This is a genomic window from Oceanotoga sp. (genome assembly GCF_030445905.1).
GTDB lineage: Bacteria > Thermotogota > Thermotogae > Petrotogales > Petrotogaceae > Oceanotoga > Oceanotoga teriensis.
This window is the reverse complement of the sequence record NZ_JASUSU010000007.1, coordinates 1-80,757: the sequence shown is the minus strand read 5'-3', so window position 1 is coordinate 80,757 and position 80,757 is coordinate 1. Positions and strand designations below refer to the sequence as shown.

The 80,757-nt window shown below is 25.9% G+C and carries 78 protein-coding genes, 2 tRNA genes, 1 pseudogene and 1 other annotated feature; of the genes and pseudogenes, 47 read left to right on the top strand and 34 right to left on the bottom strand.

Annotated features, from left to right (window positions below):
- Positions 1 to 240: pseudogene (locus PWP28_RS03490) on the bottom strand (GNAT family N-acetyltransferase); the annotation flags it as partial.
- A 125-nt stretch (positions 241 to 365) separates the two neighbouring features.
- On the opposite strand from PWP28_RS03490, the gene PWP28_RS03485 reads away from it, so the two are divergent.
- Entirely contained in the window at positions 366 to 713 is a 348-nt protein-coding gene (locus PWP28_RS03485; RefSeq protein ID WP_109606611.1) for a TIGR04076 family protein, read from the top strand.
- Positions 714 to 761: 48 nt separating this feature from the next.
- Here the strand turns inward: PWP28_RS03485 and PWP28_RS03480 are convergent, their stop codons facing one another.
- Genes PWP28_RS03480 through nuoE form a run of 3 tightly spaced genes read right to left on the bottom strand, consistent with a single transcriptional unit; the run spans position 762 to position 4,106 of the window.
- Positions 762 to 2,477, bottom strand: coding sequence for an NADH-dependent [FeFe] hydrogenase, group A6 (locus tag PWP28_RS03480; RefSeq protein ID WP_264149817.1), 1,716 nt, complete (start codon positions 2,475 to 2,477; stop codon positions 762 to 764).
- Complete coding sequence (locus tag PWP28_RS03475) at positions 2,461 to 3,675, bottom strand: NADH-ubiquinone oxidoreductase-F iron-sulfur binding region domain-containing protein (RefSeq protein ID WP_308644260.1); 1,215 nt, start codon at positions 3,673 to 3,675, stop codon at positions 2,461 to 2,463. The genes PWP28_RS03480 and PWP28_RS03475 overlap by 17 nt, the downstream gene beginning before the upstream one ends.
- Before the next feature lie 11 nt (positions 3,676 to 3,686).
- Positions 3,687 to 4,106, bottom strand: coding sequence for an NADH-quinone oxidoreductase subunit NuoE (gene nuoE, locus PWP28_RS03470; protein ID WP_109606616.1), 420 nt, complete (start codon positions 4,104 to 4,106; stop codon positions 3,687 to 3,689).
- Between the two features lie 262 nt (positions 4,107 to 4,368).
- On the opposite strand from nuoE, the gene PWP28_RS03465 reads away from it, so the two are divergent.
- A complete protein-coding gene (locus tag PWP28_RS03465; protein WP_109606618.1) occupies positions 4,369 to 4,839 on the top strand; it encodes a flavodoxin domain-containing protein in 471 nt (156 codons plus the stop codon).
- Between the two features lie 29 nt (positions 4,840 to 4,868).
- On the top strand, positions 4,869 to 5,666 hold the full coding sequence (locus tag PWP28_RS03460) for a bifunctional 2-polyprenyl-6-hydroxyphenol methylase/3-demethylubiquinol 3-O-methyltransferase UbiG (protein WP_109606620.1): 798 nt from the start codon (positions 4,869 to 4,871) through the stop codon (positions 5,664 to 5,666).
- A 20-nt stretch (positions 5,667 to 5,686) separates the two neighbouring features.
- Here PWP28_RS03460 and PWP28_RS03455 read toward each other — a convergent pair whose 3' ends face one another.
- Together PWP28_RS03455 and PWP28_RS03450 are read right to left on the bottom strand one after the other, a co-directional pair.
- On the bottom strand, positions 5,687 to 6,529 hold the full coding sequence (locus PWP28_RS03455) for a GNAT family N-acetyltransferase (RefSeq protein WP_308644259.1): 843 nt from the start codon (positions 6,527 to 6,529) through the stop codon (positions 5,687 to 5,689).
- A gap of 132 nt (positions 6,530 to 6,661) precedes the next feature.
- Positions 6,662 to 8,596: a methyl-accepting chemotaxis protein gene (locus tag PWP28_RS03450; RefSeq protein WP_109606624.1), complete on the bottom strand. Its 1,935-nt coding sequence runs from the start codon at positions 8,594 to 8,596 to the stop codon at positions 6,662 to 6,664.
- A gap of 233 nt (positions 8,597 to 8,829) precedes the next feature.
- Here PWP28_RS03450 and PWP28_RS03445 point away from each other — a divergent pair, with 233 nt between their 5' ends.
- The 3 genes from PWP28_RS03445 to PWP28_RS03435 all read left to right on the top strand — a co-directional run bounded on the left by PWP28_RS03445 (position 8,830) and on the right by PWP28_RS03435 (position 13,254).
- Positions 8,830 to 9,456 (top strand): flavodoxin family protein, encoded by a 627-nt coding sequence (locus PWP28_RS03445; RefSeq protein WP_308644258.1) that lies wholly within the window; start codon positions 8,830 to 8,832, stop codon positions 9,454 to 9,456.
- Positions 9,457 to 9,952: 496 nt separating this feature from the next.
- Positions 9,953 to 10,762, top strand: a complete 810-nt coding sequence (locus tag PWP28_RS03440; protein WP_109606628.1) for a DUF92 domain-containing protein — start codon at positions 9,953 to 9,955, stop codon at positions 10,760 to 10,762.
- A 281-nt stretch (positions 10,763 to 11,043) separates the two neighbouring features.
- A complete protein-coding gene (locus tag PWP28_RS03435) occupies positions 11,044 to 13,254 on the top strand; it encodes a methyl-accepting chemotaxis protein (RefSeq protein ID WP_308644257.1) in 2,211 nt (736 codons plus the stop codon).
- A gap of 47 nt (positions 13,255 to 13,301) precedes the next feature.
- On the opposite strand, the gene PWP28_RS03430 is transcribed toward PWP28_RS03435, so the two are convergent.
- The 7 genes from PWP28_RS03430 to PWP28_RS03400 form a co-directional block, all read right to left on the bottom strand.
- Entirely contained in the window at positions 13,302 to 13,622 is a 321-nt protein-coding gene (locus tag PWP28_RS03430) for a putative heavy metal-binding protein (RefSeq protein ID WP_109606633.1), read from the bottom strand.
- 55 nt (positions 13,623 to 13,677) lie between these two features.
- The gene (locus PWP28_RS03425) at positions 13,678 to 14,508 is read right to left on the bottom strand and encodes an ABC transporter permease (protein WP_109606635.1); all 831 of its coding nucleotides are present in this window, start codon (positions 14,506 to 14,508) and stop codon (positions 13,678 to 13,680) included.
- 22 nt (positions 14,509 to 14,530) lie between these two features.
- Positions 14,531 to 15,355, bottom strand: a complete 825-nt coding sequence (locus PWP28_RS03420; protein ID WP_109605111.1) for an ABC transporter permease — start codon at positions 15,353 to 15,355, stop codon at positions 14,531 to 14,533.
- 19 nt (positions 15,356 to 15,374) lie between these two features.
- Complete coding sequence (locus tag PWP28_RS03415; protein ID WP_308644256.1) at positions 15,375 to 16,373, bottom strand: ABC transporter ATP-binding protein; 999 nt, start codon at positions 16,371 to 16,373, stop codon at positions 15,375 to 15,377.
- A 209-nt stretch (positions 16,374 to 16,582) separates the two neighbouring features.
- A complete protein-coding gene (locus PWP28_RS03410; protein WP_109605113.1) occupies positions 16,583 to 16,870 on the bottom strand; it encodes a DUF4491 family protein in 288 nt (95 codons plus the stop codon).
- The gene (locus PWP28_RS03405) at positions 16,867 to 17,517 is read right to left on the bottom strand and encodes a GDSL-type esterase/lipase family protein (RefSeq protein ID WP_158274857.1); all 651 of its coding nucleotides are present in this window, start codon (positions 17,515 to 17,517) and stop codon (positions 16,867 to 16,869) included. The genes PWP28_RS03410 and PWP28_RS03405 overlap by 4 nt, the downstream gene beginning before the upstream one ends.
- A 56-nt stretch (positions 17,518 to 17,573) precedes the next feature.
- Positions 17,574 to 18,068, bottom strand: coding sequence for an inorganic diphosphatase (locus PWP28_RS03400; protein ID WP_109605115.1), 495 nt, complete (start codon positions 18,066 to 18,068; stop codon positions 17,574 to 17,576).
- A gap of 185 nt (positions 18,069 to 18,253) precedes the next feature.
- On the opposite strand from PWP28_RS03400, the gene PWP28_RS03395 reads away from it, so the two are divergent.
- Entirely contained in the window at positions 18,254 to 19,528 is a 1,275-nt protein-coding gene (locus tag PWP28_RS03395) for an ArsB/NhaD family transporter (RefSeq protein ID WP_264149828.1), read from the top strand.
- Positions 19,529 to 19,547: 19 nt separating this feature from the next.
- A complete protein-coding gene (locus PWP28_RS03390; RefSeq protein ID WP_308644255.1) occupies positions 19,548 to 20,495 on the top strand; it encodes a hypothetical protein in 948 nt (315 codons plus the stop codon).
- Between the two features lie 155 nt (positions 20,496 to 20,650).
- On the opposite strand, the gene PWP28_RS03385 is transcribed toward PWP28_RS03390, so the two are convergent.
- The 3 genes from PWP28_RS03385 to PWP28_RS03375 are packed head-to-tail and all read right to left on the bottom strand — an operon-like array spanning position 20,651 to position 21,949.
- Positions 20,651 to 20,881, bottom strand: a complete 231-nt coding sequence (locus tag PWP28_RS03385; protein ID WP_109605118.1) for a hypothetical protein — start codon at positions 20,879 to 20,881, stop codon at positions 20,651 to 20,653.
- On the bottom strand, positions 20,878 to 21,414 hold the full coding sequence (locus PWP28_RS03380; RefSeq protein WP_109605119.1) for a hypothetical protein: 537 nt from the start codon (positions 21,412 to 21,414) through the stop codon (positions 20,878 to 20,880). The genes PWP28_RS03385 and PWP28_RS03380 overlap by 4 nt, the downstream gene beginning before the upstream one ends.
- Positions 21,407 to 21,949 carry a hypothetical protein gene (locus tag PWP28_RS03375; RefSeq protein ID WP_158274858.1) on the bottom strand — a complete coding sequence of 181 codons (543 nt, stop codon included), beginning with the start codon at positions 21,947 to 21,949 and terminating at the stop codon, positions 21,407 to 21,409. Before PWP28_RS03375 ends, PWP28_RS03380 begins: the two co-directional genes overlap by 8 nt.
- A gap of 242 nt (positions 21,950 to 22,191) precedes the next feature.
- On the opposite strand from PWP28_RS03375, the gene PWP28_RS03370 reads away from it, so the two are divergent.
- The 13 genes from PWP28_RS03370 to PWP28_RS03310 all read left to right on the top strand — a co-directional run bounded on the left by PWP28_RS03370 (position 22,192) and on the right by PWP28_RS03310 (position 36,145).
- Positions 22,192 to 23,433 (top strand): M23 family metallopeptidase, encoded by a 1,242-nt coding sequence (locus tag PWP28_RS03370; RefSeq protein ID WP_308644254.1) that lies wholly within the window; start codon positions 22,192 to 22,194, stop codon positions 23,431 to 23,433.
- Between the two features lie 110 nt (positions 23,434 to 23,543).
- Complete coding sequence (rpmE, locus tag PWP28_RS03365; protein WP_109605123.1) at positions 23,544 to 23,756, top strand: 50S ribosomal protein L31; 213 nt, start codon at positions 23,544 to 23,546, stop codon at positions 23,754 to 23,756.
- A 235-nt stretch (positions 23,757 to 23,991) separates the two neighbouring features.
- Complete coding sequence (locus tag PWP28_RS03360) at positions 23,992 to 24,369, top strand: S1 RNA-binding domain-containing protein (protein ID WP_206050574.1); 378 nt, start codon at positions 23,992 to 23,994, stop codon at positions 24,367 to 24,369.
- A gap of 100 nt (positions 24,370 to 24,469) precedes the next feature.
- The gene (gene hisS, locus PWP28_RS03355) at positions 24,470 to 25,735 is read left to right on the top strand and encodes a histidine--tRNA ligase (protein ID WP_109605124.1); all 1,266 of its coding nucleotides are present in this window, start codon (positions 24,470 to 24,472) and stop codon (positions 25,733 to 25,735) included.
- A 13-nt stretch (positions 25,736 to 25,748) separates the two neighbouring features.
- Positions 25,749 to 26,606 (top strand): hypothetical protein, encoded by an 858-nt coding sequence (locus PWP28_RS03350; protein WP_109605125.1) that lies wholly within the window; start codon positions 25,749 to 25,751, stop codon positions 26,604 to 26,606.
- A 45-nt stretch (positions 26,607 to 26,651) separates the two neighbouring features.
- Positions 26,652 to 27,875 carry a DegT/DnrJ/EryC1/StrS family aminotransferase gene (locus PWP28_RS03345; protein WP_308644253.1) on the top strand — a complete coding sequence of 408 codons (1,224 nt, stop codon included), beginning with the start codon at positions 26,652 to 26,654 and terminating at the stop codon, positions 27,873 to 27,875.
- Entirely contained in the window at positions 27,872 to 29,725 is a 1,854-nt protein-coding gene (locus PWP28_RS03340) for a nucleoside-diphosphate sugar epimerase/dehydratase (RefSeq protein WP_308644252.1), read from the top strand. Before PWP28_RS03345 ends, PWP28_RS03340 begins: the two co-directional genes overlap by 4 nt.
- A complete protein-coding gene (locus tag PWP28_RS03335; protein WP_305081180.1) occupies positions 29,709 to 30,689 on the top strand; it encodes a glycosyltransferase family 2 protein in 981 nt (326 codons plus the stop codon). Before PWP28_RS03340 ends, PWP28_RS03335 begins: the two co-directional genes overlap by 17 nt.
- Positions 30,686 to 31,591 (top strand): glycosyltransferase family 4 protein, encoded by a 906-nt coding sequence (locus tag PWP28_RS03330; RefSeq protein WP_305081179.1) that lies wholly within the window; start codon positions 30,686 to 30,688, stop codon positions 31,589 to 31,591. The genes PWP28_RS03335 and PWP28_RS03330 overlap by 4 nt, the downstream gene beginning before the upstream one ends.
- A gap of 17 nt (positions 31,592 to 31,608) precedes the next feature.
- Positions 31,609 to 32,916, top strand: coding sequence for a hypothetical protein (locus PWP28_RS03325; protein ID WP_305081178.1), 1,308 nt, complete (start codon positions 31,609 to 31,611; stop codon positions 32,914 to 32,916).
- A 56-nt stretch (positions 32,917 to 32,972) separates the two neighbouring features.
- The gene (locus PWP28_RS03320) at positions 32,973 to 33,581 is read left to right on the top strand and encodes a hypothetical protein (protein ID WP_109605131.1); all 609 of its coding nucleotides are present in this window, start codon (positions 32,973 to 32,975) and stop codon (positions 33,579 to 33,581) included.
- A 10-nt stretch (positions 33,582 to 33,591) separates the two neighbouring features.
- Entirely contained in the window at positions 33,592 to 34,026 is a 435-nt protein-coding gene (gene fliS / locus PWP28_RS03315; protein ID WP_109605132.1) for a flagellar export chaperone FliS, read from the top strand.
- A gap of 367 nt (positions 34,027 to 34,393) precedes the next feature.
- The gene (locus PWP28_RS03310) at positions 34,394 to 36,145 is read left to right on the top strand and encodes a hypothetical protein (protein WP_264149835.1); all 1,752 of its coding nucleotides are present in this window, start codon (positions 34,394 to 34,396) and stop codon (positions 36,143 to 36,145) included.
- Positions 36,146 to 36,190: 45 nt separating this feature from the next.
- Here PWP28_RS03310 and PWP28_RS03305 read toward each other — a convergent pair whose 3' ends face one another.
- The 8 genes from PWP28_RS03305 to PWP28_RS03270 form a co-directional block, all read right to left on the bottom strand.
- Positions 36,191 to 36,490, bottom strand: a complete 300-nt coding sequence (locus PWP28_RS03305; RefSeq protein ID WP_109605134.1) for an STAS domain-containing protein — start codon at positions 36,488 to 36,490, stop codon at positions 36,191 to 36,193.
- 81 nt (positions 36,491 to 36,571) lie between these two features.
- Positions 36,572 to 38,371, bottom strand: a complete 1,800-nt coding sequence (gene abc-f, locus PWP28_RS03300) for a ribosomal protection-like ABC-F family protein (RefSeq protein WP_308644251.1) — start codon at positions 38,369 to 38,371, stop codon at positions 36,572 to 36,574.
- Positions 38,371 to 39,060, bottom strand: coding sequence for a pseudouridine synthase (locus PWP28_RS03295; RefSeq protein WP_109605136.1), 690 nt, complete (start codon positions 39,058 to 39,060; stop codon positions 38,371 to 38,373). The genes abc-f and PWP28_RS03295 overlap by 1 nt, the downstream gene beginning before the upstream one ends.
- A 44-nt stretch (positions 39,061 to 39,104) precedes the next feature.
- On the bottom strand, positions 39,105 to 40,019 hold the full coding sequence (locus PWP28_RS03290; protein WP_109605137.1) for an ABC transporter ATP-binding protein: 915 nt from the start codon (positions 40,017 to 40,019) through the stop codon (positions 39,105 to 39,107).
- Between the two features lie 12 nt (positions 40,020 to 40,031).
- Entirely contained in the window at positions 40,032 to 40,481 is a 450-nt protein-coding gene (gene smpB / locus PWP28_RS03285) for an SsrA-binding protein SmpB (protein ID WP_109605138.1), read from the bottom strand.
- Positions 40,465 to 41,577, bottom strand: coding sequence for a DNA integrity scanning diadenylate cyclase DisA (gene disA / locus PWP28_RS03280; RefSeq protein WP_109605139.1), 1,113 nt, complete (start codon positions 41,575 to 41,577; stop codon positions 40,465 to 40,467). The genes smpB and disA overlap by 17 nt, the downstream gene beginning before the upstream one ends.
- Positions 41,578 to 41,579: 2 nt before the next feature.
- Positions 41,580 to 42,917 carry a DNA repair protein RadA gene (gene radA / locus PWP28_RS03275; RefSeq protein WP_109605140.1) on the bottom strand — a complete coding sequence of 446 codons (1,338 nt, stop codon included), beginning with the start codon at positions 42,915 to 42,917 and terminating at the stop codon, positions 41,580 to 41,582.
- Positions 42,914 to 45,409 carry an ATP-dependent Clp protease ATP-binding subunit gene (locus PWP28_RS03270; RefSeq protein WP_109605141.1) on the bottom strand — a complete coding sequence of 832 codons (2,496 nt, stop codon included), beginning with the start codon at positions 45,407 to 45,409 and terminating at the stop codon, positions 42,914 to 42,916. The genes radA and PWP28_RS03270 overlap by 4 nt, the downstream gene beginning before the upstream one ends.
- Before the next feature lie 302 nt (positions 45,410 to 45,711).
- Between PWP28_RS03270 and PWP28_RS03265 the strand changes: the two genes are divergently transcribed.
- The 12 genes from PWP28_RS03265 to mtnA all read left to right on the top strand — a co-directional run bounded on the left by PWP28_RS03265 (position 45,712) and on the right by mtnA (position 59,806).
- A tRNA-Thr gene (locus PWP28_RS03265) sits at positions 45,712 to 45,787 on the top strand.
- Between the two features lie 16 nt (positions 45,788 to 45,803).
- Positions 45,804 to 45,890 (top strand) — tRNA-Tyr (locus PWP28_RS03260).
- Positions 45,891 to 45,918: 28 nt separating this feature from the next.
- Positions 45,919 to 46,083, top strand: coding sequence for a 50S ribosomal protein L33 (rpmG, locus tag PWP28_RS03255; RefSeq protein WP_109605142.1), 165 nt, complete (start codon positions 45,919 to 45,921; stop codon positions 46,081 to 46,083).
- A 75-nt stretch (positions 46,084 to 46,158) separates the two neighbouring features.
- A complete protein-coding gene (secE, locus tag PWP28_RS03250) occupies positions 46,159 to 46,386 on the top strand; it encodes a preprotein translocase subunit SecE (RefSeq protein ID WP_109605143.1) in 228 nt (75 codons plus the stop codon).
- 23 nt (positions 46,387 to 46,409) lie between these two features.
- Positions 46,410 to 47,477 carry a transcription termination/antitermination NusG family protein gene (locus tag PWP28_RS03245; protein WP_308644250.1) on the top strand — a complete coding sequence of 356 codons (1,068 nt, stop codon included), beginning with the start codon at positions 46,410 to 46,412 and terminating at the stop codon, positions 47,475 to 47,477.
- A 130-nt stretch (positions 47,478 to 47,607) separates the two neighbouring features.
- On the top strand, positions 47,608 to 48,036 hold the full coding sequence (rplK, locus tag PWP28_RS03240) for a 50S ribosomal protein L11 (RefSeq protein WP_109605145.1): 429 nt from the start codon (positions 47,608 to 47,610) through the stop codon (positions 48,034 to 48,036).
- A 16-nt stretch (positions 48,037 to 48,052) separates the two neighbouring features.
- Complete coding sequence (gene rplA, locus PWP28_RS03235) at positions 48,053 to 48,754, top strand: 50S ribosomal protein L1 (protein ID WP_305081174.1); 702 nt, start codon at positions 48,053 to 48,055, stop codon at positions 48,752 to 48,754.
- 10 nt (positions 48,755 to 48,764) lie between these two features.
- Positions 48,765 to 48,914 (top strand) — a sequence feature (ribosomal protein L10 leader region).
- 11 nt (positions 48,915 to 48,925) lie between these two features.
- Positions 48,926 to 49,468 carry a 50S ribosomal protein L10 gene (gene rplJ / locus PWP28_RS03230; RefSeq protein ID WP_109605147.1) on the top strand — a complete coding sequence of 181 codons (543 nt, stop codon included), beginning with the start codon at positions 48,926 to 48,928 and terminating at the stop codon, positions 49,466 to 49,468.
- A 19-nt stretch (positions 49,469 to 49,487) separates the two neighbouring features.
- Entirely contained in the window at positions 49,488 to 49,871 is a 384-nt protein-coding gene (gene rplL, locus PWP28_RS03225; protein WP_264149840.1) for a 50S ribosomal protein L7/L12, read from the top strand.
- A gap of 161 nt (positions 49,872 to 50,032) precedes the next feature.
- A complete protein-coding gene (locus PWP28_RS03220) occupies positions 50,033 to 53,596 on the top strand; it encodes a DNA-directed RNA polymerase subunit beta (protein WP_109605149.1) in 3,564 nt (1,187 codons plus the stop codon).
- Positions 53,597 to 53,690: 94 nt separating this feature from the next.
- Complete coding sequence (locus tag PWP28_RS03215) at positions 53,691 to 58,625, top strand: DNA-directed RNA polymerase subunit beta' (RefSeq protein ID WP_308644249.1); 4,935 nt, start codon at positions 53,691 to 53,693, stop codon at positions 58,623 to 58,625.
- 131 nt (positions 58,626 to 58,756) lie between these two features.
- Complete coding sequence (mtnA, locus tag PWP28_RS03210) at positions 58,757 to 59,806, top strand: S-methyl-5-thioribose-1-phosphate isomerase (RefSeq protein WP_109605151.1); 1,050 nt, start codon at positions 58,757 to 58,759, stop codon at positions 59,804 to 59,806.
- Between the two features lie 19 nt (positions 59,807 to 59,825).
- On the opposite strand, the gene PWP28_RS03205 is transcribed toward mtnA, so the two are convergent.
- Positions 59,826 to 60,536: a TylF/MycF/NovP-related O-methyltransferase gene (locus PWP28_RS03205; RefSeq protein ID WP_109605152.1), complete on the bottom strand. Its 711-nt coding sequence runs from the start codon at positions 60,534 to 60,536 to the stop codon at positions 59,826 to 59,828.
- 145 nt (positions 60,537 to 60,681) lie between these two features.
- Here PWP28_RS03205 and PWP28_RS03200 point away from each other — a divergent pair, with 145 nt between their 5' ends.
- The 3 genes from PWP28_RS03200 to PWP28_RS03190 are packed head-to-tail and all read left to right on the top strand — an operon-like array spanning position 60,682 to position 63,779.
- The gene (locus PWP28_RS03200) at positions 60,682 to 61,587 is read left to right on the top strand and encodes an ABC transporter ATP-binding protein (protein WP_109605153.1); all 906 of its coding nucleotides are present in this window, start codon (positions 60,682 to 60,684) and stop codon (positions 61,585 to 61,587) included.
- A 10-nt stretch (positions 61,588 to 61,597) separates the two neighbouring features.
- A complete protein-coding gene (locus tag PWP28_RS03195) occupies positions 61,598 to 62,728 on the top strand; it encodes an ABC transporter permease (protein ID WP_308644248.1) in 1,131 nt (376 codons plus the stop codon).
- Positions 62,718 to 63,779, top strand: coding sequence for an ABC transporter permease (locus tag PWP28_RS03190; protein WP_308644247.1), 1,062 nt, complete (start codon positions 62,718 to 62,720; stop codon positions 63,777 to 63,779). The genes PWP28_RS03195 and PWP28_RS03190 overlap by 11 nt, the downstream gene beginning before the upstream one ends.
- A gap of 40 nt (positions 63,780 to 63,819) precedes the next feature.
- Here the strand turns inward: PWP28_RS03190 and PWP28_RS03185 are convergent, their stop codons facing one another.
- The 9 genes from PWP28_RS03185 to PWP28_RS03145 form a co-directional block, all read right to left on the bottom strand.
- A complete protein-coding gene (locus PWP28_RS03185; RefSeq protein ID WP_308644246.1) occupies positions 63,820 to 66,225 on the bottom strand; it encodes a hypothetical protein in 2,406 nt (801 codons plus the stop codon).
- Between the two features lies 1 nt (position 66,226).
- Positions 66,227 to 67,162, bottom strand: coding sequence for an RluA family pseudouridine synthase (locus PWP28_RS03180; protein ID WP_109605157.1), 936 nt, complete (start codon positions 67,160 to 67,162; stop codon positions 66,227 to 66,229).
- Entirely contained in the window at positions 67,137 to 67,580 is a 444-nt protein-coding gene (gene lspA / locus PWP28_RS03175) for a signal peptidase II (protein ID WP_109605158.1), read from the bottom strand. The genes PWP28_RS03180 and lspA overlap by 26 nt, the downstream gene beginning before the upstream one ends.
- Before the next feature lies 1 nt (position 67,581).
- On the bottom strand, positions 67,582 to 68,397 hold the full coding sequence (locus tag PWP28_RS03170; RefSeq protein WP_109605159.1) for a protein-glutamate O-methyltransferase CheR: 816 nt from the start codon (positions 68,395 to 68,397) through the stop codon (positions 67,582 to 67,584).
- A 13-nt stretch (positions 68,398 to 68,410) separates the two neighbouring features.
- Positions 68,411 to 69,148: a hypothetical protein gene (locus PWP28_RS03165; RefSeq protein WP_109605160.1), complete on the bottom strand. Its 738-nt coding sequence runs from the start codon at positions 69,146 to 69,148 to the stop codon at positions 68,411 to 68,413.
- Positions 69,149 to 69,209: 61 nt separating this feature from the next.
- Positions 69,210 to 69,968 carry a YebC/PmpR family DNA-binding transcriptional regulator gene (locus tag PWP28_RS03160; protein ID WP_109605161.1) on the bottom strand — a complete coding sequence of 253 codons (759 nt, stop codon included), beginning with the start codon at positions 69,966 to 69,968 and terminating at the stop codon, positions 69,210 to 69,212.
- A gap of 12 nt (positions 69,969 to 69,980) precedes the next feature.
- Entirely contained in the window at positions 69,981 to 71,378 is a 1,398-nt protein-coding gene (locus PWP28_RS03155; RefSeq protein WP_109605162.1) for a PP2C family protein-serine/threonine phosphatase, read from the bottom strand.
- A gap of 1 nt (position 71,379) precedes the next feature.
- Positions 71,380 to 71,739 carry a response regulator transcription factor gene (locus PWP28_RS03150; RefSeq protein WP_109605163.1) on the bottom strand — a complete coding sequence of 120 codons (360 nt, stop codon included), beginning with the start codon at positions 71,737 to 71,739 and terminating at the stop codon, positions 71,380 to 71,382.
- Position 71,740: 1 nt separating this feature from the next.
- Positions 71,741 to 72,319 carry a TIGR03936 family radical SAM-associated protein gene (locus PWP28_RS03145; RefSeq protein ID WP_109605164.1) on the bottom strand — a complete coding sequence of 193 codons (579 nt, stop codon included), beginning with the start codon at positions 72,317 to 72,319 and terminating at the stop codon, positions 71,741 to 71,743.
- 184 nt (positions 72,320 to 72,503) lie between these two features.
- On the opposite strand from PWP28_RS03145, the gene PWP28_RS03140 reads away from it, so the two are divergent.
- From PWP28_RS03140 to PWP28_RS03090, 11 genes are all read left to right on the top strand, one after another.
- On the top strand, positions 72,504 to 74,597 hold the full coding sequence (locus tag PWP28_RS03140) for a transglycosylase domain-containing protein (RefSeq protein WP_109605165.1): 2,094 nt from the start codon (positions 72,504 to 72,506) through the stop codon (positions 74,595 to 74,597).
- 2 nt (positions 74,598 to 74,599) lie between these two features.
- Complete coding sequence (locus PWP28_RS03135; protein ID WP_109605166.1) at positions 74,600 to 75,403, top strand: hypothetical protein; 804 nt, start codon at positions 74,600 to 74,602, stop codon at positions 75,401 to 75,403.
- Positions 75,400 to 75,888 (top strand): hypothetical protein, encoded by a 489-nt coding sequence (locus PWP28_RS03130; RefSeq protein ID WP_109605167.1) that lies wholly within the window; start codon positions 75,400 to 75,402, stop codon positions 75,886 to 75,888. The genes PWP28_RS03135 and PWP28_RS03130 overlap by 4 nt, the downstream gene beginning before the upstream one ends.
- 131 nt (positions 75,889 to 76,019) lie before the next feature.
- Positions 76,020 to 76,334, top strand: a complete 315-nt coding sequence (gene rplU / locus PWP28_RS03125; RefSeq protein ID WP_109605168.1) for a 50S ribosomal protein L21 — start codon at positions 76,020 to 76,022, stop codon at positions 76,332 to 76,334.
- Complete coding sequence (locus tag PWP28_RS03120) at positions 76,334 to 76,621, top strand: ribosomal-processing cysteine protease Prp (RefSeq protein WP_109605169.1); 288 nt, start codon at positions 76,334 to 76,336, stop codon at positions 76,619 to 76,621. The genes rplU and PWP28_RS03120 overlap by 1 nt, the downstream gene beginning before the upstream one ends.
- A gap of 3 nt (positions 76,622 to 76,624) precedes the next feature.
- On the top strand, positions 76,625 to 76,873 hold the full coding sequence (gene rpmA / locus PWP28_RS03115; protein ID WP_109605170.1) for a 50S ribosomal protein L27: 249 nt from the start codon (positions 76,625 to 76,627) through the stop codon (positions 76,871 to 76,873).
- 13 nt (positions 76,874 to 76,886) lie between these two features.
- Complete coding sequence (locus tag PWP28_RS03110; protein WP_109605171.1) at positions 76,887 to 77,417, top strand: ECF transporter S component; 531 nt, start codon at positions 76,887 to 76,889, stop codon at positions 77,415 to 77,417.
- Between the two features lie 21 nt (positions 77,418 to 77,438).
- A complete protein-coding gene (gene rplM, locus PWP28_RS03105) occupies positions 77,439 to 77,888 on the top strand; it encodes a 50S ribosomal protein L13 (RefSeq protein WP_109605172.1) in 450 nt (149 codons plus the stop codon).
- A gap of 12 nt (positions 77,889 to 77,900) precedes the next feature.
- The gene (gene rpsI / locus PWP28_RS03100; RefSeq protein WP_109605173.1) at positions 77,901 to 78,305 is read left to right on the top strand and encodes a 30S ribosomal protein S9; all 405 of its coding nucleotides are present in this window, start codon (positions 77,901 to 77,903) and stop codon (positions 78,303 to 78,305) included.
- A 76-nt stretch (positions 78,306 to 78,381) separates the two neighbouring features.
- Positions 78,382 to 80,109: a DNA primase gene (dnaG, locus tag PWP28_RS03095; RefSeq protein WP_308644245.1), complete on the top strand. Its 1,728-nt coding sequence runs from the start codon at positions 78,382 to 78,384 to the stop codon at positions 80,107 to 80,109.
- A partial coding sequence (locus PWP28_RS03090; protein WP_308644244.1) for a sigma-70 family RNA polymerase sigma factor occupies positions 80,110 to 80,757 on the top strand: 648 nt, incomplete at its 3' end.

Sequence of the window (80,757 nt, the reverse complement as noted above, 5' to 3'; positions counted from 1 at the left end):
AAATCCTATCATTTTCCCTTTTTCTATGTCTATTGCTATTAATATACTTACAGGATTATTTGAAAATGCGCTTTCTGCTTCACTTTTCCAATGTTCATTGAAATGTTTTTCTATCCATTTTGTTATTATATGTTTTTCTGGAGATATTGCTTTTCTTATCATTATTCCTTTTTTTAATAACTCATCTTTATATTCTTTTTTTTCTTCAAGATTGTATAGCTTTACTAACATATCTGGCATTTTTATCACTCCAATATATAAATATATTAATATAATATCATATAATATAAGAATATTACAGTATAATATTTATAAAGGAAATTATAAAATCTTTTAAAAACATAATATTTTTAAGGAGATGGATTATGAAAAAATGGTATGATGAAGAATATGAATGGGAAATTGAAGTAATAGGTTTTTTACGTGGAAATAAAACAGAGAGATATTGTAGAAATGGTGAAGAAATTGGTGATATATATACTTGTACATATGGTTGTCCTGTAAACTCAAATGGTCAAGGTATTTGTTCAAAAGTAATGACTATTATGTTTCCTATTATGGAAGCTGTCAGAAGTGGTGGCGATTTAATAAATATCGGTGGAAATAGTAAATATAGTAAAAATATTGTTTGCCCAGATGGTAATGTTATATTTAAAATGACTGCAAAAAAACTTGATAATGAAAATTTTTATACAGGTAATTTTTTTGATTAAATAAAAAGACATCAGACTAAAGTTTTTAGTTTTAGTCTGATTTTATAATTAAGATCTTGAAGTATAATGTGTATGTAATAATTCATGAGATTTTTCGCTATTTGGATGATCTAAATATTCCTTATAAAGTTTTTTTATTGAAGGGTTTTCATGAGATTTTCTGTATTCACTATTTTTGTCTATATCATAAATCGCAGTCATTCTTTCAATTAAAGTATTCTCATCTGTTGGAATTGGCTGGCCACCGCCACCTATACAGCCTCCTGGACAAGCCATGAATTCTATAAAATGATATTGTTTTTCACCATTTTTTATTTTTTCTAAAATAGTTCTGGCATTTCCAAGTCCATTTACGATGGCTATTTTTATATTTTTATTTGCAATTTTTACTTCGGCTTCTTTAATGCCTTTAATACCTCTTAAATCATGAAAATCTATTTTTTCGAGTTCTAATCCAGTTATTACTTCATAAGAGGTTCTAAGTGCAGCTTCCATAACTCCCCCGCTTGCTCCAAATATTACTGCAGCACCTGAAGATTCTCCAAGCGGTTCATCATAAAGAGATTCTTTTAAATTACATAGATCTATACCAGCATGTTTAAACATTTTTGCCAATTCTCTTGTAGTTAGAACATAATCTACATCATTTATCATTTCTTTTCTCTGCATCTCATATTTTTTTGCAGTACAAGGCATTATAGAAATAACTTTTATTTTATCTTTCGAAATATTATTTTTTTCTGCAAAATATGTTTTTGCTATTGCTCCAAACATTTGTTGTGGAGATTTACATGAAGAAAGATTTTTTATGAATTCGGGATAATTATGTTCTACGAATTTTATCCATCCAGGGCTACAAGAAGTCATTAATGGAAGGTCTTTTTCGTTTTTTAAACGGTCTATAAACTCATATCCTTCTTCCATTATTGTTAAATCAGCTGCAAAATTTGTATCAAAAACTTTATCAAATCCGAGTAATTTTAATCCTTCAACCATCTGATAAGGAGAAATTTTTCCTGATTTTTCATTAAATTCTTCTGAAATGGCTACTCTTACTGCAGGAGCTGTTTGAACTATTGTAAAGTACTGATTAGATTCTATTGCCTCCCAAACTTGATCTATATGATATACTTCATGTAAAGCACCAGTAGGACATTCTAATATACATTGACCACAATTTGTGCATTCAACATTTCCCATTCCTTTATCCATAAAAGTTGTCACATGGGTTTCTGGTCCTCTATTAGCTATTGTTAATATATTTATATTTTGAATTTCAGAACATTTCCTAACACATCTATTGCAAATTATACATTTTTGTGGATCTCTTATTATTGAAAAACTACTTTTATCTACAGGTTGTTTTTTGTTTATAGGAGGTATTCTAATTTCTCTTATACCTATTTCATCTGATATTTTTCTTATTTCGCATGAATTAGCTCTTGAACAGTTTAAACAATTTGAACTACAATTTATATCATGTGAAGCAATTATTAGTTCCATTATTACTTTTCTTACATGCCTTACTTTTTTAGAATGAGTTTTTATATTCATTCCATCTTCAATTAAAGTAACACAAGCAGGCATTAGATTTTTTTTATTTTCAACTTCAACTGAACATAATCGACAACTTCCATAAGGAGCTAATTTTTCATTAAAACATAAAGTTGGAATTTTTATATTTGCTTTTTTTGCAGCTTGTAAAATTGTTATTTTATCATTGAAGGTATAAGATCTATTATTTATTTTAATGTTGATACTCATGATTTTTCACCTTCTTATTTAAAATGGATAAAATTAAATTGACAGAAGATTGACCAAAACCACATCTTGAAGCTAAACCTATTGCTTGTTTTATTTCACTTATTATTTCAATTTTTTCTTTAGATATAGTATTATTTTTTATAGTATTTTCTAATATTATATTTATATTTTTATTTCCTTCTCTACAAGGGAAACAAGTTCCACAAGTTTCATTTTTGAAAAAATCGGAAACATTTTTGAGTATTTCAAAAATATTTTTCTCATTATTTATTATTATCATTCCACCTGAACCTATTGAACTACCTATTTTTTCTAAATCTTCATAGGTATATAAAGTGTTTAATTCTTCTTTTATTAAACATTCGGTTGCAATTCCACCCGGAATAATCATTCCTATTTCTTTTCCTATTATGCCGCCACACATTTTTATTATGTCGTTTATAGTATTTTTACCGAATTCAACTTCATATACACCACTTTCGTATATATCACCACTTACAGATACTAATTTAGTTCCTCTACTATTTGAGGTTCCCATTTCTAAAAAAATATCATTTTCATATTTCATTATTTCGGCACATGTGCAAAGTGTTTCAACATTATTTACAACGGTTGGTTTATCATATAATCCTTTATTTATAGGTAAGGGCGGTTTAATTCTTGATATACCTCTTTTACCTTCAATTGAATTTATTAAGGATGTTTCATCTCCACATACATAAGCCCCAGCACCACGTATTACTTTTAAATCAAAAGAAAAATTACTTCCAAGTATATTATTACCAATTAAGTTATTTTTATACATTTTTTCTATAGTTCTTTTTATTTTTTTTATTGCAAGATCATATTCTCCTCTTATGTAAATATAACCATATCTTGATTTTGTTGCGTATCCACATATTAATATACCTTCAATTATTTTAAACGGCATATTTTCCATCAAATATCTATCTTTAAAAGTTCCAGGTTCTCCTTCATCTCCGTTACATATTACAATTTTTATATCAGAATCAATTTTATTTGAAAATTCCCATTTTAAACCCGTTGGAAATCCTGCTCCTCCCCTACCTTTTAGGGTAGATTTTTTTATTTTTTTTACTACATCATCAGGTAAAATTTTTAAAGATTTTTTTAATCCTTCAAAAGGGTAATTTTCATATTTTAAATTGATATCAGATTTTAAAAAGATTTTTTCCATAGTATCACTTCCTAATTTAAAGATTTTAGTATTTCTAAAACTTTATCTTTAGTTAGATACTTATAATAATGTCCATTTATAGACATAACAGGTCCTTCCCCACAATGACCTAAACATTCTACAACTTCAAGAGTAAATTTTTTATCTTCAGTTGTTTCTCCTTCATCGATTTTTAAATAATTTTTTATAGTTTTTAAGATGTTTTTTGAGTCTTTAATTCTGCATGAAACACTATCACAAATTCTTATTATATATTTACCTGTTGGTTTTAAATAAAACATAGAATAAAAACTTATAATTCCATATAAATGGGCTTTAGGTATTTCATGTTTTTTTGCTACTCTTATTATATCTTCTTCTGGAATATAACCGTAAGTATCTTGAAGATTATGAAGTTCTTCTATTAATTCAATTTCATAAAAAGACTGCATAATTTCACCCCCTTTTAAATTTCATTTGAGAATTTTATAACAAGAATAATAAAATGTTAATAAATTATTAAATAATTTATTTTAATTATAAGAGGATAAAATTAATTTTTTATTACTTTTAAATGTTTTTTATATTAAGATGAGTAATAATTCACAAAAAAGAAGTTTTATTTTATTTTTTTAGTGTATAATAAATAATGGGTATGATTATTTATTTTTTATTAAAAATATAAAATAATAGATATGAATTTGGAGGGATAATATGAAATCTTTAATAATTTATTCGAGTAAAAAAGGAACTGGTGAAAAAATTGCGAATTATATAAAAGATAGTGTTGATACAGAAATACAAATTGAAAAAATAAAAAAAGGTTTAGAAATCAATCAAAATGATTATGAAAATATTATATTGATATCTTCTGTTTATGCAGGTACTATGAATAAAGAATTTATTAAGTTTTCTGAAAATCTTTTACTTAATAAAAATTCTGAACAAAAAATTTATTTTTTAGTTGTTTCTGGATTTGAAGAAAAATTTCAAGAGTTTGTAGAAAATAATATAAGAAATAATTTAGATAAAATAGATATGATAGAGTATGCAGGATATTGCTATGATTTTAATAAGATGAATTTCTTTGAAAAATTTATAATAAAAAAAGTTGCAAAAGTTAATGAATCTGTTGAAAATATAAGAAAAGATAATATAGAAAAAGTGATTAAAAAAATAATATAATCTTATGTTTTTGATATGAGGGGGATAATATGAAAAAAATAAGAAAATATTATGATGATTTTGTAGAAAAAGAATGGATGAGACTCGATAAACATAAGATTGAATTTGAAATTACTAAAAGAAACATGAAAAAATATATTAAGAATAATTCAAGAATTTTAGATATTGGATCTGGTCCGGGAAGGTATAGTATCTATTTATCTCAATTAGGTCATAAAGTTACATGTGTTGATATATCCGAAAATAATTTGATTTTTGCCAAGAAAAAAGCTGAACATTTCAATGTTGAAATTGAAAAATTTATAAATACAGATGCAATAAATTTGAATATGATAGAAGATGAAAGTTATGATGTAGTTTTGAATATGGGGCCTATGTATCATATAATGGAAGTTGAAAATAGGAGAGAGTCTATAAATGAATCTTTGAGAGTTCTTAAAAGAGGAGGGATTTTATTTGTTTCATTTATAAGTTCATATGCTCCTATAATAGATTGCTTGAAAAAATATCCGGAAAACATAAAGACTTCAGAAGATTTGTTGAATTATTTAAAAGATGGAAAAAATATATCTGATGATCTCAATTTAGGATTTACTGATGCATATTTTATAAATCCACATGATATAAGACCTTTTATGGATTTATTCTTAATAAATGAATTAAAATTGACTGCTATTGAAGGTTTATCAGCTTTACAGGAAGAAAAATTAAACAATCTTGATGAAAGTACATTTGAAAAGTGGATTGATATTATATATAAGACATCAACAGATCCTTTAACTTGGGCTTCCAGTGAACACATGCTTTATATAGGTAAAAAAAAGTAATAGTTAATATATAACTATTACTAATATATAAAATCAAACACAACTGAATCGCCTATGTATTTATAACCTATTTTTTTATATATACCATTTGAAGTTTTATTTGACATATCTGTATATAGTGAAGTAAATTTATATCCTTCATTTAATATTTTTTCGCTTAATTTTGATACACATGAAGAAGCAAACCCTTGATTTCTAAATTTTTTAGGAGTGTATACGAGGTTTATTGCATAGCCATTTTCTGTGGGCCTTGTTTTTTTTGCCATTGAAACTGGATTGTTTTTGTACTCCCATAAAAAAAGTCTTTTATTATCTATACTATTTTCTGCTAATTCATAAGCTTTTTTATGAGTTATTTTTTCTAAAGCTTCTTCAGAAAAGTCAATGATCCACTTAGATATTGTGTTTATATCATTTTTTTCAGCTAATCTTAAGTTACCTTCAGATATTTCAATATGGTTTAATTTTTGAAGTTTATATATTCCTTGATTCATAGTTAGTTTAATAGAACAATTTTTTTTTCTTTGCCAAATTTTATTAAATGGTTTTATGACAGAAGAAGGACCGATTACACCACTTATTAAAAAATCTTCATCTATTAAAAAGTCTGATAATATAGAACAACTTTGTTCTGTAGGCGGATTTTCTGAATATAAAACTAATCTATCAATAGTTTTTATTAGTATAATTTCAATTTTTGAATTATTTTCTATATATGCAAATATTTGATCATCATAAAAACTTTTTTCAAAAGCAGATAAGATTATTCCTATAGGAAGATTGTTTAAAGCTTCATATTTTATAAGGTGCTTTTTTACTTTAGTATAAAAGTCTTTTGCATTATTATGTCTTATAATTTTCATATTTAATCCTCCAAAATTTTATTTTATAAGGATATTTTGATTTTTTTTAAACTTTTTTTATAAGTTAATTCTGTGATAATTATAACATATATTTTTAAAGATAGAGTATATATTTTATATACTCTATCTTTTTTATATTTTAAAATGTTCAACTTGTAAATTAAGACTATCTGATAAGTTATGAAGTCCTGTGGAAGTTTCAAAGATTTCATTTTTTATGTTCAATTGTTGATCTGATATTTTGAGTAAAGCATTTAATTTATCTACTATTTCTGTTATAGAATGAGTTACACTATCCATAGAAGAGCTTATTTCACTTGTAGAATAGCTTTGATTTTCAGAATTTTCATTTAATTTTTCTATTTTTAATTCCATAGAATTTATTAATATATCTATTGTCTTGAAGTTTTCTATCGTAGTTAACATTTTTTGATTTACTTCATTTAATGAATTTAAAGCATTATTTGTTGAAAAATTTACTTTTTCAGAGGTTTTTTTAAGTTCATTTAGTATATTAGAGATTTCTTCAGTAGCTTTGTTTGATTCTTCTGCCAGATTTCTTATTTCTGATGCTACAACAGCAAAACCTTTTCCTGCTTCTCCAGCACGTGCAGCTTCTATTGCGGCATTTAAAGCTAATAAGTTTGTTTGTTGTGTTATAGAACTTATACTATCAACTATTGATTCTACATTATTAGTTTTATTTTTTAAATTATCTGAATTCGATTTTGTTATTTCGAATTCTTTTAATGAATCTTTAATCATTTCTTTTATTGAATTTAAATTTTCTTTTCCATCATTTGATGATTTAGCAGTATTTATAGCTATTTTTTTTAATTCTCCTGTTTCATTTGATATAGCGTTTGCCGAAGCTGTTATTTCTTCTATACCAGAATTTACTTCTTCTACATTTGCTGAAACATTTTCAGAATTATTAGAGATTTCTTCTACACTACTTTTTAAAGAATTTGAAAATATATCTAAGTTATCTGTATGTGTTTTTAAATTTTTAGAATTAAATTCGAGAAGAAAAGCAGAATTTTTAAATAATTCTATAAATCTTTTATAATCATACCTTAAAGTATTTAAACTTTTTGATATTATTCCGATTTCATCTTTGCTATTTATTTCGTATTCTTTAGTTAAATTGCCTTTACTATATTCGTTTATGGTATGGCTGATATTTTTTAAAGGCATCATTATTTGTTTTTTTATGAAAAATGATATTATAAATATCATTACTATAAGTATTATTAAATTTGATGTTAAATTTGTAAAAAAATTAATTCTGACATCTTTAAAAGAATTTTTTATATTCATATAAGTATAAAAATTCCAATTTGTGATTTTTGAATTAGTTAATATATAAGTATTTTGATTATCTTTTGTGATTAAAAAATTAGATTTGTTATTTTTATCATCGAATAAATTTATATCTATGTTTTTTTCCGTGGAAATTATTTTATTATTTTTTGAATCCGTTATAAAAACATTGATGTTATTTTTTAAGTATGGAATAATATTTTTTTCTAATAAAGATAAATCTATATTTATAGAAATAATTCCCACTATATTATTATTGTTTTTTACAGGTTTTGATATTGAGATTATAGTTTTATAATTTGATAAAACGTATGGTGAAGATATGGAGACATTTTCTTCATCTTTTATAGTTTTTTTATAAATAGTATTTTTTATATTTTCAATATTATTAGTATCTTCTGGTACAGATATATTAGTATTATCTGAAAGTATATAAGTTATAGAATAAATGTTAGGATCAGAATTTTTATAATCCGTTAATAAATTATTGGCAAATTTTTTGTATGTATTATCATCAATTGATTGTTTCAAATTAATGTTTTTTGATAAAAAATCTACTATAGTTTTATAATTTGATATATAAGTTTCAAAATTATTCTTTATTAATAGATTACTTTCGATCATGTTTTCTGACAAAAAATCTTTTTTTTCTTTCAATTGATTAAAATTATTAAAAAATATTAATAAAAATATTGGTAGTACTAAAATAATAAAATATATAATAATTTTCTTGTTAATACTCATCAAAATCCCTCCATAAAATATACAATAAAAAATATATTGAAGCCTTTAAATATTATACCTTAAATAATTACTGTTAATTATTTTTGTAAGTAACCATAACAAAAAATTAATCAAAAATATCTATTAAATGATTAATGTAAAGTATATTAAGAGACTTTACATTAAATATATTTTTTTTTAATGATTATTTTTTATTTTTAATATTATAATTGTATGAGATGGGAGGTTTTATTATGAAAGTAATTGGATTTAATGGTAGTCCTAATTTAAAAGGCAATACCTATCAGGTATTGAATATATTTTTTGATGAATTGAATAAACATGGTATAGAAACTGAAATAGTTAATATAGGAACTAAAGTTATTAGAGGTTGTGTTTCATGTGGAACATGTTTTAAGACAAAAGATGAAAAATGTGTCTTTGATGATGAAGTTAATACATATATTCAAAAAATTAAAGAGTCTGATGGGATAATATTAGCTTCACCAGTTCATTTTTCTGGAATTACAGGAACTATGAAATCTTTTTTAGATAGAGTTTTTTATGTTTCTACAGCAAATAAAAATATTTTCAGACATAAGGTAGGTTCTGCATTAGTTGTGACAAGAAGAACTGGTGGGATGACAGCTTTGAATCAACTTTATAATTATATAAATTATTCAGAAATGGTAGTGCCAAGTTCAAATTATTGGAATGTTATATATGGCACAAATTCAGGAGATATAAATAAAGATCTTGAAGGATTACAAATTATAAAAGTTCTTGCAAAAAATATGATATGGACTTTGAAAAATTTTGAATTATCTTCTGTTAAAGAACCAGAAGCAGAGAAAAAAATAATAACAAATTTTATAAAATAAAAGGGAGAATTTAATCTCCCTTTTATTTATTAGCTTTTATATTCTTCTTAACATTTCTTCGAAAACATGTTTCATTTCTTCTTTGTCTATTTTGTTAATCAATTCAGAATAAGATTCTACTCTATTTCTTTTTAACATAAGACATACACCTCCTGCCAAATGCCAAAGTATTTTGGATAAAATTAAACGACTGTCAAAAATATATTATTATATTAATAATAATGATGTTTTAATTTTTTTTAAGTATTATTTAGTCATTTAAATTATATATAATGAGGTTAAGTCTATGTCAAGGGTTTATAATAACTTTTTAGGTTAATTTTGTGAAAAATATGAAGTTCACCTGATTAATAATTAGAACATATTTCATTCATAAATAGAATTATTTTTTTGTTATAAATAAGGTTAAATACTTTTTTAGTTTTTTGATATAAAGATTAAATAATTATGTGAGAGAATTTAAAAGAGTTTATAAAATATTCTTAGAGGTGTATTTATGTTGAATTTTTTTATTGGACTATTTTTTAGTTCTATCATAGCTATTATTGCTTATAAAAGTAATTCGCTTACTTTTAGCGGTTCTTTATGTGCAATTTTTGTAGGGACTTTGATATATACATTTGGGGGATTTTATCTTTCTATAATTATGATTTCTTTTTTTGTATCTTCTTCTTTAATTACAAAATTTAAAAAAGATATAAAAAATGATTTTGAAAAACTATATAAAAAAACATCCAAAAGAGATTATACACAAGTCTTAGTCAATTCATTACCTGCTATTATATATTCTATATTATATTTTTATAGTAAAAATAATATGTTTCTTGTCGCTTATGGAGTTTTTTTTGCCGCGGCTAATTCTGATACATGGGCTTCAGAGCTTGGAGTTTTAAGTTCTCATGATCCAATAAATATACTTACATTAAAAAAAATGCAAAGAGGTATTTCTGGAGGAGTAACTTTAACAGGATTATTTTTTTCATTTATAGGTTCTTTTTTTATTGGTATTGTATTTATGATTGGATATATTATAATTTTTAAAAATTTTTTAGTTCTTGAAATTGTAAAAATGTTTTTAATAATTACTTTTGGTGGTTTTATAGGCTCTTTTTTAGATAGTTTATTGGGAATTCTTTTTCAAAGTTTGTATATAGATTCTATGGGAGTTTATACCGAAAAAGAATTTTCAAATGGTAAAAAGAATAAACTTGTTAAAGGATATGCTTTTTTTGATAATAATATGGTAAATCTTTTAAGTACTTCTTTTGTTAGTTTTTTGAGTGTTTTTGTATATAACTTTTTATAGAAATCTTATGATTATGTATTTAATATGATACTTCTTTAGAAGTATCATATTTTATTTTTACAGACTTTTTTTTATATCGTTTTAAGTAATGTTTTAATAACTTATTATATTTGTTTTGGTAATTAATTTGTTTAATTTGTAATATTTGAGCGTTTGTTGTATAATATAATTAACAAATATGTACTATCATTGTATAATCGTTATACGATATAACTATAATTATATAAAAGGGGCGAAAAATATGAAGATAAGAACAAAGTTAAGTGTGTTTATACCTCTTTTTGTTTTTTGAAAATAAATTATATGATTTTCAAAATGAAAATTTTATAAAACAAATAGATTTTTCTTTTAATTCAGAATCTAATAATATTGAAGAGTCTTTAAAAAGAACTCTTGATTCTATTTTAGCTGATGAAAAAGTTTTAAAATCTTTTTATGAAAAAGATAGAGATAATCTTTTGAACATTTTAAAAGATTCTTGGAATACTTTGAGCGAAAATAATATAGCTCAATTTCAATTTCATGAAAATGCTAGATCTTTTTTACGACTTCATAAACCTGAAAAATTTGGGGATGATCTGAGTGGATTTCGTAAAACTATAGTTCAAGTTGAAAAGAATAAGAAATCAGTTTCAGGATTTGAAGTTGGAGTCGCGGGACTTGGTTTTAGATATGTTAGACCCGTTTATTATGAAGATAATTATGTTGGGACGGCTGAATTGGGTCTTGCCATTGATTCTACTTTTCTGAATAAAGTAGAAGGAGATTCATTTATTAAAGTGTTTAAAAGTGATATGACAGAAGGATTTATTATTTATGAAAATAAAAATTATGATATAGATTTGTTTTTGAACCATGAGCAGTATATAAAATCAGAAGAAGAACCTTATTATTATGAAGTTGATAAAAATAATATTTTTGTAATGCTTCCACTAAGAGATTTTTCTGATGAAATAATAGGATATATAGGGTCTAAAATAGATTATTCTAATATTGTTGAGGTTAAAAAGAATACCATTTTTTATTCTGGAATTATAAGTTTTATTGTTTTAGGTATAATAATTATATTTTCTTTTATTATTTCTAAAAAAATAATTAAACAGATAAATTTTTTAAAAAATAATGTTGATGAGTTTTCAAGGGGTAATATGATAATTAATTTTGAGGATATGAAATATGATGATGAATTTAAAATAATAGCTTCTTCACTTCAAAGATCTGTTGATGAGCTTGGAAAATCAATGATAAGAATTACACAATTTGCACAAGGTTTGGGAAGTTTAAGTTCGACTCTTACAAGGAGTTCTAAAAAAAGTCAAAATAATTTAATTAAAAGTAGAGAAAAGATTTCATTAATAAATGAAAATACTATTGATACTTCCGAAAGAATTCATCAGGTTAATGAAAGTGTTCAAGATTTATCAACTGCAAGTGATTCACAGGCAGTATCGGCTCAAGGGCTTAGTGAAATTTCTAATGATATATCTAAAAATTCTGATGAAGGTGTAAGGGCCATTGAAAAAATGAGTGAAATGCTCTTTACAGCTGTTGAAAAATCGGAACTTTCAATGGAAAATTCAGATATTTTGATGAAAAGTTCTGTAAGAATAAGGCAAATATTAGAAACTATTGATAGTATTACAGAACAAACAAATTTACTTGCATTGAATGCTGCAATAGAAGCAGCTCGTGCTGGAGAAGCAGGAAAAGGATTTGCTGTTGTGGCAGATGAAATAAGAAGTCTTGTTGAAGAAAGTAAAAGAGCAACTGAGAATATATCAAATATAATTAAAGATTTAGTAGAAATATCTAAGAAAACCAATGTTTCTAATAAAGATACTGCAGAGTTGATAAAAAACACAGAGACAGAAACTAAATCGATTCTTCAGAAATTTGAAAATATGAATGTGAAAATGAATGATTTGAATGAAATAGTTGAGAATTTTTCTGCAAGTACTGAAGAAACAAATGCAACGGCTGAAGAGATAAGTGCTAATATGCGAAATTCATCTGATAAGGTTGATGAAATAAGAAATAGTATTAAAGAAATTCTTGATAATAATGATATTATGCTTGAGGATAGTGAATATTTAGTAGATATTTCGGATAATACTATAAAAAATGTTGGAGATCTAATTTCGATGTTATCTTCTTTTGATATATTTGATAATCATATGAAAAAAAGAGAGTTTGAAAAGGCTTTAAAAGCTCATGAAAAATGGGTTAAATCATTTCAAAAAATAATAGAAGGGGAAGAAATAGAAGTTGAAAGTGATCATAATAGATGTAGTTTTGGTATTTTTTCAAAAATAGTAAAATGTAGAAAAGAGTATGAAAAAGAATGGGAAGAAATCTTGAGATTGCATGAAGAGCTTCATAAAAAAGCTAAAGAAATTAATAAAGGTAGAGATTTGAATATTTTAATGAATGAAGTAAAAAATATTTCTGAAAAACTCCAAAATGGTATAAAGAATATGATAAATAAATTGTAAAGAAATCCCCAATCTTTTATGATTGGGGATTTTTATAATTATTTTTATTATTCGCAATAAACTGCCGTGCCAGAAGCTGTAACCATTAACATATTTCCACCTTGTCCTAAAACTTCATAATCAATATCAACTCCAACTACAGCATTTGCACCGAGTTGTGAAGCTCTTGCTTCCATTTCTCTTATTGCATCTTCTCTTGCCCTTATTAATTCCCCTTCATAAGATCCAGATCTTCCACCAAAAAAATCTCTTAATCCAGCAGCAAAGTCTTTTAAAAAATTCACACCCGATACTACTTCGCCAAATACTATACCTTTATACTCTATAATTTTTTTCCCATCAATAGAATTTGTTGTTGTGACTATCATAATTAGCCCCTCCCTTTCAATTGGATTATTAATATTATACATTATTTTTTTTTATTTAATGTCCAGATAATCTTCCTTCTTCTAAACATTTTGTTTCTATTTTTTTAAATACAATATTTCCAATTATTAAAAGTAATAAAGAAGTTATTATTAATATTATTATTTCAAATTTTATATTGAATAAAGATTTTTGAGATATTAAAAAATATCTTGTTGTATCATATACATAAGTTAAAGGTATTAATAATGATATAAATAAGATTCCTTTTGGAAATACTTTTATGGGGAAAAAGCTACCTGATAATCCGCTTATTAATGAATTTGACATATCAATTATAGGATTTGCATTTTTGGCTAATAATACTAAACTTGCTATTATTATACCTAATCCATAAAAACCTATTATAGATATTATTATTATTAATATTGCTTTTAACATATTTCCATTAATATTGAAATTGAATGCAAAGTGACATACTATTATAGTTATGACTATTTCTAAAAAAGTTATAAAGTAATTGTATAAACTTTTTCCTACTATTAAATGAATTTTGTTTATTGGAGCTGACCAATTAGATTCTAAAACGCCTTGTTGCATTTCTTCTTTAATTGAAAAACCCATCCCCCACAATGTTGATATTAGTATTGAAGATATTATATATCCAACTACTATAAATCCAATATAATCTGAGTTTCCTGCATAATATTCAAATCCTGGAAGATTTCCATTTTTAGTGAATCCTTTTCCCATAAAATAAAATGGAGCTATCCACATTATAGGCATAAAAAAATTCATTAAAAAATTTATAGGATATCTTATATATATTTTTAATGATATTATAAATCTTGCTTTGTATACATTAAGAATATATTTAATATTATTCATATTTTATATACCTCCTATATTTTTAATATCTATCAAATGAACCCGTTGTTTTGGCTTTATATTCTGTAAATGCAAAAAATAATCTTCCTATAATTATATATATTATTCCAATAATTATAGTTTTAAATATTGGAGAGGAAGCTTCTTTTAAAGTATAACCATTTAACATTATTAGTCTTGCTGCTTCTATTCCATGAGTAATTGGTATTATTTTTGATATCATTTGAAGCCAATCAGGAATTACAGATATTGGAAAAGTTATTCCACAAACTATCATTATTATACCTCTTGCTATATTTACCATAGCCCCTGCTTCTTTTGCCCATAGAACTATACTTGCAAAGATACTTCCTATTCCAAATGCTCCTGGCATCATTATTAAAAATATTACAAACCACATTAAAATTGGTGCTTGGAATTGTATTCTATATATCAAAATATATTCCGCTATTGCTATTATATTTGTTATTAAAGCTATAAAAAGTGATATTAATCCTGCACCAATTAAAAAATCAAATTTTTTTGTAGGAGTTAACCAATTAGATTCTAAAGTTCCAAGCATTTGTTCTTCTCTTAAGTATGTTCCAAAAGTCCAAAGTAGCATGTTAACCCACATCCAAGTAATAGTTCCAATTATTATATAAGCTATATAATTATCTGTTCCAGTAATGTTTTGAAAATTTTTTAATCCGGAATTATCTGGACCAGATAAGCCTATGGCACTTAATATATATATTAAAGGAAATATTAAAGGCCAAAATAAAAGTTGTATTATCCAAGTTGGATATCTTATTAGAATTATAAATTGACTTTTGAATACGGCATATATTGTTTTTAGTCTGTTCATTTAAAATCCCCCCAATTATTTAATTTTTTAGGTTTTTTCCAGTTATATTTAAGAAAACATCTTCAAGTGTTGTTTCTTTTATATTCATGCTTAAAATTTTGGAATTATTAATATTTAATATGTTTAATACATCATCTATAATTTCATGACCATTATTTTGATGGATAATTATTATATGTTTTTCTTCATTTGCATCATATTTATACATGAGATTTTTTATGTTTTTTATTTGATTTAATTCTTTTTCTAATTTTTTTGAATAATTAGTAATTTCAAATTTTATTTTTTTAGTTTCATTTAAAGATTTCTTTAATTTTTCTGGAGTATCGATTGCGATTATTTCACCGTTGTCTATTATTGCTATTCTGTCAGATAAAAAATCTGCTTCTTCCATATAATGTGTTGTTAAAAGTATAGTTTTTCCTTCATCTTTTAAGTTTAAAATTATTTTTCTTAAATTTAAAGCTGCTTGAGGATCCAAACCTAAAGTCGGTTCATCTAATAAAACTACAGGAGCATCTGGAATTAAAGCTTTTCCTAGTGCAACTTTTTGTTTCATTCCTGTAGAATATTTTTCTACTAATTCATCAGCTCTATCTTCTAAACCTATTTTATTTAAAATATATTGAGTTCTTTTTTTACCTTCTTTTCCGTTATAACCATATAATGCAGCAAAATATTCAAGATTTTCTCTTGCCGTTAATTTCCAATATACGCTTCTATCTCCTGCTAAAACGGTTCCTATGTTTTTTAATGCTTTTAAAGGTTCTTTATTTACATCTATATTGTTTAGAAAAATTTTTCCATTGGAAGGTTTTAATAAACCAGAAAGCATTTTTATAGTAGTTGTTTTTCCGGCCCCATTTGGGCCTAAGAGGCCAAATATTTCTCCTTTTTTTATTTGAAAACTTATATCTTTTACAGCTTTAAGTTCTTTTTTTTCTGTTTTTTTAAATAATTTTTTCTTTTTAATAATGAATTTTTTTTCTAAATTTTCAGCTATTACAGTGAATGACATATACAACACCACCTTTATTTTGTTAAAGTTTATTTTAAATATTTTTATAAAAATCATAATTATTTTTCATATTTTTATTATAATATTTAAAAAAATAAAAGTCAAGCCTTTATATATTAAAAAAATTAAGTTTATTTTTAAAAAAATAAATAAAAAACTGTGAATTTTTTAATTCACAGTTTTTAGTAGATTTTTTTTAGATTTTATAATTAATTTTTTTTGTTTGGATTTTTGGGGAACCAACCCTTTTTTACTCTTTCTTCTTGTTCTATTATTTCATGTATACTCCAAAGACATGAAAAACCAGTTATAGATATCATTGAAGAGATTAAAGTGTTGTTTATAAATATTGAAATTATTATGAATATTATTCCTAATATTAGAAAAATTGGCCAAGTTTTTTTTCCAAAATAATATTCTGTTTTTATTACTATTGGGTGAAATATACCTATGATTATAAAAGCAAAAAAACCTATGAGAATTCCTTCAAAGCTCATATATATATCTCCTTTTTTAAGGTCTTTAATATTTTTGTGAATATTAACATATGACCTTTTGAATTTGGATGTATTCCATCTATTGTTAGATCTATGTCTAAATCATCTAATTTTTTAAAATCTTCATATAGATTAATATATGTTAAATTGTAATGATTTGCTATTTTTTCTATTGTTTTATTATATTTTATTATTTCTAAATTTTCTTTTGAATAAAGATCTTTTCCAAATAAAAATTGATTTTTTATTTTTTTTGTATAAGGTATTAAATTCATCAATTTTATATTTGTTTTTTTATTGGTTTGTTCTATCATATTTATTAAATTTAATTCAAATATATCAATATCGCTTATAAACGGATCTTCAAAGTATTTTCCGAGTATTTCATTTGTTCCTATAAATATAAATAATAAATCAGGATTTTCTTTTATTACGTCTTTTTCCCATCTTTTTAATAAATCTATACTTTTATTTCCCCCGATTCCTTTATTTATTATGTTTAATTTTTTTTCTGGATTTTTTATTTTTAAGAAATCATTTATATGTCTAACGAATCCATTACCAATTTCATCAGGTTCCTTGTAAGTTGCTCCAGAATCAGTTATACTATCTCCTATGAATAAAAGAGTTTCATTTTTTTTAAACATTTTATATCTCCCCATTTAAAAAACAACTCATTCTGTAATTACAGAATAAGTTGTTTTTATTTGTTTGCTTTTTTATATCTTTCAAAGCCATCTTTTATAGCTTGAATTGCTGCTTCTTTGCTTTTCCAGCCATCTGTTTTTACCTTTTTTTCTTCTAATTCTTTGTATACAGAAAAGAAATGTTCTATTTCAGCTAAAAAATGAGAAGGAACTTCAGAAAGATTTTCTATATGATTCCATAAAGGATCTTTTTTAGGAACACATAGTATTTTTTCATCAGGACCTTTTTCGTCTTCCATCATGAACATTCCAATTGGTACAGCTTCGATTACGCAACCTGGAAAAGTACTTTCCCATACTAATACTAAAACATCTATTGGGTCGCCATCTAAAGATAATGTATTTGGTATAAATCCGTAATCAGTTGGATAATGCATAGATGAAAATAACATTCTATCAAATCTTATTAATTTGTTTTCTTTATCATATTCATATTTATTTCTGCTTCCTTTTGGTATTTCTATAAATACATCAACTGTCATTTCTTTCATTTTTTTTGCTCCTTTTTTCATTTTCTATTTTTGATTATAACATAATTTTGTAAAATCAAATTTTTCTTTATTTGAATATATTCTTTACAACTATTCTAAATTATTGAAATATTTTGTATTGAATGCTAACAATTAAAAGTGTATAATTCTTAATTATGTAAATTTATTTTTAGGAGTTGATTTTTATGTTTTATGAGATTGTTTCTATAGGAGTATTTATCTTTGTAATGATTGCCATAATAACCCATAAAATAAATAGAACTACTGCTTCAATGTTGGGGGCTCTTATTGTTATTATTATAGGAGTTTTTGAAGATCAGATGGATGCTTTTACTGATTATATTGATTTTAACACTATATTTCTTTTATTAGGCATGATGATTTTTGTCAATGTTCTAAAAAAAAGAAATATTTTTACTTTTATAGGGGTATATACTTTAAAAAAAGTTGGGCATAGTGTTAAGAGCTTGTATTTTATTTTAATATTATTAGTTGCTTTGATTTCAAGCGTTATTGATAATGTTACTACTATACTTATATTTATTCCAATTTCATTGGCCATTTGTGATTCTTTAGATTTAGAATATTTTCCTTTAATATTGGCAGAAATATTTGCTTCTAATATTGGAGGAACAGCTACTATTATAGGGGATCCACCTAATATTATGATAGCTTCAGCAGCCGATATTTCTTTTGTGGATTTTTCAAAAGTTATGTTTCCTTTATCTTTAATAAATTTGTTGGCTTTAGTGGGATTTGTTTTTTTTGTTTTTAGAAAAGAATTAAATAAGAAAATAGAATCAAAAGTTATTGATAGTATGGAATTTGAAAGTTTGATTGAAAATAAAAAAGAATTTGTTTTATCTTTTATACTTTTAATATTAGTTATTTTATTATTTGTTTTTCAACATCAGTTGAATTTAGAAGCATGTATAATTGCAATGATAGCAGCGTTTTTTTCATTGTTTTTATTAGAAAGACATGATATAGATCATATATTAAAAGAGGTTGAATGGGAAAGTATTTTATTTTTTATGGGATTGTTTATAATAACGGGAGCTCTTGAAGAAACTGGAGTGTTATCTTTTTTAGCAGATAAATTAGTTGGATTAACTTCATTGTCTTCAGATGTTTTCTTAGGACTTTTATTGATAATATCATCATCAATTTCTGGATTTCTTGATAATATCCCTTTTACAGCAGCTGTTATTCCTGTTATTGAGAATCTTATAAAATTGAGTCCAAAGATAAACTTTAATATATGGTATTATTTATCTGCTGGGGCTTGTGTAGGAGGTAATATGACTTCTATAGGTGCTTCTGCAAATATAATTGCTTTGGCCTTATTATACCAGTTTAAAGGTATGAAAGTTTCTTTTGGAAGATTTTTAAAATATGGGTTTTTTATAGTTTTAATAAATATTATTATATCTTATATTTATTTTAAAATTATATTTTGATATTTTAAGGGGGAGGATTATGGGATTGAAATATATTTCTTTTATTATTATCTCTTTTTTTACTATTTATTTGTTTGGTTTATCTTTTATATCGTCTTTTCAAGATAATATTTATGTTTTTTTAGTACTTTTATTTCTTATTTTGGGTATTTTAAATTCAATAATTCAAGAATTTTTTTTAATTTCTAAAAAAGATAAAAAATTTTTAAAATTCAATTTTGAAGATATTTTTTTTGTATTTTTAGGAGCTTTTATTGCATACGTTTTAAATATATATTTAAAACAAGGGGCTATAATAGCGGCAAGTTTAGTTGGTATTATTTCAAGTTCTTTTTTAAAAAATAAGAGTATTCCTATTTATACGGGTGCTTTTGCTGGAATGGTATCTCCAGATCTATATCATGATTTTTATCATATAATTATTGTTTCTTTGATAACGGGTATTTTTTATGTTTTATCAAAAGATGTTTTTAAAGGAATTGGTGGAAAACTTGGTGCTACAGCTTTTGTTTCATGGGTTTTGTTATCTTTCATATTTGATTTTTCATTTATAAAAGGTGAATTTTATTATGATTTAGATTTTGTTGTCTTTTTTATAAGTTTTTTGGGAGTATTTTTGACTTTTTTTTTGCAATATTATTTAAATAAAGATTTAGTAGCTTCATCTTCCATATTGAGCCTTTTGGGTGCTTTAATTTTTCCTGTTATCTTTTTTGAAAAAGGAGTTGATTTATCAGTTTTATTTATGGCATCTACTTTTGCTGGTATGAGTACTGATAAAAAGATAAATAACTTTGCTTTTATGGTTTTAGTATCATTCTTTGTTTCTATTATTTTTGTTTATAGTTATAGTCATTTTGGTGGTGGTGGGGGTAAACTTGGAACCATATCTTTTGGATGTGTTTTGGGTGTGAAAGGAATTTGTAATTTTTTTAATAGACACAATATATTTGTACTCAAAAAGTAACTTATTGTTGATTTAAAATTAGCTTTTGAACATGTTAATTTAACATATCATCTGATATAATTATATCATAAGATTAATTAATATAGTTTATTTATAGTATAGATAATTTATATAGCTTATATATAGTATAAAATCCGATCGAAAGATCGGATTTTTCATTTTAGTAGTTTATTCAGAGTATTTATAGCATTTATACTATTATTACTTAATTCTTTTATTTGTTTTTTTATTGAGATGGTTTTTATTATATTAGATTTGTCAATTTCAGGTTCTATAATATTTTCTTCAACTATTGTTTTTGTTAGAAGTTCTCCTATTTTTGAAGCTTCTTCTTTTTTTAATTCTTCAAGTATATTTAAAATTTCATCGGTCTTTTTTTTAATCATATTTTAACCTCTTTGTTTATAATATATTTGTTTGCTTCTTTTATTATTAAGTTCGCTTCTATTAATTCGTTTAATGCTAAAGTTGTTTGAATTTGCCATCTTATTTCATCTTGAGTTATTTGATTAAAATCTATTTCTGGATTTAAATTGTCATTTATTCTTGGGAATAATAAATAATAAAGATCTTTTATTGTTAAAAAAGTATCAAATTCCTTTAAAAGAGATAATATTTCATTTTTATAATCTACATTTGTTTTGAATTTGTTTTTTATATGTTCATTTATGACTTTTAATTGATTTATATTTTTATGTTCTTTCGGCATTAAATATTTTAATTTTTGTTTTTTTATTTTTTCTAAATCTTTTATGGAGTTACTTAAATCTTTTATAGAAGATTCAATGGTATTTTTAATTTGTAAATCCATTATATTTATTTTTTTATTTTTGTATATTTTTTGATATTTCCTATGTTCTTTTTTTATTATTTGTATTAGCTCATCTATTTTTATTATCAATAATTTTTCATCAATCATATTTTACACCTCTATAGATTGGGGGTCTTTTGAAGAATTTTTTATATTTATTAATGAATTTATATGCGGTTTCTTTATCTGTTTTATAAAGAATATCTGTGAAATCAAAATATTTAATATCTTTTAATTTTTTTGCATCAAATTCTTTTAAATAATGAATTATTTCTCTGAATGATTCATCGGCAAATAGGTTTTTTATTTCTATTATATTTTCCATAGAATTTGAAGGAATATTTAAATTTTCTATTTTTTGTATTATTTTTTCTTTTTCTGAGTTGTTTAAAGATTTATTTTTTATATTTAAGTCGATTTGTTTTTGTTTTTCGAAGATTTTTTCAGGTGAGTTTTTTTGATTTTTTTCTTTTTTTATTAATTCTTTTTTTACTTTTTCAGCTAATTCAGGTTTATTTTCCATTAAAAATTTTTGTGCAAGAGTTAAGTAATAATCTTTAGTATTTTTTAAAGGTTTTTTTAAATAACTATTCAATTTTTCCTCGATTCTTTCAATATCTGTTATTTTTCTTATTGTATTCATAAGGCTCCTCCAAATTAATTATTACTATATATATATTAACAGATTATAAGTGATTTTTATAATTAATATTTATATTCTTATTTGCAATAGTTTTTGTATATTTATTTGAATTTTACCATAATTAATTATTTTGTCTATTTTTATTTTTATTTTATTTTATGTAAAATTTTTAGAAACTTGATGCATTTTTTTAATTTTTTGTATATAATTGAATAGAGAATATTATAGTGAGGTTATTTTAAATGAAATATAATAATTTTTTTGTTTGTCTTTTCTTTTTGATAATTCCATCAATTGTTTTTTCTAATGTATACTTTTTTTCCAATGTAATTGGAGAAAAAGAGTATTTTTTTGATGGGGAAAATATTTTATTGTCTATAGATAAAGTATCTCAATATACGGACTTTGATAATGTTGTCAAAAATGATTTTTTGATAGTATTACAAAATGATATTGATAAATACTTTATTTTTCCGGATAATAAGATAGTTGTTAAGAATTCTAATAAAACATATTATTTTTCTGAATCAGATTTAATTGAGAAAAATCAAGATTTTTTTATAAGTGAAAAACTTTTAAAAGAACTTTTTGGTATAGAAAAAACTTTTAAATCTAATAATTATTATTTTAATTTTAAAGATTATAATTATGTTGAACCAAAAGAAAGTAAGAGCTATATTATGAGAAAAGTTTCTGGTCTGGATATTTATGAAAAAGGGTATTTTTATTCTGTGCAATCAAATGATTCTATTTTAAAAATTTCTAATAAAACTGGAATTTCTGTTCAAGTTTTGGTAGATAGAAATGAAGATATTGTTTATAGTAAATATTTGTATAAAGATCAAAAACTTTTTATTCCAGAAAAAAATGTGTTTTATTATAAAGTTAGAAGTAAAGATACTTTGAATATTTTGTCTAAATATTATTTTACAGATACGGCTAATATTAAATGGGATAATAGTAAAAAGTTTTTATATGTTGGTGAAATTATTGAAATCCCTGCAGAATCAATAGGTCTTTCTTATAATAGAAATCAGGAAATTGGATGGCCTGTTATAGGTGTTATTTCTTCTTTATATGGTTATAGAATACATCCAATATATAAGACGAGAAAGTTTCATAGTGGCCTTGATATAGCTGCTCCTGAAGGTATACCAGTTATGGCTTCTACTGAAGGTAAGGTTGTAGAGGTTGGCTATGATAAAGATGGATATGGAAGATATGTTAAAGTTTCTTATAATAATAGATTTTATATGTATGGACATATGAGCAAAATTTTAGTTCCTGAAGGATATTATTTGAATAAAGGTGAAACTTTGGGTCTTGTTGGCTCAACAGGGCTTTCAACAGGACCTCATGTCCATTTTGAAGTTAGATATTCTAATAATTCTACTATAGATCCTTTAAAAGTGTTAAAAAAGAATATGCAAGATACTTATTTAGTTAATAGTTCTGATTATAAGTACAATTCTGGTGGCGAATAATAATTGTCTAATTAGTTAATTTATTATTAAGTTATCTATGTTTCTTGACACTATTAATTTTATTATGCTATAATATACCGGAAATAATATAAATAAGAGGTGGATTAGTTATGAAAAATGGAATACATCCTGAAATGAAACTCATAACTGTTAAATGTGCTTGTGGTGCTGAACACAAGATTTATTCTACAGTTGATTCATTCAGATTGGATGTTTGCTCAGAATGTCACCCTTTCTATAAAGGTGAAGGTGCTGGACTACTTGATACTGAAGGAAGAATTCAGAAATTCAATAACAGATATAAAAACTTCCTCAAGAAGTAAAAAAATAGGGGAGATATTATCTCCCTTTGTTTTGTTTTAAATTTTTAATTATTATAGATAAAAGTATCCAGGCGATTGGGCCTTGCATTTCAAGAAAAAGCTTGAATATCCAATCGTCAAAATAATTGGACTTTTCGGAGGTGAACACCATAGCCTGGGCCCGGGCCGCGAAATTGCGAAATCACGACTTTGCAAGGTTCTCGTGAAAAATCATTAGAAGGGCAGGGGTATTTAAGTGAGCGAAAGTATTGCCCAAGGTTCTTTTGTTAACGCCAAAGTTGTTGATATCAAAAAATTTGGTGCTTTTGTAGAGATTGAATCAGGTGAAGAGGGATTTATTCATATTTCTAAGGTTTCTAAGAAATATGTTAAAGACGTGACTGACTTTTTAAAAGTAGGACAAGAGATTACAGGTAAAGTTATCGGTAAAACTAAAGATGGTAAATATGAGTTATCATTAAGGGAAGGCGACTCTAAATCTACAAGTGATGAAGGGGCAGCTAATTCAGAAAATTTTGAAAAGAAATTAACACGCTTTTTAAAAGATTCTGATAGAAAAATTTCTGAATACAGAAAACATTTAGATAAAAAAAGAAAGTCTAGAAGAAGATAATAATAAATTTATAGGGAGCTTATAGCTCCCTTTAAGTTTATTTAAATAGTTTTGTGATAAAATATATATATTAGATAATTGGGTGTGAGGAGGACAAGACTTGAGTAAGTTTAAAAGAATTAAAGGAACTCAGGATATTTATGGTGAAGATATAAAATATTGGGACTTTATAGAAAAAACTATGAAAAAAGTTTTTTTGAAATATGGGTTTAAAGAAATAAGAACACCAATTTTTGAGAGTACAGATCTTTTTAATAGAGGTGTTGGTGAGGGAACAGATATTGTTCAAAAAGAGATGTATACTTTTGAAGATAAAGGCGGTAGATCTATAACTTTAAGACCAGAAGGTACGGCTTCAGTTGTCAGAGCATATATTGAAAATTCTATGATTAATTTTGGTTCACCAATGAAATTATTTTATAATGGTCCTATGTTTAGATATGAAAAACCCCAAGCTGGTAGATTAAGACAATTTTATCAGATAGGTGCAGAAGTTTTTGGTACTGAATATCCTCTTTCTGATGCTGAAGTTATTTGTATGATAAATGATGCATTTAAAGAATTGGGATTAAATAATTATACTATTAGACTTAATTCTATAGGCAAAAAAGAAAGTCGTGAAGAGTATAAAAATATTTTAAAAAATTATTATTCTGATAAATTCGATGATTTGTGTGAAGATTGTAAAATAAGGTATGAAAATAATATTTTAAGATTACTTGACTGCAAAATAGATACAAATTATGCCAAAAATGCACCATCTATACTTGAGAGTTTAAATCATGAAGATAAAATGCATTTTGATAGTGTAAAAAAACATTTAGAAACTATGGATGTTCCTTTTATAGTTGATGATAAGATTGTTAGAGGTTTGGATTATTATACTCAGACTGTTTTTGAATTTATACATGAAGGTTTAGGTGCACAATCAACTTTAGCTGCTGGTGGAAGATATGATAATTTGGTTTCTGAAATAGGTGGTAATAGTACTCCAGCTATAGGTTTTGCTATGGGTATTGAAAGGCTTGTTATGGCTCTTAAATCTGAAAATATTATTATTGATGATTGTGAAGATATTGATGTATACATAGTTAATTCTGGTGAAAGTGCCGAATTTGAGGCTGTTAGAATAGCTAGAGAACTTAGAGATAAAGGTATTAAAACTTTTATGAATATTTCAAAAAGAGGTTTTTCTTCACAAATGAAACATGCAAATAAACTTAATGCAAGTTTTGCCGTTATTATAGGTGAAGATGAAATAGATAAAAATATAGTTACTTTTAAAGATATGGAAAGTGGAGAACAAATTCAAGTTGAAAGAGGTTGGTTTGTCAATTTGATACTTGAGAAACTTGCAAATAAATAGTGGAGTGGTTTTTATGTTATTATTGAGGCCTTTTATGGTGTTTATTGCAATGATTCTTTTTTATATTCCTCCTTTACAATTTATTGGAATAGCTTTATTGTTTTTTATTTATCATGTTTTAATAAAAAATCGTAATGAACATATAAAAAAGATGAAAGAAGTTTATAAAGTCAATAATTGGAATTTTCCTTTGGAAAAAGAAGGTAACCCTTTTTTATGGCTTTTCGTTTATATAGGATCTTTGATTGTGTTGTTTTATTTTAGCACTGAAGTTACCAATGAAGTTATGGCTTTGAGTTTAGAAGAACTTTCTCTTTATAATATTGAAAAATGGAAGTCTTTTTTGATCATTTTTTCATTTTTTACAATGTGGGTCTCTTATACTTTTATGATAAATAGAATCATTAAGGATCAATGGAAACTTCAAGAATCTGAATTAAATCATAATATTGTTAATAATAGAATTATAATTTTAAGAGAAGGCAGTATCGTAATGCTTTTTAGAGTTTTAACTCTAAATTTTTATGAATGGTTTGTTTTATTTTCTTTACTTAGAGAAACAGCTCTGCATTATTTTGAAGATGGAACTGCAACAGGCAATTATGAAAATCTAATTTCTGATAAAATAAAAATTAAAGATGTAGCTAAAAAAGAATCTCATGAAACTGATATTCAAGAAAATAGTGTTGAAAATATATATGAAAGAATAAAAAAAGATATTTCTTTTTTAAATGATAATGAAAAATATTCTAAAATATTTTATGAAGTAACCTCTCTTTCGAATGAAAAAGCCAAAGAACTTTTATATTTGCTTTTTAAAGATAATTGGATTTCTAAAGAAGAGTATGATAAAATAAATAATTTTATTTAATTGAGGGGGTTAAACCCCTCAATTTATATATAAGGGGGAATTTTTTTGAAAGTTCCATTATCATCACCAGATATTACGGATTTTGAAATTAATTTTGTTAATGATGTTTTAAAATCAAATCAATTGGCATTAGGCCCATATCTCAATATGTTCGAAGAAAAAATAAAAAAATATTTTGGGGTTAAATATGCCATTGCTGTCAATTCTGGAACTTCTGCATTACATTTGATTCTTAAAGCTATGGAATTTAAAAGAGGAGATAAATTGATAACTACTCCTTTTACTTTTATATCGAGTTCTAATGTTGCTTTATATGAAAATGGGATTGTTGAGTTTGTTGATATAGATAAGGATGATTATAATATATCTATACCTTTGTTGAATAAAAAATTAAAGGATTTAGATCGAGCTTTTTTTATGGGAGTAGATATATTTGGTCAATCACTTGACTGGGATAGTATCGATTATGATAAAAATAAAATATTTATTATAGAAGATTCTTGTGAGGCTATTGGTGCTGAATATAAGGGGAAAAAAGTTGGTACTTTTGGTAAGGCTGGCACATTTGCATTTTATCCTAATAAACAGATTACTACAGGTGAAGGTGGAATTGTAATAACTGATTGTGAAGATATTTATAAAAAATGTAAATCTATGTCTAATCAGGGTAGAGGCGATGATATGCAATGGCTTGAACATGTAAGAATTGGATTTAATTATAGAATGGATGAAATGTCAGCAGCTTTAGGATATGGTCAAATGATTAGACTGGATGAAATTTTAAAGAAGAGATCTTTAATAGCTGAAAATTATTATGATCTTTTTTCAGAAGAAAAAAGAATTGTTTTGCCTAAAATAAATAATTTTAATATTCCAAGTTGGTTTGTATTTGTTATTAGGCTTGATTTAAATTGGGTATCGAATTTTTTAGATTTGCCAGAGTGGATTATAAATTTTGATTTTTCTGAAAGAATAGAATCTGATAAAAGAGATATGTGGAGTAAAAATATCTTTAAAGTTCAAAATTTTTTGAATGATTTTATAAATAAATTGACTTTAAAGGGTGTACAATGTAAGAATTATTTTAAACCCGTTCATACACAAAAATTTTATAGAGAAAAGTTTGGTTTTGAATATGGAGACTTTCCAATTACTGAACTTATTTCATCTTTAACAATAGCTATACCTTTTTTTACTAATTTAACTTTTGAAGAACAAGTTTATGTTTTTGAGTCTATTAAAGAAGTCTTGGGAGAGATGGAAGTATGAATTTTGTCTTAAAAAGAAAATATAAAATAGTTTTTATAGATTATATTTTATTTTTTATCTCTTATTTAATAGCAATGTTCATGAGGTTTCAATTTGATTTTGATGAATTTTCTAAATATATTTCTCCTATAATTTTATATCCATTTATAATGATTGTAATTTTTAAAATAACCGGAGTTTATAAATCTATTTGGAGATTTGCAACTCTTAAAGAACTTTTACCTATTTTTTATAGTGGATTTTTTGGATTTTTAATAAACTTTTTTATCTTTGAACTCTTTAGTAGATATGTTACTGATTTTTTTATATTACCTTTTTCGGTTGTATCTTTTGCAAGTTTATTGGGAGTTTTGCTTGTTTCATGGAGTAGAATTTTTTGGTTTTCATATAGCAAGAAAGATAAAAAAGCTGTTAATTTAAGCAAAAAAATTTTGATAATTGGTGCTGGAGATGCTGGTGTTGAATTACTATCTGAATTTGAGAGACATCCTGAAGCGGGAATAGTTTTAGGTTTTTTGGATGATGATGATTCTAAAATAGGTAGAAAAATAAGAAATTATGAAGTGCTCGATAAACCAGAAAATATTATGAAATATGTAGAGAATATGGAAATTAATGAGGTCATAATAGCTATTCCTTCAGCCAATTCAGATGAAGTTAAAAATATTCTTGATTTTATAGATAAGTCAAAAGTAAGAGTTAAGACTCTCCCCGGAATTTTTGAAATTCTTAATAATAAAGTATCTCTTGGTTTTCTTAGAGATGTTGAAATTTCTGATTTATTGGGGAGAAAGGAAATAGAAGTTAATTTAAATGAAATAGAAAGTTATATAAAAGGAAAAAATGTTTTGATTACCGGTGCGGGTGGTAGTATAGGAAGTGAAATATGTAGACAAGTTTCAGCTTTGAAACCTAAAATATTGTATGTTTTAGGTAGAGGTGAAAATAGTATTTTTAAGATAAATAAAGAGTTAAAAAATAAATTTCCAGATTTAATGATTGAAGAGATTATATGTGATGTTACTAATGAAAAAAGACTTTATAATATTTTTAAAAAGTATAAATTTGATATAGTATTTCATGCTGCGGCACATAAACATGTTCCTTTGATGGAGAAAAATCCATCTGAGGCATTTATGGTTAATACTTTAGGTACTTATAATATTGCCAGATTTTCTGGAGAGTTTAATATAGAAAGATTTATATTTATATCTACTGATAAAGCTATAAATCCAACTTCTATAATGGGAACATCTAAAAGGCTTGGTGAAATGCTTATTAGATCTATATCTAAAGATTTTAATACTAAATTTGGTATTGTTAGGTTTGGAAATGTTTTGGGTAGTAGAGGAAGTGTAGTGCCAATATTTAAAGAACAGATAAAAAATGGTGGCCCAGTTACTGTAACTCATAAAGATATGAAAAGATATTTCATGACTATTCCTGAAGCAGTAGCTTTAGTTTTACAAAGTGGAAAATATGCTGAAGATGGAGAGGTTTTTATTTTGAATATGGGAGAACCTGTTTTAATAGATTCTCTTGCAAGGGAATTGATTAGATTATCTGGTTATGTTCCAGATCAAGATATAAAAGTAGTTTATACAGGTATAAGACCAGGTGAAAAATTATATGAAGAATTGTTTTTAGAAACAGAAGAATTTTTGAAAACAAATAATAGTAGAATATTTAAACTTAAAGCTAACAATATGATAGATTATGATAAAATAAATAATTTTGTTGAATTTTTGAATATGGCAATTGAATCAAATAATTTTGATCTTATAAATGCGATTATTGGAAAATATGTTCCTGATTCTAAAGCGAGGGTTGATAATGAAATTTCAAGATAAATTTTCTATTTCAGTTGTAATTGTATGTAGAAATGAGATTGATAATATTGAAAATTCTATAAATTCTTTTTTTAATCAAAAAAGAGTTCCCGATGAAATAATAGTTGTTGATGGTATGTCTGATGATGGAACTTATGAAAAAATTGTCGATTTTAAAGATAAACATAAAAATATAAAAATATTTCAAAATGAAAAAATTTATACGCCTTTTGGTCTTAATATAGGGATAAAGAATTCTAAAAGTGATTTTGTTATGATTGCAGGAGCACATACTATTTTTGATGAGAATTATATAGAGGTTTGTATGAATTTTCTGGAAAATAATGAAAAAGCAGAAATCTGTGGAGGCATAGCTAAAGCTTATGCTTCTGAAGGAATTTTATCTAAATCTTTTGCTAAAGTTTATTCGAGTATTTTTGGTGTTGGAGGTTCTAAACATAGGTATTCAAATAAACTTCAAAAAGTTGATACTGTAGCTTATGGGGTTTATAAGAGAGAACTTTTTGATAAATATGGTTTTTTTGATGAAAGACTTATTAGAAATCAAGATATAGAACTCAATTATAGATTTAGAGAAAATAATGTTGATATTTATTTATTACCGATTGAAAATTTTTATATAGTTCCAAAAAACTTAAAATGTTTTTTAAAAAAGAATTTTGACAATGGTTTTTGGAATTATATAACATTGAAAATAAATAAAAATGGAATTGGATTAAGGCATTTTATACCTTTGTTTTTTTTAATATATATTTTTATGTTAATTTTATTTACCATTCTTAATATTTATTTATTTAAAGTTATTCTAATCTTTATATTATTTATATATATTATTATAGATTTGTTTTTTTCTTTTGAAAAAAATTTTATATCTTTTTTGTTTAATTTTATATTTTATCCAATGCTTCATATTAGTTATGGACTTGGAACTTTTATGTCTATAATAAAAGGGGGAAAAGTATGATTTTTGTTCCTTTTTTTTTGAATATTTTAATAACTCCTTTTATTATTAAATTTGCTTTAAAGTTTTCTATTGTAGATAAACCAGATAATAATCTTAAAAATCATAAAAAAATAACACCTTATCTTGGTGGATTGTCTTTATTTTTGAGTATTTTACCTTTTTATTTTGATGATTTATATTATATAATTCCAGCTTTTATAATAATGATTATAGGACTTTTTGATGATATTAAAAATATTAATCCTTTTTTTAGATTATTTGTTGAATTTGCTGTTATTACTTTTACTGTTGTTAATTTTCATATGGGATTTAGTATTATTATAAATATACTTTTTATAATAACGGGAGTTGCTTTAATAAATGCTGTTAATATGATAGATGGTATGGATGGACTTTGTTCTGGAACAGCTTTAATATCACTTTTATTTTTTGCTATAATAAGTAAAAACTTTGATATATTATATTTTGTTTTTGCTTTATTAGGATTTTTAGTATTCAATTTTTATCCTGCAAAAATTTTTTTAGGAGATGCTGGATCATATTTAATAGGGTTTACTTTATTTTATAATTTTAATTATCTTACGTCTAAATCGGGTTTTGGTGGATATTTTATAGGTTTAATCATAACAGCTTATTTTTTTACAGATTTGTTTTTTTCTATTTTGAGGAGAATTATGAATGATAAATCACCTTTTTATGGTGATAAAGAGCATATTTATGATAAAATTAGAAGTAGATTTAATACTAAGATTTCAACAACGGTTTTGATTAATTATATTATAGTTTTTTCTTTTGGTTTAATTTCATGGTTTTCATGGTTTAAACCTTATCTTGGGATAGGTATTGCATTTGTTTTGTTTTTATTTACCGGGGTTTATTTTAGATTATATAAGTATGATTGAAAAGAGGTGCATTTTTATTGGCAATTTTGAAAGATAGCCGTAGAAATTATTTAGTCGTTAAGCCTTGGGCTGTTAAAAAAATATTTTTTAATGATAATTCTGAATTAGATGATTTTGATATTTTTGAAAAATATACATTTGAAGTAGAAGCTAAAACAGGAAGCTTTAAATGGATGTTTAATGAATTTAGTCATGAAAAAATGGATGATTTTGAAAATTTGAAAGTGGATATAGAGTATATTCCACTTGTTTTGACTTTGTTCAGAATAAATAAATTTTTGAATTCTAATTATAAAAATATGGCTTCAGTTTTATCATCTGATTTGGATAATATGACAAATGAAATAATTACTAAAGAAAGTTTACTTTTTGCAAATGAAGAGAGTTCTAATATAGTTTTTGTTTATTTGAAAAAGAAAAAAACTACTATTGAGCATCATCTTATATTTAGTAGTATGGATTATAATAATTATTTTGACATAAAAATTAATGTCAAACCCGATATACTTTTGAATTTTTATTCAAATTTATTGAATGAATTTAATAAGTATAGATTAGAAACTTTGCCTGTAGTTATTCAAAGTATGTCAAATGTTTATGATGAAGTTATAAAAGGTATAGATGTTTTGAATTATGATAATATAAAAGATATTGAAGATAAGATATTTTCCATTTATGATATAGATATCATGAAAATAATAGATCCCATAGATTCTTCTACAGATTTTGAAGATTATATTAATTATCTAAATTTTTTGTATAAAGAAAACAATAATAATAAAGATGAAAATGAAGTTGAAATAGATTTTATGATAGAAGACATGGAAAATCTTGAAGAACAGATTAAAAATATACTTGAAAATGAAGATTTTTCTGAAGAAGATGGAGTTTATAGTGTTAATATTTCTGGGAATGATGTGCAAAACAGTGAAAATGAAGAGTTATTTAATGAAATAGAAGAAGAAATGATGGAAATTCTTGATGGGATTATTTTTGAAGATGATTATGATGAAGATTATATAATTGATGAACTTAAAACTCTCATAAAAAATGTAAATTTTTTATTTTCAAATAATATTTATACTAAAGCAGATTTTCAAAGAAAACTTCTGTTGGATATAATAAATGCTTATGGAGTTAAAAAAGTTTTGAATATAACTGATTTACTTCAGGAAGTTTTCGAAGATATTAGCATAGAAATGGAAATAGATAGTGTTTATGCAATTTCTGAAGATAAGATTATAAATGATTATAAGAAATGGTATAAAAATATTTTCAGTAGTAAAGGAATATCTATATTTAATGCCATTAAAAATGGTAAGTAAAGCCTTTTTGTTTTTAGACGATTATATAATGATAAACTTTTTTAGGAGGCTTTTTTATGAGCGATAAAGTTTTACTGAGTTTAAGTGGTATAAAAAATGAAAATTTTGAAATTGAAAAAAATGAATTTGAAACTTTTGAAAAATTAGTTGATTTTTATGGTGAGGATACAAAAGGAATTTTAACTTATATCAAAATTAATGATCAAGAAATACCTTTAAATTATTTCGATGAGGTTAAAAATGCTTTTTTTGAAGGCGGAGAATCTATAGAACTTATGTTTGAAACTAAAAAATCAGTCTTAAATTCTCTTATAGAGGAAGGATTTGAATATATAAATAAGGTTAGAGAAAATCTTGATAATCTTTCTAAAGAAGTTTTGATGAATAGTCAAGAGGGACATAAAATGTTAGGATCTCTTAGTGAGGGGTTTGAAGCTTTACTGACTATAATTAATCAGACTAATGAATATATAGGGGAAGTTACGTATAATGAACAACAAATAGAAAAAATTAAGAGCATATTATCTACAATAGTACAAGCTCAAGCTTCAAAAAATTATATAGAATTATCAGATAATGTAGATTTCGATCTTCCAGAAATTATAAATATATTTGATGATGTTTTGAAAGAATCAAAAAGAATTTTAAATCATAAAGTAAATTAGGAGGGATCATATGTATCAAAATCCCAATTCCAATACTTATTTAGAAAATTCGGTTAATACTGCAAGTCCAGCTAAATTAGTTGAAATGCTTTATAAAAATGCACATGAAAGGCTTCAACGTTCTTTAAAATTAATAGATGATAAAAGTATAGCAGAAGTAAATTTTGAATTGAAAAGGGTTCAGGATATAATAAATGAGTTAAATGTATCTTTGAATATGGAAGTTGGCGGAGATATATCTGTAGGATTGAGATCTTTATATTCTTATTTAAATAGAAGATTGCTTGAAGCAAATATGAAAAAGGATAAAGAAATTATTTTAGAAGTTGATGGATTTTTAGTTGAATTACTTGAAACTTGGAGAGAAGCTATGAAAAATGCTCCTCAGACAGTTAAAGAAATGAATAATGATATTAAGAGATCTAAATTTGATATAGAAACTTAATTTTTAAATCATTAGAGGGGGCCTTTGGGCTCTCTTTTGTTTTTTGTTATAATAATATTAAATGTAGTTTATATTTCTAGTTTAATTTAAAATAAATTTATTAAAAACGTTACAAATCGAAGTTTTTTTTAAAGTTTTTTTATTAATATATTATTGTGTTAAAAAATACGTATATTACAGCGTATATAGAATATGAAATAAAGGAGGGTAGAGGTTATAGTAAAACGTGTAATATTATAAAACTTTTAAAATAATTTATGATGAAATTGGTCTTGAATATTATATAATAAAAGTTTTATAAGTTTTATATAACTTATTATAAATGCCTTTTAATAATAGATTTAAAAACTTTAGAACTATTATATATTTGTTGATCGTTATAATTGTTTATTTTATCATTTTTTGGGCTTATTCAAATGTAGATGGAAAGGAAAATGTTTCTGTTAATACTGGCACCATAGACATTGTAGATATAAAAAACGATAAAAAATTGGATTATAAACCTTTTGAATTTGAAAAAGAATATGGAATAATTCTTGGAGGCTTTGATGGTATTTATGTTTTTGATTTTAAAACAAATTCTATAATAGAAAATTTGAGAACTGGTAAGTATATAAGTGAAGTTATAAAAGAAAAAAATATTCTTTATTTGACAGATAGAGAAGGTTTAAAGATATATGATTTTTCTAATATAAAAGAACCTAAATTAATTAATTCTTTTAATACTTATGGAGAATCATTGGCTTTTGATAAAGTTGAAGATTTTGTATACCTTGCCGATGGCAAAAATGGAATAGTTTCTTTTAAAATAGAAGAAGATTTTAATATATTGATAGAACAACATGTCAAATTAAATGGGATAGTTTTATCTATACTTCATTATGATGATTTTATATTTGCTATGGGGCCAAAATTAGGACTTTTAACTTTTGAAATAAAAGATGGAAAGATCTTTGAATATAGTCATTATAATGATTTTATTAATCCTACTTCTATGCAAATTTTTGAGGATAATATTTATTTATTAGATGAATATAAAGGTCTTTATATGTTTGATATAAAAGATATTATTAATGAGGCTAATACTCAACCTGTTAAAATTTATCCTCTTGAGATGACATCTTCTTTTTATGTCAACAAAGATGGTATTTTTTATGCAAATTCAAAAGGTATTTTTGATTTAGCAGGTGATGAAATAATAAGAGAGAATTTTGATAGAACTAAAATAAAAGTTAATGATAATCTTATATATATTTCTCAAAGAGAAAAAGGTTTTAAAGTATATGATATTTTAAAAAAAGAATATGTATATAAGTATAATATATTAAATTATATAAATAATTTTAAAGTATTTGAAAATGGTATTTTAATAGAAGATTCTTCTAATATAATGTTTATGGATAATGAAATGAAAAAAATATGGGATATTAATTTGAATGGAGAAGTTTTGAAATATTCGAAAGGTTTTTTAGTAAGTGGGGATACATTTTTTTCTATTGTTGACAATAAAAAGAAAGTTACTTATGATTCGACTATTAATGTAAATAATTTTAAAAGTATAAATATAGGTGATTTTATTATAAATGAAGATGGAATTTTCAGATTTGAAAATTTTGATAATTTATATGCTGGAAAAGTTAATGATTTGTGTGAATGGAGTAATGGATTTTTATTTAATGATGATAATAATATATATTTTTATGATTATGAAAATGATGAAGTGACAAAAAAATTTTTTCATACTAATAAAATTCAAGGGGTTTTTACATTTGAAAATGGAATTATTTTTTATACAAATTATAGTTTTTATATTTTAAATAATGATTTTGATGTTATAGATAGTTTTCAATATGATATAAAACCAGATAATTTTATAGTTTCTGAGAATAAAGTTTTTTTTACAATTCAAAGCAGATTTTTTGTTGTAGATATCTTTAATACTGATAGGTATAAGATAAAAGAAATGGAATTGCCAATAGTAGATATAGATTATTTCGAAAATAAAGTGTATATATCTCTTTCTTCAGAAGGTATTATTTGGTATGATATAAATGAAAATCTTGATTTAGAGAAGCTTGGAGAAGTTTTGATCTTTAATGCAAATAATTTTTTATTGTAATTAAAACTCCAAAGTAGAATTAAACTACTTTGGAGTTTATTATAATTATTTTATTGTAATTATTTTATCGAGTTTTACTATTTCTATAACTTTTTTGACATTTGAATTTGAAACATTATGTATTTCCATTATACCATTTTCTTTTTTATAATCCGCAAAAAAATAAAATATTCTTCCAAGTCCAGAGCTGTCTATATATTCAAGTCCATCCATGTCTATTATGATTTTTTTCATTCCCTTATCTTTTAAGTCATATAACATTTCTTTTAATTTTCCCGAGTTTGATATATCAATTCTACCTTCTAATTTTATTTTTCCGATATTTCCAGTTATTTCTTTTTTCATATTTATACCCCCTAATTAGAGTCTGTTAATTTTTCATAGCTTTTTAATATAATTATAACATAAATTCTCATTATATACCAATTATTTTTGAGATGATTCATAAAGTTCTTCTAATTCTTGATTTATTTGATCTTCTTCTATAGTTATTTTTTCAAGGTTTTTTTCATATTTTTCTTTTTTCTCCATCAATTTGATAACTTTTGAATAATTGTTTCCATTTATTATTAATTCTTTTTCAGTTAGGTCTATTTTTTTGAATAAATCATCAGCAATTATTATTATTTCTTCTTTCCTTCTTTCTAAAGCTTTTATTCTATTTTTTATCTTTTTCATTTGTAAAAGTATGTCTTTATCTTTCTTTTTTTTATTTAATTTAAAAGAATCTTCTTGTATTTCTTCTAAAAAATCATCTAATTCTGTAGAAATATGCGATTTTCCATTTTTTATGAAAATAAATTTATCTGATATATTTTTTAATAATTTCTCATCATGGGATACTAATATTATTGCGCCTTTAAATTCTTTTAAGGTTTCTTCTAATGTTTGAACTGTTAATATATCTAAATGGTTTGTTGGCTCATCGAGGATTAACACATTTGGTTTATTTAATATTTCTTTTGCCAATGCCAATCTTGTTAATTCTCCACCAGATAAAGTATTTATAGTTTTAAATACATTTTCTCCAACAAAACCAAATCTTCCAAGATATTTTCTTACTTCATAATCTGGCCATTCTGGCATAAGTTTCCAAGTTTCTGTCATTATATCATTTAACCTATTAAATGATGAAATTACCTGATCGAGGTATCCTATTTTTATATTGTGTCCCCATTTATAATTCCCAGAATTTTGAATTAATTTATTATTTATTATTTTTAATAAAGTTGATTTTCCACAACCATTATTTCCTATTATCGAAACTTTTTCACCTTCATTTACTTCAAAGTTTATGTCTTTTAGTAAAGGTGAATTATTGTTGAATTCGAATTTTAAGTTTGTGACTTCAAGAACTTTATAACCAGTTTTTTGCGGTTCTGGTATTTTTATTTTTATAGCTCTTTCTTCTTCAATGGTATCAATTTGTTCATACTCTTTTTTTATCTTTTCTAAGGATCTTTCTCTTATTATAGCTTGACGAACCATTTTTTCAGTAGCCCATTTTCTATACCTTTTTATCATTTTTTCAAGTCTATCCATTTCTTTTTCAAGATTAGATTTTCTTGAAGCAACTGAATAAATCAAATTTTCTCTTTGTTTCATATAATTATCAAAAGGTCCTTTGAATTCCCATACTTGATAATTGTTTATTTCCCAATATTTATTACAGAGATTATTTAAAAAATTTCTGTCATGAGATACCGTTATAATAGCTCCCTTATATTTCTTTAGATAACTTGTTAACCATTTTATTGAATATAAATCTAAATGGTTTGTAGGTTCATCTAAAAGAAGTAAGTTATGATTTCCAGCCAATGTTTTTCCCAAAGACAGTCTTGTTAATTCTCCACCACTTAAAGATTTTACTTTTCTTTCCCAAGTTTCCTCTGGAAATCCCAAGCCTATTAATACACCCTTTATAGATTTATCCATCATTATATCATCTACATTATTTATTCCTCTTTTTACAAAGGAAATTAAGTTTTCATCTGGATTTTCCATTCTAAATTGTTTTAAGAATTCAATTTGAGTTTTATTACTTTTTATAACAGAACCTTCTAAAGGTTCTATAATTTCAGTTAGTATATTTAATAATGTTGTTTTACCGGATCCATTTTGTCCTATTAAAGCTATTCTATCTTCATCATATACGGTCAAGTTTACATCAAAAAATAGATCTTGTTCACCAAAATTATGAGAAATATTTTCTAATTTTATAAGCATTATTCACCTCTTATTGCAAGCAAAGCTTCTTCTTTGCTCATTTCTTTATAAGCACCTTCTTCTATAGTTAATTTCAAAGATCCTATTTGTGTTCTCTTAAGATCTGTTAATGTGAGATCTATTTTTTTAATCATCCTTTTAACTTGATGATATTTACCTTCTGTTATTTTTAGTTCTATTGTGTTAGAATCTAATTTTTTAGCAATTGATTTTTTTGTTATAAAATCTCCAAGATCCATAGGTTCCATGAGCATTTTTAATTTTTCATCTTCTATTTCTTCTTTTGTTTTAATTATATATGTTTTATAAACTTCTTTCTTGGGAGATATTATTTTATGAATATAATTTCCATCATTTGATAGGATTAAAAGACCGTTAACATCGACATCCAGTCTTCCTGCTATTGACAAATCATCTTTGAATGGATGATCAATGAGATCTAAGACTACTGGTATATTTGAATCTTTATTTGCAGATAAATATCCTTTTGGTTTATTTAACATTATATAAATGTTATCATAAGCCATTATTTTTTCGTTTTCATATTTTACTATATCATTTTTATTTACTTTGTATGAAGGACTTTTTATAATAGAATCATTTATTTTAATTTTTCCTTTTTTTATTAATATTTTTACCTCAGAACGTGAACCAATTTTTGAATTACTAAGATATTTATCAAGTCTCATTTTTACCACCTTTATTATAAAGAACTCATAAAGTATTTTAAGCTTTATGAGTTCTTAACTATGTAAGAATATATATCTTCAAGATTTGGATTTATTTTTTTTGTTGAAATATCTTTTTTATCATTATCAAATAATATTTTTTCTTTAGATTCTATTATTATTTTATTTTTTGAGATATTTCTAATATTTATTATATTTTTATCATTTTTAAGTTTATCTATTATATTTTTTAATTTTTGTACATCATCAGATTTAAATTCGTACATGTTTATTATTTTATCAAATTCTTTATATATTTTTTCAGTTTTTTCATTTATAGCAATTTTCCCATTTAAGATTACAGCTATATTTGAAGAGATTTGTTCTATTTCCCAAATATAATGAGAAGAAATTAATACAGTCACATTTGATAATGTATTTTCATTTATTATATATTCCCTTATAAATTTTGAAGTTTCAACATCTATTGCATTAGTTGGTTCATCTAATAGAAGTATTTTAGGGGATTTTACCAAAGCTCTTGCTATATTTAATTTTTGTTTATTTCCAGAAGATAGATGTTTTGTTAGTTTTTGCTTGTATATATTTAAACCAAAATCTTCTATTAATTTTTTTATTTTGTTTTCATATTTTTCTTTTTTTAAACCTGATATGATTGCAAACATTTTTAAGTTTTCTTCTGGAGTTAAGTCTTCTTCAAGGACTGTATAATCTGATACTAAACTTATCATTTTTTTTATTTCTTTTTTATTTTTTTTAATATCATGATTAAAAATTTTTATATCACCTGATGTAGGAGTTATAAGCGTTGAAAGCATTTTCATAATCGTAGACTTTCCAGCTCCATTTGGACCTAAAAGACCATATATAGTTCCTTGAGGTATTTTTAAAGATACATCATTTACAGCCAAGGTGTCTCCAAAATTTTTTGATACATTGTTTATTTCAATGGCATTCATCTTATTACTCCTTTAAATATCGTATTTTATAGTTCTTTTCATTTTTCTTTCAAAATCTTTTTTTGCTAAAGTTTCTCTTTTATCGTATTGTTTTTTCCCTTTTGCAAGACCTATTTCTAATTTTATCAATCCTTTTTCAGTGATATAAATTTTTAAAGGAATTATAGTTAATTTTTCTTTTTTTAGTTTTTCTTGTATTTTTCTCAGTTCTTCCTTGTGTAAAAGAAGTTTTCTTTGTCTTAATGGTTCATGGTTAAAAATTGATGAATTTCCATAAGGAGTTATATTAGCATTATTTAAGTATGCTTCACGATTTTTAACTTTACAGTATGAATCTTTTATATTTATATGACCATTTTTTATTGACTTAACTTCTGAGCCAGTTAATGAAATGCCAGCTTCAAATTTGTCAAGTATAAAATAATCATGATAAGCTTTTTTATTATTAGTAATTATCTTCATTTTTAAATTCCACCTCTAAATCTTTTTCTTTGATATCTTCTGTTTCTTTTTTCTTTCTGTGCAATGCTCCCAATATTATTTCGGCTCTTCTTTTACCTATTCCAGCAACATTGGTTAAATCCTCAAAAGATGCTTCCATCAATGAAGGAAGTCTTTCAAAATTATCTACAACATTTTTAACTGCTGATGAAGGTAATTTTGTTGAGTATAATATTCTATAACCCCTTGGGATTATTATTTTTTCTTCAAGTTCATCATCGGAGGATACATCATATCCCAAAGTTCTTGCTATTGTGAATAAATTTACTAAATCGTCGGTTTTTACATTATTAAAATTTTCTATAGCATCTTCCGATTTTTGATAATTTAAATCATCTACATTATAATCCATTATGATTGCTCCAACAAGTTTAGGAACAGATCTTAAGATTTCTTCATATTCGAGTTTAGAACTACCAGCTATTTCTCCAAGTTCTCTCAAATATTTATCTGTTGCTTGAGTTATTTTTATGGTTAACATTCCTTTTGATATTATTTCAGCTACATCATATAAACTAACATTTTTTCTCACTTCTTCTATGTTAAGATAATCTATTAAATCTAAAAAACTTTGCTTATATCTTTGAGCAATTGTTATTTCTTGGTTTACTCTTGCAAAGAGTATATTTTCTGTTAAAAGTTCGTGTTTTTTGTTTTTATAAAATACAGATACCGAATTACGTCTTTTTGAAACAGCTATGGTTATATCTCCAGTTTGAAGTGATACTTTTTCAGCTGTTCTATGTCTCATACCGGTTTCATCTGAATTTAATGATTTTTCAGGATTTAATTGAGCATTTGCAAATAGTATTTTTTCAGCATTTTTATCGAGTACTATAGCACCATCCATTTTTGCAAGTTCATATATTTTTTCTGGTATGAATAAAGCATCTAATTCGAAGCCAAGTTGTATTAAACCTTCTTCAAGATACTTTTCAGGGCTTGAAGCTAAAAATATTAAAGCTCCTAAATTTGCTTCCATTATTCTATCGATTCCTTTTCTTAATTGTTTTCCAGGTGCTAAAAAATCAAGTATTTTTAATAAGCCCTCATCCATATTTAAACCCCCTTGAATAATTTAACTAATTCATTTATATTTTTTATTGGAGTACAAGATTTAACTTTTTTGCTATTTTTTTCTGGAATTAATATATTTTCCATACCAAGTCTTTTTGAAATTTCAATTCTTTTTTCTATTGAACTCACAGAACGAATTTTTCCATCTAATCCTATTTCACCTATAGCTATTGTAGGACCTAATGGAGGTGTTTCTAATAATGATGAAACTAAAGAATTAGCTATCGCTAAATCTATTGCAGAATCATTTATTTTGAATCCACCAGAAGTACTTACAAATATATCTTTAGATTCTATAGGCATTTTTAGTTTTTTTGATAAAACAGCACTTATCATTAAAACTCGATCTAAAGGGACACCAGATGTGATTCTTCTGGGAGTTCCATAAACTGGTTTACTCACTAAAGCTTGAATTTCTATTGGAATTAGTTTATTCCCTTCTTTTATTATTGTTAAAGTATTTCCTGATTCATTTGAATAATCATTTAAAAAAAATTCATTCATATTTTCTATTGGGATTAATCCTTTTGAAGTCATTTCTAATAATATTATTTCATCGGTAGGTCCATATCGATTTTTGGTTATTCTTACCATTCTTAATCCAGAAGTTTTTTCAAGATCAAATTGTATAACACAATCTACTATATGTTCTAATATTTTTGGACCTGCAACGGCTCCTTCTTTGTTTACATGTCCGATTAAGACTATTGTTATATCATTATTTTTTGCAAAATTAGTTATTTTCTTAGAGCATTCTCTAACTTGTAATATGCTTCCTGCTATTGAATCAAATTCATCTGATTTCATGGTTTGAATTGAATCGATAAAAACAACCGAGGGTTTTTTTGTTGATTTAGATATGGTGTTTATTATTGAATCTATATCATTTTCAAATATAAGACCTATATTTTTATTTTCTATATTTAATCTTTTATATCTTTGTATTACTTGAGTTTTTGATTCTTCACCAGTTGCATAAAGTACAAATCCATCAATATCTTTAGAAATTTGAGATATTAATGTACTTTTACCTATGCCAGGTTCACCACTTATTAAATAAATTCCACCTTTTACAAAGCCGCCATTTATGGAATCATTGAATTCTTTTATGGAAGTTTTAATTCTTACAGGTATAGAAACTTCTTCATCAAGATAAGTTATTTCTGATGTTGTTTTTGATGTTTTTTTATTTTTTTTAAAATCAATATCCGCGGTAAATTCTACCGCGGATGATATTGAATTACATGATGGACATTTAGCAAACCATTTATCAGATTCAAATCCACATTCATTGCATACAAAATATTTTTTCGTCTTCAAGTGTTTTTTACCACCTTTTTCTTTTTGGAGACAATTTTTTTGAATGAAAGACCATCTTTTTTACTTCCAATAGATATTTGATCGCCTTCTTTAAATTTTCCTTTTAATAATTCTTCTGAAAGGGGATCTTCTATATATTTTTGTATAGTTCTTTTTAGAGGTCTTGCACCATAAACTGGATCATATCCTTTTTCTAAAATGAAATCTATGGCATTTTTACTTATCTTTATTTTTATATCTTTATCTTCAAGTCTTGTTGAGATATCTTTTAGTTGAATTTCAATTATAGATTTTATATTTTCTTTAGTTAAAGGATGGAATACGACTACATCATCTAATCTATTTATAAATTCTGGTTTGAAAGCTTTTTTTATTGCTGACATTACAGAGCTTTTTATTTCTTTGTATTCGGATTTTTCAGAGATCTCTTCTACAAAACCAAGAGATCTTTTAGATTTATTTATATGTTCAGAGCCCAAGTTTGAAGTCATTATTATTATAGTGTTTCTAAAATCAACTGTTCTACCTTGTGAGTCTGTAAGTCTTCCTTCATCCATTATTTGAAGTAATATGTTGAATACATCAGGATGTGCTTTTTCAATTTCATCCAAAAGAATAACTGAATAAGGTCTTCTTCTTACCACTTCTGTTAATTGACCACCATCTTCAAAACCAACATATCCTGGAGGAGCTCCAACAAGCCTTGAAACATTGAATTTTTCCATATATTCACTCATATCAATCCTTACAAGAGAACTTTCATCACCAAATAAATATTCGGAAATAGTTTTAGCGAGTTCTGTTTTACCTACCCCTGTAGGACCTAAAAACATGAAAACTCCATTAGGGCGTCTTGGATCTTTTAAACCACTTCTGGATCTTCTAATAGCTTTAGAAACAGATACTATTGATTCGTGCTGACCTATAACTCTTTCATGTAAAACAGCTTCTAAGTTTAATAATTTATCTATTTCACTTGATTCAAGTTTTTTTAATGGAATTCCTGTCCAATTTGATACAACATCGGCTATTTCTTGTTCTTTAATTGGAATTACTTGATTCTCTGCTTTTTTTCTCCATTCCATATAATTTTCTTTGTATGCATCTCTTAAAGTTTCTAATTCTGAGTTTATTTTTTCTACTTCATCCATCTTGTTTTCAGAAATTTTTAAATTTTTTTCAGCTTCAAGAGATTCAATTTTTTCTACTTCTTTTTTTAATTTTTTTGGTAATGTCAAAGTATCAAGTCTCGCTTTTGCACCAGCTTCATCTATTATATCAATAGCTTTATCTGGTAAATATCTATCAGTTATATATCTGACTGACAAATTTACAGCATTTTCTATGGCAAAATCTGTGTAATTTACCATATGATGTTCTTCGTATTTAATCTTTATTCCTTTTAATATTGCTATAGCTTCTTCATTGGAAGGTTCCGCAACAAATATTTTTTGAAATCTTCTTTCAAGTGCAGGATCTTTTTCTATAAATTTTCTATATTCTGAAGATGTTGTAGAACCTATGAGAGTTATACTTCCATTTGCAAGTGCTGGCTTTAAAACATTTGCAGCATCCATAGAAGAACCCTCAGCAGCTCCAGCTTCTACTATCATATGAAGCTCATCTAAGAATAAAATTATATCTTCAGTTTTTTCCAAAACTTGCATGAGTTTTTTCATTCTTTTTTCAAATTCACCCCTATATTTTGTTCCCGCTACTAAAGAGGTTATATCAAGTGCAAATATTGTTTTATTTTTTAAAACTTCTGGTACATCACCATCAGCAATTTTTTTAGCTAAACCTTCAACTATAGCACTTTTTCCAACGCCAGCTTCACCTATTAACACAGGATTATTTTTTTTCCTTCTGGCAAGAATTTCCATAACTCTTCTTATTTCGATTTCTCTACCTATTACAGGATCTAATTTTTCTTCTCTCGCTTTTTCTGTTAGGTCTGTTCCAAAATCTTCTAATTGTTTTAAAGCATTTTGTTTTTGCCTTTTTTTGTCTTCATTATCTTCAAATTCAATTGTTTCCTCATTTGGCTTTATTTCGCCCTTCATCATTAAATCTGCAAGCTGTTTTCTCATATTTGAAAGATTAACTCCCATTCTTTTCATTATATGAGATGCAATACCTTCAGCTTCACGACAAATACCTAACAAAAGATGTTCGGCATCTATTCTTGAAGAACCCATTAATTCAGATTCATCATAGGCCAATTCTATTATTCTTTTTGCTCTTGGAGTTGGTTGCGGTGCTCCAATTATTCCTTGACTAGAGTTTGTTCCTACAACATTTGTTATTTCAGATTTTAATTTTTCATAATTTATTTCAAACTCTTTGAATACTACATCAAGATATTTTCCACCTACTTTTAATAATCCAAGTAATATATGTTCTGTTCCAACATATGGGTGTCCCATGTCTTTAGCTTCATTCTGCGCATTTATAAACACTTTGGCAGCTCTTTCAGTAAAATTGTCGAACATCTTTTTCACCTCCATATTCGACCATATTTGCTGTATTCATTGCACTTATATTTTATCACGAATATTTATAATTACAAAATTTTTATATTACAAACATCCTATATATAGGCAACAAAATAAATAAGATAAAATAAATCATAATTCGTGTATAAAATAAATGACTATAATATTTATTAAAAGTCCGAAAAACAAAAAAACATTTGTTTAATATTTTTGTTACTTTAATGCAATTGACAATATTCTTCAACTCTGATATAATCATTCACGGTTAGCGCAACTTGATGGCTAACGAACAAAATAACGCCGACGTAGCTCAATTGGCAGAGCGGCTGACTTGTAATCAGCAGGTTGGGGGTTCAAGTCCCTTCGTCGGCTCCATAAAAACAATAATTGTGGTTAGGTGCCCGAGCGGCCAAAGGGGGCGGACTGTAAATCCGCTGGCAGATTGCCTTCGAAGGTTCGAATCCTTCCCTAACCACCATAATTTTTAGCTGGGCGAGGTGAAAGCTATGGCTTCAAAAAACGTAATAGTGAACTTTTCTTTAAAGTGTTCTGAATGTGGTACAAGAAATTATTATAAGAAAAAGAATAGAAATTTTAAAGAAAAAATTGAATTGAAAAAGTTTTGTCCAAAGTGTAGAAAACATACATTACATACTGAATCAAAAATATAGAGTTGAAAAAGCCCCTTCAAATGTCAAGGGGCTTTATTTCATAAGAATATGGGATTGTTTGAGGAGGTACAGAATATGTCAAAATTCTGGGTTTTTTTGAGTTCTGTGTGGCAAGAAGCTAAAAAGGTTAGCTGGCCATCAAAGAAAGATTTAATGAAATCGACAGGTGTCGTTTTAGTTATAATTCTTTTTGTTTCTGTTTATTTGTTGGTAATTGACTGGGGATTATTATCGGCATTCACAAAATGGGTATACCCTATATTCCTTGGAGGAATGGCTACAAATATGACACCCAATCCATAAATTATAAAAGTGGGTGATTGAATATGCGTAAAGAATGGTATGTTTTACAAGCGTACTCAGGTATGGAAAATAAAGTAAAAGAATTATTAGAAGAAAAGTATAGAATGTTAGGCTTTGCGCATTTTTTTGGAAAAATAATAGTTCCAGAAATAGAAGAGCTTGACTATTCAAATAAAAAAGTAGAAAAAGTTTTTGTTAATAATGATTCTAAAGTTTTTACTAAAAAAGGTAAAGATATAAAAAAAGGTGATGTTATAGCTAAAGAAGCTGATTTTTTTGCTAAAGAAAATGGAATTATTACATCTTTAAAAAATTTTAGAAGAATTATAATAGAAACAAAAGGTAAAAAATATTCTACTACCTATTTAATTCCGGAAAATGCCGGAATTTTAGCTGGTTTAAGAGTGGGTAAAGATGTTAAAGCTGGCATGCCATTCACAAAAGATGCTTCTTTTGAGTGTGAAGTTGATGGTGAAATAGGTGCTATAGAAAAAGTAAAAAAAGTAATAATAGATAATTCCTCGGGAGAAAAGGATGTCTATATAGTTCCACGTTCTAATTTTGATTCTAAAGTTTTTAGAAATGGAACAGAAATTTCTAAAGGTGAAAAATTAGCAGAAGGAAAAGAATTTAAAGCTAAATCATCTGGTAGAGTTGATGTTAGAGAAACTGCAATGAGAAAAGAAATTAGAATAATAAAAACTTCAAGAAAAAAACTTTTTCCAGGGTATATTTTTATAGAAATGATGCATGTTAAAGAAGCCGAAAATCTTGTTAAATCAATACCTTATGTTTCAACATTTTTGAATGTTGGTGGTAAACCTATAAGACTTAAAAGAAATGAAATAAGAGCTTTATTAAGACTTATTGGTGAAGAAGATTATGAAGATAAAAAAGATAAAACTGAAATAAGAATTGATTATGAAATTGGCGAGCATGTTAAAATAATAAATGGACCATTTGAATTTTTTACTGGAAAAATTAAAAATATAGATTTAGATAAACATGAAGTTAATGTTTCTGTTTCTATGTTCGGAAGAGAAACTGACGTTGAGTTGGGTCTATCTGAAATAGAAAAAATAGTTGAATGATTAAAGTTTTGTTTACCAAAGATGTTTTATTTTTTACCAAATTTTATTATTTATTTCATAATAATTCTATATTATAAATTGGAATTTAGTGGGAGGAGAAATCCGAAAATACCACAAGGAGGTAGGAAAAATGGCTAAGAAAATAGCAAGAGTAATAAAATTACAGCTACAAGCTGCTAAGGCAACTCCAGCCCCTCCAGTTGGTCCAGCACTTGGACAACATGGTGTAAATCTTATGGAGTTTTGTAAAAAATTTAATGCTGAAACAGCAGATAAAGCTGGTATGTTATTGCCTGTAGAAATAACTGTTTATGAAGACAGATCATTTACATTTGCAGTAAAAACCCCTCCAGCATCATTCTTGATAAAGAAGGCAGCAGGTGTAAAATCAGCAGCACATAATCCTGGTAAAGAAATAGCTGGAAAGATCAAGAGAAGTCAGGTAAAAGAAATTGCCGAAACTAAGATGCAGGATCTAAATGCTAAAACCATTGAAGCTGCCATGAATATTATCATGGGAACAGCTAAAAATATGGGTATAGAAGTTGTAGAAGGATAAGAGAGGGGGTAAAATAATGGCAAAGCATGGAAAGAAATATTTAGAAGCTAAAAAAATAGTTGAATCAGATAAATTATATGATTTAAAAGATGCAGTTGAACTTGCAAAAAAAGTTTCATATGCTAAATTCAATGCTTCAGTGGAAGTACATGTTCAATTAGGAATAGATCCTAAAAAAAGTGATCAAAACGTTAGAAGTACAGTAACTTTGCCTCATGGAACAGGTAAAGATGTTAAAGTTTTAGTTTTTGCTCAAGGTGAAAGAGCTGAAAAAGCTAAAGAAGCTGGAGCAGATTTTGTTGGAGCTGAAGATTTAGTTGAAAAGATAACTAAAGAAGGCTGGACAGATTTTGATGTTGCTATAGCTTCATCTGATATGATGAGATTTGTTGGGAAATTAGGTAAAGTATTGGGACCAAAAGGATTGATGCCATCTCCAAAAGCTGGAACAGTTACTGATGATATAGAAGCAGCAGTAAAGGGATTTAAAGCTGGTAGAGTTGAAGTAAGAAATGATAAAACTGGTAATGTTCATTTCCCAGCAGGTAAAGTTTCTTTTGAAGATGATCAATTAGTTGAAAATATAAAAAATGGTTTAGAACAATTATCTAAATTAAAACCAGTGGCATCAAAAGGTAAATTTTTCCAAAAAGTAGTAATTGCACCTACAATGGGACCTGGAATTAAACTTGACATAAATGCTTTATCTATAGTATAATTTTTCAGGAAAAGTTAATAATGTCGTACCTAAGACAGTAGGTTATATTGAAATCAATATATTAAAGATGCCTGCCGAGGTGCGTGGAGAAAAGAGACAAGTTTTTTGTTGTCTATGTTCCGCGACCCTCATTTAGTCGTGGAATTTTTTTATTTAAGGAGGTGCATTGAGTTGTTAACCAGAAAAGAGAAAACTTTATTAGTAAACGAATTTGTAGATGCATTCAAGAATTCTTCAATAGTAGTTTTTACAGATTTTACAGGTATGCCTGTTTCTCATACTGATGATATGAGAATGCAACTTTTTAAGGAATATGAAAGTGAAGCTGTATATAAAGTAATGAGAAATTCATTGTTAAAAACAGCTATCAAAGAAGCTGGATTAAACTTAGAAGATTATGAAGAATTTCTTGAAGGTTCAACAGGTGTTTTTTATGTAAAATCAGGAGATCCTATAGTGGGATTAAAAGTATTAACTGAATTTGCAAAAAAACATGATGGAAAACCATCTATAAAAGGTGGAGTTCTTGAAGGACAAATATTTGATGCTAATAAAGCAGAAGAGTTATCAAAACTTCCATCAAAACAAGAACTTATCGGTATGTTTGTACGTGGCTTGAACGCCCCTATAAATGGAGTAGTTAATGTTCTTGCTGGAACAATTAGAAATTTATCAAATGTTTTAAATGCAATTAAAGATCAAAAATCAGAATAATATTACGGAGGTGTTCTAAATGACAAAAGAAGAACTCATTCAGGCAATAAAGGAAATGACAGTAGCTGACTTAGCAGATTTAGTAAAAGCTTTAGAAGATGAATTCGGAGTATCAGCAGCAGCACCAGTTATGGCAGCTATGCCAGGAGCAGTTGCAGGTGGAGCAGCAGCAGAAGAAGAAAAAACAGAATTTGATGTTGTATTAAAAAGCTTCGGTGCTAAAAAAATAGGTGTTATAAAAATTGTTAGAGAAGTTACAGGTCTTGGATTAAAAGAAGCAAAAGACTTAGTTGAAAAAGCAGGAACTCCAGATGCTAAAGTTAAAGAAGGCGCAGCAAAAGCTGAAGCTGAAGAACTTAAGAAAAAATTAGAAGAAGCTGGAGCAGAAGTAGAACTTAAATAATTTGAAGTAATTGAATTATTTTCTTAATAAAAAATTTATAAAATGATGATACAATTGAATCCGCATTGGGCCATAAGGTCTGATGCGGTTTCATTTTGCTTAAAAATAGAAAAAAATTGTAACATTTTAATATAAATATTCCAAAAGCCGAGGTGATTCCAGTGAACACCCGCACTTTAAAAGTGGGAAAAAGAGAAAGAGATTTCTTTGGAAATGTACATGAAAATTTTGAAATGTACGATGATTTGATAAAAATTCAAAAGTCTTCATTCAAAGATTTTCTTGAAAAAAGACTACAAGAAACAATAAGAAAGTTTATGCCGCTTAGAGTTCCAATAAAAACTACAGCTAAAAAGAACAAAGAAATCCTACTTGATTTTGTTAATGTGAAATACGAGGATCCTTTAATGACTGAAGAAGAATGTAAGTCAAAAAACCTTACCTACTCTGGAAGAGCGTTTCTTACCGTTCAGATAACCGATACATCAACAGGTGAAACTATAGAAAAAGAAGATGTTTTTTTATGTAATATTCCTTATATGACTGATAGAGGAGTATTTATTATTAATGGTGCAGAAAGAGTAGTAGTAAATCAATTAGTTAGATCTCCAGGGATTTACTTTGTTAAAGAAGAAGAAAAAGATTCTAATAAAGAAATGTTTTTAGCACATTTTTTACCTGTAAAAGGTGCTTGGCTTGAAATAATATTCAATCCAAACTTAGGTAAAGAGGTTCTTCAAATAAGAATCGATAGGAAAAGAAAATTTAATTTTTTCTTGTTTTTGAAAGCTTTAGGTTATGAAAATGATCTTGATATACTCGATCTTTTTCCTGTAAATATAGATCTTGAAGATGAGTTTGATGTTGAAACATATAATGATTCAACCGTACTTTCTGATATGCATTTTCAAGAACTAGAGGAAATGGAACCTTCTAAAACCACTGTAAGAGGAATGAAACTTTCAGAAGCAAAAGAATTATTATTTAAGTATGATGTGAAAAGTATTAAAGTATCTCATAGAGTTGCACAGCTAACTCTTGATAAAATGAAGAAAAGGTATGAAAAAGAAGGTCCTTTAACATCTCTTGAAGCTTATAAAGAAATGTTTATAAAGCTTAAACCTACTGAAATACCTCGTGGACAAAAAGCAAAAGAAGAAATTGAGGAAATGTATTTTAGAGAAGATAAGTTTGATTTTTCAGATATAGGAAGGCAAAAAGTTCAAGTTTCTTTAAAAGATGTATATTTTAAATATCTTAAAGAAGTTAAGGGAAAAGAATTAACAGAAGATGAATTGAATAATTTAGAATATCCAGTAGAATCAATGGCTATAGAACATTTGGATATAATTCTTTCAGCAAGACATCTTTTAGACCTTGAGGAAAACCCTGAAGCACTGGATACCAGGGATCATCTTGGAAATAAAAGAGTTAGATCTGTTGGAGAACTTATGCAAATTGAGTTTGAAAAAGCGTATTCTAAAATGATTCAACATATACCAGAAAAGATAGCTATGTCACAATCTTTAAATAAAATAAATCCACAGTCTCTTATAAATTCAAGAGCTATTATGACATCTTTTCATCAATTTTTTGCTACTTCACAATTATCACAGTTTATGGATCAAATAAATCCTTTATCAGAATTAACTCATAAGAGAAGACTTTCCGCGATAGGTCCTGGTGGATTAAAAAGAGAACATGCAAAATTTGAAGTTCGTGATGTCCATCATTCACATTATGGGAGAATGTGTCCTATTGAAACGCCAGAAGGTGCAAATATAGGACTTATAACTTCGCTTGCTATTCTTGCGAGAACGGATGAATATGGATTTTTGAAAGCTCCTTATTTTAGAGTTAAAAATGGAAAGATTTTTAATAAAGATATAGTGTATTTGTCAGCTGATGAAGAAGAAACTCATAAAATAGCACCTGCATCTGTTGAGAGAGATGAAGATAATAATATAGTATCAGAATATGTTGAAATAAGGTATCTTGGAAAGGTTACTTTATTTCCTAAAGAAGAAGTTGAATTTATAGCTGTTACACCTAAACAAATTGCATCAGTTTCTGCATCTTTGATTCCATTCTTAGAACATGATGATGCCAATAGAGCTCTCATGGGATCTAATATGCAAAGGCAAGCAGTTCCTTTACTTTATACAGATGCTCCATATGTAGGTACTGGAGTTGAGTGGTTGGCGGCAAGAGATTCTGGATATGTTATACTTGCAAAACATAGGGGTGTTGTTACTTATGTTGATGGAAGAAAAATTGTTATTACCAGAATAGATGAAGAAGGAAATTATATAAAAGATAGAAATTCAAATTATATTAAAGATGAATATAAAATATTAAAATATGTAAGATCTAATCAAGATATGTGTATAAACCAAAGACCTATAGTTGACATGGGAGAAATAGTTGAGAAGAATGCTCCTCTTGCTGATGGCCCTTCTACAGAAATGGGTGAATTGGCATTAGGTAAAAATATTTTAGTAGCTTTTGTTCCATGGGAAGGTTATAATTTTGAAGATGCTATAGTTGTTTCAGAAGAATTATTGGAAAAAGATTCATTTACTTCTGTGCATATAGAAGTTTATGAAACTAAATCAATGGATACACAATTAGGACCTGAAGAAATTACAGCAGATATTCCAAATGTGAAAAAAGAACTTTTAAGAAATCTTGATGAAGAAGGTATAGTAAGAGTTGGTTCTTATGTATCTTCTGGAGATATACTTGTTGGTAAAGTTACACCACGTGGAGAATCAGAAACATCACCAGAAGAAAAACTTATTAAATCTGTTTTCGGTGATAGAGGAAGAGATGTAAAAGATTCTTCATTGACATTACCTCATGGTATAGAAGGTAGAGTAATAGATGTGCAAGTTTTCGATAGAAAGGATATTCCTAACCTTGAAATAGGTGTGAATAAATATGTTAAAGTTTATATAGCTACCAAAAAAACATTACAAGCTGGGGATAAATTGGCTGGAAGACATGGTAATAAGGGTGTTGTTTCTACAATACTACATAAAGAAGATATGCCATTTTTACCAGATGGTAGACCTATACAAATGATGTTATCTCCTTTGGGAGTTCCTTCACGTATGAATATAGGACAGGTTCTAGAATTACATCTTGGTTGGTTGGCAGAGTTATCAGGAAAATACTTTGCAACGCCTATTTTCGATGGAGCAACTGAAGAACAGATAACAACAGAGTTACATAGAGTTAGAAAAGAAAAACAACTTGATCTTGGTGAAACAGATGATAATATAACCGCAAAAATAGTATTGAGAGATGGAAGAAATGGAGAACCATTTGATTATCCGATAGATATTGGATTTATGTATATGATCAGATTATCTCATATAGCTAAAGATAAAATTCATGCAAGAGCTACTGGTCCATACTCTTTAATTCACCAACAACCATTGGGTGGTAAAGCTCATCTTGGTGGACAGAGATTTGGAGAAATGGAAGTTTGGGCTCTTGAAGCTTATGGAGCAGCTCATACATTAACTGAAATGTTGACTTATAAATCGGATGATATTAGAGGTAGAAATGAAGTTTATAAAGCAATATTAAAAGGTGAAAATCTACCAGAACCAGGAATTCCTGAAAGTTTTAAAGTATTAGTAAAAGAATTACAGGGTTTATTATTAGATATTAAGTTGTTTGATGAAGAAGGTAAAGAATTAGACGTAGATAAATTATAATTGCTAAAAAAGTTGTCATAGGAATAAAACTATGACAACTTTTCGGCAATAAATAATCTTGATATAAATAAACCCTCAAGGAGGGAGAAAATTAATGGCGAAAGTTTCTTCTTTTCAGAGAAAGATATCAAAAATAAAGGTTGGACTTGCATCACCGAATACAATTTTAGAATGGTCAAATGGGGAAGTAAAGAAACCTGAAACTCTTAATCATAGAACAAGTAAACCAGAAAAAGATGGTTTATTTTGTGAAAAGATTTTTGGCCCTACAAAAGATTATGAATGTGCTTGTGGAAAATACAAAGGTAAAAAATATGAAGGTACAGTATGTGAAAGATGTGGGGTAAGAATAGAATCAAAAGAATCAAGAAGAAGAAAGATGGGACATATAGAACTTGCAACACCAGTTTCTCATATATGGTATTTGAAATCTTCACCTTCAATACTTTCTATAATATTGGGAAATACAGTTAAAGATTTAGAAAATATAATATATTATGGTTCTAAAAGAGTTATAGAAAGAGCATATTTAACTCTTTCAAATGAAAGTCAAGAAAAAGATTTGGATTATTATCCAGGAGAAATTCTTTATCAAAGAGAATATGAAATATATTCTCAATATGTTGACATAGCTGTTGAACCAGCTGTAAAAGTTTCTCGTGTTAAAGGTATGCCTACTTCTCAGATATCAGGTAAAGTGAGTATAACGAGTGAGATGACTCATACTGAAAGAGAATTGACTTGGATAACAATAGAATCAGAAGATGGTCAAAAAATGAAGTATCCTGTTTTTGAAGGAGCTTCTATAATGGTTGAAGATGAACAAGAAATAGAGGAAGGAACTCCTCTTGCAGATAGGTTTTTGTTTGAAGAAGATTTCCTAACTCATCATGAATATACTATATTTTCAGAATATTATCCTGGCCAAATAGAAATAGACAGAGAAATCGAAAGAGATACACCTATAGTTGTTATAACCGATATCGATAAAAGATTTTCTAAAAGAATAGGTAAAAGAACAGGTGATATCTTATTAGAAGATGAAGCCAGAGCTTATGAAGAAGTAATGAGAATTTTAAATTCTAAAATTAAATATGAAAGAGAACAACTCATTGGATTGAAAATATCAGAAAATATAACTGTTTCAGATAGAATTGTTGAAAAAGGTACTTTGATGAATGAAGATCTACTTCAAGAATTTTTAGAATTTGGAATTAAGGACATAAAAGCTAATAGTGAAGATGGAGCTGAACAGATATATCAGATAAATAAATATGAATTATTTAAAGCTAATTATGGTGCTGAATCTATAAAAGAATTACTTGAAAAAATAGATCTTGAAAGATTGAGAGCAAAATTAGAGTCAGATATAGAAAAATTAGATAAAAGAAGTCAAAAAGCTTTAAAATTATTAAAAAGATTAAAATTAGTCAAAGATTTTATAAAATCTAATAATAGACCTGAATGGATGATAGTTAATACTCTTCCTGTAGTTCCACCAGATTTGAGACCTTTAATACAGATCGATGGAGGAAGATTTGCTGCTACTGATTTGAATGATTTATATAGGAAAGTTATAAATAGAAATAATAGGCTTAAAAAACTTATGGATATGGAAGCACCTGAAATAATAATTAGAAATGAAAAAAGAATACTTCAACAAGCTGTTGATTCTCTTATTTATAATGGAAGAATAGGTAAGCCTATGACAGATAGAAGTAAAAGACCGTTAAGATCTTTAACAGATCTTTTAAAGGGTAAAAAAGGTAGATTTAGAAGAAATCTTTTAGGAAAACGTGTTGATTATTCTGGAAGAGCTGTTATAGCTGTTGGTCCAGATTTAAAGATACATGAATGTGGATTACCTAAGAAGATGGCTTTAGAATTATTTAAACCATTTGTACTTGCAGAATTACTCAAAGATTCTAATGTTGCGAGTAAAAATGCCAGAAAATTGAAAAAAACAATAATTGAAAAAGAAATGCCTCAAGCTTGGGAAATACTTGAAGAAGTTATCAAAGGACATCCTGTTATGTTAAATAGAGCTCCTACACTTCATAGAATTTCTATTCAAGCATTTATTCCGAGACTTATTGAAGGTAATGCTATAAGATTACATCCATTAGTTTGTCCACCATTTAATGCTGATTTTGATGGTGACCAGATGGCTGTTCATGTACCTCTTTCTGCCGTTGCACAAGCTGAAGCAAAATTTTTAATGTTATCCAGATATAATATAATTTCTCCGGCTAATGGAAGACCTATTTCTATGCCTGGTAAAGATGTTATAGCAGGTTCTTTCTACTTAACTATGCATGAAAATAAAGAATTTGATAATCTAAAATTACCAAAATCATATCAAGAATCTTTAAAAGATGGATATATAAAAAATATATTTGCTGATGAAATGGAAGCAACCTATGTTCATGATTATGATAAAATAATAAATTCTGGAGTTCATTTCAATGATGGAAATTTTGAATGGGTTAGACCTGTATTTACATTGCATAAAACAATTGGTTTTAGAAATGATAAAAATAAGATTATAAAATCTACAATAGGTAAAATAATTTTCAATCAAGTCGTTCCAGAAAAATTGAAAGATTATTCAGCTAAAATGGATAAGAAAGGATTAAAAAATCTTATTTTTAAGACATTTAAAATGTATGGTATAGATAGAACTGCAGACTTATTGGATGATATAAAATCTTTTGGATTCCATTATGCAACAATTTCTGGATTGACAATATCGATAAAAGATGTTTTAGTATCTCCAAAAAGACAACAAATAATAACAAATTCAGAAAATAAAGTACTTAAAATAGAAGAATTATATGAAGAAGGATATTTGACAGATAATGAAAGATATATAGAAGTTGTAAAAGTTTGGGAAAAAACAACTGCTGATGTTACAAAAGTTACTGCTGAAGAGTATAGAAAACATACATTTAATCCAATTTGGATGATGGTTGACTCTGGAGCCAGAGGTAATATAGACCAGTTAAAACAGTTGGCTGGTATGAGAGGTCTTATGGCTGATCCAGCTGGTAAAATTATAGAAGTCCCTATAAAATCCAACTTTAAAATGGGTCTTTCAGAGCTCGAATTCTTTACATCTACACATGGTTCAAGAAAAGGTTCGGCAGATACTGCTTTAAGAACTTCTACAGCGGGATACTTAACAAGAAGACTTGTAGATGTTGCACAATCCATTACAATAAATGAAACTGATTGTGGAACTACAAGAGGTATAATAGCCGAAGAATTGTGGTCAGATAACTCTAAAATAGAAAAATTGTCTGATTTCTTGTTTGGTAGAGTTCTTGCAAAGAATGTTTTAGATCCAGAAACTGATGAAGTTATAGTTAATCCAAATAATGGTAAAGAATATGTTAGAGATATTATGCTTGATGAAGATGATTCATTGTTCTTGTCAGAATATAAAGATGAAATAAAAGTTTTTGAAGAAAAACAATTAAAACTTGAAGATTTCAACAGTAATCAACATTTGATATCTTTAAATGATTATAAAATAGAAGATAAAATTATAATAGAAAAGAATGAAGTTATAACTAAGGAAGCTATTGAAGAATTAAAATTACATAATATAACAAATATAAGAGTTAAAGATTATAAAGCGGTCAATTTTGTTCATGTTGGTGAAGATATAAATGTAAATGATGAAAATGGAAAAGAAATTACATTGTTGAAATACCAAGAAAAGATTGACGAAAAAACAGCATCTATTTTAGAAAGACATAATATAGAAAAAGTTTTGGTTAGACCACTTATTTATATAAGGTCACCTTTAACTTGTGAATCAGAATCTGGATTGTGTGCAAAATGTTATGGAATGGATCTTGCAAGTCATAAACATGTTAATATAGGTGAATCTGTTGGAGTTATAGCGGCTCAATCCATTGGTGAACCTGGAACACAGCTTACAATGAGAACTTTCCATACAGGTGGTATTGCAACTGCTTCTGATATTACACAGGGATTGCCAAGAGCAGAAGAATTGTTTGAAGCAAGAAAGAAGCTCAAGGGACCTGAAGGTATATTCTCAACTGTTAAGGGTACAGTAAGGTCTATAACAAGAGATGAATCAGATAAGAGAAGTAAAAAACTCAAATTTATAGTAGAAGATACAGAACATGAATTACATACATTTGATGCCGATTATAGAACAAAACCAGTGGTTGCAGAAGGAGATAGAGTACTTGAAGGTGAAAGACTTACTTCTGGAAATATAAAACCAAGAAAAGTTCTATCAGATCTAGGCGTTGAAGCTGTTTCAACATATCTTTTGAAAGAAATAAAGAAAATATATGCTGAACAGGGTGTTGATATTCATGATAAACATTTTGAAATTATAATAAGACAGATGTTAAATAAAGTAGAAATTACTGATGGTGGAGATACAGACTATATGCCAGGAGATCTTTTACCTTTTAATAGATCGAGAAAGATAAATGAATCTATTTTAAAAGAAAATTCAAGAATAGATGATAATAGAAAAGAAGTAATAGGTAAAAGATTGGCTAGAAAAGTTATAATTCCTTCAGAGAATGAGGAAGAAGATAAAATATTCTCTAAATATGATGAAATAACAGAAAATATGTTGAAAGAAATAATAGAAGCAAAAATAAAAGAAATAGAAGTTTATGAAGATTATGAAGAAGTTTTAAATGATGAAGAAGAAATAGAAATAATAGGAACACAAAAAACATATTTAGTAAATCCTAAATCTACCATACAATCTGAGAGAAAACTTCTCAGAATAACCAAAGCTTCCCTAGAAAGAGAAGGATGGTTATCAGCAGCTTCATTCCAACAAACTGTACAAATATTAACTGAGGCTGCAATTGAAGGCAAAGATGATTTCTTAAAAGGTCTTAAAGAAAATGTAATTGTTGGACAACCAATTCCAGCAGGTACGGGATTAAAAGTTTATTCTGATTTAGAGTATGAAACACAAGATAATAAACTTAATGAAGATATTCAAGACATAGAAACTAAAATATCTTAATTTAAATACATATAAAGTTATAATAAAATGCATGATTTCTTAAAACTTAGAAATCATGCATTTTTTATTTGTAAATTTTTATACTCTATTGTATAATTTTAATATATCTATAATGAAAGGAATGAATATAAATGGGAAAATTAAAAGGTATGTCCATGGAATGGATAGATAATAAGTTAATTCTTATCGATCAAAGATATTTGCCTTTAGAAGAAATATTTTTTGAATGTACTAATTATAAACAAGCTGCTATATCTATAAAAGATATGATAGTTAGAGGTGCACCAGCTATAGGAGCTACAGCTGCATTTGGAATGGCTTTGGCTTCTTTTGAATTTGATTCAGAAGATAAACAAAATTATATCAAAAAAATGCAAAATGCAAAAATAGAACTTTCAAAGACAAGGCCAACAGCTGTTAATCTTTTTTGGGCTTTGAATAGAATGTATAGTTTAATAGAAGATAAAATAGAGAATTTAGAAACGAAAGAAATGAGTATTCTTCTTGAAAAAGAAGCAGTAAATATTGCGAAAGAAGATATAGAAATTAATAAAGCGATTGGACTAAATGGTGGAAAATTATTAAACGATGGTGATACAGTTTTGACTCATTGTAACGCTGGAGCACTTGCAACTGTTGATTATGGAACAGCACTGGGTGTTATAAGAGGTGCAATTGAATCAGGAAAGAATATAAAAGTTTATGCTGACGAAACAAGACCTTATTTACAAGGAGCAAGGTTAACTGTTTGGGAATTAATGCAAGATGGTATAGATACAACATTGATATCGGATAATATGGCTGGATGGGTAATGAATCAAGGAAAGATAGATGCCGTTGTTGTTGGCGCGGATAGAATTGCTGCCAACGGAGATACAGCAAATAAAATAGGAACATATTCTGTTGCTGTTCTTGCAAAAAGACATGGTATTCCTATGTATATAGCGGCACCACTTTCAACTATAGATATGAAAACTAAAACAGGTGAAGATATACCTATTGAAGAAAGAAATCATGATGAAGTGAGGCTATGCCATAAAATAAAGATGGTTATGGATAATGTAAAGGTCTTTAATCCGTCTTTTGATGTAACTCCAAATGATTTGATAACTGCGATAATTACCGAAAAAGGTGTTATTAAACCACCATTTGATGAAAATTTAAAAAAATTATTTAAATAAAAGAATAGCAGTATTACTGCTATTCTTTTATTATATAAGACATTTTAGGTTCAAAATCAAATTTTTTAATTCTTAAATCATTAAAATTATTAAAGTATTCATAAATTGCTTGAGATTCTCCTGGCCAAATGGGATTATTTATTTCATCAAACACAATTATTCCACCTTTAACAACTTTAGGGTATAAATATTCTAAAGCAATTTTTGTTGGTTCATATAGATCGAAATCTAAGAATAACATTGAAATTGTAAGATGATTATTATTTTTAACATATTCTGGAATTGTTTTAATCGCATTACCTTTTATCAATTCGATTTTTGAAAAATTGTTTAAAAATCTATTTTCATCATATAGCTTTTCACAGTTTAAAAGATCTTGATAAACATCAAATTTTGGATTCATACCATTTAATCTTAAATTTTTATTTTTTTCATTAGAAATATCTTCATTTGAAATTGTTGGAAATCCTTCAAAGGTGTCAAAACCAATTATTTTTCTATAAAGTGCATAAGGTTCAAGTATAGTAGATAATTTTGCCCATGCAAAAATACCGCCACCATGGTAAACTCCACATTCTACAATATTTCCTTTTACTTCTTTTATTTTTTTAAATAATTCATATCTTACAAGAAATCTTGCCATTACTTGTCTTCTAACATATTTTTCAAAATTGTCGATATTTTTTTGAATTGAAGCACCGTTATTTAAAAAAAGTTCATCTATTTGCATAATTTTTTCCTCCTAAACTTTTTATGCCAATAATATTATAAGATATTCCTGTAAATACCAAGATATCAGATTTCTTAAAATTCACTTAAACTTTTATGATAGAATTAAAATAATTATAACATTGATTTATAAGGGGGTATTTAATATGGAAGATATTTTAAAGATTGAAAATTTTAAAAAATATTATAAGGATGTAAAAGCGGTTGATGGAATATCTTTGAGTATACAAAAAGGTAAAACTACTGCTATACTTGGCCCTAATGGCGCAGGTAAAACTACTACTGTTGAGACTTTAGAAGGCCTTAGAAAACCTACTATGGGGGATATATATTATTTTGGTGAAAAAGTTTTTGAGATAGACAGAAAAATAAAGGAAAGAATAGGAGTTCAACTTCAAAGTACTACTTTTTTTGACAATTTAACGGTTGAAGAAATTATAAGAGCTTTTGGTGGATTATATAAAAAAAGTATAGAAACAAATATTTTACTCAAAGATTTAAATCTTGAAGAAAAAAGAAAAGCGAGAATGAAAAATTTATCTGGTGGACAAAAGCAAAGAGTAGCACTTGCTTGTGCTATAGTTAATGATCCTGATATTATATTTTTAGATGAACCTACTACTGGATTAGATCCACAGGCAAGAAGAAATTTATGGGAACAGATTGATGATTTTAAAAAAAGAGGGAAAACAGTAGTTCTTACAACGCATTATATGGAAGAAGCAGAATTTCTTGCAGATTATATATATGTTATAGATCATGGTAAGATAATTGCTGAAGGAACTGTAGATAAACTTATAAAATCATTGAATATGAATTCATTAATAACTTTTGAAACTTTAGACTTTGATTCAAATATAGATTTATTTAATGGAGATTTAAAGAAAGTTGATGATGTTTATCAATATGAAACTGATGATGTTGAAAAATCTCTCATAAAGATTTTTGAATATTCAAAAGAAAAAAATTTTAAAATTGATAATTTAAAGGTTAGAAAACCAAATCTTGAAGATGTTTTTTTAACATTAACTGGAAGGTCATTAAGAGATTAGGAGTGATTTTATGAGATGGTTTAAACTTACATCAGCTATGATAAAAGATAATTTTAGACAGTTTGATAGTGTTTTTTGGACTATAATATTTCCATCAATATTTTTATTATTTTTTATTTCAATATTTGGAAATGTACAAAATAATGAAGAAAATATAGAATTTAAAGTTGGAATTTATTATGAAAATCAGGATATTGGTATATTAAAAAATATTTTAAATAATGTATTTGAAGATGAAGAATTTAAAAAAACATTTAAAATATCTAAATATGAAAATTTTGAAAAATCTCTAGAAGATCTGAAAGAATATAATATCGATATAATAGCATATTTCCCAGAAGATATTAATAAAGTTAATTTTTTTAATTTGAATGATGATAAACCTATTATAAAAATATATAGAACTCAAAAAAGCTATTCTAAAATTACTTCAGAGGTTTTTTCAAGTGTATTAAATGAAATAAATTTAAGGTTCAATACTATTGGAAGAGAATTAAATATAGAAACAGACTATATTTATTTAAATACAAATGATGAAGGTTTTGTTTATGAAGATTTTATTTTTCCCGGTATATTAATGATGGCAATATTAACTGTTTCTATTTTTAATCTTCCATTGAATTTTGTGGATTATAAAAATAGAGGAATTATTAAAAGAGTTTTTGTTACACCTTTAAAAATGAGCCATTATTTTTATTCTTTTTTGATTTCAAATTTTAGTATTTTATTTTTAGCCATAATACTTCTTTATTTTGAGGCATCATTTTTAAATATATCAACTTTGATTTTTAATTATAAATTTATATTTTTCTTACTTTATTGTTGTATAACAGCACTTTCATTTGGACTTATAATAGCATCATTTTTTAGACGTATAGGAACAGCATCTTCTGTTTCAAATATTGTTTATTTTATAACTATTTTTTTAAGTGGTTTGTATTTTCCTACAAAAGAAATAACCTCTTTCGTTAGATGGTATGTTTATATAAATCCAGCAACATATATGGTTGATGGACTTAGAAATATCCTTTCTGGAGATTCTATAGGTATTATTAATATAATTGTACCTGCTATTTGGTTTTTAATTGGATTAATTTTATTTTCATTTAATTTTAAAAGGGTGATGTCAGATGAAAAATAGAACTATACATTTATTAAAAGTTTTTTGGATGGAAACCTTTAGAAATAAAATCAGTTTATTTTTTACTGTATTTTTCCCACTCCTTTTTATAATAATATTTGGAACTTTGTTTGGAGAAGGAGGAGCATTTGATAATGAAAAAGATCTTGCAAAAATTGGAGTTTTAAAAATTGAAGAAGATTTTAAAGAATATTTAAAAAATTATGAGATTATTTTTTATAAAGATGTAGAAAAATTAAAAAAAGATGTTGAGAATGGTGAATTAAAGTATGGAATAGAAAATAAAGAAAATAGTTATTATATATATTTAACAAATGATCTAACTAATTATCAAAATTTTCAAAATATAAAATCTGAAATTGATAATTCTTTGAAGAGATATAATTATCAAAATTTAAAAGATTTTTTTATCATTGAAGATGAAGTAGTTGCAGTAGGAAAGAAAAAAGTTACAGACCTTGGATTTATAATTACAGGAGCTTTGGCTATATCTATACTTTCTGGAGGAATGTTTTCAGTCATTACTATTTTTGGAAGATATAAAAAAGAAAATATTATAAAAAAATTTATGACTACCCCAGTTAAACCAATTGAATTTGTTTTTTCTTCGAGTTTTGTTCAAATAATTTTAAATTTTTTTGCAGTATTTTTAAATATATTATTCAGCATAATAATTTTCAATACAGGACTTGAATTTAATTGGTTATTATTGATTATATCTGTTTTTTGTGCATCAATAGCTATGATGGGATTTGGTATTTTATTATTATTGATATTTAAAAAAGTTGAAACTGCTCAAAATGCTTCATCTATTCTTTATATGGTTATGACTTTTTTTGCTGGAGTATATTTCCCTTTAGAATTGATACCTTCTTCTATAAGATGGCTATCATATATAATGCCAATAAAGTATTTGGCAGATACAATAAGATTTTCAGCATCTATTCAAGATATGTCCTTTACTTATTTTTGGATAATTAATATTACTTTTTTTATAATAGGTATTTTATTATTACAATTTGCATCAAATAAATATGTAACTGAAGAATAAAAAAAGATTTGACTAAAGATAGTGTATAGAACTATCATAGTCAAATTTTTTTTATTATTTTAGTAGGTATTTTATGATATATTTTTTTATCATATATAATGCCACTACTATCAAATATAAAATTTTTATAGGCATAACCTATTATATTGAAAGTTTTATTACTTAAATATTTTTTATGTAATTCATTAGATAAATTATTTAATTTATTTTGTGAAAGGGGAAGTCCTATGGTTTCAGTTTCATATATTATTAAATCTTCAATAGTAGTTTTAATTTCTTTAGTATCTTCTGTTATGGTATTTCCAAAAACACTGCTTTCTATTTCTTTTAATTCTTCTAATTCGCCTCTTAATAGTTTAGTAGATTCTCTTAAGAACATTTTTCTATTAATGTTTATAAAATCAAGAGCTCCAGATCGAATAAGAATTTCTATTATATTTCTTGTTATTTTCTTTGATATACATATATTTATAAACTCTTCAAAATTTTTAATGTTATAGTTGGAAAAAAGTTCTTCTATATTTTTTCCAATACCTTTTATACAAGAAATAGGAGGAAATATATATTCTTGTGAATAAAATCCTTTTGGATATTTTAAAGAAGGATTATATATTTTTGTGTTTAAAAAAGAACATTCATTTATTATATCAGTGTTTAATCCTCTTAATTTTATGTAATTAAATACAAATTTAGAAGGGTTTTTAAATTTTTCTTCAGCTATCCAATATGAAATATGAGCATAAGCTGAAGCATGTGATTTTGCAAAAGCATATTGTGCAAACATTTCAATTTTTGAAAATATTCTTATTGAATTTTCTTCACCTATCTTTTGGGAGGCATTTTTTATGAATTTATTTTTAATTGGAGATAATTTATGTAAATCTTTTTTTGCAACTGCTTTTCTTAAAAGATCTGATTCATTTTTATCTAAACCACCTATTTTTTGTCCCAGTTTCATTATTTGTTCTTGATAAACAATTACACCATTAGTTTCAGGAAATATTTTTTTTAAGAAATCTGGTGAAGAATTGTCGAGATATTCATCAAGCATTCCAGATTCTAAAGGGCCAGGTCTATTCATGGCTATTAATAATATTAAATCTTCGAATTTTTTTGGTTTAATCTTTAAAGAAACTTTTCTTCCAAGTTTAGATTCTAATTGGAAAATTCCCTTCGTTAAACCTTTAGAAATACCGTCATAAATATAAGTGTTTTGAAGTTCATCAAAAGTTTCTTTAGCTTGTATCATTTTTAAAAAGTTTAAAGTATCTAATGAAAGAATATCAAATTTTTCTATATTGAGTTTTTTCAAATCTTCCATTTGATATTCTATTATTGGAAATTCTTTAAAATCAATAGGCAAAATACCTCTTAAATCTTTATTAGAAATTATTATGCCTGCAGCATGAGTTGATTCAGCTGTTTCTAATCCTTCAAAATAATAAGCGATTTTTAGAATTTCTTTTGTTTTTGAATCTGATTTTTTATATAATTCATAATTTTCGGAAGATCTTATGGGATTTTTTAAATAAGGAATATATTCAAAGTTATCTTTTAATTTTTTTAAAACAGATTTAAATTTCATAGTTGAATATGTTCTTATTTGAGCAATTTTATATTTTCCATAATATTTTTCTAAAAGGGTTATTAAATAATTTCTTTGAGTTGAATCAATATCTATGTCTATATCTGGTAATTCTTTTCTAAAAATGTTTAAAAATCTTTCAAATAATAAATCGTATTTTAAAGGATTAATTTTTGTTATTCCAAGTTTATATACCAAATAAGAGCTGACAGCAGATCCTCTTCCAGGTCCCACAGATATTTTATTTTTTTTAGCAATATCTATTATTTTTTTCACATTTAATATATAATTAGATACATTTAATTCTTTAATAACTTTTAATTCTTCTTTTAAAATTTTTATTTCATTTTCATCGAGATTATTTTTTGATAATTCTTTTTTCAAATCTTCAAAATTTCCAATATAAGGAATTCCAACGTTTATTTTTTCAATATTATAATTTATATCAATTTTGGAAATTTCTTTTAATTGGGAATAATTCTTCTTATAATCTTCTATAGAATAATTTTCTTTGTCATCAAAAAAATTTTTTAATTCATAACAAGGATAAATTATTTCTGGAATTGAAAGATTTATAGGTTCAAGATTTATAGAATAAACATTGTTATAGTCCCTTATTGCAAGAATTATATCTTTTTCATTTTTTAATAAATAATTTTTATCATTTTTTTCATAAATTATTATAGGTTTAATATTATTAATTTTACATAGAAAAATAAACCCCATCCATGATTTTGGATGAGGTTCTTTTAATATAATAGTTTCTATTTTCATTTTTTTTGAAATTTGTATCAAATCTCTCATCTGTATATAGGATTTGCCTATAGTTAAAGATGTTTTCACAGGACCTAATACATTCATATTAATCACCATATTTATTATAGATATTTTTGATTGCATTTTTAAAGTCATCAGGAATAGGGGCTATAAACTCCATCCATTCATTTGTTCTTGGGTGAAATAAATTCATTTTCACCGCATGAAGCATTTGTCTATTTATACATAATTCGTTTTCAAATTTTCCGATTTTTGAATAAGTACTATCGCCTAAAAGCGGAGATTTTAAATATTTAAAATGAACTCTAATCTGATGTGTTCTTCCTGTTTTTAAGTTTATCCATACTAAATTTAAATTGTTATTAAATTTTTTAATAATTTTATATTTAGTGATAGATTCTTTTCCGCCCTCTATTATAGCCATTTTATGTCTTTGTGTTGGATGACGTGAAATAGGTCTATTTATAATTCCTTGAGGCCTTTGAATAGGGCCTTTAGTAAGTGCAATATAAAATTTTCTTATAGTTCTTTCTTGAAATTGTTTTGAAAGATTTTCTCTGGCCATATTGTTTTTTGCTACAATTATTAATCCGGAAGTATCTTTGTCTAATCTATGAACTATGCCTGTTCTTAATTCATCACCAATATCTTCAAAATCATCTATATGACCTTTTAATGCATTTACCAAAGTTCCATTATATATTTTTCCTGCTGGATGAACTATCATATTGTATGGTTTATTTATTACTATTATATCATCATCTTCATATATAATATTTAAATTTATATTTTCTGGTAAGATTTCTGGTTTTTCTGGTTTTTCTGGTACTTCTATGTATATTAGGTCACCAGTTTTAATTTTATAATTAGGTTTTTTTATTTTTTTATTCACTTTTATTGAACCATTTTTTATAGAATTTTGTATAAAATTTCTTGAAATCCAATCCGGAACTTTTTTAGAACAGAACTTATCTAATCTTTCATCTTTTTCATTTTCATCTACTAAAATTTTTTCTATCATTTTTGTTCCCCCATATCAAATATATTACAAGTAAAAAACCACCTATTGTTACAAAAGAGTCAGCTATATTGAAGATTGAAAAATAAGGAACATAAAACATATCTACTACATAACCAAATCTGATTCTGTCTATTATATTTCCTATTGCACCGCCAATTATAAAGCATAATGATAGATCTAAAATTTTAGATTTGCTTCTTAATTTATCTCTAAATATTAATAATATGGTTGCAATAAATGTTGAAAAAATACCATGAAAATAAGCTTTTTCTGATAGCATTCCAAAAGCTATACCGGTATTTTCAGCATATGTCAATTTGAAGATTCCTAAGGATATTGGATTTAATTTTAAAACACTCTCAGACCAGTACTTAGTTAACTGGTCTAAGAGTATTATTATAGGTATTGTCCAACTCATTTTAATTTTCCTTTTGATAGAAGAAAGGCGCTATTGTTTTTAATCCTATTTCTCTATAATTAAAAATTCTTTCTGTAGATCCAACGAATAAAACGCCTCCAGGTTTTAAAGCATCCGCAAATTTTTTATAAAGTGCTTCTTTTGCTGGATTATCAAAATAAATAACAACATTTCTACAAATTATTAAATCATGATTTGTATCAAATTTGTCTGTTAATAAATTAATTCTTTTAAAATTTATAAGGGATTTTAATTTTGGAGAAACTTGATATTTATTATTTTGAAGTTTTGTAAAATATTTTGTTTTTATCGAATTATCAACATTTACAAGGCTTCTTTCATCATATATACCTTCTTGAGCTCTTTTTAAAACGAATTTATCTAAATCAGCCGCTATTACTTTTGAATTTCTTGACATATTAGATTCGTTCAATATTATTGATAAGGTATAAGGTTCTTCACCAGTTGAACATCCTGCACTCCAAATTTTTAAAGAATTATTAGCTTCTTTGTATAATTTTGGAAGCAGATCTTTCTTTAGATAATCCCATTTTTCGGGATTTCTAAAAAATTCTGTAACATTGATGGTAAGTTTGTCCAAGAATTCATCCCATAATATATCTGAACTTTTCAAATCATTAAAATATTCGCTATAAGATTTATAATCATGTTTTCTCATGAGCATATCAATTCTTCTTCTCACTCTATGTTGTTTATAGCCGGTTAAATCCATTTCAAATCTTTTAATAAGGTCCTTTAAAAATTTTTCATAATCATCATCATTATATGGTGAAGAATAAAGGATACTATCGCCCATAAAAACACCTCCATTATATTTGGATACTTATTGAAATGCCTATCCCATCATTTGAATAACTTAAAAAAATATTTTTGTTTATTGGAAATCTTATTATAAAATTATCTTCATGTTTTTCGAAGTAAAATGAATTAATATTTAAATTTCCTGTTTTTATATTATAATATATATTAAATTCTTTTTCCATTATAATTATCTCATTTAAATTGAAATTTTCAAAATTTAAATATATATTTTTAAAAAATAAATAGGGTTTTATATCATGATTTTGAAAATTTAAAGATATACCAAATAAATCTTTGTTTTTTAATGTTAAAGCATATGCTGAGTCATAAAAGTCATTGACTTTAAACCAAAAAGAAGTACTGAAATATTCTTTATTAAAATAAATACCAAAGTATAGATCTTTCATATTTAATATTATATAATCATCTATTATCATATGAAAAGAGTCAAAAGAATTTTTGACATAAAAAATATCTTTTTTGTCATCTATAAATCTATAATGAATTTTAAATCCTGGTTGAGAAAAATCAAAATAATTAAAAATATCTATAAGATTGGATGTTTCAAATTCTCTTTCTTTTAATTTAAAATTATAGTTTAAAGATGTATCATATAGGTCTTCAAATTCTATATCAAAATCCATTCTATTATTTAAATATTTTCCATAATCATTTGTTAGTTTAAAAGTACTTGTGAAAACAAAGGTATTTATAATAATAAAAATTAATATCATACATTTTTTCATAATATCCCCCAATATAAATTAAAATGGGGATCAGAGTCCCCATTTTATATAAAAGGTATTTTTAACCTAATTTTTTTGATAATTCTTCGAGTTCAGCATCATCAATATCGTAATTTCCAAATACTTGCTGAACATCATCATTATCTTCTAAGTTATCCAAAAGTTTCAATAATTTTTCAGCATCATTGCCTGAAATGTTTACTGTTGTTTTTGGATTATAGGTTAATTCATCTTCTATCGAATAACCATCTGCTTTTAAAGCTTCTCTTACGTCTGAAGTTAAATCTGGTTCAACAGTTATTTCTATAGGGTCTGTATCTTCAGTTATATCTTCAGCGCCAGCTTCAATAGCTTGCATCATAAATTCTTCCATATCAGAAACCTCTTCTTTAGGAACTTTTATCAAACCTTTTCTTTCAAAATTCCAAGAAACCGCTCCAGCTTCAGCTAAAGAACCATTACCTTTTGATAGAAGATGTCTTATTTCTTGAGCAGATCTATTTTTATTATCTGTAACAACAGATATTAACAAAGCAACGCCTGCTGGACCATAACCTTCATATAATAATTCTGTTAGTTCTTCACCTTCAAGTTCTCCTGTACCTTTTTTAATAGCTGTTTCAATCTTATCTTTTGGCATGTTTGCCGCTTTAGCTTTATCTACTGCAGATCTTAATCTTGGATTAGCATCAGCATCTCCACCGCCATCTCTTGCGGCTATAGTTATTTCTCTTATGATCTTAGTAAAAGCTTTAGATCTTTTCGCATCTTGAGCACCTTTTCTATGTTTAATATTAGCCCACTTATTATGCCCTGACATATATTATCCCTCCTAAAAACCTTTCATCACTAAAATTGTGGTATCATCATGTTGAGGAGCACTTTTCACAAAATTGTCCACCGAATCAATTATACGGTTAACTATTACATTTGTGTTTTCGTTTATTATCGGTTTTATTAAATTTTCCAGTCTTTTTGTTCCATATTCTTCTTTTTCTTCATTTCTTGCTTCTGTTATTCCATCAGTATAAGATATGAATAGAAATTCAGATTTGTAAGAATATTTTTCTATTTTGAAGTCTATATCTTCAAATATACCCAAAGGAAGACCTGTTGCTACTGAAGTATACTCATTAGAATCAAGATAAATAGGACAATTATTATGTCCCACATTTACGATTTTAACATTTTTTTCTTTTGAATTCAATAGAATAAAAATAGCTGTTACAAATCTATCATCAGGTATATTCTTTTCCAAATAATTATTTACGTATTTTACAAGAGAATCAATACTATCTCCAGCTTCGATTCTACTTCTGACAACTGCTCTCATAGAACTCATTATCAATGCTGCTGGTACTCCTTTTCCAGATACATCTGCCAATAAACCTAAAACTTCATTATCATTTATTTTTATGACATCATAATAATCTCCACCAACATCATAAGCAGATCTGTAAAAAGCTGATATTTGACAATTTAAAATATTAGGTATTTTTTTTGGCAATAAAGAATTTTGAATTTCTTTTGCTATTTTTAATTGCTCATCAAATTTTTGTTGTTTAATTTTTTCATTTAAATAATTTATAGTATCGAATCCAAAAGCGAGTTGCTCACAAACAGATTCCATTATTTTTTTGTCTGAAGCAAGAAAAATCGAATTATCTGTTTTTCCATATAATAAAATAAAACCCCATATTTTTAGTTTTGATTTTATAGGAATTAATAAAAAAGAACTTTCAGTATGATTAACAGAGTCCTTTTCTCTTAAAATTGTTTTTGGAGAGTCTATTTTTTTTAAAAGATAAAGAATTGGTTCTATATTTTCAAAGTTCATATCTCTTAATTCCAAATATAAAGGGTTAAAATTTACATTTTGAGTTTCAAAGTCTACAAATTCTCCAACTATAACATTTTTAAAATCTACAGTATCTTTAAGTCTTTTTACTATTTGTTCTATAGACAGTCTTGGATCTTTAGTCGAAAAAATTAGCTTAGAAATTTCTAAAACGGTAGTCAATTCTTCATATAATTTAGAAATTTCTTCAAATTGAGCTTGAAGAATCATAGTATTTTCTTCTATTTGTATTTTATAATTATTTAACTCTGAAAGATGTTTATCTGTTAAAAAATTAATTCTTTCATATAGTACATTCACATTTTCTTCTTCATCTGTGTATATTTTTAAAGCATTATTTAATTTTGAATAGAGAGACTTTGCATCAAACATATCATTCACCCACTAATTCATTTACCGTATCTATTAAAGATTTTGGACTGAACGGTTTTGTTAATACTTTTTTTGCACCAAGTGATAAGGCTGTTTCTTCATCAGATTCTCCACCTTTAGCAGTTAATACTATGATCGGAATTTTTATATCTATACCTTTAAGTTCTTTTAATACTGTAAAGCCATCCATTATGGGCATCATAATATCAAGGCATACGAGATCAGGTTTTTCTGATAAAATTTTTTCTAAGCCTTCTTTTCCATTAGATGCTTCTATCACATCATAACCAGATGTTTTAAGATTAAAAGTTATTATCTTTCTCAATACTTCAGAATCATCGACAACAATAATTTTTTTCATATTAACCCCTCCAGACGGTTTCAATACAGTAAGGATAATAAATAAAATTCTTTAAGTTCATTTTATTTATTATTTTATAAAAATTAAAAATATTTTTTGTATTTTGAAAAAATTCTAATATGTATATTTTATTATTATTATTATAACATTTCAAGTCTTCAAAAATTTCATTTTTATTGTAAAAATTTTGTCCCTTTTGAATTAAATCCATATTTTTAAAGTTTTCATATATATTTTCAGATATATATATTCTAAATTTAAATTTATCTATTTCTTCATTGATATTAAAATCATCATTTTTTTCTTGAAATTCTATTAATTTAAGACCTTTTGGAGAACAAGAATTCAAAATTTCAAAATTAAAGCTTTTTTTTGTATTTACTATTATATAAAGTTCTCTGTTGATATATCCCAAAGGTAAAGCTGAAGTATAAGAAAAAATTGGTTTTGGACTAAATCCTTTAGAAAATTCAAGAGGACATTTAGCTCTTCTCAAGGTATATTCTATGATGCTTATGAAGTCTCTATGTGAAGTGAAAGCTAAATTCCCATATTTTTTTAATTTTAACATATATTTCATAAAAAATATACTCCTTCCATTTTATCATATCATAATAATATTATTATGTTTTTTTAGTTTTATTTTAAAAACTTAAGCTTTATAATTATACTAAATTAATTTCATCAAATTATTAAATATAAAAAAATTTTAAGAACTATATGATATAATTTGTTTTGAAAAATTAATAATTGGAGGAATAAAGTTGAAAAGTTATTTAATAGGATTTTTTATAGGAATATTTTTCTTTATATTTTTATTTATACATACAAGTAATTTTTATAAAAATACATCATCCATATTTTTTGTCAATTCAAATTATAATACATATTTGTTCGAAGATGGTGAAAGTATTCTCCCAACAAAATACAAATATGTTAATTTAGAAGATATTCCAGAAGAATTAATATATATGCTTTTATGGTCTGAAGATAGGGATTTTTATGAGCATTATGGAGTTAATATAAAGGCTCTGTTCAGAGCTACTCTTATAAATATTAAAAATAGATCTTTTTCTCAAGGTGGATCAACTTTGAGTCAACAACTCGCGAAAACTTTATATTTGACCAATGAAAAAACTATTATGAGAAAAGTTATGGATATGATGCTGGCATTTTTCTTGGAAAGATCTTATACAAAAGATGAAATATTAGAGGCTTATATGAATAGTGTTTATCTTGGAAATGATATTTCTGGATTTGGGGCGGCTTCAGAGAGATATTTCAAAAAAGATTTAAATGATTTAGACTATAATGAAATGTCTATGTTAGTTGGAATAATTAATGGACCAGAATTATATAATCCGTATAAATATCCAGATAGAGCTAAAAATCAAGCTTCAATTCTTTTAAATTCCATTCATGGAAATGAATTGATAAAGTTTGATAAATCAAACATAGAAAAAATGGTTAATGATATACAAATATATAAATTAGATTATAAAGAGGATTATTTAGATTTTATTTATCAAGTAAAAAAAGAAGAAGAAGCATTAAACTTAAAAGGTGGAGGTTATAAAATAAAAACAACTTTTAATAGAGATTTATATGATTCTTTTACATTAAATGCTTCTGAATCTTCAATAGTTATAAATAATAAGACCGGATCTGTTGAATCTTTTTGGGGTGGAGAATACTCGATATTCATTTCTAATAAACAAATTGGTTCTGTGATAAAACCTTTTTATTATGCATTAGCATTAGATAAAGGCTATACATTCGATACTATACTTCCCGATGAACCTATGGATTTTGGAGGATGGAGACCAAATAATTATGACAAAAATTTTAGAGGTGAAATAAGTCTTGAAGATGCCATAGTTAAATCTATAAATATACCGTCTATATATTTAGCAACTCATATTGAAAAATCACCAACAGATTCAATAGAAAAAATAAAGAATTTTTTAGAATCTGATATAGGACTTAAAGGCATGTATCCAGAAGATTTAACACTTGCATTGGGAACTGTTGAAACAAATCCTTTTGAATTAATAAAAGCTTTTACAATATTTCCAAACTATGGATTAATACCAAAAATATATACAATATCAGAAATATATGATAGAAAAGGTAATTTAATATACAAAAAATATCCTGAGATAGATAAAAAAATAGATGAAATATCTATAAAGACTTATTCTTCTATGAATAATCTATTGAGACAAGTTGTAGAAAGAGGATCTGCAAAGAGAATAAATATAGAAGGAATAGATCTTCATGGAAAAACGGGAACTCCTGAGTTATCGACATGGTTTTCAGGATATACTGGAAACAAAAGTATAGTAGTTAGAGTAGATGGTGTAGATTTATTATCTTCAACATCGGCTGTTCCTGTAGCTGGAAATATAGTAAAAAACTTTATATATTCGGGTTATAATTTGAAAGTTCCAAAATATATGAATGCATATGATGATGAACAAAAACTGGATTTTTTTGAAGACCCTATAACTTTTGTTTCAAAGGGAATGGATGTTATAGAATATTTAAAATTTTCAAAATTAAAATACTCTACAGATGATTTGAATGAAAAATTAAAAGAAGCAAATTCACAATTAGAATATATATATCCAGATGTAGTTAATAGAATAAATGAATGGAAAAATATCAATCTCGTAGATTTTATGAAAGATCCTTATTCATTTATACAAAATGGATACAATCTAAGAAATTATTTAGAAAATATAAGTATTACAGATGAAATCAAGAAAAAACTTTTGAATATATCAGATGAAATAAAATATTTATATCCTGATCAAGCATCTTTAATAATAGAGTTTATAAGTGAAAAGGGGCTTTAACTATGATACAGTTAAAAAAAGGAAAATATTTTATAAAAGAAGGAGAAATACCAAAAAAAATATTTTATATAAGAGAAGGTAGATTAACAGATGGTAATAAGGAGTATTTAGAGGGTACTTTTATTTCTATTGTTTCTTATATATTGCAATTACCTATTGCAAAGGGTTTGAAGTCTTTGTCGAATATTAAAATAGAAGAATTTGATGATTTTAATGATATAGATGATTCTATAATAAAAAATTTTATTCAAGAAATTTCAAAAATAACAAATAATTTAATGTATTTTCCCATAGAAAAGAGCTATGCGGATCCTAATAAAATAATAAATTATAAATTGGAACTTTTTTCTAGTAATAATGATGAAGAATATTTTGATATTGAAGAAAATGATGAATTAAAAGAATTTTTTGATAATTTTAATTTCTTTTTTGATAAAGAAGAACAAATAGATTTACCAGAAAGTTTTGAAGAATATAAAAAATTATTGAAAAATTTTATTTTAGAACTCAATATATCAAAATTGATAAATTATTTTAAAAAAGGTTTAAATAAATATGAAGTTGAACAATCTGAATTAGAAGTATTTTTTGATGAATTAATAGACATAGCTATTACAATAAATGATAGAGCTCTTGTTTTATATCTTGTTTATATGTCAGCTATAAAAATAGAAAATATTGATAAAATAAATAAATATTTAAAGAAAAATTGGGAATTTTTGAGATTCAACGGTATAAACAATTGGGTAGATTACTCTATGAGATATATAAACAATAAAATGATCTCAGAGGGTGATAAAATATGAATTTTATGAATTTGAAAAGTTTTGGTTCAAAATTAAATGGGATTTATTTGATAAAAAAAGGAATAGTTGGTGGAATAACTTATTATAAAGATAAAATTTTTTTATCTTATGTTTATAAGCAAGGAGATTTTCTTGCAATAGACAAATTCCAATATGAAATTGGAATAATTGATTATTATTGTTTTACAGATGTAGAGTATGAATTTATAGAAGATGAAGAGTTATTTAAAAGAATTAAAGAAGATAAAGAATTTGCCAAGAATTTTTATAAATTTTTAAAAGATTATACTATGGAAGTGACGGCTTTTTCAAGGGAAGAACCTGAAAAAATTTTATATTATAATTTAAAAAAGATAAAAGAATATGGTGGAATATTAAAAGGCATACATAAGGATTTTGTCAATGAATTTAAATTAAAACCTTATTTTGACAAAATGATAGAAAACAAGAAAATAAAACTTGTAGATCAATACTATTGCTTATAAAAAATTAACAATACTTTCATAAAAATTCTTTCAAATGATGATAAAATACGTAAATGGATCCTGGTATCAAAGCTCAACAAAGATTGAGTACCTTGGGCCATAATAATTATTCCAATACAGGAGGTGACTTTATGTACGCAATTATTGACTTTGGTGGAAAGCAGTATAAAGTAGAAGAAGGTCAAACATTGATTACTGAAAAGGTTAATGGAGTTGAAGCCGGATCAGAATTCGTTTTTGACAAAGTAATATTCTTCAAGAATGATGCAGAAACAAAGGTTGGTAAACCTTTCATAGAAGGTGGAAAGGTTACAGCTGAAGTTGTTGAACATGGAAAAGATAGAAAAATAAAGATTCTAAAGTTTAAAGGAAGAAAAAACTTCAGAAAGAGAAAAGGACATAGACAGCTTTATACTGAATTAAAAATAAAAACTATTGAAGCGTAATGATAAAAGTTTTATTTGAAAAAAATTATATTCTTATAAAAGGTCATGCATCAAATGATTTATATAAAAAAGATATAGTTTGCAGTGCTGTCAGTACTTTGACTCAATTTGTTGCTAATGTATTAAGTAAAGAAAAGTTAGCTTCATTTAAAATTTCTGAAGGTTATTTAAAGATAGATCTTTTAGAAAAAAATGACTTTTCAAATAAATTGGTCAAATATTTAATAGAAACGATTAAAGGAATTGAAAAAAATTATCCTGATTACGTGAAAGTTGAGGTGAAATGAAGAATGGCTAAAAAGCGTGGTTCCGATTGGAACAAAAAGGATAGTAATCCAAAGTATCTTGGAGTAAAAGCTGGAGAAGGTTCTAGAGTGCCAGCAGGATCAATTATTCTAAGACAAAGAGGTACAAAAATTCACCCAGGAAAGAATGTGGGCTTAGGAAGAGATTTTACATTATTTGCTAAAACAGATGGTATTGTTAGATTTGAAACTAAAAACAACAGAAAGTATGCTAATGTATACGCTGAGAATTAAGAGGTAATATGATATGAACAGCAGTAGAAAAATTGCAATAGCTGGTATAATAGGTGCTATTTCATTTTTACTGACTTTCATTGAATTTCCTATTTTTCCAGTAGTTGGATTTTTAAAATTTGATCCATCAGATTCATTGATAATATTCACTAATTTAGTTTATGGATTTGTTCCATCTCTTTTAACACTTATAGTAAAAAGTTTTTTGTTTATATTTAAAAGTGGAGATGGAGGACTTATAGGAATATTGATGAATTTTATATCTGGTTTTGTTTTTATAGGTATTTTAAATTTATTCAAAGATAAAATAAACAGATGGATATTATATTTTATAGATAGTCTAATAGTTGGATTTGTACTATTTTTTATGAACTATTTTATTTCAATTCCTGTTTATACAAATATGAAAACATCAGAATTTATAAATACATTACCTATAAATATGTTTCAGTTTTTTGTTTTAACGGTTATCTTTAATTTAATAAAATTTTTTATAGACTCGATTATTGCTCATTTATTAAACAAAAGAATTAAAGTGAGTTAAATAACGAAAGGAGGATGGAAAATGAATTCCAAAATGACACAAAAATCATTTCATGCAAAGAAAGAAGATATCGATAGAAAATGGTATCTTGTAGATGCAGAAGGAAAAACATTGGGAAGATTAGCATCTCAAATTGCAAAAGTATTACAAGGAAAAAATAAACCTATATATACTCCAAGTATAGATACTGGAGATTTTGTTGTTGTTATAAATGCAGAAAAGATAAATTTAACAGGTAAAAAGATGGAACAGAAAGAATACTACCGCCATACAGGTTACCCAGGAGGTTTAAAAACAACATCCGTTAAAGAAATGTTGGAAAAACATCCTGAAAGAGTTTTGGAACATGCAGTTAAAGGTATGCTTCCAAAAAATTTACTTGCTAAACAAATGTTAAAAAAATTAAAGATCTATGCTGGTACAGAGCATCCACATTCAGCTCAAAATCCAGAATTATTAGATCTTAAATAAGGAGGGTTAAGTATGGCTGAATTTATTGATTACTACGGTACTGGTAGAAGAAAAACCGCAGTTGCAAGAGTACATTTAAGACCAGGTACAGGTAAAATAAAAATAAATGGAAAAGATTATGATAAATTTGTAGATTATTTTAAGAATGCAGTTTGGGAAAAACATGCTATAGATCCTATAACAGTTGTAGGATTGGAAAACAAGTTTGATTTTGTTGTTAGAGTTCATGGTGGAGGATTAAGTGGACAAGCTGGAGCAGTTAGACTTGGTGTTGCAAGAGCATTATTAGAATATGATAATGATTTGAGAACAGAACTAAAGAAAATGGGAATGCTTACAAGAGATCCAAGAGTTGTAGAAAGAAAGAAAGTTGGTCTCAGAAAGGCAAGAAAGAGAGCACAATTCTCAAAGAGATAATATTTTTATATACAAAAATGTCCAGAACGGCTCACAAAGAGCCGTTCTTTTTTAGTCAGAGAAGGAGAAATAAAATATGGCTTATGAAGATTTGAAGTTAAAGGCTGAAGAAATAAAAAATATACTAAAAATAGAAGATATAATATCAAGCTATATAAGTATTAAAAGAGCTGGTAAAAACTATACAGCTTTATGTCCTTTTCATGCTGAAGATACACCATCTTTTTATATTTTTCCTGAAACACAAACATATCATTGTTTTGGTTGTGGTGCTCATGGAGATGCTATAACTTTTATAAAAGAATATGAAAATAAATCTTTTATGGATGCATTAAAAAAGTGTGCTGATATGGCTGGAGTTAATCTTGATTTAAAATCGCATAAAAAGCCAAAAGAGATTGAATTGAATGAATCTTTAAATAAATTTTATATAGATAGATTATTAAATCTTCCTTCATATCATAAAGTTTGGGAATTTCTGAAAAATAGAAATATAAATAAAGATACTGCAGAAGAATTTGAATTTGGATATTCTACGGGTGAAGAAATTGAAAAAGTTTTAGAAGATACCTTGATAGAAAAAGAAATAGCAGTAAATTCAGGATTAATAAAAAATGACAGAGATTTTTTTAATGGTAGATTAATAATTCCAATAAGAGATAATAACTCAAGTTTAGTTGGTTTTGCTGGAAGGCTTATAGAAAATGTTAACTCACCTAAATATATAAATAGTCAAGAAAATAAATATTTTAAAAAATCAAAAATATTGTATATGTATCATAAAACAAAAAGTATAATACAAAAAAATGATTTTGCAATAATTACCGAGGGATATTTCGATGCAATATCCATGTATAAAATAGGCTTTAAAAATATAGTAGCCGTTCTGGGCTCTAATTTAACAAAAGATCATGCTTTTGAATTGTTTAAATCTACAAATAAAATAATAACTATGTTTGATATGGATAAAGCTGGAGAAAAAGCAACAATTTCATCTATAGATTTACTCTTTGAAAAAGGTTTTCAAGTTGCTGTTGCAAATTATGATGCAAAAGATCCAGATGAATTAACAAAAAAACATGATAAAAAGTATATAGCTGAGATTCTAAAAAAATCGTATAAATTTCATGAATATATAGTAGATGTAAAAGCTAAAGATTATGATTTAAAAAACGAATTTGCTGTAGAAGAATATCTCAAAGAAATGGCTATTTGGTATAAAAAAATTCAACAATCAAATAGATTTGAAATAATGGAAGTTTTTTCGGAGAAAATATCAGAAAAAATAGATAGAGAAAAAGATTTTGTAAAAAAAGTTCTTATAGAATTATCAAAAAATTTAAAAATCAATAATATAAAAATAAATGAAAGTAAACAAAAAACTCAAATTACCGAAAAAGAAATAAGATATGATTTAGGTAAGTCTTTTATATATTTATGGCTAAAATTTCCAGAGTATAGAAAAAAGATAGAAAGCGTACAAGAAGATATACTACCAGAAAATCCATTAAGAGAATTTATAACTTCTTTAAAAGAAGGAAAAGAACTTTCTCAAATAATAGAGGATTCATCTGAAGAGCTTTCTCAAATAATATCTGAAATATGGAAAGTTGATTATATATTTGAGCCAGAGAGAATTTATTCAAAACTTATGAAATCAATAGATAGAATAAATATTTTGAAAAAAATTGAATCATTAAAAGATGAATTAAAAAATACTGAAGAACCATATATTAGAGCAAATATTACAAAAGACATAATAAAATTATATTCTAAATTAAAAAAGCATGGAGGGAATATTTAAATGGGAAAAGATAAGGCGTCAAAAGTTCAGGTAAGTGATGCAATAAAAGATTTAGGAAACTTAGAAATAATAGATGATGATAAAGTAAAAATAAAAAGGGACAAAACAAAATATAGAAAAAAACTAGAAAAAATGGTATTAGACCTAAGAAAAATGGGGATTGATAATAATTATACATTAACATATGAAATGATAGATAAAGCTATACCTCAACAAATGGCTGATCTTATAGATTCTGATTTTATAGAAAGAATATATCTTGCTTTAGAAAAAGAAGGTATTGAAATAATAGATGATACGCAAGAAGATGATGAAGAAGAACAAGCAGATAGTGAAGAATTATATGAAATTTTTAATGCTACAGATTTTCAAATGTTTGATAATATATCTTTAAATGATCCCATAAAAATATATTTAAAAGAAATAGGTAAAATTGGACTTTTGACACCAAAAAGAGAGAGATTAATAGCAATGAGAGCACAAAAAGGTGATCAAAGAGCAAGAGATGAATTGATAAAAGCAAATTTAAGACTTGTAATAAGTATAGCAAAAAGATATACGGGAAGAGGATTGAGTTTTTTAGATTTAATTCAAGAAGGAAATATAGGACTGATAAAAGCAGTAAATAAATTTGATTGGAAAAAAGGA

Bases quoted from the DNA above. Each gene is read 5' to 3' on its own strand.
- PWP28_RS03485 (WP_109606611.1), top strand. From the start codon at position 366: ATGAAAAAATGGTATGATGAAGAATATGAATGGGAAATTGAAGTAATA.
- PWP28_RS03480 (WP_264149817.1), bottom strand. From the start codon at position 2,477: ATGAGTATCAACATTAAAATAAATAATAGATCTTATACCTTCAATGAT.
- PWP28_RS03475 (WP_308644260.1), bottom strand. From the start codon at position 3,675: ATGGAAAAAATCTTTTTAAAATCTGATATCAATTTAAAATATGAAAAT.
- nuoE (WP_109606616.1), bottom strand. From the start codon at position 4,106: ATGCAGTCTTTTTATGAAATTGAATTAATAGAAGAACTTCATAATCTT.
- PWP28_RS03465 (WP_109606618.1), top strand. From the start codon at position 4,369: ATGAAATCTTTAATAATTTATTCGAGTAAAAAAGGAACTGGTGAAAAA.
- PWP28_RS03460 (WP_109606620.1), top strand. From the start codon at position 4,869: ATGAAAAAAATAAGAAAATATTATGATGATTTTGTAGAAAAAGAATGG.
- PWP28_RS03455 (WP_308644259.1), bottom strand. From the start codon at position 6,529: ATGAAAATTATAAGACATAATAATGCAAAAGACTTTTATACTAAAGTA.
- PWP28_RS03450 (WP_109606624.1), bottom strand. From the start codon at position 8,596: ATGAGTATTAACAAGAAAATTATTATATATTTTATTATTTTAGTACTA.
- PWP28_RS03445 (WP_308644258.1), top strand. From the start codon at position 8,830: ATGAAAGTAATTGGATTTAATGGTAGTCCTAATTTAAAAGGCAATACC.
- PWP28_RS03440 (WP_109606628.1), top strand. From the start codon at position 9,953: ATGTTGAATTTTTTTATTGGACTATTTTTTAGTTCTATCATAGCTATT.
- PWP28_RS03430 (WP_109606633.1), bottom strand. From the start codon at position 13,622: ATGATAGTCACAACAACAAATTCTATTGATGGGAAAAAAATTATAGAG.
- PWP28_RS03425 (WP_109606635.1), bottom strand. From the start codon at position 14,508: ATGAATAATATTAAATATATTCTTAATGTATACAAAGCAAGATTTATA.
- PWP28_RS03420 (WP_109605111.1), bottom strand. From the start codon at position 15,355: ATGAACAGACTAAAAACAATATATGCCGTATTCAAAAGTCAATTTATA.
- PWP28_RS03415 (WP_308644256.1), bottom strand. From the start codon at position 16,373: ATGTCATTCACTGTAATAGCTGAAAATTTAGAAAAAAAATTCATTATT.
- PWP28_RS03410 (WP_109605113.1), bottom strand. From the start codon at position 16,870: ATGAGCTTTGAAGGAATTCTCATAGGTTTTTTTGCTTTTATAATCATA.
- PWP28_RS03405 (WP_158274857.1), bottom strand. From the start codon at position 17,517: ATGTTTAAAAAAAATGAAACTCTTTTATTCATAGGAGATAGTATAACT.
- PWP28_RS03400 (WP_109605115.1), bottom strand. From the start codon at position 18,068: ATGAAAGAAATGACAGTTGATGTATTTATAGAAATACCAAAAGGAAGC.
- PWP28_RS03395 (WP_264149828.1), top strand. From the start codon at position 18,254: ATGTTTTATGAGATTGTTTCTATAGGAGTATTTATCTTTGTAATGATT.
- PWP28_RS03390 (WP_308644255.1), top strand. From the start codon at position 19,548: ATGGGATTGAAATATATTTCTTTTATTATTATCTCTTTTTTTACTATT.
- PWP28_RS03385 (WP_109605118.1), bottom strand. From the start codon at position 20,881: ATGATTAAAAAAAAGACCGATGAAATTTTAAATATACTTGAAGAATTA.
- PWP28_RS03380 (WP_109605119.1), bottom strand. From the start codon at position 21,414: ATGATTGATGAAAAATTATTGATAATAAAAATAGATGAGCTAATACAA.
- PWP28_RS03375 (WP_158274858.1), bottom strand. From the start codon at position 21,949: ATGAATACAATAAGAAAAATAACAGATATTGAAAGAATCGAGGAAAAA.
- PWP28_RS03370 (WP_308644254.1), top strand. From the start codon at position 22,192: ATGAAATATAATAATTTTTTTGTTTGTCTTTTCTTTTTGATAATTCCA.
- rpmE (WP_109605123.1), top strand. From the start codon at position 23,544: ATGAAAAATGGAATACATCCTGAAATGAAACTCATAACTGTTAAATGT.
- PWP28_RS03350 (WP_109605125.1), top strand. From the start codon at position 25,749: ATGTTATTATTGAGGCCTTTTATGGTGTTTATTGCAATGATTCTTTTT.
- PWP28_RS03340 (WP_308644252.1), top strand. From the start codon at position 27,872: ATGAATTTTGTCTTAAAAAGAAAATATAAAATAGTTTTTATAGATTAT.
- PWP28_RS03335 (WP_305081180.1), top strand. From the start codon at position 29,709: ATGAAATTTCAAGATAAATTTTCTATTTCAGTTGTAATTGTATGTAGA.
- PWP28_RS03330 (WP_305081179.1), top strand. From the start codon at position 30,686: ATGATTTTTGTTCCTTTTTTTTTGAATATTTTAATAACTCCTTTTATT.
- PWP28_RS03320 (WP_109605131.1), top strand. From the start codon at position 32,973: ATGAGCGATAAAGTTTTACTGAGTTTAAGTGGTATAAAAAATGAAAAT.
- fliS (WP_109605132.1), top strand. From the start codon at position 33,592: ATGTATCAAAATCCCAATTCCAATACTTATTTAGAAAATTCGGTTAAT.
- PWP28_RS03305 (WP_109605134.1), bottom strand. From the start codon at position 36,490: ATGAAAAAAGAAATAACTGGAAATATCGGAAAAATAAAATTAGAAGGT.
- abc-f (WP_308644251.1), bottom strand. From the start codon at position 38,371: ATGCTTATAAAATTAGAAAATATTTCTCATAATTTTGGTGAACAAGAT.
- PWP28_RS03295 (WP_109605136.1), bottom strand. From the start codon at position 39,060: ATGAGACTTGATAAATATCTTAGTAATTCAAAAATTGGTTCACGTTCT.
- PWP28_RS03290 (WP_109605137.1), bottom strand. From the start codon at position 40,019: ATGAATGCCATTGAAATAAACAATGTATCAAAAAATTTTGGAGACACC.
- smpB (WP_109605138.1), bottom strand. From the start codon at position 40,481: ATGAAGATAATTACTAATAATAAAAAAGCTTATCATGATTATTTTATA.
- disA (WP_109605139.1), bottom strand. From the start codon at position 41,577: ATGGATGAGGGCTTATTAAAAATACTTGATTTTTTAGCACCTGGAAAA.
- PWP28_RS03270 (WP_109605141.1), bottom strand. From the start codon at position 45,409: ATGTTCGACAATTTTACTGAAAGAGCTGCCAAAGTGTTTATAAATGCG.
- rpmG (WP_109605142.1), top strand. From the start codon at position 45,919: ATGGCTTCAAAAAACGTAATAGTGAACTTTTCTTTAAAGTGTTCTGAA.
- secE (WP_109605143.1), top strand. From the start codon at position 46,159: ATGTCAAAATTCTGGGTTTTTTTGAGTTCTGTGTGGCAAGAAGCTAAA.
- PWP28_RS03245 (WP_308644250.1), top strand. From the start codon at position 46,410: ATGCGTAAAGAATGGTATGTTTTACAAGCGTACTCAGGTATGGAAAAT.
- rplK (WP_109605145.1), top strand. From the start codon at position 47,608: ATGGCTAAGAAAATAGCAAGAGTAATAAAATTACAGCTACAAGCTGCT.
- rplA (WP_305081174.1), top strand. From the start codon at position 48,053: ATGGCAAAGCATGGAAAGAAATATTTAGAAGCTAAAAAAATAGTTGAA.
- rplL (WP_264149840.1), top strand. From the start codon at position 49,488: ATGACAAAAGAAGAACTCATTCAGGCAATAAAGGAAATGACAGTAGCT.
- PWP28_RS03215 (WP_308644249.1), top strand. From the start codon at position 53,691: ATGGCGAAAGTTTCTTCTTTTCAGAGAAAGATATCAAAAATAAAGGTT.
- mtnA (WP_109605151.1), top strand. From the start codon at position 58,757: ATGGGAAAATTAAAAGGTATGTCCATGGAATGGATAGATAATAAGTTA.
- PWP28_RS03205 (WP_109605152.1), bottom strand. From the start codon at position 60,536: ATGCAAATAGATGAACTTTTTTTAAATAACGGTGCTTCAATTCAAAAA.
- PWP28_RS03200 (WP_109605153.1), top strand. From the start codon at position 60,682: ATGGAAGATATTTTAAAGATTGAAAATTTTAAAAAATATTATAAGGAT.
- PWP28_RS03195 (WP_308644248.1), top strand. From the start codon at position 61,598: ATGAGATGGTTTAAACTTACATCAGCTATGATAAAAGATAATTTTAGA.
- PWP28_RS03190 (WP_308644247.1), top strand. From the start codon at position 62,718: ATGAAAAATAGAACTATACATTTATTAAAAGTTTTTTGGATGGAAACC.
- PWP28_RS03185 (WP_308644246.1), bottom strand. From the start codon at position 66,225: ATGAATGTATTAGGTCCTGTGAAAACATCTTTAACTATAGGCAAATCC.
- PWP28_RS03180 (WP_109605157.1), bottom strand. From the start codon at position 67,162: ATGATAGAAAAAATTTTAGTAGATGAAAATGAAAAAGATGAAAGATTA.
- lspA (WP_109605158.1), bottom strand. From the start codon at position 67,580: ATGAGTTGGACAATACCTATAATAATACTCTTAGACCAGTTAACTAAG.
- PWP28_RS03170 (WP_109605159.1), bottom strand. From the start codon at position 68,397: ATGGGCGATAGTATCCTTTATTCTTCACCATATAATGATGATGATTAT.
- PWP28_RS03165 (WP_109605160.1), bottom strand. From the start codon at position 69,148: ATGAAAAAATGTATGATATTAATTTTTATTATTATAAATACCTTTGTT.
- PWP28_RS03160 (WP_109605161.1), bottom strand. From the start codon at position 69,968: ATGTCAGGGCATAATAAGTGGGCTAATATTAAACATAGAAAAGGTGCT.
- PWP28_RS03155 (WP_109605162.1), bottom strand. From the start codon at position 71,378: ATGTTTGATGCAAAGTCTCTCTATTCAAAATTAAATAATGCTTTAAAA.
- PWP28_RS03150 (WP_109605163.1), bottom strand. From the start codon at position 71,739: ATGAAAAAAATTATTGTTGTCGATGATTCTGAAGTATTGAGAAAGATA.
- PWP28_RS03145 (WP_109605164.1), bottom strand. From the start codon at position 72,319: ATGAAATATATGTTAAAATTAAAAAAATATGGGAATTTAGCTTTCACT.
- PWP28_RS03135 (WP_109605166.1), top strand. From the start codon at position 74,600: ATGATACAGTTAAAAAAAGGAAAATATTTTATAAAAGAAGGAGAAATA.
- PWP28_RS03130 (WP_109605167.1), top strand. From the start codon at position 75,400: ATGAATTTTATGAATTTGAAAAGTTTTGGTTCAAAATTAAATGGGATT.
- rplU (WP_109605168.1), top strand. From the start codon at position 76,020: ATGTACGCAATTATTGACTTTGGTGGAAAGCAGTATAAAGTAGAAGAA.
- PWP28_RS03120 (WP_109605169.1), top strand. From the start codon at position 76,334: ATGATAAAAGTTTTATTTGAAAAAAATTATATTCTTATAAAAGGTCAT.
- rpmA (WP_109605170.1), top strand. From the start codon at position 76,625: ATGGCTAAAAAGCGTGGTTCCGATTGGAACAAAAAGGATAGTAATCCA.
- PWP28_RS03110 (WP_109605171.1), top strand. From the start codon at position 76,887: ATGAACAGCAGTAGAAAAATTGCAATAGCTGGTATAATAGGTGCTATT.
- rplM (WP_109605172.1), top strand. From the start codon at position 77,439: ATGAATTCCAAAATGACACAAAAATCATTTCATGCAAAGAAAGAAGAT.
- rpsI (WP_109605173.1), top strand. From the start codon at position 77,901: ATGGCTGAATTTATTGATTACTACGGTACTGGTAGAAGAAAAACCGCA.
- dnaG (WP_308644245.1), top strand. From the start codon at position 78,382: ATGGCTTATGAAGATTTGAAGTTAAAGGCTGAAGAAATAAAAAATATA.